Origin of the sequence: Pantoea sp. YU22 (genome assembly GCF_003970755.1) — a bacterium.
GTDB classification, from domain to species: domain Bacteria; phylum Pseudomonadota; class Gammaproteobacteria; order Enterobacterales; family Enterobacteriaceae; genus Pantoea; species Pantoea piersonii.
The window spans coordinates 56691-170783 of the sequence record NZ_RYDU01000001.1; the positions used below are offsets into that span (position 1 = coordinate 56691).

At 59.7% G+C, this 114093-nt stretch carries 103 protein-coding genes, 1 pseudogene and 1 riboswitch (2 of these 105 running past the window's edge); of the genes and pseudogenes, 58 read left to right on the forward strand and 46 right to left on the reverse strand.

Annotated elements, in window-relative coordinates; all coding sequences use genetic code 11:
- From EKL29_RS00310 to EKL29_RS00320, 3 genes are all read right to left on the reverse strand, one after another.
- On the reverse strand, positions 1 to 571 hold the start of the coding sequence (locus EKL29_RS00310) for an ATP-binding protein (RefSeq protein ID WP_120451508.1). Its footprint begins 2483 nt before the window's first position; 571 of the gene's 3054 nt are visible here — the first part of the coding sequence; it begins with the start codon at positions 569 to 571; the stop codon falls past the left edge of the window.
- Positions 553 to 1134, reverse strand: a complete 582-nt coding sequence (locus EKL29_RS00315) for a response regulator transcription factor (RefSeq protein WP_120451510.1) — start codon at positions 1132 to 1134, stop codon at positions 553 to 555. Before EKL29_RS00315 ends, EKL29_RS00310 begins: the two co-directional genes overlap by 19 nt.
- Before the next feature lie 88 nt (positions 1135 to 1222).
- Entirely contained in the window at positions 1223 to 1579 is a 357-nt protein-coding gene (locus EKL29_RS00320; RefSeq protein WP_120451512.1) for a YbgS-like family protein, read from the reverse strand.
- Positions 1580 to 1867: 288 nt separating this feature from the next.
- On the opposite strand from EKL29_RS00320, the gene aroG reads away from it, so the two are divergent.
- Positions 1868 to 2920, forward strand: a complete 1053-nt coding sequence (gene aroG, locus EKL29_RS00325) for a 3-deoxy-7-phosphoheptulonate synthase AroG (protein ID WP_120451514.1) — start codon at positions 1868 to 1870, stop codon at positions 2918 to 2920.
- 96 nt (positions 2921 to 3016) lie between these two features.
- Here the strand turns inward: aroG and gpmA are convergent, their stop codons facing one another.
- The 6 genes from gpmA to modE form a co-directional block, all read right to left on the reverse strand.
- Positions 3017 to 3769, reverse strand: a complete 753-nt coding sequence (gene gpmA / locus EKL29_RS00330) for a 2,3-diphosphoglycerate-dependent phosphoglycerate mutase (RefSeq protein WP_103794935.1) — start codon at positions 3767 to 3769, stop codon at positions 3017 to 3019.
- Positions 3770 to 3932: 163 nt separating this feature from the next.
- Positions 3933 to 4967, reverse strand: coding sequence for a galactose-1-epimerase (gene galM / locus EKL29_RS00335; RefSeq protein ID WP_120451516.1), 1035 nt, complete (start codon positions 4965 to 4967; stop codon positions 3933 to 3935).
- Positions 4961 to 6109, reverse strand: a complete 1149-nt coding sequence (galK, locus tag EKL29_RS00340) for a galactokinase (protein ID WP_120451518.1) — start codon at positions 6107 to 6109, stop codon at positions 4961 to 4963. Before galK ends, galM begins: the two co-directional genes overlap by 7 nt.
- Positions 6106 to 7155 (reverse strand): galactose-1-phosphate uridylyltransferase, encoded by a 1050-nt coding sequence (galT, locus tag EKL29_RS00345; RefSeq protein WP_126688560.1) that lies wholly within the window; start codon positions 7153 to 7155, stop codon positions 6106 to 6108. The genes galK and galT overlap by 4 nt, the downstream gene beginning before the upstream one ends.
- Before the next feature lie 234 nt (positions 7156 to 7389).
- Positions 7390 to 8862, reverse strand: a complete 1473-nt coding sequence (modF, locus tag EKL29_RS00350; RefSeq protein WP_126688561.1) for a molybdate ABC transporter ATP-binding protein ModF — start codon at positions 8860 to 8862, stop codon at positions 7390 to 7392.
- 76 nt (positions 8863 to 8938) lie between these two features.
- The gene (gene modE / locus EKL29_RS00355; protein ID WP_126688562.1) at positions 8939 to 9721 is read right to left on the reverse strand and encodes a molybdenum-dependent transcriptional regulator; all 783 of its coding nucleotides are present in this window, start codon (positions 9719 to 9721) and stop codon (positions 8939 to 8941) included.
- 134 nt (positions 9722 to 9855) lie between these two features.
- Between modE and EKL29_RS00360 the strand changes: the two genes are divergently transcribed.
- The 4 genes from EKL29_RS00360 (at position 9856) to modC (ending at position 12660) form a co-directional block, all read left to right on the forward strand.
- On the forward strand, positions 9856 to 10008 hold the full coding sequence (locus EKL29_RS00360) for an AcrZ family multidrug efflux pump-associated protein (RefSeq protein WP_120451527.1): 153 nt from the start codon (positions 9856 to 9858) through the stop codon (positions 10006 to 10008).
- A gap of 134 nt (positions 10009 to 10142) precedes the next feature.
- Positions 10143 to 10916, forward strand: coding sequence for a molybdate ABC transporter substrate-binding protein (modA, locus tag EKL29_RS00365; RefSeq protein WP_126688563.1), 774 nt, complete (start codon positions 10143 to 10145; stop codon positions 10914 to 10916).
- Entirely contained in the window at positions 10913 to 11602 is a 690-nt protein-coding gene (modB, locus tag EKL29_RS00370; protein WP_120451531.1) for a molybdate ABC transporter permease subunit, read from the forward strand. Before modA ends, modB begins: the two co-directional genes overlap by 4 nt.
- Positions 11602 to 12660, forward strand: a complete 1059-nt coding sequence (gene modC, locus EKL29_RS00375) for a molybdenum ABC transporter ATP-binding protein ModC (protein WP_120452835.1) — start codon at positions 11602 to 11604, stop codon at positions 12658 to 12660. Before modB ends, modC begins: the two co-directional genes overlap by 1 nt.
- Here modC and EKL29_RS00380 read toward each other — a convergent pair whose 3' ends face one another.
- Positions 12661 to 13479: a pyridoxal phosphatase gene (locus EKL29_RS00380; RefSeq protein ID WP_120451533.1), complete on the reverse strand. Its 819-nt coding sequence runs from the start codon at positions 13477 to 13479 to the stop codon at positions 12661 to 12663.
- Positions 13480 to 13638: 159 nt separating this feature from the next.
- On the opposite strand from EKL29_RS00380, the gene pgl reads away from it, so the two are divergent.
- Positions 13639 to 14637: a 6-phosphogluconolactonase gene (pgl, locus tag EKL29_RS00385; RefSeq protein ID WP_120451536.1), complete on the forward strand. Its 999-nt coding sequence runs from the start codon at positions 13639 to 13641 to the stop codon at positions 14635 to 14637.
- Positions 14638 to 14771: 134 nt separating this feature from the next.
- Positions 14772 to 15716, forward strand: a complete 945-nt coding sequence (locus EKL29_RS00390; protein WP_126688564.1) for an Rpn family recombination-promoting nuclease/putative transposase — start codon at positions 14772 to 14774, stop codon at positions 15714 to 15716.
- A 47-nt stretch (positions 15717 to 15763) separates the two neighbouring features.
- Here the strand turns inward: EKL29_RS00390 and EKL29_RS00395 are convergent, their stop codons facing one another.
- Both EKL29_RS00395 and bioA read right to left on the reverse strand, forming a co-directional pair.
- On the reverse strand, positions 15764 to 16240 hold the full coding sequence (locus tag EKL29_RS00395) for a kinase inhibitor (RefSeq protein ID WP_120451541.1): 477 nt from the start codon (positions 16238 to 16240) through the stop codon (positions 15764 to 15766).
- 77 nt (positions 16241 to 16317) lie between these two features.
- The gene (gene bioA, locus EKL29_RS00400) at positions 16318 to 17610 is read right to left on the reverse strand and encodes an adenosylmethionine--8-amino-7-oxononanoate transaminase (RefSeq protein ID WP_126688565.1); all 1293 of its coding nucleotides are present in this window, start codon (positions 17608 to 17610) and stop codon (positions 16318 to 16320) included.
- Between the two features lie 86 nt (positions 17611 to 17696).
- On the opposite strand from bioA, the gene bioB reads away from it, so the two are divergent.
- Genes bioB through bioD form a run of 4 tightly spaced genes read left to right on the forward strand, consistent with a single transcriptional unit; the run spans position 17697 to position 21271 of the window.
- Entirely contained in the window at positions 17697 to 18728 is a 1032-nt protein-coding gene (gene bioB, locus EKL29_RS00405) for a biotin synthase BioB (RefSeq protein WP_120451545.1), read from the forward strand.
- Entirely contained in the window at positions 18728 to 19867 is a 1140-nt protein-coding gene (locus tag EKL29_RS00410; RefSeq protein WP_126688566.1) for an 8-amino-7-oxononanoate synthase, read from the forward strand. The genes bioB and EKL29_RS00410 overlap by 1 nt, the downstream gene beginning before the upstream one ends.
- Complete coding sequence (bioC, locus tag EKL29_RS00415) at positions 19851 to 20606, forward strand: malonyl-ACP O-methyltransferase BioC (RefSeq protein WP_126688567.1); 756 nt, start codon at positions 19851 to 19853, stop codon at positions 20604 to 20606. The genes EKL29_RS00410 and bioC overlap by 17 nt, the downstream gene beginning before the upstream one ends.
- Positions 20603 to 21271 (forward strand): dethiobiotin synthase, encoded by a 669-nt coding sequence (gene bioD, locus EKL29_RS00420; protein ID WP_126688568.1) that lies wholly within the window; start codon positions 20603 to 20605, stop codon positions 21269 to 21271. Before bioC ends, bioD begins: the two co-directional genes overlap by 4 nt.
- Before the next feature lie 3 nt (positions 21272 to 21274).
- On the opposite strand, the gene EKL29_RS00425 is transcribed toward bioD, so the two are convergent.
- Positions 21275 to 21997, reverse strand: a complete 723-nt coding sequence (locus EKL29_RS00425) for an ABC transporter ATP-binding protein (RefSeq protein WP_120451553.1) — start codon at positions 21995 to 21997, stop codon at positions 21275 to 21277.
- Between the two features lie 877 nt (positions 21998 to 22874).
- On the opposite strand from EKL29_RS00425, the gene uvrB reads away from it, so the two are divergent.
- Positions 22875 to 24896 (forward strand): excinuclease ABC subunit UvrB, encoded by a 2022-nt coding sequence (gene uvrB / locus EKL29_RS00430; RefSeq protein ID WP_126688569.1) that lies wholly within the window; start codon positions 22875 to 22877, stop codon positions 24894 to 24896.
- A gap of 5 nt (positions 24897 to 24901) precedes the next feature.
- On the opposite strand, the gene yvcK is transcribed toward uvrB, so the two are convergent.
- Positions 24902 to 25807: a uridine diphosphate-N-acetylglucosamine-binding protein YvcK gene (gene yvcK, locus EKL29_RS00435; RefSeq protein ID WP_126688570.1), complete on the reverse strand. Its 906-nt coding sequence runs from the start codon at positions 25805 to 25807 to the stop codon at positions 24902 to 24904.
- A gap of 180 nt (positions 25808 to 25987) precedes the next feature.
- Positions 25988 to 26122, forward strand: a riboswitch (molybdenum cofactor riboswitch).
- Between yvcK and moaA the strand changes: the two genes are divergently transcribed.
- The 5 genes from moaA (at position 26112) to moaE (ending at position 28810) form a co-directional block, all read left to right on the forward strand.
- Entirely contained in the window at positions 26112 to 27098 is a 987-nt protein-coding gene (moaA, locus tag EKL29_RS00440; protein ID WP_126688571.1) for a GTP 3',8-cyclase MoaA, read from the forward strand. It overlaps the preceding riboswitch by 11 nt.
- Before the next feature lie 15 nt (positions 27099 to 27113).
- Positions 27114 to 27629, forward strand: a complete 516-nt coding sequence (moaB, locus tag EKL29_RS00445; RefSeq protein ID WP_120451561.1) for a molybdenum cofactor biosynthesis protein B — start codon at positions 27114 to 27116, stop codon at positions 27627 to 27629.
- 3 nt (positions 27630 to 27632) lie between these two features.
- Positions 27633 to 28118: a cyclic pyranopterin monophosphate synthase MoaC gene (gene moaC, locus EKL29_RS00450; protein WP_120451563.1), complete on the forward strand. Its 486-nt coding sequence runs from the start codon at positions 27633 to 27635 to the stop codon at positions 28116 to 28118.
- Positions 28111 to 28356, forward strand: a complete 246-nt coding sequence (moaD, locus tag EKL29_RS00455) for a molybdopterin synthase sulfur carrier subunit (protein WP_120451566.1) — start codon at positions 28111 to 28113, stop codon at positions 28354 to 28356. The genes moaC and moaD overlap by 8 nt, the downstream gene beginning before the upstream one ends.
- Position 28357: 1 nt before the next feature.
- Complete coding sequence (gene moaE, locus EKL29_RS00460; protein WP_120451569.1) at positions 28358 to 28810, forward strand: molybdopterin synthase catalytic subunit MoaE; 453 nt, start codon at positions 28358 to 28360, stop codon at positions 28808 to 28810.
- Here moaE and EKL29_RS00465 read toward each other — a convergent pair.
- A complete protein-coding gene (locus EKL29_RS00465) occupies positions 28807 to 29592 on the reverse strand; it encodes an OBAP family protein (RefSeq protein ID WP_126688572.1) in 786 nt (261 codons plus the stop codon). The two genes, moaE and EKL29_RS00465, sit on opposite strands and share 4 nt — an antisense overlap.
- A 149-nt stretch (positions 29593 to 29741) precedes the next feature.
- On the opposite strand from EKL29_RS00465, the gene EKL29_RS00470 reads away from it, so the two are divergent.
- Together EKL29_RS00470 and EKL29_RS00475 are read left to right on the forward strand one after the other, a co-directional pair.
- A complete protein-coding gene (locus EKL29_RS00470) occupies positions 29742 to 30836 on the forward strand; it encodes a DUF1615 domain-containing protein (RefSeq protein ID WP_120451572.1) in 1095 nt (364 codons plus the stop codon).
- 92 nt (positions 30837 to 30928) lie between these two features.
- Positions 30929 to 31636: a Bax inhibitor-1/YccA family protein gene (locus tag EKL29_RS00475; RefSeq protein ID WP_120451573.1), complete on the forward strand. Its 708-nt coding sequence runs from the start codon at positions 30929 to 30931 to the stop codon at positions 31634 to 31636.
- Between the two features lie 47 nt (positions 31637 to 31683).
- Here EKL29_RS00475 and EKL29_RS00480 read toward each other — a convergent pair whose 3' ends face one another.
- Genes EKL29_RS00480 through EKL29_RS00490 form a run of 3 tightly spaced genes read right to left on the reverse strand, consistent with a single transcriptional unit; the run spans position 31684 to position 34654 of the window.
- Positions 31684 to 32652, reverse strand: a complete 969-nt coding sequence (locus EKL29_RS00480; RefSeq protein WP_120451575.1) for a lysylphosphatidylglycerol synthase domain-containing protein — start codon at positions 32650 to 32652, stop codon at positions 31684 to 31686.
- Positions 32652 to 33896, reverse strand: coding sequence for a cardiolipin synthase ClsB (gene clsB / locus EKL29_RS00485; protein WP_126688573.1), 1245 nt, complete (start codon positions 33894 to 33896; stop codon positions 32652 to 32654). The genes EKL29_RS00480 and clsB overlap by 1 nt, the downstream gene beginning before the upstream one ends.
- Positions 33893 to 34654: an endonuclease/exonuclease/phosphatase family protein gene (locus tag EKL29_RS00490; RefSeq protein WP_126688574.1), complete on the reverse strand. Its 762-nt coding sequence runs from the start codon at positions 34652 to 34654 to the stop codon at positions 33893 to 33895. Before EKL29_RS00490 ends, clsB begins: the two co-directional genes overlap by 4 nt.
- A 179-nt stretch (positions 34655 to 34833) precedes the next feature.
- Here EKL29_RS00490 and EKL29_RS00495 point away from each other — a divergent pair, with 179 nt between their 5' ends.
- The 4 genes from EKL29_RS00495 to EKL29_RS00510 all read left to right on the forward strand — a co-directional run bounded on the left by EKL29_RS00495 (position 34834) and on the right by EKL29_RS00510 (position 38995).
- Entirely contained in the window at positions 34834 to 35226 is a 393-nt protein-coding gene (locus tag EKL29_RS00495) for a YbhQ family protein (RefSeq protein ID WP_120451581.1), read from the forward strand.
- A 207-nt stretch (positions 35227 to 35433) separates the two neighbouring features.
- Positions 35434 to 36780, forward strand: coding sequence for an ATP-dependent RNA helicase RhlE (gene rhlE / locus EKL29_RS00500; protein ID WP_120451583.1), 1347 nt, complete (start codon positions 35434 to 35436; stop codon positions 36778 to 36780).
- Between the two features lie 4 nt (positions 36781 to 36784).
- Positions 36785 to 37735, forward strand: coding sequence for a tRNA dihydrouridine(16) synthase DusC (dusC, locus tag EKL29_RS00505; RefSeq protein ID WP_120451584.1), 951 nt, complete (start codon positions 36785 to 36787; stop codon positions 37733 to 37735).
- 72 nt (positions 37736 to 37807) lie between these two features.
- The gene (locus EKL29_RS00510; RefSeq protein ID WP_120451586.1) at positions 37808 to 38995 is read left to right on the forward strand and encodes an MFS transporter; all 1188 of its coding nucleotides are present in this window, start codon (positions 37808 to 37810) and stop codon (positions 38993 to 38995) included.
- Positions 38996 to 39012: 17 nt separating this feature from the next.
- Here the strand turns inward: EKL29_RS00510 and EKL29_RS00515 are convergent, their stop codons facing one another.
- Positions 39013 to 40617 (reverse strand): inorganic phosphate transporter, encoded by a 1605-nt coding sequence (locus EKL29_RS00515; RefSeq protein WP_126688575.1) that lies wholly within the window; start codon positions 40615 to 40617, stop codon positions 39013 to 39015.
- A gap of 165 nt (positions 40618 to 40782) precedes the next feature.
- On the opposite strand from EKL29_RS00515, the gene EKL29_RS00520 reads away from it, so the two are divergent.
- On the forward strand, positions 40783 to 41808 hold the full coding sequence (locus tag EKL29_RS00520) for a transporter (RefSeq protein ID WP_126688576.1): 1026 nt from the start codon (positions 40783 to 40785) through the stop codon (positions 41806 to 41808).
- A 77-nt stretch (positions 41809 to 41885) separates the two neighbouring features.
- Here EKL29_RS00520 and EKL29_RS00525 read toward each other — a convergent pair whose 3' ends face one another.
- The 3 genes from EKL29_RS00525 to EKL29_RS00535 form a co-directional block, all read right to left on the reverse strand.
- Complete coding sequence (locus EKL29_RS00525; protein WP_120452837.1) at positions 41886 to 42521, reverse strand: DUF2268 domain-containing protein; 636 nt, start codon at positions 42519 to 42521, stop codon at positions 41886 to 41888.
- Positions 42522 to 42764: 243 nt separating this feature from the next.
- Entirely contained in the window at positions 42765 to 43862 is a 1098-nt protein-coding gene (locus EKL29_RS00530) for a L,D-transpeptidase family protein (protein WP_120451593.1), read from the reverse strand.
- A 185-nt stretch (positions 43863 to 44047) separates the two neighbouring features.
- Positions 44048 to 45862, reverse strand: coding sequence for a glycoside hydrolase family 15 protein (locus EKL29_RS00535; RefSeq protein ID WP_126688577.1), 1815 nt, complete (start codon positions 45860 to 45862; stop codon positions 44048 to 44050).
- 117 nt (positions 45863 to 45979) lie between these two features.
- Between EKL29_RS00535 and EKL29_RS00540 the strand changes: the two genes are divergently transcribed.
- Positions 45980 to 46762, forward strand: a complete 783-nt coding sequence (locus EKL29_RS00540) for an SDR family oxidoreductase (RefSeq protein ID WP_120451597.1) — start codon at positions 45980 to 45982, stop codon at positions 46760 to 46762.
- Here EKL29_RS00540 and EKL29_RS00545 read toward each other — a convergent pair.
- A complete protein-coding gene (locus tag EKL29_RS00545) occupies positions 46759 to 47334 on the reverse strand; it encodes a DedA family protein (protein ID WP_120451598.1) in 576 nt (191 codons plus the stop codon). The two genes, EKL29_RS00540 and EKL29_RS00545, sit on opposite strands and share 4 nt — an antisense overlap.
- 209 nt (positions 47335 to 47543) lie before the next feature.
- On the opposite strand from EKL29_RS00545, the gene EKL29_RS00550 reads away from it, so the two are divergent.
- From EKL29_RS00550 to EKL29_RS00560, 3 genes are all read left to right on the forward strand, one after another.
- Positions 47544 to 48131: a Yip1 family protein gene (locus tag EKL29_RS00550; protein ID WP_120452839.1), complete on the forward strand. Its 588-nt coding sequence runs from the start codon at positions 47544 to 47546 to the stop codon at positions 48129 to 48131.
- Positions 48132 to 48357: 226 nt separating this feature from the next.
- Positions 48358 to 49305: a D-alanyl-D-alanine endopeptidase gene (gene pbpG, locus EKL29_RS00555; protein WP_120451600.1), complete on the forward strand. Its 948-nt coding sequence runs from the start codon at positions 48358 to 48360 to the stop codon at positions 49303 to 49305.
- Positions 49306 to 49452: 147 nt separating this feature from the next.
- Complete coding sequence (locus EKL29_RS00560) at positions 49453 to 51891, forward strand: DUF3772 domain-containing protein (RefSeq protein WP_120451602.1); 2439 nt, start codon at positions 49453 to 49455, stop codon at positions 51889 to 51891.
- A 162-nt stretch (positions 51892 to 52053) separates the two neighbouring features.
- Here the strand turns inward: EKL29_RS00560 and dld are convergent, their stop codons facing one another.
- Complete coding sequence (gene dld / locus EKL29_RS00565; protein WP_126688578.1) at positions 52054 to 53766, reverse strand: D-lactate dehydrogenase; 1713 nt, start codon at positions 53764 to 53766, stop codon at positions 52054 to 52056.
- A 156-nt stretch (positions 53767 to 53922) separates the two neighbouring features.
- On the opposite strand from dld, the gene bglX reads away from it, so the two are divergent.
- Together bglX and EKL29_RS00575 are read left to right on the forward strand one after the other, a co-directional pair.
- Positions 53923 to 56220, forward strand: coding sequence for a beta-glucosidase BglX (bglX, locus tag EKL29_RS00570; protein ID WP_126688579.1), 2298 nt, complete (start codon positions 53923 to 53925; stop codon positions 56218 to 56220).
- 72 nt (positions 56221 to 56292) lie between these two features.
- Positions 56293 to 57165: an oxygenase MpaB family protein gene (locus EKL29_RS00575; RefSeq protein WP_126688580.1), complete on the forward strand. Its 873-nt coding sequence runs from the start codon at positions 56293 to 56295 to the stop codon at positions 57163 to 57165.
- 85 nt (positions 57166 to 57250) lie between these two features.
- Here EKL29_RS00575 and EKL29_RS00580 read toward each other — a convergent pair whose 3' ends face one another.
- On the reverse strand, positions 57251 to 57544 hold the full coding sequence (locus EKL29_RS00580; protein ID WP_179256402.1) for a hypothetical protein: 294 nt from the start codon (positions 57542 to 57544) through the stop codon (positions 57251 to 57253).
- Between the two features lie 262 nt (positions 57545 to 57806).
- Between EKL29_RS00580 and EKL29_RS00585 the strand changes: the two genes are divergently transcribed.
- The 3 genes from EKL29_RS00585 to idi all read left to right on the forward strand — a co-directional run bounded on the left by EKL29_RS00585 (position 57807) and on the right by idi (position 61631).
- Positions 57807 to 58916, forward strand: a complete 1110-nt coding sequence (locus EKL29_RS00585; RefSeq protein WP_126688581.1) for a suppressor of fused domain protein — start codon at positions 57807 to 57809, stop codon at positions 58914 to 58916.
- Between the two features lie 164 nt (positions 58917 to 59080).
- The gene (locus EKL29_RS00590) at positions 59081 to 60976 is read left to right on the forward strand and encodes a methyl-accepting chemotaxis protein (RefSeq protein ID WP_126688582.1); all 1896 of its coding nucleotides are present in this window, start codon (positions 59081 to 59083) and stop codon (positions 60974 to 60976) included.
- Positions 60977 to 61097: 121 nt separating this feature from the next.
- Positions 61098 to 61631, forward strand: coding sequence for an isopentenyl-diphosphate Delta-isomerase (gene idi / locus EKL29_RS00595; RefSeq protein WP_120451616.1), 534 nt, complete (start codon positions 61098 to 61100; stop codon positions 61629 to 61631).
- 90 nt (positions 61632 to 61721) lie between these two features.
- On the opposite strand, the gene EKL29_RS00600 is transcribed toward idi, so the two are convergent.
- Complete coding sequence (locus EKL29_RS00600; RefSeq protein ID WP_126688583.1) at positions 61722 to 63197, reverse strand: MFS transporter; 1476 nt, start codon at positions 63195 to 63197, stop codon at positions 61722 to 61724.
- 208 nt (positions 63198 to 63405) lie between these two features.
- Here EKL29_RS00600 and EKL29_RS00605 point away from each other — a divergent pair, with 208 nt between their 5' ends.
- Genes EKL29_RS00605 through EKL29_RS00620 form a run of 4 tightly spaced genes read left to right on the forward strand, consistent with a single transcriptional unit; the run spans position 63406 to position 67158 of the window.
- Complete coding sequence (locus EKL29_RS00605; protein ID WP_120451620.1) at positions 63406 to 64320, forward strand: ABC transporter substrate-binding protein; 915 nt, start codon at positions 63406 to 63408, stop codon at positions 64318 to 64320.
- Between the two features lie 3 nt (positions 64321 to 64323).
- Positions 64324 to 65505 carry an ABC transporter permease gene (locus EKL29_RS00610; RefSeq protein ID WP_126688584.1) on the forward strand — a complete coding sequence of 394 codons (1182 nt, stop codon included), beginning with the start codon at positions 64324 to 64326 and terminating at the stop codon, positions 65503 to 65505.
- The gene (locus EKL29_RS00615; protein WP_120451624.1) at positions 65492 to 66427 is read left to right on the forward strand and encodes an ABC transporter ATP-binding protein; all 936 of its coding nucleotides are present in this window, start codon (positions 65492 to 65494) and stop codon (positions 66425 to 66427) included. The genes EKL29_RS00610 and EKL29_RS00615 overlap by 14 nt, the downstream gene beginning before the upstream one ends.
- Positions 66427 to 67158 (forward strand): ABC transporter permease, encoded by a 732-nt coding sequence (locus tag EKL29_RS00620; protein ID WP_120451625.1) that lies wholly within the window; start codon positions 66427 to 66429, stop codon positions 67156 to 67158. The genes EKL29_RS00615 and EKL29_RS00620 overlap by 1 nt, the downstream gene beginning before the upstream one ends.
- A gap of 165 nt (positions 67159 to 67323) precedes the next feature.
- On the opposite strand, the gene EKL29_RS00625 is transcribed toward EKL29_RS00620, so the two are convergent.
- On the reverse strand, positions 67324 to 68064 hold the full coding sequence (locus EKL29_RS00625) for a MerR family transcriptional regulator (RefSeq protein WP_120451627.1): 741 nt from the start codon (positions 68062 to 68064) through the stop codon (positions 67324 to 67326).
- 152 nt (positions 68065 to 68216) lie between these two features.
- Here EKL29_RS00625 and EKL29_RS00630 point away from each other — a divergent pair, with 152 nt between their 5' ends.
- On the forward strand, positions 68217 to 68780 hold the full coding sequence (locus EKL29_RS00630; protein ID WP_120451629.1) for a helix-turn-helix domain-containing protein: 564 nt from the start codon (positions 68217 to 68219) through the stop codon (positions 68778 to 68780).
- Positions 68777 to 69295: a GNAT family N-acetyltransferase gene (locus EKL29_RS00635; RefSeq protein WP_126688585.1), complete on the forward strand. Its 519-nt coding sequence runs from the start codon at positions 68777 to 68779 to the stop codon at positions 69293 to 69295. Before EKL29_RS00630 ends, EKL29_RS00635 begins: the two co-directional genes overlap by 4 nt.
- Before the next feature lie 8 nt (positions 69296 to 69303).
- On the opposite strand, the gene EKL29_RS00640 is transcribed toward EKL29_RS00635, so the two are convergent.
- From EKL29_RS00640 to EKL29_RS00655, 4 genes are all read right to left on the reverse strand, one after another.
- Positions 69304 to 70575 carry a histidine-type phosphatase gene (locus tag EKL29_RS00640; protein WP_126688586.1) on the reverse strand — a complete coding sequence of 424 codons (1272 nt, stop codon included), beginning with the start codon at positions 70573 to 70575 and terminating at the stop codon, positions 69304 to 69306.
- 24 nt (positions 70576 to 70599) lie between these two features.
- Entirely contained in the window at positions 70600 to 71958 is a 1359-nt protein-coding gene (locus EKL29_RS00645) for an MFS transporter (RefSeq protein ID WP_126688587.1), read from the reverse strand.
- Between the two features lie 105 nt (positions 71959 to 72063).
- Positions 72064 to 72873, reverse strand: coding sequence for an inositol monophosphatase (locus tag EKL29_RS00650; RefSeq protein WP_126688588.1), 810 nt, complete (start codon positions 72871 to 72873; stop codon positions 72064 to 72066).
- Positions 72874 to 72996: 123 nt separating this feature from the next.
- Positions 72997 to 73980: a LacI family DNA-binding transcriptional regulator gene (locus tag EKL29_RS00655; RefSeq protein ID WP_126688589.1), complete on the reverse strand. Its 984-nt coding sequence runs from the start codon at positions 73978 to 73980 to the stop codon at positions 72997 to 72999.
- A gap of 182 nt (positions 73981 to 74162) precedes the next feature.
- On the opposite strand from EKL29_RS00655, the gene dinG reads away from it, so the two are divergent.
- Positions 74163 to 76340 carry an ATP-dependent DNA helicase DinG gene (gene dinG, locus EKL29_RS00660; RefSeq protein ID WP_126688590.1) on the forward strand — a complete coding sequence of 726 codons (2178 nt, stop codon included), beginning with the start codon at positions 74163 to 74165 and terminating at the stop codon, positions 76338 to 76340.
- A 55-nt stretch (positions 76341 to 76395) separates the two neighbouring features.
- Complete coding sequence (ybiB, locus tag EKL29_RS00665) at positions 76396 to 77364, forward strand: DNA-binding protein YbiB (protein ID WP_126688591.1); 969 nt, start codon at positions 76396 to 76398, stop codon at positions 77362 to 77364.
- Between the two features lies 1 nt (position 77365).
- Here the strand turns inward: ybiB and EKL29_RS00670 are convergent, their stop codons facing one another.
- From EKL29_RS00670 to hutH, 3 genes are all read right to left on the reverse strand, one after another.
- On the reverse strand, positions 77366 to 78517 hold the full coding sequence (locus EKL29_RS00670; protein ID WP_126688592.1) for a M20 aminoacylase family protein: 1152 nt from the start codon (positions 78515 to 78517) through the stop codon (positions 77366 to 77368).
- 177 nt (positions 78518 to 78694) lie between these two features.
- Positions 78695 to 80380 (reverse strand): urocanate hydratase, encoded by a 1686-nt coding sequence (hutU, locus tag EKL29_RS00675; protein WP_126688593.1) that lies wholly within the window; start codon positions 80378 to 80380, stop codon positions 78695 to 78697.
- 10 nt (positions 80381 to 80390) lie between these two features.
- On the reverse strand, positions 80391 to 81950 hold the full coding sequence (gene hutH, locus EKL29_RS00680; RefSeq protein WP_120451647.1) for a histidine ammonia-lyase: 1560 nt from the start codon (positions 81948 to 81950) through the stop codon (positions 80391 to 80393).
- Positions 81951 to 82214: 264 nt separating this feature from the next.
- Here hutH and hutC point away from each other — a divergent pair, with 264 nt between their 5' ends.
- Complete coding sequence (gene hutC, locus EKL29_RS00685; RefSeq protein WP_120451649.1) at positions 82215 to 82970, forward strand: histidine utilization repressor; 756 nt, start codon at positions 82215 to 82217, stop codon at positions 82968 to 82970.
- On the opposite strand, the gene EKL29_RS00690 is transcribed toward hutC, so the two are convergent.
- Together EKL29_RS00690 and EKL29_RS00695 are read right to left on the reverse strand one after the other, a co-directional pair.
- Entirely contained in the window at positions 82954 to 83493 is a 540-nt protein-coding gene (locus tag EKL29_RS00690) for a HutD family protein (protein WP_126688594.1), read from the reverse strand. The two genes, hutC and EKL29_RS00690, sit on opposite strands and share 17 nt — an antisense overlap.
- A complete protein-coding gene (locus EKL29_RS00695) occupies positions 83490 to 84845 on the reverse strand; it encodes a formimidoylglutamate deiminase (RefSeq protein ID WP_126688595.1) in 1356 nt (451 codons plus the stop codon). The genes EKL29_RS00690 and EKL29_RS00695 overlap by 4 nt, the downstream gene beginning before the upstream one ends.
- 84 nt (positions 84846 to 84929) lie before the next feature.
- On the opposite strand from EKL29_RS00695, the gene hutI reads away from it, so the two are divergent.
- Together hutI and hutG are read left to right on the forward strand one after the other, a co-directional pair.
- Positions 84930 to 86147: an imidazolonepropionase gene (gene hutI / locus EKL29_RS00700; RefSeq protein ID WP_126688596.1), complete on the forward strand. Its 1218-nt coding sequence runs from the start codon at positions 84930 to 84932 to the stop codon at positions 86145 to 86147.
- The gene (hutG, locus tag EKL29_RS00705) at positions 86144 to 86935 is read left to right on the forward strand and encodes an N-formylglutamate deformylase (RefSeq protein WP_126688597.1); all 792 of its coding nucleotides are present in this window, start codon (positions 86144 to 86146) and stop codon (positions 86933 to 86935) included. Before hutI ends, hutG begins: the two co-directional genes overlap by 4 nt.
- A gap of 19 nt (positions 86936 to 86954) precedes the next feature.
- Here hutG and EKL29_RS00710 read toward each other — a convergent pair whose 3' ends face one another.
- Positions 86955 to 87587 (reverse strand): flavin reductase family protein, encoded by a 633-nt coding sequence (locus tag EKL29_RS00710; protein ID WP_126688598.1) that lies wholly within the window; start codon positions 87585 to 87587, stop codon positions 86955 to 86957.
- A gap of 141 nt (positions 87588 to 87728) precedes the next feature.
- Here EKL29_RS00710 and rlmF point away from each other — a divergent pair, with 141 nt between their 5' ends.
- Complete coding sequence (gene rlmF, locus EKL29_RS00715) at positions 87729 to 88649, forward strand: 23S rRNA (adenine(1618)-N(6))-methyltransferase RlmF (protein ID WP_126688599.1); 921 nt, start codon at positions 87729 to 87731, stop codon at positions 88647 to 88649.
- A 2-nt stretch (positions 88650 to 88651) separates the two neighbouring features.
- On the opposite strand, the gene ybiO is transcribed toward rlmF, so the two are convergent.
- The 6 genes from ybiO to rhtA all read right to left on the reverse strand — a co-directional run bounded on the left by ybiO (position 88652) and on the right by rhtA (position 95457).
- Entirely contained in the window at positions 88652 to 90925 is a 2274-nt protein-coding gene (ybiO, locus tag EKL29_RS00720; protein WP_126688600.1) for a mechanosensitive channel protein, read from the reverse strand.
- A gap of 266 nt (positions 90926 to 91191) precedes the next feature.
- Positions 91192 to 91914, reverse strand: a complete 723-nt coding sequence (glnQ, locus tag EKL29_RS00725) for a glutamine ABC transporter ATP-binding protein GlnQ (protein ID WP_120451666.1) — start codon at positions 91912 to 91914, stop codon at positions 91192 to 91194.
- A complete protein-coding gene (gene glnP, locus EKL29_RS00730) occupies positions 91911 to 92570 on the reverse strand; it encodes a glutamine ABC transporter permease GlnP (RefSeq protein ID WP_120451667.1) in 660 nt (219 codons plus the stop codon). Before glnP ends, glnQ begins: the two co-directional genes overlap by 4 nt.
- A gap of 74 nt (positions 92571 to 92644) precedes the next feature.
- Entirely contained in the window at positions 92645 to 93391 is a 747-nt protein-coding gene (glnH, locus tag EKL29_RS00735; protein WP_126688958.1) for a glutamine ABC transporter substrate-binding protein GlnH, read from the reverse strand.
- 323 nt (positions 93392 to 93714) lie between these two features.
- A complete protein-coding gene (gene dps, locus EKL29_RS00740; RefSeq protein WP_033751449.1) occupies positions 93715 to 94218 on the reverse strand; it encodes a DNA starvation/stationary phase protection protein Dps in 504 nt (167 codons plus the stop codon).
- Between the two features lie 327 nt (positions 94219 to 94545).
- Positions 94546 to 95457, reverse strand: a complete 912-nt coding sequence (rhtA, locus tag EKL29_RS00745; RefSeq protein ID WP_126688601.1) for a threonine/homoserine exporter RhtA — start codon at positions 95455 to 95457, stop codon at positions 94546 to 94548.
- A gap of 376 nt (positions 95458 to 95833) precedes the next feature.
- Here rhtA and ompX point away from each other — a divergent pair, with 376 nt between their 5' ends.
- Positions 95834 to 96346 (forward strand): outer membrane protein OmpX, encoded by a 513-nt coding sequence (ompX, locus tag EKL29_RS00750; protein WP_120451674.1) that lies wholly within the window; start codon positions 95834 to 95836, stop codon positions 96344 to 96346.
- Positions 96347 to 96505: 159 nt separating this feature from the next.
- Here ompX and EKL29_RS00755 read toward each other — a convergent pair whose 3' ends face one another.
- Positions 96506 to 96700 (reverse strand): hypothetical protein, encoded by a 195-nt coding sequence (locus EKL29_RS00755; protein ID WP_120452843.1) that lies wholly within the window; start codon positions 96698 to 96700, stop codon positions 96506 to 96508.
- Between the two features lie 266 nt (positions 96701 to 96966).
- Here EKL29_RS00755 and mntR point away from each other — a divergent pair, with 266 nt between their 5' ends.
- From mntR to EKL29_RS00795, 8 genes are all read left to right on the forward strand, one after another.
- Positions 96967 to 97428, forward strand: coding sequence for a manganese-binding transcriptional regulator MntR (gene mntR / locus EKL29_RS00760; RefSeq protein WP_120451675.1), 462 nt, complete (start codon positions 96967 to 96969; stop codon positions 97426 to 97428).
- A 17-nt stretch (positions 97429 to 97445) separates the two neighbouring features.
- Positions 97446 to 98555 (forward strand): SLC13 family permease, encoded by a 1110-nt coding sequence (locus EKL29_RS00765; RefSeq protein ID WP_126688602.1) that lies wholly within the window; start codon positions 97446 to 97448, stop codon positions 98553 to 98555.
- 146 nt (positions 98556 to 98701) lie between these two features.
- Positions 98702 to 99841, forward strand: a complete 1140-nt coding sequence (locus tag EKL29_RS00770; protein ID WP_126688603.1) for an HlyD family secretion protein — start codon at positions 98702 to 98704, stop codon at positions 99839 to 99841.
- On the forward strand, positions 99838 to 101406 hold the full coding sequence (locus EKL29_RS00775; RefSeq protein WP_120451681.1) for a DHA2 family efflux MFS transporter permease subunit: 1569 nt from the start codon (positions 99838 to 99840) through the stop codon (positions 101404 to 101406). The genes EKL29_RS00770 and EKL29_RS00775 overlap by 4 nt, the downstream gene beginning before the upstream one ends.
- Before the next feature lies 1 nt (position 101407).
- Entirely contained in the window at positions 101408 to 102943 is a 1536-nt protein-coding gene (locus EKL29_RS00780) for an efflux transporter outer membrane subunit (RefSeq protein WP_126688604.1), read from the forward strand.
- A gap of 283 nt (positions 102944 to 103226) precedes the next feature.
- On the forward strand, positions 103227 to 104711 hold the full coding sequence (locus EKL29_RS00785) for a sugar porter family MFS transporter (protein WP_126688605.1): 1485 nt from the start codon (positions 103227 to 103229) through the stop codon (positions 104709 to 104711).
- Between the two features lie 428 nt (positions 104712 to 105139).
- A complete protein-coding gene (locus EKL29_RS00790) occupies positions 105140 to 105541 on the forward strand; it encodes an H-NS family nucleoid-associated regulatory protein (RefSeq protein WP_120451687.1) in 402 nt (133 codons plus the stop codon).
- Between the two features lie 175 nt (positions 105542 to 105716).
- On the forward strand, positions 105717 to 107309 hold the full coding sequence (locus EKL29_RS00795; protein ID WP_120451689.1) for an ABC-F family ATPase: 1593 nt from the start codon (positions 105717 to 105719) through the stop codon (positions 107307 to 107309).
- 56 nt (positions 107310 to 107365) lie between these two features.
- On the opposite strand, the gene moeB is transcribed toward EKL29_RS00795, so the two are convergent.
- On the reverse strand, positions 107366 to 108121 hold the full coding sequence (gene moeB / locus EKL29_RS00800; protein WP_126688606.1) for a molybdopterin-synthase adenylyltransferase MoeB: 756 nt from the start codon (positions 108119 to 108121) through the stop codon (positions 107366 to 107368).
- Complete coding sequence (moeA, locus tag EKL29_RS00805; RefSeq protein WP_126688607.1) at positions 108121 to 109356, reverse strand: molybdopterin molybdotransferase MoeA; 1236 nt, start codon at positions 109354 to 109356, stop codon at positions 108121 to 108123. Before moeA ends, moeB begins: the two co-directional genes overlap by 1 nt.
- A gap of 225 nt (positions 109357 to 109581) precedes the next feature.
- On the opposite strand from moeA, the gene EKL29_RS00810 reads away from it, so the two are divergent.
- From EKL29_RS00810 to gsiC, 4 genes and pseudogenes are all read left to right on the forward strand, one after another.
- Entirely contained in the window at positions 109582 to 110541 is a 960-nt protein-coding gene (locus EKL29_RS00810; protein ID WP_120451695.1) for an isoaspartyl peptidase/L-asparaginase family protein, read from the forward strand.
- 9 nt (positions 110542 to 110550) lie between these two features.
- Positions 110551 to 112396 (forward strand): annotated as a pseudogene (gene gsiA, locus EKL29_RS00815) (glutathione ABC transporter ATP-binding protein GsiA).
- Between the two features lie 39 nt (positions 112397 to 112435).
- Positions 112436 to 113971, forward strand: a complete 1536-nt coding sequence (gene gsiB / locus EKL29_RS00820) for a glutathione ABC transporter substrate-binding protein GsiB (RefSeq protein ID WP_126688608.1) — start codon at positions 112436 to 112438, stop codon at positions 113969 to 113971.
- A 49-nt stretch (positions 113972 to 114020) separates the two neighbouring features.
- On the forward strand, positions 114021 to 114093 hold the 5' end (the start) of the coding sequence (gene gsiC, locus EKL29_RS00825) for a glutathione ABC transporter permease GsiC (RefSeq protein WP_120451701.1). Its footprint extends 848 nt past the window's final position; 73 of the gene's 921 nt are visible here — the first part of the coding sequence; its start codon is at positions 114021 to 114023; the stop codon falls past the right edge of the window.

Below are 114093 nucleotides of genomic sequence, written 5' to 3' on the forward strand. Positions count from 1 at the left end.
GATTCAGCAGCGTGGAGAGCGCCTGGAGATCGTTGCTGTAGGTGCGCCAGCGATGTTTTTCCGCAACCGCTGCGGGCAGCTGCGCCAGCGTCACGCCGCTAATAGCGAGCTGCGCGTTCTGACTATTGAACATCACGGCGCGCGCGTTGCGCTGGCTGCGATAGATGCGCAGCGGACTGCTGAACCAGCTTTCGCTGTGCAGCACGCCCGCCGGCAGCGGGTTCGGCAGCGCGCCCAGCGCAAAATCGATCTGGCCGCTCTGCAGCGCTGCCATCAGCTGCGCGCGATCGGCGAACAGCTTTAGTGTGAAGCGGGCGCCGGTGAGCTGATGCAGCGCGGCCAGCGCATCGGCGTCAAGACCGTACAGCTCGTCGCCGACGCGCATCGTCCAGGGCGCGTTACTCTCCTCCAGCAGCCCGACGCGCAGCGTTTTTCCCTGCATCGTATCGGCGCCGTTGACAGGCATCATCATCGGCAGATCCAGGCTGCTGACCGGCCGCACTTCCGCCCAGGTTAGGGTAACGACCAGAGAGAGCAGCAGTAGCAGCCATTTCACTGCTGCGCTTTCCACAGGTCAGCCAGCTCCACCACCGAGCGCGCGCCGGTTTTTTCCAGAATATTCTTTTTATGGGTACTGACGGTTTTGTTGCTGATATGCAGCTGTTCGGCGATTTGCAGATTAGAGAGGCCGGTCGCCAGCAGTGCCAGCACCTGTTGTTCTTTACTGGTGAGCGGCAGGGCAGGCGCGTCAGCGGCGGGCGGAAAAGCGAGCTGGCCGCCCAGCACGGCGAGAATAGCGCTCAGCAGCTGCTCCATACGCTGGCTTTTGACGACATAGCCTGCCGCGCCCAGCGCCTGCGCGCTGCGCAAATAGTGACTGCTCTGTTGAGCCGAATAGATCAGAACCGGGATCAAGGGGAAGTGGATCTTCAGGCGACGCAGGATTTCCAGCCCGTCGCCGTCCGGCAGCCCGATATCCAGCACGATAATATCAGTGGGCTGCGTCAGCAGCTGGCGCGCCTGCTGTTCGCTGGCGGCGGACCGTAAAAGGATGGGGAAGGGCGCTCGTTCAAGCGCGGCTTCCAGCGCCACTTCAACCAGCGGATGGTCATCTATCAACAACAGCGAGGCCATGAAAATTTCCTGACAGGATTCATTGCCCCAGCATAGCGGAAGTTAGCGTAGAGAAAAATAATGGAGAGCCGAAGCTCTCCAGAATATATTACTGTGTGGTGCCGTCGGTTTTACGGTCGACTTTACCGCCGCCCTCTTTGGTTTGCACCTTGCTGTTAATATCCGGGCACTTGCCATCTTTACACTGGCTATTTTGATCCATTTCGTTAGCGGACATATTGCTGCCGCTCGTGCTGCCGCCATTAGCCGCAGGATTAGTATTGGTGTCAGTGTTATTAATCTTGTCATTATTGACTTTATTCGGCGGCAGATTCTGTTTTGCGCCGCCCGCTGCCGCGCCTGCTTCAGCCGCCTGGTTAGCGGTACCGTTATTGTCGGCCATTGCCGCGCCGCTGCCTAATGTCATTGCCGCCGTCAGAAAAATCATTGCAAATTTATTCATCATTATGCTCCTGTAATCAATGAAAGCTGCTGTTTGAAACCCGATGCTGCAGTTTGACGCAAAGATGTTCCGGCGAAATTTAATTTCACCCAAAGGTCGTCCGGAAGAGATAAATAATGTAAGCGAACCATTCCTCAGTGCTTACAAGTAAAAGCCTAGTTGAGAACCCTATAAATGCAAATTTCACGCGTGCATTTAAGATGCGTCCTGAATTTACACTCCGGGCGCAACGGGATAAATTGGGCGGGTTGTGCCCGACGCGCGTTGGGCCAGAAATAAATGGAATGATTAATGAATTACCAGAACGATGATTTACGCATTCGGGATATCAAAGAGCTGCTGCCTCCCGTTGCGCTGCTGGAAAAATTTCCCGCAACCGATAATGCCGCTCGCACCGTTGCCCGCGCCCGCGACGCTATCCATCAGATTTTGCAGGGCCAGGACGATCGCCTGCTGGTGGTAATTGGCCCCTGTTCGATTCACGATCCGCAGGCGGCAAAAGAGTACGCTTCGCGCCTGCTGAAGCTGCGTGACGAACTGAAAGGCGAGCTGGAAGTGGTGATGCGCGTCTATTTTGAAAAGCCGCGCACCACCGTGGGCTGGAAAGGGCTGATTAACGATCCCTATATGGATGGCAGCTTCCAGCTGAACGACGGCCTGCGTCTGGCGCGCCAGCTGCTGCTGGAGATCAATGACAGCGGACTGCCAGCGGCAGGCGAGTTTCTCGATATGATTACGCCGCAGTACGTGGCGGACTTAATGAGCTGGGGCGCCATCGGCGCGCGCACCACCGAGTCGCAGGTGCATCGCGAACTGGCGTCAGGACTCTCCTGTCCGGTCGGCTTCAAAAACGGCACCGACGGCACCATCAAAGTGGCTATCGATGCGATTAACGCCGCCGGTTCGCCGCACTGTTTCCTTTCTGTGACCAAGTACGGCCACTCGGCGATTGTGGAAACCAGCGGCAATGCGGACTGCCATATCATTCTGCGCGGCGGCAAAGAGCCAAACTACAGCGCGCAGCACGTCAGCGCGGTAAAAGCCGGGCTGGAGAAGGCCGGTCTGCCTCAGCAGGTGATGATCGACTTCAGCCACGCCAACAGCAGCAAGCAGTATCAGAAGCAGATGGAAGTAGCAGATGACGTGGCGGCGCAAATTTCAGGCGGCGAGCACGGCATTATGGGCGTGATGATTGAAAGTCATCTGGTCGAGGGCAATCAGAGCCTGGAGAGCGGCGAGCCGCTGGTCTACGGCAAGAGCGTTACCGACGCCTGCATCGGCTGGAGTGACACAGATAAAGTGCTGCGCCAGCTGGCGGCCGCCGTTAAGCAGCGCCGCGGCTGATTAGCAGCGACTCAGATGCCGTTCACGTCACCACCCGAGCGGCAGCAATAAAAAAGGCCAGACATCTGTCTGGCCTTTCTGCATTTCAGCTAACGCTTACTTCGCTTTACCCTGGTTAGCGACGGCTGCAGCTTTCGCCGCGATCTCGTCCGCATCGCCCAGATAGTAGTGTTTGATCGGTTTGAAATTCTCGTCGAACTCATAAACCAGCGGAACGCCGGTCGGGATGTTCAGCTCAAGGATCTCATCTTCGCTCATATTGTCGAGGTATTTCACCAGCGCGCGCAGCGAGTTGCCGTGCGCAGCGATGATCACTTTCTCGCCGCTTTTGATGCGCGGCAGAATGCTCTCGTTCCAGTAAGGGATAACGCGATCGATGGTCAGCGCCAGGCTCTCAGTGGTCGGCAGCTGCTCAGCGCTCAGCTTCGCATAGCGCGGGTCATGGCCGGGGAAACGCTCGTCGCTGCGATCCAGCTCCGGCGGTGTAACCGCGAAGCCGCGACGCCACTGTTTCACCTGGTCGTCGCCATATTTGGCAGCGGTTTCCGCTTTGTCCAGACCCTGCAGCGCGCCATAGTGGCGCTCGTTCAGACGCCAGGATTTCTCAACCGGCAGCCAGGCCTGATCCAGCTCATCAAGAACATTCCACAGAGTGTGAATGGCGCGTTTCAGCACGGAGGTGTAAGCAAAATCGAAGACGAAACCTTCTTTTTTCAGCAGCTGACCGGCTGCTTTGGCTTCGGTGCGACCTTTATCAGAAAGGTCCACGTCATACCATCCGGTAAAGCGGTTTTCCTGGTTCCACTGACTTTCGCCGTGGCGGACCAGAACCAGCTTAGTTACGGCCATAGTTAACTCCTTAACTCTTTGATGTTTCTACGATAATGGAAACCTTGCTGCAACCAACCCGACGCGCGCGCCCGGCGGCACATGGATAGCGCCATACCATAGCGGAAAACGGCGCAGGGCGTAAGCCTGTCGGCGACGCACTGCGCGTTTTTCATCCGGCGGCTCAGCGCGGCGTAAAGCGGTAGCGCGTCACGGACTCCCAGCGCTCGCCCGGCTGCAGCCAGCATGAGGGCTGGGGCCACTCAGGATGATTCGGCGAATCCGGTAAAAATTCGCTCTCAAGCGCAATACCCTGGAAAGCAGTATAGCTTTCCTGCTCACGCGCGCGCGTTCCCGCCAGATAGTTGCCGGTATAGAACTGCAGCGCGGGCGCGGCGGTCATCACGGTCAGCTGCAATTCGCCGTCGGCGGACCAGAGCTGCGCGGCAGGCTGGCTGGCGTCGCCAGCGCTGTCGAGCAGAAAGGCGTGATCGTAGCCCTTAACCGCCTGCTGATCCGCGTCGGCGAGGAAATCCTGCGCCACGATTTTCGCCTCGCGAAAATCGAAGCTGGTGCCTGTCACCGCTTTCAGCGGCGCGTTGGGAATACCGGCGCTGTCGACAGGCAGATAATGTTCGGCCAGCAGTTGTAAGCGATGCTGGCGCGCGTCGCCATGATGCGCGTCAAGATTAAAGTAGGCGTGGTTCGTCAGGTTGACCGGGCAGGGCTTATCGACCTCGGCCTGATAGCTGATCGACAGGCAATTGTCGTCGTCCAGCTCATAGCGCACCTGCGCCAGCAGATTGCCTGGATAGCCCTGATCGCCGTCTGGCGAGTCAAGCCGGTAAACCACGCTGGTTTCGCTCTGGCTGACGATCTGCCAGCGGCGCTTGTCGAAACCCTGCGGCCCGCCGTGTAGCTGATGCTCGCCCTGATTCGCCGCCAGCTGAATATGCTGCTGCGTCAGCGTCGCATTGGCGATGCGGTTGGCATAGCGTCCGATAGTCGCGCCGAGATAGGCATCCTGATGCAGGTAGTCGGAAGGCGTGGCGCAGCCGAGCAGGGCTTCACGCACGCTGCCGTCACGCATTGGCACGCGCGCCGACAGCCAGGTCGCGCCCCAGTCCATAAACGTCGCCACCATGCCGTTGGCGTTGCGTAAAACGGTAATGCGCCACGGCTGGCCGTCTGGCGCGTGTGAATTGACGTCGCTTAACATTGGCCGGCTCCTTCTGAGGCGGTGCAGACGTAGAACGTCTCTTTAATGCCGGTTTTCGCTTCGTACTGCTCCGCGACCGCCGCTTTCACCTGATCGACCAGATCGAACGGCATCAGGGCCACGACGCAGCCGCCGAAGCCGCCACCGGTCATACGTACGCCGCCGCGCTCGCCGATCTCCGCTTTGACGATCTCGACCAGCGTATCGATCGGCGGAACGGTGATCTCAAAGTCATCGCGCATTGAGGCGTGTGATTCCGCCATCAGTTCGCCCATACGTTTCAGGTCGCCTCTGCTCAGCGCGTCGGCGGCTTCCAGCGTACGGGCGTTTTCGGTCAGAACGTGACGCACGCGTTTTGCTACCTGCGGATCCAGCTCGTGCTCTACCGCTTTGAACTGTTCGATATCTACGTCGCGCAGCGCAGGCTGGGCGAAGAAGCGCGCGCCGGTTTCGCACTGTTCGCGGCGCGTATTGTATTCGCTGCCAACCAGATTGCGGCGGAAGTTAGAGTTGATGATCACCACCGCGATATCTTTCGGCATAGAGACCGGACGGGTGCCGAGCGTGCGGCAGTCGAGCAGCATGGCGTGATCTTTCTTGCCCAGCGCGGAGATCAGCTGATCCATAATGCCGCAGTTGCAGCCGACGAACTGGTTCTCTGCCTCCTGACCGTTGACGGCGATGGCCGCGCCGTCGAGCTTCAGGTGATAAAGCTGCTGAAATACGGTGCCGACCGCCACTTCCAGCGACGCTGACGAACTCAGGCCAGCGCCCTGCGGTACGTCGCCGCTGATCACCATATCTACGCCGCCGAAGCTGGCGTCACGCTGCTGCAGATGTTTCACCACGCCGCGCACGTAATTGGCCCACATCGGCTCTTTCACGCTCATAATCGGCGCGTCGAGCGAGAAGCTGTCCTGCTGATTATCGTAATCCACCGCGACGACGTGCACCTGACGATCGTCGCGTTTCGCGCAGGCAATCACTGTCTGATAGTCGATGGCGCACGGCAGCACGAAGCCGTCGTTGTAGTCGGTGTGTTCGCCAATCAGGTTGACGCGGCCTGGCGCCTGGATCGTGTGGGTCGGCGCATAGCCAAAGGTGTCGGTGAAAATCTGCTGCGTGGTGCTTTTTAAGCTCATTGTTTTGCCTCGCGGAAATGAATATCGCTAACGGCGCGCAGGCGTTCCGCCGCCTGTTCCGCCGTTAAATCGCGTTGGGTTTCGGCCAGCATTTCGTAGCCGACCATAAATTTGCGAACCGTAGCCGAGCGCAGCAGCGGCGGGTAAAAGTGCGCGTGCAGCTGCCAGTGATCGTTCTCTTCATCGTTGAACGGCGCGCCGTGCCAGCCCATGGAGTAGGGGAAAGAGCACTGGAACAGGTTGTCGTAGCGGCTGGTCAGTTGCTTGAGCGCCTTCGCCAGATCTGCGCTCTGCTCAGGCGAGAGATCGTTCAGGCGTTTAACCTGCGCTTTCTTCGGCAGCAGCAGCGTCTCGAACGGCCAGGCCGCCCACCAGGGCACCACCGCCAGCCAGTGTTCGGTCTCGACTACGGTGCGGCTTCCGTCGCTGAGCTCGCGCGCGGCGTAATCCACCAGCATCGGCGAGCGGTGCGCGGCGTAATAGGCGCGCTGATTAGTATCTTCGCGCTGCGCTTCGTTGGGTAAAAAGCTGTTGGCCCACACCTGACCATGTGGATGAGGATTGGAGCAGCCCATCGCCGCGCCTTTGTTTTCAAAAACCTGCACCCAGGGATAGCGCTGGCCGAGATCGGCGGTCTGCTCCTGCCAGGTTTTTACCACCTCTTCCAGCGCAGGCAGCGACATCTCCGGCAGCGTTTTGCTGTGGTCCGGCGAGAAGCAGATCACTCGGCTGGTGCCGCGTGCGCTTTCGCAGCGCATCAGCACGTCGCTGCTTTCCGGCGCCTCTGGCGTCTCGGTCATCAGCGCGGCGAAATCGTTAGTGAAGACGTAAGTGCCTTTATAGTCAGGGTTCTTGTCGCCGGTGACGCGCGTGTTGCCCGCGCAGAGGAAGCAGTCCGGATCGTGCGCCGGCAGCGTCTCTTGCGATGGGGTTTCCTGCGCGCCTTGCCAGGGACGTTTGGCACGGTGTGGCGAAACGAGGATCCACTGATCGATCAGCGGATTGTAACGGCGATGCGGATGATCGACCGGGTTAAATTTTTCCATGTTGAGTCCTGGTTAACGTCAAAAAGCCAGACAGGCATTGTTAAAAAGTAGCACATCAGCGCCCGATAAAGCGTGATCAAGTCTGGATAAATGGAATCGTTTACACAAGCTGAAAATTCTTATTCAAAGCCTTTCTCTGTGGGATAAGTAAGTTAAAAAGGCTAAGCAATGGTAGCGGTTACATGAGGCGGGGCAGGCGGGATAAGCGGACGCCGCCGGGCGGCGTCGCGCTGATTAACGCAGGCTCTCCTGCTGGTAGGCGTAGCCCTCTGCGGCAGGGACAAAGCTCAGGCGATGGGTAATGCAGCGCGGGGCGTCTTCGGCATGGTGCGAAACGAACAGCAGCTGCGTGCGGCCTTCGCCAATCAGAATATCGACGAAACGGCGCACCAGCTGGCGGTTGATGGGATCCAGTCCCTGAAGTGGCTCATCAAGGATCAGCAGCGCCGGATGCTTCACCAGCGCGCGCGCGATCAGCACCAGCCGCTGCTGACCCCAGGAGAGACTGTGGAACGGCGCGTCGGCCAGCGCGTTGTCCATGCCGAGCAGCGCCAGCCACTGCCGCGCCAGCGCCTTTTGCCGTTCCGATACCGCCTGATAGAGGCCGATTGAATCGAAAAAGCCGGAGAGGATCACGGTGCGCACGTTCACGCTGACGCGATAGTCGAGATGCAGGCTGCTACTGACGTAGCCGATATGCTGTTTGATATCCCAGATGGTTTCGCCGCTGCCGCGCCTGATGCCGAACAGCGTGAGATCGTTGCTGTAGCCCTGGGGATGATCGCCAGTGACCAGACTCAGCAGCGTCGATTTACCCGCGCCGTTAGGGCCGACAATTTGCCAGTGTTCGCCGGCGTTAACCTGCCAGCTCAGCCCGTTAATTACCGCTTTATCATTGTAAGAGACCACGCCGTTGCGCAGTATGACGCGCGGTGCATCCGCTGCCAGCTGTGGAAGCTGATCGGGGGCGTCCGGCTCCGGCAGGGCCATCCCCTCCAGCTGTTCGCTGTGCGCCAGCTGCGCCACCAGCGCCTCCGCCAGGATCGCATCGCGCGCGCCGACGTGGGTCAGGGTGCACTCCGCAAGCACGCCTACCTGCTGAATAAAATCGGGAATATCGTCAAAACGGTTGAGCACCAGCACCAGAGCGACATCGGGCTGCTGCAGGCTCGCCAGCATCTCCGTCAGGCTGGCGCGCGAGGCGACATCAAGGCCGTCAAAGGGCTCGTCGAGGATCAGCAGATCGGGCTGTTTCATCAGCGCCTGACAGAGCAGGACTTTGCGCGTCTCGCCGGTGGAAAGATATTTAAAGCGCCGGTCGAGCAGATAACCAATCCTGAACCGCTCCGCCAGCGCCTGCGCGCGCGCGTCATCTTTTATCTCGTCCTGGATAATCTCCAGCGCGGTGCGGCCGGTATCATCTTCGCCTTCGCTCAGCAGATCGGTGTTGTTGCGCTGCCATTCATCGGTGACCAGCTTTTGCAGCTGCTCCAGCGACAGACGCGTCGGACGCGCGAACTGGCTGATAAAATCGCCTTTTACCGGCGTCAGCTCGCCCGCCAGCGCGCGCGCCAGCGACGATTTGCCGCTGCCGTTGGCGCCGACAAAGGCCCAGCTCTGGCCGCCTGCCAGCCGCAAATCGTTAAGGTTGAGTAATCGGGTGTCGCTAAGACGAAACGTGCCTTGCGAAATTTGCAATGAAGCCATGATTTATCCCATTTTATGCACTGTATTACCGAGTTGTAACCACAGCTGTCAGGAAAGTCAAATCATGGCGCATCGATCAGAGCAGCGTAGCAATAATCGCGTGTTCGGCATTAAAACTCGCCGTCACGCTCTCTCCTGGCTGCAGATTCTGCTGCTGCACCTGCTGATTAGGCAGCGTCGCGCAGAGGATTTCGCCGCTCGGCAGCGTCATCAGCACTTCGCTCATCTGCTCGCCTGGCTCAATCTGACTCACCTGCGCGCTGAGCTGATTATCCGCCTGCGACGCCTCGCGGCTGACCTGAATCCATGGCGCTTTAATCAGCACAAGAACCTCTTTGCCCGCTTCGAGCTGCAAGCGCTCGACGCTGCGCTGGGTCAGCGCGACGTTAAGCTGGGTTGCGCCGTCCGCCAGCCGCACCTGAAGGCGCTGCACCACATGCTGTTCGTCATGCGCCACCACGGTGCCGAACAGCTGGTTGCGCGCGCTGGTCTGCAACGAAAAGCGCGCGATGGTCGCCAGCAGGCTGTCGAGGGGTACTGAGTCGTTTTGCAGGGCGTCGAACGCCTTTTGCTGTATTTGTTCCAGCAGCTGAAACAGCTGAATAAGACGCTCGCCGTAGCGCGTCAGCTGCGCGCCGCCGCCGCCTTTGCCGCCGGTGGCGCGATCCACCAGGGTTTCGTCAGCCAGCTGGTTCATCTCGTTGATCGCGTCCCAGGCGCTTTTATAGCTGATGCCCGCCAGTTTCGCGCCCTGGCTGATAGAGCCGGTTTCGCGGATGCGTTTCAGTAACGTCATACGGCGCGGATCGGCAAACAGCTTCTGCTGCAGCCGGATGGTAAGGGAAAGTTCAGCCTGCATAGTCGCTTCTCCAGAAGATGTGAATGCAACGATCATAGCGGTGTCGGACGTAAAAAGTAAAAGCACGAAAAGGGCAGTGCGTTTTTTTCCTCAGACGTTACAATCACTTTTTTGCTTTGCTGAGTGAGACTTCCATGCTGGAACTGATTAAAAGCCTTGCTGTGGCGGTGATTATGGTGCCGGTGGTAATGGCGATTATGCTGGGCCTGATTTATGGTCTGGGCGAGGTGTTCAACGTCATCTCGAAATTTGGCCGCCGCGAGCACTCTTCACGCTCCACCCATTGATTTCCCGACGCCCGCTTAAGCGGGCGTTTTTATTGCGCCCGCTCAACCTTCTCCTTTTCCTGCCGATAATTTTGTAACGCTCCCCACATCTGCGTTGTATCATCGCCTACACAACGCATAACAGGAGAAAACGCATGACATTTCGTTCGTACCGCTGGGGGCTTGCCGCTGCGCTGAGCATCACGCTGGCCGGGCAGGCTGTGGCCGCTGAAAAAGTGACTGTCTTCGCCGCCGCGTCGCTGACCAACGCGCTGCAGGAAATTGCGACGCAGTATAAAAAGAAAACCGACGTGGAAGTGGTGTCCTCTTTTGCCTCCTCCTCCACGCTGGCGCGCCAGATTGAACAGGGCGCGCCCGCCGATCTCTTTATTTCAGCCGATCAGCAGTGGATGGATGACGCCGTCGCGAAAAAGAGCATGGATGACGCCACGCGCGTGACCTTGCTCGGTAACGAGCTGGTGCTGGTCGCGCCGCGCAGCGATAGCGCGAAGCCCGTTACGCTGAATGAACAAACCGACTGGAAAAGCCTGCTGAAAGGCGAACGTCTGGCGGTAGGCGATCCTGACCATGTTCCGGCCGGCATCTATGCGCAGGAAGCGCTGCAAAAGCTGGGTGCCTGGCAGACGGTATCGCCGTCGCTGGCGCGCGCCAATAACGTCCGCGCCGCGCTGGCGCTGGTGGAGCGTAATGAGACGCCTTACGGCATCGTCTATGGTTCGGACGCGGTCGCCAGCGATAAAGTGCAGGTGGTCGGGACTTTCCCGGCCTCCAGCCATAAGCCGGTTGAATATCCCATGGCGATAGTAAAAGCGCATAATAACGCCGCCGTTAAGGCGTTTTATGATTATCTGAAAGGCCCGGAAGCGGCCGCAGTGTTTAAACAGTACGGATTCTCCCCGAAAGCATGATACTCAGCGATCCCGAATGGCAGGCGGTAATGCTCAGCCTGAAAGTCTCCAGCATTGCAGTGCTGTTTAGCCTGCCGTTTGGCATCCTTGTGGCCTGGATTCTGGTGCGCTGCCGGTTTCCGGGCAAATCTGTGCTCGACAGCATTATTCATCTGCCGCTGGTGTTGCCGCCGGTGGTGGTCGGCTATCTGCTGCTGATCGGCCTGGGACGACGCGGCGTGATCGGCCAGTACCTGTATGACTGGTTCGGCTTCAGCTTCGCCTTTAGCTGGCGCGGCGCGGCGCTCGCCTCTGCGGTAATCGCCTTTCCGCTGATGGTACGCGCTATCCGGCTGGCGCTGGAAGCGGTAGATATGCGGCTGGAGCAGGCGGCGCGCACGCTCGGCGCCGGACGCTGGCGCGTCTTTTTCACTATCACGCTGCCGCTGACGTTGCCCGGCATAATCGTCGGCACCGTGCTGGCTTTTGCCCGTTCGCTGGGCGAGTTCGGCGCGACCATTACCTTTGTCTCCAATATCCCGCAGGAGACGCGTACGCTGCCGCTGGCGATGTTTACCCTGATCGAAACCCCTGGCGCTGAGGGCGCGGCGGCGCGTCTCTGCGTTATCGCGATCGCGCTGGCGCTGCTCTCCCTGATGATTTCCGAGTGGCTGGCGCGCTGGGGCCGCAAAAGGATGGGCGCCTGATGCTGACGCTGAATTTTTCACAGCGGCTGGGGGATCACCAGCTCGATATCGACGCGCAGATCCCGGCGAAGGGCATTACAGCGGTATTCGGCGTCTCCGGCGCGGGCAAGACGTCACTGATCAACGCCATCAGCGGTCTGACGCAGCCGCAGCGCGGCACGATCGCGCTAAATGACCGTGTGCTGCTCGACGTAGAGAAAGGCGTGATGCTGCCGCCGGAAAAACGCCGCGTCGGCTATGTCTTTCAGGATGCACGACTGTTTCCGCACTACCGCGTGCGCGGTAATTTACACTACGGCATGTCGTCCGCGATGAAAGGGCAGTTCGACGCGCTGGTCACGCTGCTGGGGCTGGAAACGTTGCTGGATCGCTTTCCGCTGTCGCTTTCGGGCGGTGAAAAACAGCGTGTCGCCATTGGCCGTGCGCTGCTGAGCGCGCCCGATATTTTGCTGATGGACGAACCACTCGCCTCGCTCGATCTGCCGCGCAAGCGCGAGCTGATGCCCTATCTGCAGAAGCTGGCGAAGCAGGTCGAAATCCCGGTGCTCTACGTGACCCACAGCCTTGATGAAATTTTACAGCTGGCGGAGAACGTGCTGGTGCTCGATCGCGGCGGCGTGAAGGCTTTCGGCCCGCTGGAAAAGGTCTGGAGCAGCAGTGCGATGCGTCCCTGGCTGCCGCTGAGCGAGCTGACCAGCGTGCTGCGCGTGCAGGTGCTGGAACACCATCCCGACTATCCGATGAGCGCACTGTCGCTCGGCGACCAGCATATCTGGGTGAGCCGGGTTAACCATCCGGTAAAAACGCCGCTGCGTATTCGTATCGCCTCGGCGGACGTCTCGCTGGCGCTGCAGCCGCCGCAGCACAGCTCGATTCGCAATATATTGCCGGCGCAGGTGGTAGAGCTGCTTGAGGTGGGCGATCAGGTTGAGGTTCGCTTGCGTATCGGCGTCAGCGAACTCTGGGCGCGCATTTCGCCCTGGGCGCGGGATGAGCTGGGCATTCGGCCGGATCAGTGGCTCTATGCCCAGATTAAAAGCGTGTCAGTCACCGCCTGATTACAGCAGCTGCTGCTGAATAACCGCAGCGATGCCTGGTTCAAGGTTGGTGCCGATCACCTGTTTCGCACGCGCTTTAATCGCCTCATCAGCGTTGCCCATCGCCACGCCCAGCCCGACGGCTTCCAGCATGCTGAGATCGTTATAGTTGTCGCCGAAGGCGATGACGTCCTGCATGCTGAGGCCCAGCGAGGCGACCCACTCCGCCAGCCGCCGACCTTTGCTGTTGCCGCGCTGCGCGATATCGACCTGATCGTGCCACGACCATTCGCACGCCAGCCCCAGCTCCGCTTCCACCTGGTTCGCGAACCGCTGCAGTTCGTCGGTGTTTTCATGCGAGAGCGCGAACTTCCAGATTGATTGCGCCTCGCGTGCCGCCGTCGCCAGGTCAGGCACCTGAACAAACAGCGGTCGCTGATGCGGCGGCAGCGATTCCGCCCACTTCAGCGTGCGCGTCACATGCCCCGTAGGCGTCTGGTAGAGCATCGCATCGTCAACGTAGAGCAAGCCATGGATACCCTTCTCATCTAACATCTCAATCACGCGCAGCGCCTGATCCTTATCCAGCGGATCGGCAGCCAGTACCTTTTTTGCCTGATAATCATACAAATAAGTGCCGTTACAGCAGATTGCGGGTGTATCGAGTTCCAGCGCCTGATAAAAAGGGTGGATAGCGCAGTGGTGACGACCGGTGACGATAGCCACCTTGACGCCAGCCTGACGCGCGCGTTTCAGCGCCTCGATCGACTGGGGCAGGATAGTTTTAGCGGGCGTCAGCAGGGTGCCGTCGAGGTCGAGGGCAATTACGCGATAGCTCATGGCTTATTCCGTCAGAAGGGATTAAAGAGGCATCGAGTCTACACCGGGGCGCGGTCCTGAGACAAAAAGCAGGGCACAAATGATCCCGGCGCACCGTAGAAAAAGAGACTACAGTGAGCCACAGACACAATACTGACAGGCTGCGAACAAGGAGAATGCATGAAACAAGTCGTTTATACCGCCAGTCCCGAGAGCCAGCAGATCCACGCGTGGCGGTTAGATGAAGAGGGCGCACTTTCGCTGTTGCAGGTGACGGATGTCTCCGGCCAGGTTCAGCCGATGGTGGTCAGCCCGAAGAAAGATTTCCTGTACGTCGGCGTGCGTCCGAACTTCCGCGTAGTGGCGTTTCGTATTGCTGCCGACGGCACCCTGAGCGAGGCGGGCGAAGCGCCGCTGCCGGGCAGCCCGACCCATATTTCCACCGATCGGACAGGCAACTATCTGTTTTGCGGCTCCTATAACGACGCCTGCGTCAGCATCAGTCCGATTGGCGAAGATGGCTTGCCGCAGGCGCCCTCTCAGGTGATCCGCGAGCTGGATGGTTGTCACTCCGCCAATATCGATAACGCCAACCAGACGCTGTTCGTCCCGGCGCTGAAGCAGGATCGTATTTGCCTCTATTCCCTGAGCGCCGACGGCAAGCTGGCGCCGCGCGCGCAGGCGCAGGTGACCACGGTAGAGGGCGCGGGTCCGCGCCATATGGCGTTTCATCCCAACGGCAGCTACGCCTACTGCGTGAACGAGCTGGACAGTACCGTTGACGTCTGGTCGCTGAATAATGCGCACGGCGAAGTCGAGCGCGTGCAGTCGCTGGATATGATGCCGCCGGGCTTTAACGAGACCCGCTGGGCAGCGGATATTCATCTGACGCCTGACGGCCGCTTCCTGTACGCCTGCGATCGTACCAGCAGCACCATTACGATATTCAGCGTCAGCGAAGATGGCGGCCTGCTCTCAATCGAAGGCTATCAGCCAACGGAAACGCAGCCGCGCGGCTTTAATATCGATAACAGCGGCCGTTATCTGGTGGCGTCAGGACAGAAGTCGCACCATATCGAAGTTTACCGTATCAGCGAGCCGCAAGGATTGCTGACGCCGCTGGCGCGCTATGCGGTGGGTCAGGGCCCAATGTGGGTGGTGATCCATCAGCTGGATTAAAATTGCCTGTTCAGGCGTGCGGGGTAGCGGCTCCGCACGCTTTTTCTAAAGTGCTCAACGCCGCTGCAAGATCAATATTGCGCTTTTTTGCCTGTGACAGGATACGCGGATTGTTTTTTTCGGAATCAGGAAAGATGAAGAAGAGCAACCGTACGCCTACCCCGCATGACGCCGCGTTCCGGCAGTTTCTCGGCCAGCCGGAAATCGCCCGCGATTTTATGCTTATCCACCTTCCACCCGAACTGCGCGCCGTCTGCGATCTCTCCACCCTGAAGCTGGAGTCCGGCTCTTTTGTCGAAGACGATCTGCGTCAGTACTTCAGCGATGTGCTCTATAGCCTGAAAACTACTACTGGCGATGACAGCTATGTTCATGTCCTGATTGAACATCAGTCTACGCCGGACAAGCATATGGCGTTCAGACTGTTGCGTTATGCGGTCGCTGCCATGCAGCGCCATCTGGATGCAGGCCATAAAAAACTGCCGCTGGTGATACCGGTACTCTTCTATGCCGGTAAACGCAGCCCCTATCCATGGTCCACCTGCTGGCTGGATGAGTTCAGCGATCCGGCGCTGGCATCGCGGCTTTATGGCACGCCTTTTCCGCTGGTAGACGTAACCGTTATTCCTGACGAAGAGATCGCTGGCCATCGCACCATGGCCGCGCTGACGCTGCTGCAAAAACATATTCATCAGCGCGATCTGAGCGAGATGCTGGACAAGCTGGCCTCTATTCTGCTGGCCGGTTATCTCTCTTCATCGCAGGTAATATCGCTGGTACACTATATTATTCAGGCTGGCGAAAGCTCAGACGCCGAAGCCTTTGTTCGCAAACTGGCACAACGGATGCCGCAGCAGGGGGACCTCTTGATGACCATTGCAGAACAGCTTGAACAGAAGGGTATTGAAAAAGGCATCGAAAAGGGAATTGAAAAAGGCATTCAGCTAGGCCGTCAGGAAGGCCGTAACGAAGGCAAACTTGAAGTTGCCCGCCGTCTGCTGGAGATGGGCATGCCCAGTGACGCCGTACAGCAGGCGACGGGCCTGAGCGAGGCGGAGCTGGCGCAGATCCGCCACTAACCCTTGCTATAGCGGCGCCGCTTTTCGCGGGCCGCATCCACTTCCCGTTACGAGTACTTCACCGTTATTGAAGCGCTCGCCAGCGCATGAAAATGTACGTTGAAGCCGACCATCGCGCCGCTCGCCTCAGCATCCACCTCGATTTTTTCTACATCCAGCGCATGCACGGTAAAAATATAGCGATGGCTTTCGCCCTGCGGCGGTGCCGCGCCGCCGTATCCCGCTTTGCCGAAATCGGTACGCGTCTGCAATGCGCCTGGCGGCAGCATCGACTGGCCTGAACCGGCGCCTTGCTCCAGCAGGCGGGTGCTGGCGGGAATATTCACCACCACCCAGTGCCACCAGCCGGAACCGGTCGGCGCATCGGGATCGTAACAGGTGACGACGAAGCTTTTCGTACCCTCCGGCACCTCGTCCCACGCCAGATGCGGGGAGATATTATCGCCCTGGTAGCCCATACCGTTAAACACCTGGCGCTCCGGCATCTTGTCGCCGTCTTTAAAATCATTGCTGAAAACGCGCATCTTCTCTCCTCGATTGTCAGGACCTGTTCACTGCGAACGTTCTCCATCTTATCCAAAAAAGCAGGCGGTTCCAGTGGTTAGCCGCTAAAGTGCGCCTCCTGCGTCAGCGCCTCGGCAACCGCCTGTGTCAGGGCACCTAGCGCCTCTGGCGTAATGATATAGGGCGGCATCAGGTAGATCAGGCGGCCAAACGGACGGATCCAGACGCCGCGCTCGACGAAAAAGCGCTGCAGTCGGGCCATATTGACAGGACGATGCGTCTCGACAACGCCGATCGCCCCCAGCACGCGCACGTCCGCCACCTGCGGCGCCGCGCGCAGCGGCAGCAGCTCATCGCGCAGCTGCTGTTCAATACGCGCCACCTGTTGCGGCCAGTGGCCTTCGTTAAGCAGCGACAGGCTTTCTACCGCCACGGCGCACGCCAGCGGATTGCCCATAAAGGTCGGCCCGTGCATAAAGCAGCCCGCCGGGCTGTTGCTGATGGTATCAGCGACATGGCGCGTAGCGAGCGTCGCCGCCAGCGTCATCATCCCGCCGGTCAGCGCCTTGCCGACGCAGAGGATATCGGGCGTCACCTCTGCATGTTCGCAGGCGAAAAGTTTGCCGGTACGGCCGAAACCGGTCGCGATTTCATCGGCAATCAGCAGCACGTTATAGCGATCGCAGCATTTGCGCACCCGTTGCAGATAGCGTGGGTGGTAGAAACGCATGCCGCCTGCGCCCTGCACAATCGGTTCAAGGATCACCGCCGCCAGTCGGGGATGGTGCTGCTCAATCAGGCGCACAAAATCATCCGCGTCGCGCTCGTCCCAGGGATCGTCAAAGCCGCACTGCGGCGCGGCGGCGAAATGGTGCTCCGGCAGGTAGCCGCGCCACAGGCTGTGCATCGAGTTATCCGGATCGCAAACCGACATCGCCGCAAAGGTATCGCCGTGGTAACCGCGTTGTAGCGTCAGAAACTGCTGCCGCGTTTCGCCGCGCCCCAGCCAGTACTGCATTGCCATTTTCATCGCTACTTCAACCGCGACTGAACCGGAATCGGCAAGAAACACGCACTCCAGCGCGGCGGGCGTCAGCGCAACCAGCTGACGGCAGAGCGCGACTGCCGCTGGATGCGTAATGCCGCCGAACATGACATGCGACATCTGCGCCATTTGCTCCTGCATCGCCTGGTTCAGACGGGGATGGTTATAGCCATGGATCGCCGCCCACCAGGAGGACATGCCGTCCACCAGCTGGCGGCCGTCGGCCAGTTGCAGATGCATACCCTGCGCCGCAACCACCGGGTAGCAGGGCAGCGGATCGCGCATCGATGTATAGGGATGCCAGATATGCTGGCGGTCGAATTCGGCGTCCTGAGAGGTGAACATGGTAGTTGTAAACCAAAATAAAAAGATTTAGTTTACAAGTATAACCACGTTAACTGTCGGGATGACACCCTTTTTTGGAGTAAGTAATGGCACAACACTGGACTCTGGCGCAGGCGCAGGCGCTGTTTGACAAACCTTTTCTTGAGCTGATGTTCGAGGCGCAGCAGGTTCACCGCCAGCATTTCGACCCGCGTCAGGTTCAGGTCAGCACCCTGCTGTCGATCAAAACCGGCGCCTGTCCGGAAGACTGCAAATACTGCCCGCAAAGCGCCCGCTATAAAACCGGTCTGGAATCAGAGCGGCTGATGGAAGTGGAGGAGGTGCTGGCCTCGGCACGCAAAGCAAAAGCGGCGGGATCGAGTCGCTTCTGCATGGGCGCGGCGTGGAAAAACCCCAGCGATCGCGACATGCCTTACCTGGAGCAGATGGTGCAGGGCGTGAAGGCGCTGGGGATGGAAACCTGCATGACGCTCGGCACGCTAAGCGACAATCAGGCGCAGCGTCTGGCGGGGGCGGGGCTGGATTTTTATAACCACAACCTCGACACCTCGCCGGAATTTTACGGCAGCATCATCACCACGCGCAGCTATCAGGAGCGTCTGGATACGCTTGGTAAAGTGCGTGACGCGGGGATCAAAGTCTGCTCTGGCGGCATTGTCGGGCTGGGCGAAACCGTGAGCGATCGCGCCGGTTTGCTGGTGCAACTGGCGAATCTACCGACGCCGCCGGAGAGCGTGCCCATCAACATGCTGGTAAAGGTCAAAGGCACGCCGCTGGCGGACAATGACGATGTTGAGCCGTTCGATTTTATTCGCACCATCGCCGTGGCGCGCATCATGATGCCGACCTCCCATGTGCGTCTCTCGGCGGGCCGCGAGCAGATGAACGAGCAGACCCAGGCGATGTGCTTTATGGCGGGCGCCAACTCGATTTTCTACGGCTGCAAGCTGCTCACCACGCCGAACCCGGAAGAGGATAAGGACCTGCTGCTGTTCCGCAAGCTGGGTCTTAACCCTGAACATACCCATACTGCGCACGGCGATAATGAACAGCAGCAGCAGCTGAGCGATCAGCTGTTCCACGCCGACACCGAACAGTTCTACAACGCGGCGGTGTAATGAGTTTCTCCACCCGTATGGCGCAGGCGCTGGAGACGCGCCGCGCCGCTGACGGCTGGCGGCAGCGCCGCCTCGTCACGCGCAACGACACCCGCACGCTGCAGGTCGAGGGTAAAACGTACCGTCACTTCTCCAGCAACGACTATCTCGGCCTGAGTCAGCATCCGGCCGTGATGGACGGCTGGCGTCAGGGCGCGCCGGGCGCAGGCGCGTCAGGCCACGTTACGGGCTACAGCCGCTGGCACGCCGAGCTGGAGACGCAGCTTGCCGACTGGCTCGGCTATTCGCGCGCGCTGCTGTTTATCTCCGGCTTCGCCGCCAATCAGGCGATCGTGCATCTGCTGGCGCAGAAACAGGATCGCCTGATCGCCGACAAACTGGCGCATGCGTCGCTGCTGGATGCAGCAGGCCACACGCCCGCGGCGCTGCGTCGCTTTCACCATAACGATGTAGCGAGCCTGGCGCAGCGGCTGGCGTCGCCGTGCGACGGCGAAACCCTGGTGATCACCGAGGGAATTTTCAGCATGGACGGCGACAGCGCGCCGCTGGCAGACATTGCCGCCGCCGTCCGGCGCGCCAGCGGCTGGCTACTGGTGGATGACGCCCACGGCATCGGCGTAACAGGCGAGCTGGGGCGCGGCAGCTGCTGGCAGCAGGGCATAAAGCCGGAGCTGCTGGTGGTGACCTTTGGTAAAGCTTTTGGCGTCAGCGGCGCCGCCCTGCTGTGCGACGACGCCACCGCCGACTATTTCCTGCAGTTTTCTCGTCATCTTATCTATTCAACGGCGATGCCGCCCGCCCAGGCGAGCGCGCTGCTGGCGGCGCTGCATCAGATTCAACGTGGCGACGCGCTGCGTCAGCGTCTGAATGACAATATTCAGCGCTTCCGCGCTGGCGCGGCTGGTTTGCCCTGGTCGCTGATGCCCTCTGAAAGCGCGATACAGCCGCTGATCGTTGGCGAAAATGGCGCCGCGCTGGCGTTGTCGCAGCGGCTGGCGCAGGCGGGCTGCTGGGTCAGCGCCATCCGCCCGCCAACCGTGCCGCCCGGCACCGCGCGGCTGCGCATTACGTTGACTGCCGCGCATCGGGCGGACGATATCGACGCACTGCTGGAGGCGCTGCATGACGCTGCGGGTTAACAAAGGCGCCGTGGCGCGCGCGTTCGGCCGCGCGGCGGGCCATTATGAACAGCACGCCGAGCTGCAGCGCCGCTGCGGTGACGCGCTGATGGCGCTGGCGCCGCCCGTTTCCGACGGCGTTCTGCTGGACGCAGGCTGCGGCACCGGCTGGTACAGCCGCCTCTGGCAGCAACGCGGGCAGCGCGTCGTGGCGCTCGATCTCTCGCCGCAGATGCTGCAGCAGGCGCGCAGCCTCGACGCGGTGAGCAGCTACCTGGCGGGCGATATTGACGCCTTGCCGCTGGCGAGCCAGAGCATTGACCGGGTATGGAGCAACCTGGCGGTGCAGTGGAGCAGCGATTTGCGCACGGCCTTGCAGCAGTTCGCCCGCGTGCTGCGTCCCGATGGCGTTATGCTCTTTTCGACGCTGCTGGCTGGCTCGCTGCAGGAGGTGCACGACGCCTGGCGGCCGCTGGGCGCTGGCGAGCACGCCAACCGCTTTTTAACCGAGGCGCAGGTGCGCGCGGCGGGTGCCGGACTGAATCTGCGCTTTATACGGCAGACGCAGCTCATGCATTTTCCCAGCGCGCTGAGCGCGATGCGATCGCTGAAAGGTATTGGCGCTACCCATCTGCACCAGGGCCGGGACGGCGCGCCGATGACGCGGCAGCGGCTGGCGCAGCTTGAAGCGCTATGGCCGCGCGATGCGCAGGGCTACCGTCTGACCTATCAACTGCTTTTTGGAGTCACACAACGATGAAATGGTTTATTACCGGCACCGATACTGAGGTCGGCAAAACCGTCGCCAGCGGCGCGCTGCTGCAGGCGGCAGGCGCGGCGGGCTATCGCACCGCGGGGTACAAGCCGGTCGCTTCCGGCTGCGACGTTACGCCGGAGGGCGTGCGTAACAGCGACGCGCTGGCGCTGCAGCGCTACAGCACCCTGGCGCTGAGTTATGAGCAGGTTAACCCGCTGGCGTTTGTTGAGCCGACCTCGCCGCATATCGTCAGCGCGGAAGAGGGCAGGCCGATCGCTTTCGATACGCTCTCTGAAGGGCTGCGCGCGCTGGAAGCGCAGGCGGAATGGGTGCTGGTCGAGGGCGCAGGCGGCTGGTACACGCCGCTGTCGGAGACGCAGACCTACGCCGACTGGGTCGAGCAGGAACAGCTGCCGGTAATACTGGTCGTTGGGGTCAAACTGGGCTGCATCAATCACGCGATGCTCACCGCCGATGCGGTGCAGGCGCGCGGCCTGCGGCTGGCGGGCTGGATCGCCAACGATATCGAGCCGCCGGGCAAGCGCCATCAGGCCTATATGACAACGCTAAAACAGCGCATTCCCGCGCCGTTTCTCGGCGAAATCCCCTGGCTGCCGGATGCGGCGGCGCAGGCGGAGTGCGGCCGCTTCCTGACGCTGCCGCAGTAGCGATCAGCTTACCGTCAGCCACTTGTTGACGGTAAGATCGTCCAGCTGCGCCACGCGCCCCTGCGCGACATTGCGGCCGCGGTGGAGCAGCAGAAAGTAGTCGGCGACGCGGCGAATCAGCGAAATTCGCTGCTCCAGCAGTAAAATGGTCAGGCCGTAATCGAGATTCAGACGCCGGATCAGGTTGCCCATCTCCTCTTCCAGCCAGGGCGACATGCCGTCCGTCGGCTCGTCGAGGATCAGCAGCCTGGGACGCAGCACCAGCGCGCGCGCCAGCGCCAGCTGCTGCTGCTGGTCGACAGGCAGCTCGCCGCTGCGCTGTTGCCGCAGCGAATAGAGCGCCGGAAAAAGGTCGAACACCATTTCAGGGATAACGTGCGGTTTATCGCCCGGCGCGCTGCCCGCCAGCAGCGCGATGAGCAGGTTATCCTCAACGCTCATCTGCGAGAAGATATGACGACCCTGCGGCACATAGCCGATCCCCATGCATGCACGCTGTTCAGCAGGCTGCCGCAGCAGATCGCGCGGCGGCGAGCCATCCTCCTGCCAGGTCATTGAGCCGCTGTTAATCGGCAGACGACCCATAATGCAGTTTACCAGCGTGGTTTTGCCCATACCCGGACGGCCTAACACGCCGGTGCAGGTGCCTGGCGGCAGGTCGAGATCCACATCCCACAAAATATGGTTCTGCCCGTAAAACTGATTCACCGAGCGTAAACTCAGCATCTGACTCTCCTCTTACAGATTTCGCCTGAATGCTTCCGCTCTTTGACGTCTGGCAAACAAGTCTTTAACGGTGGCGGTGTCGTAAATATCGCTTTGCCTCTTTGTTACTGCATCCTGCAATTACCGGGCCAGAACGTTTCGTTGCCCTGGAGAGGCCAGCCAGGCGCTATTTCGCCGTTAAAGATGAAAAGTGCTTAACAATTTCCGGGGGTAATCAGAGCGCTGCACTTTCACGGTGCTAATGACTTAACGTTTATGGTGCAAAAGGGCCGCGATTAGACAGCTTGTTGAATTTTTGCTGGTCTTAATGTCAAACGCGGCTGGGTAAAAAAGCAGCGGCGGGCTGAAAAAGCAGAGTTAACGCCAGCGTTTGTGACAGGAATTGAGGTGCAAAAAAAAATTTTTCACGCGGGCGGCTTAACAACAAAAAATTATGCACAGCCGATGGCAAAAGGGCTGCCTTTAGTTATCCACCATTCCTGTGGATAACCTTGTGCATTAGACAGTGAAAACAGAGCGCAAGCGAGGAAATACGCGGCCTGGTTACATTATGATGAGAAACTGGGCTTTTCACATATTTATTTTAAAAACAGATAGTTATTAAAAAACAAGCCTGAGATTATTCCGCTGCGTAACACAGCTGAAATTTAACGAGGCTCTCTTGACAAATGTTATAAATCCGCTCCGGCTGGGGATAACCTTGCGCAACAGAAAAATTGTTGTCGCGTTGTTACAGCCTTTCAGCCGCGGCGAGACGTCAGCGTCTCACTGTGCCGCGTTACTGGAGATTTATCCAGTATTAATTTCTGGCAAAATCGCCACGGCAGAGTAAAATGACTCCGCTACCCGCCGCATTCTTCAGCAGGAACCGCAAGTCATGAGTAAAGTCTTTAAACTAAATTCCGCTTTCCAGCCCTCCGGCGATCAGCCCGAGGCGATTCGTCGTCTCAAAGAGGGGCTGGAGGATGGTCTTGCCCATCAGACGCTGCTCGGCGTAACCGGCTCCGGCAAGACGTTTACCGTCGCCAACGTCATTGCCGATCTCAACCGGCCTGCGATGGTGCTGGCACCCAACAAAACCCTGGCGGCGCAGCTTTATGGCGAGATGAAGGAGTTCTTCCCCGATAACGCGGTGGAGTTCTTCGTCTCCTATTACGATTACTATCAGCCTGAAGCCTATGTGCCCAGCTCCGATACCTTTATCGAAAAAGACGCCTCGGTAAACGAACATATCGAGCAGATGCGTCTCTCGGCGACCAAGGCGCTGCTGGAGCGGCGCGACGTTATCGTCGTGGCGTCGGTCTCCGCCATTTACGGTCTGGGCGATCCCGATCTCTATCTGAAAATGATGCTGCACCTGACGCGCGGCATGATCATCGACCAGCGCAGTATTTTGCGTCGTCTGGCGGAGCTGCAGTATGCGCGCAACGATCAGGCGTTCCAGCGCGGCACCTTCCGCGTCCGCGGTGAAGTGATCGATATTTTTCCGGCGGAGTCGGAAGATATTGCGCTGCGCGTCGAGCTGTTCGACGAAGAGGTGGAGCGGCTGTCGCTGTTCGATCCGCTCACCGGGCAGATTGTCTCTACCGTGCCGCGCTACACCATCTATCCAAAAACGCACTACGTGACGCCGCGCGAACGTATCCTGCAGGCGATGGAAGAGATCAAAGACGAGCTGGTGGATCGTCGCCGGGTGCTGCTGGAGAACAATAAGCTGCTGGAAGAGCAGCGCCTGACGCAGCGTACCCAGTTCGATCTGGAGATGATGAACGAGCTGGGCTACTGCTCGGGCATCGAAAACTACTCGCGCTACCTCTCCGGGCGCGGGCCAGGCCAGCCGCCGCCGACGCTGTTCGACTATTTGCCTGCCGACGGTCTGCTGATCGTCGACGAATCGCACGTCACCATTCCGCAAATCGGCGGGATGTATAAAGGCGACCGCGCGCGTAAAGAGACGCTGGTGGAGTATGGCTTCCGCCTGCCTTCCGCGCTGGATAACCGACCGCTCAGGTTTGAAGAGTTCGAGGCGCTGGCGCCGCAGACTATTTACGTCTCTGCGACGCCGGGCAACTACGAGCTGGAGAAATCAGGCGGCGAGGTGATCGATCAGGTGGTGCGTCCTACCGGGCTGCTCGATCCGCTGCTGGAGGTACGACCGGTGGCGACCCAGGTGGACGATCTGCTGTCGGAGATCCGCAAGCGCGTCACCATCAACGAGCGCGTGCTGGTCACGACGCTGACCAAGCGCATGGCGGAAGATCTGACCGAGTATCTTGAAGAGCACGGCGAGAAGGTGCGCTATCTCCACTCAGATATCGATACCGTTGAGCGTATGGAGATCATCCGCGATCTGCGCCTCGGCGAGTTTGACGTGCTGGTCGGGATCAACCTGCTGCGCGAAGGTCTGGATATGCCCGAGGTGTCGCTGGTGGCGATCCTCGATGCGGATAAAGAGGGCTTCCTGCGCTCCGAACGCTCGCTGATCCAGACCATCGGTCGCGCCGCACGTAACGTTAACGGCAAGGCGATCCTTTACGCCGACAGGATCACCAACTCTATGGCGCGCGCCATTGAAGAGACCGAGCGCCGCCGCGAGAAGCAGCAGAAGTACAACGAGGAAAAAGGGATTGTGCCGCAGGGCCTCAACAAGAAGATCACCGATATCCTCGAACTGGGCCAGAACGTCATCAAGACGCGCGGCAAGGCCAAAGCCAGCAGCCGCAGCGCCGCCGAGGCCGAGGCCAGCTATCTGGCGCTGACGCCGCAGGCGCTGCAGAAAAAAATCCACGAGCTGGAGTCGCAGATGCAGCAGCACGCGCAAAACCTGGAGTTCGAAGAGGCGGCGAACGTGCGCGACAAGCTGCATGAGCTGCGCGAACTCTTTATCGCCGCCTCGTAGCGGCTTTAGCTAAAACGCTGAATGGCGTGTTCCAGCGCCACGCGCAGCAGCTGGCGGTCGTGACGATAGGGAATATCGGCGGCCTCCAGCGGCTCGCGCACGATAAGGCGGTTCTCGACGCCGGAGGTATCGGCGGCCGGGCTCACCACGACGGCATCAATCACCCGCTTGCCGATATATTTCTCCATCATCGCCAGTTTGTCCGCTACCGTCAGGCTCGCGGCGGCCGGGCTGAGCTCGCGCCCAAGGTTACCGATAAATACCATGGTGGCGGGCGTCCGGCGCAGCGCGCGCGCCATCTCCTCCATCAGCAGACTCGGCATCAGGCTGGTGTAAAAGCTGCCGGGGCCGATCAAAATCAGATCCGCTTCGGCGATCGCCTCCAGCGCTTCCCGCGTCGGCGCGACGTTAGGATGCAGCATCAGCTCCTGCGGCGGCTGTTTCATGGCGTCGATATCGGTTTCGCCGTAAACCATGTTGCCCTCGCTGTCTAATGCCACCAGATCCACCGGCTGCTCCGACATCGGGATAAGAAAGGCGTCAACCTTGAGCAAATTGCGAATGATATTGATCGCCTCCAGCGGCCTGACGCTGAGGTGATCCAGCGCCTTGAGCATCAGGTTGCCCAGGTTATGACCAGCCAGCTCGCCGTTGCCGGCAAAGCGATACTCAAACATCGCCGAGGCGACGCTGGGTTCGGTAATCAGCTGATTAATGCAGTTACGCATGTCGCCCCAGGCGATGCCGCCTTCTGAACGACGGATGCGTCCGGTGGAGCCGCCGTTATCGGTGGTAGTGACAATGCCCGTCAGGCGCGAACCCAGCGGCGACAGGGCGGACATCACGCGTCCCAGGCCGTGTCCGCCGCCCAGCGCTACCACGCGATCGAGGTCTGACAAAGTTCGGTTCATATTTCCTCTTTACACCCGCTGCCGACTTACCGTACCGGCGCTGCTTTCAGCGGGCCATGTTAACCTTACTGCCGCGAAAATGCGGCGAAAAATCGTTATATATCAATATATATAGCGAAATTAGGTGATGGCAGAGCGGCAAAATTCGCGCTACCATTTGCCAACCATGTCGTCCATGTCGGGCGACATACACTCAAAGCCTGAATGCCTAAGTCAAACGATAGGGGATTCAGGCCGCAGCCGACGCGCTGCCAGGGTGCAGAAAGAAATGCCTGCATCTCCCGTATTTGGAAAAGGTGTTCTGGTGTCACAATTTACTGATGCATTTGCACGTCGGTTTTATTACCTGCGTCTCTCGGTGACGGATGTCTGTAACTTCCGCTGCACCTACTGCCTGCCCGATGGCTACAAACCCCAGGGTGTGCGCAACAAAAGTTTTCTTTCGCTCGATGAGATTCGACGCGTCACGCGCGCTTTCGCCGCAGCCGGCACCGAAAAGGTGCGTCTGACCGGCGGCGAGCCGTCGCTGCGTCGCGATTTTACCGACATCATCGCCGCCGTGCGTGAAAACGCCGCTATTCGCCAGATCGCTGTGACCACTAACGGCTATCGGCTGGCGCGCGACGTCGCCGCCTGGCGCGATGCCGGGCTTACCGCGCTAAACGTCAGCGTAGACAGTCTCGACGCGCGCCAGTTCCACGCCATTACCGGTCAGGACAAGTTCCATGAGGTGATGGCGGGCATCGATGCCGCCTTCGACGCTGGCTTTCAGCAGGTCAAAGTCAACAGCGTACTGATGCGCGACCTCAACAGCCGCAGCCTGGCAACCTTCCTGGACTGGATCCGCACCCGCCCGATTCAGCTACGATTTATCGAGCTGATGGAGACGGGCGAGGGCGGCGCGCTGTTCCGCCAGCAGCACGTCTCTGGCGCGGTGATCCGCGACCAGCTGATAGCGCAAGGCTGGCAGCGCCGCGAGCGCGGCCGCAGCGACGGACCGGCGCAGGTCTTTTATCATCCTGATTACGTCGGCGAGATCGGCCTGATTATGCCCTATTCGCGCGACTTCTGCGCCAGCTGCAACCGCCTGCGCGTGTCGGCGCACGGCAACCTGCATCTTTGCCTGTTTGGCGACAGCGGCGTGCCGCTGCGCGATCTGCTGGTTTCCGATGACCAGCAGGCGGAGCTGCAGGCGCGCATCGCCCACAGCCTGGGCGAGAAGAAGCAGACGCACTTCCTGCATCAGGGCAATACCGGCATCACGCAGAACCTTTCTTTCATCGGCGGTTAATCTCAGGAGCGAGTAATGGGCAAATCTACGGGTGAATTTATTCCGGTCAACCTGGCGGTGCTGACCGTTTCCGATCGACGCGACGCCAGCAACGACACCTCAGGCGACTACCTGCGTGCCGCGGCGAGCGAAGCCGGGCACGTGGTGGTCGATCACGCTATCGTCGGCGAAGACCGCTACCGCATCCGCGCTATCGTGTCGCGCTGGATCGCCAGCCAGGATGTGCAGGTGGTGGTCATTAACGGCGGTACGGGATTCAATGCGAAGAACAACACGCCAGAAGCGATTGAGCCGCTGTTCGACCGAAAAATTGAGGGCTTCGGCGAGCTGTTCCGCATGTTCTCCTGGGAAGATATCGGCGGCTCGACGCTGCAGTCGCGCGCCGTTGCCGGAATGGCCAACGGCACCCTTATCTTCGCCGTGCCGGGATCGACCAGCGCCTGCGAAAGCGCCTGGGAGCGCATTATCGCCGATCAGATCGACGCCCGCACCGGCCCCTGTAATTTCGTTTCACACTTAAAGAAGCTGTAAGCCATGTCTCAACTGACCCATATTAACGCCGCGGGCGAAGCCCATATGGTTGACGTCTCGGCCAAAGCGGAAACGGTGCGCGAGGCGCGCGCGGAAGCGCTGGTGCTGATGGCCGCCGAGACGCTGCAAATGATCGTCGACGGCAGCCACCACAAAGGCGACGTTTTCGCGACCGCGCGCATTGCCGGCATTCAGGCCGCCAAACGCACCTGGGAGCTGATCCCGCTCTGTCATCCGCTGATGCTGAGCAAAGTCGAAGTCAACCTGGTCGCTGAGCCGGAACATCAGCGTGTGCGCATCACCTCGCTCTGCCGCCTGAGCGGCAAAACCGGCGTCGAGATGGAAGCGCTGACCGCCGCGTCGGTGGCGGCGCTGACCATCTATGACATGTGTAAAGCGGTGCAGAAAGATATCGTTATCGACCAGCTGCGCTTGCTGAGCAAAAGCGGCGGCAAGTCCGGCGATTTCCAGGCGGTGACTCATGATTAACGTGCTCTTTTTCGCCCAGGTGCGCGAACTGGTCGGCACCAGCGCGCTGGAGATGCCTGATGCGTTTCCCGACGTGGCGACGCTGCGCGGCGCGCTGGCGCAAAAAGGCGATCGCTGGGCGCTGGCGCTCGATTCCGGCAAGCTGCTGGCCGCGGTAAACCAGACCCTGGTGCCGATGTCGCATCCGCTGAAAGCGGGCGACGAAGTGGCGTTTTTCCCGCCGGTGACGGGAGGCTGATATGGCAACGCAGATCCGCGTCGGCGCGGCGCCGTTCAGCATGGCTGACGAATACGCCTGGCTCTCTACCTCCAACGCCGATGGCGCGGTAGTGACGTTTACCGGGAAAGTGCGCAACCACAACCTGGGCGACAGCGTCGCCGCGCTGACGCTTGAGCACTATCCGGGCATGACGGAGAAAGCGTTGCAGGAGATTGTCGACGAGGCGCGCAGCCGCTGGCCTTTACAGCGCGTCAGCGTGATCCACCGCATCGGCGAGCTGTTTCCCGGCGATGAGATCGTGTTTGTCGGCGTGACCAGCGCGCACCGCAGCAGCGCCTTCGCCGCTGCGGAATTTATTATGGATTACCTGAAGACTCGCGCGCCCTTCTGGAAGCGTGAGGCGACCGAACAGGGCGATCGTTGGGTAGACGCCCGCGACAGCGACCATCAGGCCGCGCAGCGCTGGGATTAAGGCTTGCTGAGCTGCTCCGCCGGGCCGAAGTGCGTCTGACCGTGGGCATGCTCGCCGCCGCCGGAAACGCGTTTAAGCTGAATGACTTCGCCGCGCTGCCAGGCGTCAGCGCCCGGTAAAACTGGCTGCGTGACAATATCGGCGCGTGATGCGCGTACCTTGCGGCTGTCGATATCAAAGCGCTTATCGCGATCGGCGAGCAGGCGATTATCGAGCTGACCGTCGGCGGTAAAGCCCATCATCAGCGCCGGAATGCCGAGCGGCAGGGTCTGGTCGCGATCGGTATGCCAGGTGTGCCAGGTTTTGCCGTAGGTATTGGCGATGCGCGTCATCAGTGCATGATCCGCCGCCTGCGGCAGACCTGGCGCAATCAGGGTGCCTGATTTCACCTCATACCGGTGGCTGTGCCACAGCTTCTTCTCTTCCGGCGGCAGCGACTGATAAAGCCGCGCGCTGATAATATACTCCACGCCCATCAGCCGCGCGTCTTTGGTATTGCCGTCATAAATCACGGCCTGCATCACGTCGTCATTCAGCACTGTGACGTAGTGGTGCGCCTCCATCTGGCCGTTCTGGTCGCCGTTATAGAAGTGAAAGCCGTCGAGATAGGTACTGATCGCCTCAATAGGCGGACGCGACTGCAGCAGGTCAGCGCCTGTAGAGAGGGTTTTCATTTTTGCCGAGGCAGGCGCGCCGGGCGTGGCGACCTGCGCAGGGGTATTATTCGCGCCGCACCCGCTGAGCAGCAGGGCGACAGTCGCGCCGATCCAGAGTTTTTGCATCACAATTTCCTTTTAGACGATAAAAGCTAAACCTGGTTGAGAATGGCCGATAAGCAAGCGCGACGGTGAAGCGGGAATTTACGCCTCGTCTGATGGTTTGTCCCGGCTTCGATGCTAAGGTAAGGGTTTGTTTTCTCGCAAGGACAGGTATGTCAGTTTCAGCATCGCTCAAACGTTTCTCGCTGCTCGCCGCGCTGGTGCTGGCGGGCTGTAGTACGAAAAAAACGCCCGAAGCGCCGGTGCGCCAGCCTGCCGACGTTAAGGCGCAGATTCAGCGTCTGCTGCCCGCGCACGTCAGCGACAAGCCCGGCTGGGCCACCGATATTTACACCTCATTCCGCACTCAGCAGATCGATCCCAGCGTCAGCAACCTGTGCGCCGCTATCGCCGTGGCGGATCAGGAATCGAACTTTAGCGCCGAAGCGGCCGTGCCCGGCCTGCCGAAAATCGCCTGGGGCGAGATCGATCGCCGCGCGGCAAAGGTGCATGTACCGGCGTTTCTGGTGCGCACCGCGCTGCTGATTAAATCGCCCAACGGCGAAAGTTATGCGGCGCGGCTCGATAAAGTACGCAGCGAAAAAGAGCTGAGCGCCATTTTCGATGATTTTATTGATATGGTGCCGATGGGGCAGACCCTGTTCGGCAACCTTAACCCGATTCATACCGGCGGCCCGATGCAGGTCAGCGTCAGCTTCGCCGAAGCGCACGCCAAAGGTTATCCCTGGCCGATCGACGGCTCAATTCGCCGCGAGGTCTTTACCCGCCACGGCGGTATGTATTTCGGCATTATGCATCTGCTCGGCTACCCGGCGGACTACAGCAAGCCGCTCTACCGCTTTGCCGACTTCAATGCAGGCTGGTACGCCAGCCGCAACGCGGCCTTTCAGGCGGCGGTGGCGCGCGCCACCGGCATGAAGCTGGCGCTGGATGGCGATCTTATCCTTTATGGATCGGATAAAGCAGGTTCGACGGAGCTGGCGGTGCGTACCCTAGCGAAGCAGATCGATATGAGCGAGAGCGCCATTCGCCGCGATTTAGAGAAAGGAGAGCAGGAGAGCTTCAGCGACAGCACGCTCTGGAAGCAGGTCTTTGCGCTGGCGGACAAGATGGCCGGTCGGCCGCTGCCGCGCGAAATGCTGCCGGGTATTAAGCTGGAGAGCCCGAAAATCACCCGCAATCTCACTACGGCCTGGTTCGCTCAGCGCGTCGACAGCCGCTATCAGCAATGTTTATCGCGCCGCTGAGGCGCGCATTGTGGAGCAGTTAAGCTATGCTGTGCCACAATTAGGCATGACCGTCGGTCTTCCGACGCCTTTTCACTTTTATGAGGTGCATCATGGACAGATATCCACGCAATGATTCCCTGGTGCAGCCCGCCACAAGCGGGTTGCAGACGTATATGGCGCAGGTCTACGGCTGGATGACCTGCGGGCTGCTGCTGACCGCTTTTGTCTCCTGGTATGCGGCAGGCAACGAGCGCATCATGTTCTTTATCTTCTCCAGCCGCATGACCTTCTTCGGTCTGATTATCGCGCAGCTGGCAGTGGTGTTCGTGCTTTCTGGCATGGTGAATCGCCTGAGCGGCGCGCTGGCGACCGGTCTGTTTATGCTCTATTCGGTGCTGACCGGCCTGACGATGGCCAGTATTTTCCTCGCCTATACCTACAGCTCGATCGCCAGCACCTTCTTTGTGACGGCGGGGATGTTCGGTGCGATGAGTTTTTACGGCTACACCACGAAACGCGACCTGAGCCGCTTCGGCAGCCTGCTGTTTATGGCGCTGATTGGTATTTTGCTGGCGTCGCTGGTGAACTTCTGGCTGAAAAGCCCGGCGCTGATGTGGGCAATTACCTATATCGGCGTGGTGGTGTTTGTGGGGCTGACCGCTTATGACACGCAACAGCTGCGCCAGATTGGCGAACAGATCGACGTGCGCGACCGCGAATCGCTGCGCCGCTATTCGATTATGGGCGCGCTGAAGCTCTATCTCGACTTTATTAACCTGTTCCTGATGCTGCTGCGCATCTTCGGCAACCGCCGCTAACAGGCGCTTTACCCCATCCCGCGCTGTCGGGATGGGGCGATTCCGCTTTACGAACTTTTCTGCAGTTTCTGTTCATTCTTCGCGCGCAGATGCTTCGCGCGACTCTCCAGCACCAGATAGAGCACCAGCGCCAGCAGCAGCGGCAGAATAAAATAGAGCACGCGATAGGCGAGCAGTGCCGCAATGATGGTGCCGTGTGAAGCGTGCTGTCCGCTCAGCAGCGCCAGAAACACCGCCTCCAGCACGCCGATACCGGCCGGAATATGAATGATTACCCCTGCGATACTGCTGATCAGCAGTACGCCGAGCACAATGGGGTAATCCACCTGACGCGCCAGCAGCAGCCAGATAATCGCTCCCATCACCAGCCAGTTAGCGGACGATACCGCAAACTGAAACAGCGCCATGCGCAGCGATGGCAATTGCAGCGTCTGGCGTCTGATGGTCCACTTGCGGCGCTTTGAAAAGGCGCAGGCCCAGAGAAAGACCGCCACGACAACCAGCAGCGCCACGCCAATGATGCGCAGCGTGGTCTCGCCGATAAACCAGCCGCCGGGGATCGGCACCATGCCCGCGCTGAATACCACGCCCGCCAGCAAAATATAGCCGAGCCAGTTAGTGGCGATACTCAGGGAAAAGATGCGCGTGATGGTGGCGCTGTCCAGCCCCAGCCGCGAGTAGAGCCGATAGCGCATTGCGACGCCGCCAACCCAGGTGCTCAGCGTCAGGTTAAAGGCGTAACAGATAAAAGAGACCAGCATCACCTGCCGCTTCGCCAGCTTATGGCCGCAGTAGGCGCGGCCGATCAGGTCATAGCAGCCGTAGGTCAGATAGCTCACTATCACCAGCGCGACGGCGCTCAGCACCGCGAAGCGGTTGTAGTTGACGATAACGTTATAGACATCTTCCCAGTTAACTTTGCGGGCGTAGATCACCAGCAGCACAATCACCGCGATAAAAAAGATCCAGGTAAGCACCTTTTTCGCCAGCTTCCATTTTGGATGTTTTTCCGCCATCAGGATTTAGCCCCTTCATTGTCGGTTTCGACACGGTCTTGCGTCTCCATTTCCGGCTGTACCGGCGGGTCGACCTGCGCAATCAGCGGCGTGTGCGCGGGAAGCCAGCCTGCGATAGCCGGGAAATGGCGTAAGAAGTGAAAGACAATCACGCTTTTGGTCAGCTGCCACCAGGTGCGCGGCGGCAGGCGATCCTCTTGCACGCGCTGGCAATCTTTTGCCAGCAGCTGCTCCAGGTTGTTGCGCAGCGTCTGGTTAAAGTCGCGATCGTAGACGATCAGGTTAGCTTCAAGGTTGAGCGATAAGCTCAGCGGATCAAGATTGCTGGAGCCGACGGTGGCCCACTGGCGATCCTGAACCGCCACCTTGCCGTGCAGCGGGCGACGAATATATTCATAGACTTCCACACCCGCATCCACCAGATAGTTATAGAGCAGCTCCGCGCCGACTTTAACGATCGGCATATCCGGCTCGCCCTGAACGATCAGCCTGACTCTGACGCCGCGCTGAGCCGCGCTGCGCATTTCGCGCAGCAGACGGTAGCCAGGGAAAAAGTAGGCGTTGGCGATAATCACATCCTCTTTCGCCGTGCGCAGCATATCGAGATAGTGTTTTTCGATATCGTCGCGATGCTCGTCGTTATCGCGATAAACGAACAGCACCTGCGCATTGCCGGGCGTGGCGTTGACCGCGGGACGATGCGAGCGGCCGCCCCACCAGCGGCGCGTCACCGCTTCGCTGCCCATCGCCTCGCGCACATAGCAGGTGATATCCGCCACGATGGGGCCTTTGACCTCCACCGCATAATCCTGCTTCGCCTCGGGGCCGTAGCTGGTGTTGTGTTCGGCGGAGAAATTGATGCCGCCGACAAAGGCGACGGTTTCATCCACCACCACAATTTTGCGGTGCAGGCGGCGAAACACGTTGGTGCGCATGCCCATTACCAGCGGGCGCGGATCGTAATAGATGAAACGCACCCCTTCCGCCGTCAGGCTGTTGACGAACTTATCGGAGAGATCCGGCGACCCATACCCATCCACCATAACTTCGATTTTTACGCCGCGCTGCGCGGCGGCCAGCAGCTCGCGGTGCAGCGCGTTGCCGACCTCATCCTCAAACAGAATAAAGGTTTCCAGCAGCACGGTGCGCTCGGCGCGGCGGATAGCGCCGAATACGCGCGGGAAAAACTCTTCGCCGTTTTCCAGCAGGCGCAAACTGTTGCCTTCTCGCCATTCAAAATTCATAGGTGGATCTCCACGGCGAGCGGGGCGTGATCCGACAGGTGCGACCAGGGTTTGCGCGGCAGCGCCCAGGGATGGCTGACGGTGGCGTTGCGAACATAAATACGATCGAGCCGCAGCAGCGGAAAGCGGGCGGGAAAGGTACGCGCCGGGCGGCCATGTTTCATGCTGAATACCTCTTTTAATCCAGCGCCGTGTTTCAGAATATGATTGGCGCGCAGCTGCCAGTCGTTGAAATCGCCCGCGACGACCAGCGGCGCGTCGGGCGGCAGCGAGGCGACCATTTCACACATCATTTTCATCTGCGCGTGGCGGTGCGCCTCTTTCAGGCCGAGGTGCACGCAGATAACATGCAGCGTGCCGTGCGGCGCCGGCAGGGTGATTTTGCAGTGCAACATGCCGCGGTTTTCACTTCCTGCAACAGAAATATCACGATTTTCATACTCCTGAATGGGAAACCGTGACAAAATCGCGTTCCCGTGGTGCCCCTCCGGGTAGACGGCGTTGCGGCCATAGGCAAAATCGTTCCACATGGTATCGGCAAGAAACTCGTAATGCGGCGTGTTTGGCCAGTTCTCATGGTGCAGAGGGTGAATGGCATGTGTGCCCATTACCTCCTGCAGAAAGACGATATCTGCCGAGGTGGCGCGTACCGCTTCACGCAGTTCCGGCAGGATGAAGCGACGGTTAAAAGTAGTAAATCCCTTGTGGGTATTGATCGTCAGGACTTTAAGGGAAAATCCTTGCTTGGTTTGTGGCATACTCTCGACGCACTCCTTTTCATCAGCAACAAAAGTAAAGTGTAGTCTTTGTCACAAACGGGTGCGGATAAGGATGGAAATTTAGGGCGTTATCCGAAAATTGCTTTACATTGAGGAAACCGTTACCGGCCTGTGCCGGTTGCACTTGGGCGACCTGTTGGGTCTGCCAGGAGAAGAGAATGAAATGGTCTAATCGTGTTCAAATTGTCACCGGACAAACCTGCGTGCATATTGCCATGCATGCGCTGGTGATCGCCGCGCTGATCTGGGGCTGGAAGCATAAGGCTCTGATCGAAGTGTGCAGCACGCTGGTAGCCGCCTATGCCGTGGTGTTTATCGCCATGCTGGTCCTGCAGCGTAGTGTTCGTTTGCGTAGCATCGGTGATTACCTTGAAGAAGCGACCACCACTTACTATTTTGGCGCGGCGATGATGACGCTGTTTATTGTCTCGCGCTATGTGCACAACGCTTTGCTGATTGGCATGCTGGGCGTGGTGATGCTGGTGGGCCCGGCGCTGGTCTCGCTGCTGGCGAAGGAGCCGGCAGGGCGTATCCAGAAAAAGCGTAGCTGAACCGCCGTGTTCGCTGACAGGGGCTGCCGGAAGGCGGCCCCTGTTGTTTCCGGCTTTCTCGCACCCTGCGGCGAAAGCTGTTACACTGCCCGCCTTACGCATCGTAGTTTGTGCCCTTTTCACACGTTAGCCCTCGGCTGGCGTCACTTTCCCCCCTGAAAACTACACCGTGAATCGCGGTCAGGGCGGACCGGAGTAACACACTTAATGTCTTTTGACTCTCTCGGCCTGAGTGCCGATATTTTGCGTGCGGTCGCTGAACAGGGCTACCGTGAACCTACGCCTATTCAGCGCCAGGCGATCCCCGTGGTGCTCTCCGGCCGCGATCTGCTGGCCAGCGCGCAGACCGGTACCGGCAAAACGGCCGGCTTTACGTTGCCGCTGCTGCAAAAACTTTCTACTCAGGCTGCATCGGCCCGCGGTCGCCGTCCGGTACGCGCTCTGATCCTGACGCCGACGCGCGAACTGGCTGCGCAGATCGGCGAAAACGTCCGTGACTACAGCAAATATCTGCAGCTGCGTTCGCTGGTGGTGTTCGGCGGCGTCAGCATTAACCCGCAGATGATGAAACTGCGCGGCGGCGTCGACATTCTGGTCGCCACGCCGGGCCGTCTGCTCGATCTGGAACACCAGAACGCGGTCGATCTGTCTCAAATCGAAGTGCTGGTGCTGGACGAAGCGGATCGCATGCTCGATATGGGCTTTATCCACGATATCCGTCGCGTACTGGCGAAGCTGCCGGCCAAACGTCAGAACCTGCTCTTCTCTGCCACCTTCTCCGACGAAATCAAAACGCTGGCGGAAAAACTGCTGCACAACCCGGAGCAGGTAGAAGTGGCGCGTCGCAACACCGCCTCTGAACAGGTATCGCAGCAGGTGCATTTCGTTGATAAGAAGCGCAAGCGGGAACTGCTCTCGCAGCTGATTGGCGAAGGCAACTGGCAGCAGGTGCTGGTATTTACCCGCACTAAACATGGCGCCAACCACCTGGCGGAACAGCTGAATAAAGACGGCATCACCGCTGCGGCGATCCACGGTAACAAAAGTCAGGGCGCACGTACCCGCGCGCTGGCCGACTTTAAAACCGGCGCGATTCGCGTGCTGGTCGCTACCGATATCGCCGCGCGCGGTCTCGATATCGAGGAGCTGCCGCATGTCGTGAACTATGAGCTGCCGAACGTGGCGGAAGATTATGTGCACCGCATCGGCCGTACCGGCCGCGCCGCCGCTACCGGCGCCGCGCTGTCGCTGGTCTGCGTAGATGAACACAAGCTGCTGCGCGATATTGAGCGTCTGCTGAAGCGTGAAATCCCGCGCCTGGCGGTCCCGGGCTACGAGCCGGATCCGAGCATCAAGGCGGAGCCGATTCAGAACGGTCGTCAGCAGCAGCAGCCGCGCGGTCGCGGTCGTGGACAGGGCGGCGCACCGTCGTCATCGCGTCCGCAGGGCGACAAGCGCGCGCCGCAGCCGCGCCGTCAAAGCCAGACTGCGCAGGGCGATAAGCCTGCGCGTCCGGCGCGTCGTCCGGCAGCGAAGAAAACCGGAACCGCGTAACGCCATGCGGGTGTTGCTGGCCCCGATGGAGGGCGTACTGGATTCGCTGGTGCGCGAGCTGTTGAGCGAGGTCAACGATTACGACCTCTGCGTCACCGAGTTTTTGCGCGTAGTGGATCAACTGCTGCCGGTAAAATCGTTTTACCGACTCTGTCCCGAGCTGCGCAACAGCAGCCGCACGCCTTCCGGCACGCGGGTGCGCCTGCAGCTGCTCGGTCAGTATCCTGAGTGGCTGGCGGAGAACGCGGCGCGTGCGGCAGAGCTGGGCTCATGGGGCGTCGATCTTAACTGCGGCTGTCCGTCAAAGCTGGTAAACGGCAGCGGCGGCGGCGCCACGCTGCTTAAAGATCCGGAGCTGATCTATCGCGGTGCAAAAGCGATGCGCGAGGCAGTGCCTGCGCATCTGCCGGTAACGGTGAAAGTGCGGCTCGGCTGGGATTCCGGCGAGCGTCGCTTTGAAATCGCCGACGCGGTGCAGCAGGCGGGGGCCAGCGAACTGGTGGTACATGGACGTACCAAAGAGGATGGCTACCGCGCTGAGGCGATCAACTGGCAGGCGATTGGCGAGATCCGTCAGCGGCTGCGTATTCCGGTGGTGGCGAACGGCGAAATCTGGGACTGGCAGAGCGCGCAGGATTGCCTGCGCGTGACCGGCTGCGATGCGGTTATGATCGGCCGCGGCGCGCTCAACGTGCCGAATCTCAGCCGGGTAGTGAAATACAACGATGCGCCGATGGCCTGGCCGGATGTGGTGGCGCTGCTGCAGAAATATACGCGGCTGGAGAAGCAGGGCGATACCGGCCTCTATCACGTTGCGCGCATCAAGCAGTGGCTCGGCTACCTGCGTAAAGCCTATCCGCAGGCCGACGGTCTCTTCACCGAAATCCGCGCGCTGAAAAGCTCCTCCGCTATCGCCGAGGTGATTGATCGGCAGACGGTTAGCTTTGCCCTGTGATAAAAATTCAGGCGACCCGTTAGCAGGCTAAGCGTATAGTGAAAGCCATTTTTCACTACAAGCCAGCCTGCTATGTCTGATGTCGCGGTACTGACTAACGGTCAACTCAACAAACGCATTCTCTCCGTTCTTATCTTTACTTTCTTCTGTTATCTCTCCGTTGGCCTGCCGCTGGCGGTGCTGCCGGGTTTCGTGCATAACCAGCTGGGCTTCAGCTCTTTTGTGGCGGGCCTCATCATTAGCCTGCAATATTTCGCCACGCTGCTGAGCCGTCCCCAGTCGGGCCGACTGGCGGATCGCCTGGGTCCAAAGCGGGTCGTGATGCTCGGTACGCTCTGCTGCGGCATGAGCGGCGTGCTGACCATCGTTGCCGCGCTCTGCCGCGACTGGCCGCTGCTCAGCCTGCTGCTGCTGGCGGTCGGACGCCTGTTTCTCGGCGTCGGTGAGAGCTTCAGCAGCACCGGTTCGACGCTGTGGGGCATGAATATCGTCGGGCCGCTGCAGACGGCGCGCGTCATCTCCTGGAACGGCGTCGCCACCTATCTGGCGATGGCGATCGGCGCGCCGCTCGGCGTGATGCTGAACCAGGGATTCGGTATCAGCGGCTTTGCCGGCCTGGTCGTGCTGATGGGCGTGGTGGGCTACCTGCTGGCGAGCCGTAAACCCGCGGTCGAGGCGACGCAGGGGCAGCGCATTCCTTTTCACCGCGTCTTTTCACGCGTCTGGCTGTTCGGCCTGGCGCTCGGCTTCGGCACCATCGGCTTCGGCGTTATCTCTACCTTTATTACGCTCTATTTTGCCAGCCGCGACTGGAGCGGTGCCGCCTTTGCGCTGTCGCTGTTTAGCCTCGGCTTTGTGCTGTTCCGCCTGCTGTTCAGCCGGACCATTACGCGCTTCGGCGGGCTGCGGGTCGCTATCCTCTCTTTTCTGCTGGAGTGCGCGGGGCTGCTGATTATCTGGCAGGCGGAGAGCAGCCTGCTGGTGGATCTTGGCGCGCTGCTGACCGGCTGCGGCTTTTCGCTGATCTTCCCTGCGCTGGGCGTAGAGGCGGTCAGGCAGGTAGAGCGACAGGATCAGGGATCGGCGCTGGGGGTCTACTCGGCGTTTCTCGATCTGGGGCTGGGCCTGACCGGTCCGGTGGCGGGTTTATTGATCGGCTACTGGGGGATGCAGTCGGTCTACCTGGCGGCGGCGATGATGGTGCTGGGCGCCTTCGCCATTACGCTGCGTCTGACGCAGCGCTACAGCGGCGCGGCGTAACGCCGCGCCGTTAGCGATCAGAAGCGTGAAAAGAGCGCGTAAAGCCCGGCTGCCAGCAGGATGGAGACCGGCAGGGTCAGTATCCATGCCATCGCCAGATTGCGCAGCGTAGCGAGCTGCAGGCCGGAGCGGTTGGCCGCCATACTGCCCGCCACGCCGGACGAGAGCACATGGGTGGTAGAGACCGGCAGGCCGAAGCTGTCCGCCGCGCCGATGGTCGCCATCGCCACCAGTTCCGCGCTGGCGCCCTGGGCGTAGTTAAGGTGGGTTTTGCCGATGCGTTCGCCGACGGTGACCACGATACGACGCCAGCCAACCATGGTGCCAAGGCCGAGCGCAATTGCCACCACCACCTTGACCCACATCGGAATAAAGCGCGTGGCGCTGTCCAGCTCATGCTTAATCGCCGTCAGGTTGCGCTGCGTCTCTTCCGGCATCACCACCTTGTTGGTCTGAATATGCTTGATCGATTCCGAGGTCAGGTACATCTGATTACGGGTGTTGGAAACCGCCTGCGCCGGAATATTCTCCATTGAGCCGTAGCGGCGGATCTGCTCGCTAATATCTCCCAGCGTCAGCGCCAGCGCGGGCAGCACGTTGGGGTTCAACTGATTGGTGCGCACATAGTCGGTCAGCACGTCACGCGCCACCGGCGGACGAGCACTGGCGGGCTGCAGCTGCAGCAGCTGGTTTTCCGTGACCTGCGCCAGCGCCGCCACGCGCGGAATTTGCTCCGGCGGCAGCGAGCGGTTCAGCGCATAGGCGATCGGCATGGTGCCCACCAGAATCAGCATGATCAGACCCATGCCTTTCTGTCCATCGTTGGAGCCATGCGCGAACGAGACGCCGGTACAGGTGAGGATCAGCAGGCCGCGGATCCAGATCGGCGGCGGCTCGCTGCTTTTCGGCGCTTCATAAAGATCGCGGTTGCGGATAAACGCCTTCATCGCCAGCAGCAGCAGCGCCGCGCAGAAAAAACCCACCAGCGGCGACAGGAGCAACGAGTAGCCGATCTTAATCGCCTGGTCCCAGTCCACGCCGCTCATGCCGCTGCGGCCGTGCAGCAGCGCATTAGCAACGCCGACGCCGATAATCGAGCCAATCAGCGTATGGGAAGAGGAGGAGGGCAGGCCAAGATACCAGGTGCCCAGGTTCCAGATAATGGCGGAGAAGAGCAGCGCGTAAATCATGGCGAAGCCGCCGCCGCTGCCCGCCTGTAAAATCAGCTCTACCGGCAGCAGCGAGATGATGCCGAACGCCACCACGCCGCTGGAGAGCAGCACGCCGAGAAAGTTGCACAGACCTGACCAGACCACCGCCACGCCAGGCGTCAGCGAATGGGTATAGATCACCGTTGCCACGGCGTTGGCGGTATCGTGAAAGCCGTTGACGAACTCAAACCCCAGCGCGATCACCAGCGCCAGCCCCAGCAGAAAGAAGGGGACGTAGCTGGTAACTGGCGTATCGGTCTCCTGCACGTCGCTGAACAGGTTGAATCCGGCAAAGGAGAGCCCGGCGATCAGCAGAATAAGAAACAGCGGCTTTGAAAAACGGTTGCGTTTGCCAGTGAGATTTGGACGCCCGCCAACCGATGGGGATGACGATAAGCTATTTTCGCTCATAAACACCTCGGTAAAAGATTGCGGGCGCGCCCTGTCCGCACCCATTACTGGCAGGGATACGCGCTTTATATGACAGAACAATGATGTTGCGCGGCCGCTGTCATTGTTCTGTCATCACTCTGCATCAGTCTGTGGATCTGGTCCGCTCTTACATTTATCCCGTCCATGGTTTCAGACCTCTTGCTTGCGCCTAATAAATCCGATTTTGACGACGAGGTGGCCGGTTTAATTCACGGTTACCTGATCTCTCCAGACGCGCCACCCCGCCGCCTGAACGCGCGCGAAGCGGTGCTGGCCGGAGAGAATCCGCGCCGCGACGGCGAGTTTCTCTGGCTGCATATCAATCTCAATCACGCCCGTGCCCAGCACTGGGTTCAGAGCCACTTTCAGGTTGATGAAGATTTCTTTGAAGAGATTCATTCGGCCTCGTCGCGCACCCGGCTGGCGGAGCAGGGCGAAGCGCTGCTGGCGATCCTGAATGACGTTACCTTTAGCCAGGAGGAGCACAGCGCGCAGAACGCCACGCTCTGGATCTGGTGCCGTCGCCAGCTGCTGGTTAGCGCGCGTTATCGCCAGGTCGCCATGATCGAACGTATGCATCAGCAACTGCAGTCGTGCGCCTTCCGCAATGCGGAAGAGATGCTGCTCAGCCTGCTGGGCGAGCAGGAGCGCCAACTGGAGCAGGTGGTGCGACGCACCAGCCTCGCCGTGGATGCGATTGAAGAGCGGCTGCTCAGTCCGGCGATCAAAGCGAACCGCAGCGAGCTTGGGCATCTGCGTCGTATGCTGTTGCGCATCCAGCGCCTGCTGGCGCCGGAGCCCGCCGCGCTGTTTCGCCTGCTTAACCGTCCGCCCGTCTGGCTCAACCTGGATACCCTGCGCGAGCTGCGCGCCTTTACCGAAGAGTTCAGCGTGGTGCTTAACGATCTCGCCAGCCTGATGGAGCGCATCAGGCTGTTGCAGGAGGAGATCGCCGCGCGTCTGATGGAGCACAGCAACCGCACGCTGTTTCTGTTAACCATGATGACCGTGCTGGCGCTGCCGATTAACATTGTTGCCGGCTTCTTCGGCATGAACGTCGGCGGCATTCCGCTCTCGGGCAATCCGCACGGCTTTCTGATTCTGGTGCTGGTGGTGCTGGCCTTTACCATCGTGGCGGGCTGGCTGGCGTTGCGGCGGCCGGGGAAGTAGGGTGGAAGAGGCGGCGGCCTGGTTATTGCCTGGGAAATGCAATCATGATTCAGGCGATGCCTTCACCTGTTTCTGCCTTAACTAAATGCCCTGAACTCCTCTGCGCTTATATGCGCAAGCATTGAGGCCCGTAGATGCGGGGTCGCGTCAAGGTATCTGGAAACGAGGTTGAACCCGGCGGTATAGCCAAGCCATCGTGGCCAATAACGGGTTCCGAAAAACCACGCATTATGGTCGTAATCCGTGCGATGCCAGTTTTCGCAAAGGTATAGAAGATGGGGCTGTATTTCGTCTGAACGGAGGCTTTCCCAGGGTTCAGGTTCTCCGCCAAAAAGCTCGAGGGAAAAATGGCCGGCGAGCCCTTCAGATACCGTTACTTCACCAAGAGTAGAACCGTATCCTGGCCCGCCCCATCTTGCTGCGTGATGCAGTTCATGAGCAAACATGCGTTCCAGAGAATGAGCGTTGTTTTTACAGAAGGCGGGATTTTCAGGATCAACCGTCACGTACACCACACTCTGCTCAGGGCAATATCCCAGATGCCCTTTTTCCGGGATGACATGGACTCCCGCTTTTACCACAACATCCAGAGAGGGGAGCGGCATCACTCGTTTGGCCTGGTCGTAAGTCTCATTCAGGCAGAAATTGAGCCATTCACAGTGAGCGGTGAGTTTCTTCTGCGCATTTAGAATATGAAGGGTCATTTGAGACATTACAGGGATACCTAAAGCTGTTAGTGAATAAGCGCCTACTAACAGAGAGATCACTCGACACCGCCACACTGCAATACGGCATCGTCAAGTCCGCCTCACGCAGGTCAAAAGTCACTTTTAAAAAGCAGTACCCGAATGTGGTAAACCAACAGAACCAGGAAGGCAACAGCTTCTTACTCCCGCCAGCCCACCAATAAAAAAGCCCGCACAGGCGGGCTTTTTCAATTTCACAGTTAACAGCCTTTACGAAGGGTTATTTACTGGGGCCGGAGCGGGGGCAGCGGCTGGCTGCGCCTGCTGCGCGGCATCAGGATTGGCAACGCTGGCGCCCTGCGGCGTAACCGGCGTCATCGGCTCCTCTTTAGGCTGTGCGTTCGGCGCTTCCGGCACTTCGGTCGGCGCAGTCTGCACGCTGTCAGCAACGCCGTTCACTTTAGTCGGCATACCGGTACGATTCTGAATCGCCGCGTTGACCTGATCCTGGCTGACGCTGGCGTCAGTGATCACTTTGGTCACCGCAGAGGTCAGGGTAATCGGCACCACTTCGCGGGAGTTAAACTGCTCTTCGGTAGTGGAGAGCGGGTTATGCACCTCTACATAGCGCGAACCGTCCGGCTCCACCGTTGCTTTGACCGGCTGATCGATAAACTGCACGCGCGTGCCGACCGGCACGTTGTCGAACAGCCATTTGATATCGTCGGCGCGCAGACGTACGCAGCCGTGGCTGACGCGCAGGCCAATACCGAAGTTGGCGTTGGTGCCGTGAATGGCGTAGAGACGACCGATATAGAGCGCGTAGAGGCCCATCGGGTTGTCCGGACCGGCCGGGAACACTTCCGGCAGATTCTCGCCGCGCGAGGCGTACTCAGCATGCATCGCTTTGGTCGGCGTCCAGGTCGGACCCGCTTTCTTGCGCTGCACCGTGGTGGTCCAGTTAACCGGCGTATCTTTGCCTAATTCGCCGATGCCGATCGGCAGAACCACAACGGTTTTAGTGCCTTTCGGATAGTAGTAGAGACGCATTTCCGCGCTGTTGATCACGATGCCTTCGCGCGGGGCGTCAGGCAGGATCAGCTGCTGCGGAACGATCATCTTTTTGCCTGCCTGCGGCAGGTAGACATCCATGCCCGGATTGGCTTCCAGCATATTGCTGAGGCCCATCTGGTACTGCGCCGCAAAAGCTTCCAGCGGCAGCTTGTTGTCCTGAGGGACGGTAATCTCAATATTTTGCCCAATCAGACGGCTGTTGGCGGCTGGTAAGGGGTAAACTACAGCGAAGGCGGACTGGCTGAATGCTGCCAGCGCCAGAGCCATTGAAGCGAACGCGCGAATCATTTTCATATTTTACAAATCGTTATGGCCTGTTAGCAGGCTTGTCAGTTTATCGAACCCGTACCGGTCAGCGTGGCCGGCTGCACATTATATGGGCATTGTTTCGATGTTGTGAATCAGGATTTTAGCAGCCATCGCAGACTTTAGGTAACCGACTGTGTTATCGGGCCTCCTTGCCCTGATAAGGGAACCGGTCAGGGTTGCCATAAGGTCACTTCGCCGCTCAGTTTACGATTGAGAAAAAAGGCGGCGCTGATCAGGGCCAGATGGGTCAGCGCCTGCGGCATATTGCCCAGCGCGCGGCCGTGATTGTCGAACTCCTCGGCATATAATCCCAGCGGATTGGCGTAGCTCAGCAGTTTCTCGAACTCGAAATGCGCCTCGTGGATGCGTCCGGCGCGCGCCAGACATTCTACATACCAGAACGAACAGGCGGCAAAAGAGCCTTCCGAGCCAGTCAGGCCGTCGGCGGGCGTCTCATCAATGTTGTAGCGGCGCACCATACCGTCGCTTACCAGCTCGCGCTTGATGGCGTCGAGCGTCGCCAGCCATTCCGGATCGGTGGCGCCGACGAAGCGCACCAGCGGCATCAGCAGCATTGAGGCGTCAAGATGGTTGCCGTGACGCGTCGAAACGAAGTGGCCGCGTTCGGCGTTCCAGAAGTTTTGCCAGATATCGGCGCGGATCTCGCTGCGCGCCTTATCCCATCGCGCATAGGGCATCGGCAGCGAACGTTTCATGCCAAGGCGCAGCGCACGATCCAGCGCCACCCAGCACATCAGCCGCGAGTGAAGAAAGTGCTCCGGCTCGCCGCGCATTTCCCAGATACCGGCATCGGGCTGGTTCCAGCTTTCGCTCACCATATCGATCATCTGCGCAACGTGTTGCCAGCCGCGTTCTGAGATCGCTTCGCCATACTTATTCGCCAGATAGACCGCATCCATTAGCTCGCCGTAAATATCGAGCTGCGTCTGCTGCCAGGCGTCGTTGCCGATGCGTACCGGCCGCGACTCGGCGTAGCCGGAGAGGTTAAGCAGTTCGATCTCATGCAGTTCGATGCCGCTGTCGAGACGATACATCACCTGCAGACGCATCTCGTCGTGGTGGCTGTTCTCGACGCAGCGGCCAACCCAGCGGGTAAAGTTTTTCGCTTCGTCCACATAGCCGAGGCGCATCAGCGCATACATGCTGAACGAGGCGTCACGTATCCAGGAGGCGCGATAGTCCCAGTTGCGCACGCCGCCCAGCTCTTCCGGCAGGCCGAAGGTGGCGGCGGCGGCGATAGAGCCGTGCTGGCTGGAGGTGAGCAGCTTCAGCGCCAGCGCCGAGCGCTGCACCATCTCCTGCCAGCGTCCGTTGTAGTTGCTTTTTTTACTCCAGCTTCGCCAGTAGTTGATGGTTCCTTCGAAGCAGGTTTCAGTGTCGACGGCGTTAACGCGCTCATCTTCCTGATTGCCGAATTCAAACTCGACGTGCTCGCCCGACTTGAGTTCAAAATGCGCCGTGGCGGCGTGCGCTTCGCAGGTCAGCGGCACCGTGGCGGCGAGGCGCAGCGTGGGCTGGTTCTCCGCATAAAAGTCGATGCAGTCGCCTTCTGCCTGCGCGCGGGTTTTGGCACGCGCATAGTCATGACGCGGCGCGCAGCGCATCCTGAACCAGGCGGTGCCGCGCACCATTTTGACCCGTCGAATCAGGCGCGGCAGCTTTTTCGCGTCGTCGCAGATCGGCATATAGTCGGTGATTTCCGCGACGCCCTCCGCGCCCAGCCAGCGCGTCTGAAGAATATTGGTGTCTGGCAGATAGAGCTGCTGCCGACGCACATTTTTCCACTCCGGCGCGAGTGAAAAGAGTCCCGCGTCGTCGCTGTCGAGCAGCGCGGCGAATACCGACGGGCTGTCGAGCGCAGGCCAGCAGAGATAGTCGATGGTGCCGTCGTTCGCCACCAGCGCACAGGTGCGCAGATCGCCAATGATGCCGTGATCTTCAATCGGGCGTTTTATTTTGCTCATCCTCATCTCCGTAGCGGGCACTCATTTAACTATAGACAAAGCGGCATCAGGGCCGCGGCTGGACATAACGGGATTGCTTCTATACTTCACCTTACCCGACATCCTGAGGAAGCAACCATGACCACATCAGAGAATAAAGTCGCCGTCGTCACCGCATCTGACTCCGGCATCGGCCGCGCCAGCGCGCTGATGCTGGCGGAGCAGGGCTACGATCTCGGCATCACCTGGCGTTCCGATGAGGAGGGCGCGAAAGAGACCGCGCGTCTGGTGCGTGAAAGAGGCCGTCGCGCCGAAATCATTCACCTCGATCTGGCCGATCCACAGGAGGGCGGCCGTTCGCTTTCAGAGCTGATCTCCCGACTTGGCCGTATTGACGCGCTGGTGAATAACGCAGGCGCGAACGCCAAATCTGAATTCCTTGATACCCCGTTTGAGGAGTGGCGCAAGGTGTTCAATGTCGACGTCGACGGCGCCTTTGTCTGCGGTCAAATCGCCGCGCGCAAAATGGTGGAGCAGGGCGCTGGCGGACGCATCATCAATATCACCTCGGTGCATGAGCACACGCCGCTACCCAACGCCGTCGCCTACACGGCGGCGAAGCACGCCATGGGCGGCCTGACCAAATCGATGGCTATTAGCCTGATTAAACACAATATTCTGGTGAATTCCGTGGCGCCCGGCGCTATTGCCACCCCGATGAACAATATGGGCGACGGCGATGCGCAGAGGGTTAAAACGCCGGAGATCCCTATTGGACGCCCTGGCGACGTGCGCGAGATCGCCAGCCTTGTGGCCTGGCTCTGCTCGGAGTGGGCCAGTTATACCACCGGACAATCCTTTATCGTCGATGGCGGTTTTATGCTGGCCAATCCGCAGTTTTACGGCGGGAAAGATATCTAACCGGCGCGGCGGTTGTTCCAGCGGCGGATCACCCAGCGCAGCGCGAAAGCGAAGACGACCGCCGCAACCAGCCACAGAACATGTTTCAGGTGCTGATCGAGCTTGTGCAGCCAGGGGGCGATGACGCCGCCGGCAAAGTAGCCCAGGGCGACGAAGATCGTCGCCCAGATCGCGGCGCCGATAATATTCAGCACCAGAAATTTCAGCGGCTTCAGGTGGCTGGCACCGATAATAATCGGGCCGATGATACGAAAGCCGTACATAAAGCGTACGCCGATAACAAACAGGCTGGGATGACGCTGGATCAGCCGGTTAGCCTTGACGACCTTGTCCTGATGCTTCTTCAGCTTACGCAAAATTTTCGTGCCATAGCGACGGCCAATCCAGTAGAGCAGCTCATCACCAATCACGCCGCCCGCCATGGCCGCCAGCACCACGCCGACAAAGTTCAGTAATCCCTCATGCGCCGCCACGCCGCCCAGCAGAGTAAAGGTTTCGCCTTCGGCGATACAGCCGATAAGCAGCGCCAGATAGCCATACTGCGTAATTAATCCGTTGATATCGAAATGCAAAAGTAAACTCCCTGTTCTGTCCGCGGTTAATACATTCTATACCGCTTCGGCCGATCATTCCGGCTGGCTTAGGCCACAGCGACTATTTTTTGTCGATTAACCGCCTGCTGGCTACAAAAGCAGCAACGCCGTTTATACTTGAGGTGATGCTGCCTGAGGGGTCAGCGACGTGGATTCTGGGCAGCCTGTCGCATCTGCGAGGTGATTATATGAACCATGTCTGGGGTCTTATGGCGCATCCCGATCGGGAAATGCGCGATATCAAGCAAGAAAATGAGAGCGTTTCGCACCATTACACCCACCACGTTCTGCTGATGGCGGCGATCCCGGTGATCTGCGCCTTTATCGGCACAACGCAGCTGGGCTGGAACCTGGGCGAAGGGCGCTTTGTTCAGCTAAACCTGTTGACCGGGATTGCGCTCGGCATCCTGTTTTATCTGCTTATTCTGGGCGGCGTAGCGGTAATGGGCCGCGTCATTCACTGGATGGCGCGCGACTATCCGCAGCGGCCCAGCATGCAGCGCTGTACGGTATTCGCCGGTTATGTCGCCACGCCGCTCTTTTTAAGCGGCATCGTGGCGCTCTATCCGCTGGTCTGGCTCTGCGTGCTGATTGGCGCGCTGGCGCTGGTGTACACCGGCTATCTGCTTTATATCGGCATTCCGCTGTTCCTCAATATCGACCGTGACGAAAGTCTGCGCTTCTCCGGATCGACGCTGGCGATCGGCGTGCTGGTATTTGAGGTGCTGCTGGCGCTGACCGTGGTGCTGTGGGGTTACGGGCCGCGACTGTTCTAAATCAGCGTCAAATCAAGCCGGTAAGGGAACGATTTGGCTTAAACCGCAAAACGTCCTGCGACAGCGCTGTCGCAGGACGTTTTTTTTAACGCTCAGAAACATTCTCACCAGGAAATTTCTTACGCTTCCGCGTATTATGCTGCTGCCAGCCCCCGCGTGGTCGGCTCTGCGGCGGGCGGCCTGTGTACAACACGGCGTAATATTTTAATCGGTACTTTTTTATAAGATGCCTGTAACCATTCGCTATTCACTGCTTTCGCTGGCGCTGCTGTTCGGTGGCCAGGCGGCTATTGCGCCCGCGCAGGCGGCTACGTCTCTTTCTCAGCTCGCGCCGGTCGCCGAGCCGCAAATCGCCTCGGGCAGCGCGATGATCGTCGACCTTAATACCGGTAAGGTGCTTTTCTCCAGCCATCCCGATCGCGTTCGGCCTATCGCCTCTATCACCAAGCTGATGACGGTGATGGTGGCGCTCGATGCGAAGCAGTCGCTGGATGAGCGAATTTCGGTGGATATCAGCCATACGCCAGAGATGCGCGGCGTCTTTTCCCGCGTCAAACTCAACAGCGAAATCAGCCGCCGCAATATGATGCTGCTGGCGCTGATGTCCTCAGAGAACCGCGCGGCGGCCAGTCTGGCGCATCACTATCCCGGCGGCTACGACGCCTTTATCCGCGCCATGAACGCCAAAGCGCGCGCGCTGGGCATGACGCATACGCGCTACGTCGAGCCGACCGGCCTGTCGATTCATAACGTCTCCAGCGCGGAAGACCTGGTTAAGCTGCTGCGCGCGACGCGCGACTATCCGCTGCTGGGCCAGCTGAGCACAACCAAAGAAGAGACCGCGGTCTTCACCCACCCGAGCTATGCGCTGCCGTTCCGCAACACCAACCATCTGATCTATAAAAATGACTGGCGCATTCAGCTGACCAAAACCGGCTATACCGATGAGGCGGGTCACTGCCTGGCGATGCGCACCCTGATCAATAACCGGCCGGTGGCGCTGGTGGTGCTGGATGCGTTCGGCAAATATACCCATTTCGCCGACGCTAACCGCCTGCGCGACTGGCTGCTGACCGGCAAGGCTGCGCCAGTGCCAGCGGCGGCGCTGGCCTATAAGAAACAGAAAGCCGGGCAGGTGGCGAGCAACGCCCGCAGCGGCAGCGCGGTGGAATAATCCTTTACCGGCGTCCGCCAGCGCGGACGCCGAAACCCGGCTCGACGAGAACGGCCAGCATTCCTATAGTTTCCCGGTGCGCCTGGCCCTACACTACGCGCGAACGCGATGGTCGATCGCCTGAATTTGTGCTGGAACCCCACTCTTATGTTTAAGTTACGCTCCTTTTTCGCGCTGTTGATGCTGCTGGCGGTGGCCCTGTTCCCCGCCCGGAGCCAGGCAGACGATGATGCGGCTGATGCCGCGCAACAAACCGACGTCGCGGCTAAAGTGAACGCGGCGGTTGAACTGCCGAAAATGCAGAAAGTTCTCGACAAGATCAAAGGTCAGGTGTCGGGACAGACCAATGAAAACCAGCTGACACAGCTCAACGAGATGGCGCTGGAGCTGTCGGGCAGCGCTGATACGCTCGCTCAGGCGCTCCAGCCGCAGCGTCAGCAGCTCGACGCGCAGCTGGCGGTGCTGGGCCCTGCGCCCAAAGCGGACAGCGGCGTAAAAGAGACGCCGGAAGTCACCCGCAAACGCAGCTCGCTGGAGAGCCAGAAGGGCAAGCTGGACGATCAGATCAAGCAGGCGGATGGCATTAAAAACAGCGCGCTGATGCTCTCGTCGCAGATCACCAACCTGCGCCGCGATCTGATGAAAACCCAGCTGGCGCTCAACTCCGGCAGTATTTTCGGGCCGCGCTTCTGGGCGCCGCTGTTTGTGAAACAGGATCTTGATAACGAGAAGATCAACGACTTCCTGCAGGATTTAAAAGATACCGCCGCGCTGTCGTGGGAGCCGGGCTACCGTTTCGGCACCGTCGCCTGGCTGCTGGCGGCGATGCTGGTGATGACGCTGGGGCGTCGCTACGGCGAAGAGTTTCTTGCCTGGATCAGCATTCACAAGATGCCGGAAGGGCGGCTGCGCCGCAGCTTCCTCGCGGCGACCATCGCGCTGACCACGCTGGCGGCGGTGGTGTTGACCTTTAACTTCACCGCGCTGGCGTTCGCGCGCCGCGATGAAGTCTCCGGCGACGTGCAGGATTTTGTGGTCAGCCTGGTGAAGCTCAGCGTCTTCTGCGGCCTTATCGCCGGTCTGGGACGCGCCTTTCTCTCTACGCGTCGGCCAAGCTGGCGTCTGCCTGCCATCTCCAGTGAAGTGGCGATGGCGCTGAAGCCGTTCCCGCCGATTACCGCCGCGCTGGTCTTTATTTTCCAGACGGTAGAGAACTTTAACTACACCGTCGGCACCAGCCTGAACACCACTATTTTCGCCAATGGCCTGACGGCGCTGCTGATCGGCAGCACCGCTCTGGCGATCAGCATGCGCACCAACCGCGTGCGCCGCCGCATGGTGCACGAGGGCAACCCGCCGGAAGTGCGCTCCACGCTGGTGGGGCTGATTCAGATGGCGCTGACGCTGACGGCGGTTGCCATTCTGCTGTCGCTGATTATCGGCTACGTGACGCTGGCGCGCTTCCTGAGCTATGAGGTGGTGTGGTGCGGCATTCTGTTCGGCTCCTTCTACTTCCTTAGCCATCTGATTAACGACGGCTGCGAAAACCTCTTTTCCGTTAACAGCCTGACGGGAAGGCGGCTGCAAACGTCGCTGAATATCGACGAGCGCCATCTGCAGCAGGCGGCGACGCTGCTGGCCGCGCTGGGTAAAACCCTGCTGATCGGCTTTGTCGCGCTGGCGCTGCTTAACGGCACCTTCGCCTCGTCGACACCGATCGAGCTGCTGCAAAAAGCGATTGAGTTCTGGGGCGGTAAGGGGCTGGAGTCGCTGAACATCGTGCCGGCGCACATGGTCAACGCCATTATCTGTCTGGTGGTGGGCATCTATGTGCTGCGCCGGGTGCGCCGCTGGCTCGACAGCGACTTCCTGCCGAAAACCACCATGGACGCCGGCATGCGCGTGTCGCTGGTGACGCTGTTCAGCAATATTGGCTTTGTGCTGGTGATCCTGCTGACGCTCTCGGTTATGGGCCTGCAGTGGAACAAGCTGGCATGGATCGTCAGCGCGCTGTCGGTCGGTATCGGTTTTGGTTTGCAGGAGATTGTGAAGAACTTTATTTCCGGCCTGATCCTGTTGACCGAACGCCCGGTGAAGGTGGGCGATCTGGTGACCATTAGCGGTATCGAAGGCGATATCCGCCGCATCAACGTGCGCGCCACCGAAATCCAGCTTGGCGACAAGTCGACGGTCATCGTGCCGAACTCGCAGTTTATCTCGCAGAACGTGCGTAACGCCACCATGGGCAACGCGCAGGGCGTAGTGACCATCATGCTCACTTTCCCGCTCAATATCGATCCGGTGCGAGTGCGCGAGCTGCTGCTGGAGGTCTATAACGAGAACGAACGCATTCTCGAGACGCCGGAACCCTCGGTCTCCTTTAAGGATCTCACGCCGCAGGGCATCGTGCTGAGCGTTACCGGCAACGTCGCCAGCCAGCGTCAGATTGCGGGCGCGAAAAGCGATCTGCTGTTCGATATCCTGACGCGACTGCGTAAAGAGGGCATCGTACTGTCGACGCCGCAGACCATGATTATTGAGCGTCGCCAGCAAATCGCGGAGCAGGAAGCGGATCCGCTGTCCTGATGGTTTAAGGTTATTGAGCCTGCGAAAGCGCCGGTAGCATGGGCAGAAGAGCAAAGCGACTCGCGCCAGGGACGGCGCGAGATGAACGAGCAAGAATCTCTTAAACGACTTTGCGTTCTGACCATGCTACCGACGCGAGTAGGCCTGCCATAGCCGCCTGTTTTAAAACTGCTTCACCGCCCAGCCTTTCTGCTTGCTGGTTTTGCCAATGCCCGGATTAAAGGTATTGGTAGGATCGAGCTGACGATAAAAGTCCGCCAGCTGCGGCTTCGCCTGATAGAGATGCCCGACATTATGTTCCGCCGGATACTCCGCGCCGCGCGCCTCTAAAATCGCCAGCATCTGCTCTTTCAGCGCATGCGCGTCCACCCCTTTTTTCACAATGTAATCCTGATGGAAAACGTGGCAGAAGAAGTGGCCGTAATAGAGACGATGGATCAGCGACTGGGTAATCTCCGGCGGCAGGGTTTCAAACCAGTCGCGATCGTTGCGGCGCAGCGCAATATCGAGCGCCAGGATATCCTCTACCTCGTCGGCGTGCACCGCGTGGTAGCGCACCGCCGCGCCTGCTGCGGCAAAACGATGTAAAAAGGCGTGCGCGCCCTCTTTGCCTTCACACTCGAAAAACTCGCCGCCGCCTTCGTGGAAATAATCTTTCAGATACTCGCGCGCTTCCTCGACGCCCGCACCGGACATCTTCAGCAGCAGATGATGCGCATATTTATCGCGGTACTGCTTCATGCGCTTCGGCAGGTGCGCCGGGAACAGGGTGCTAATGCGCTGCAGCAGACGGTCGGTAAAGTGCGGCTTAACGAAGCTCAGCTTCGCCAGCCAGGCGTCGACGCGCCCCTTCAGCGTAAAGAACAGTGGCATCTTGTCGGTGCCGAGCTTGTCGATCATCAGAAACGTATCTTTGCCGTAGACTTCGGCGATGTCATACATATCGCGATGCATATATTCGGCCGCCACCGGCAGCTGGGTAAAGTGGGCCAGGATATGGCGGCGGATATCGCTCAGCACCGCCGGATCGTTGGTGCCGATATAGAACACCTGCTGCTGCGGTTCGCAGGGGAAAGTGTCCAGCCGCACCGCGAATACCGCCAGCTTGCCCGCACAGCCGGATGCCTCAAACAACCGGCGCGCATCGGCATTGAAGCGCGCTGGCGTATCGGCGTCCACGTGACGTACGCGATCGGCATAGTCAGGGTCGGAGGCGTGACGCCCGTCGTGCTGCACATCCTCCGGACGCCAGCGCTCATCATCGAGCCTGCCCAGAATCTCTTCCGGCGACGTGCCGAGAGCGATGCCGAGATGGTTTACCAGCTTCAGCTTGCCTTGCTCATCGACCTGAGCAAACAGCGCCATCTCGCTATAGGCCGGGCCGCGCTTGATCAGCGAGCCGCCGGAGTTATTGCAGACGCCGCCCAGCACCGAGGCGCCGATACAGGAGGAGCCGATAACCGAATGCGGCTCGCGATTAAGCGGCTTCAGCGTTTTTTCCAGCTGATAAAGGGTGCTGCCTGGGAAAGCCAGCACCTGCCTGCCATCATCGATAAGCTGCAGCTTATCGAGACGTCGCGTGCTGATAATCACCACCGGCCGATCGTAGTCGTTGCCGTTGGGCGTCGATCCTTCCGTCAGGCCCGTATTGGCCGCCTGCATCAGAATAATGGCGTCGGCGCTGACCAGGGTTTGCAGCACGCGCCACATCTCCAGTAGCGTACCGGGAAACACCACGGCCAGCGCGTCGCCCTCGCCGGAACGAAAGCCTTTGCGGTAGCGTGCGGTTTGCTCTTTGTCGGTCAGCAGATGAGAGGCGCCAACGTGGCGGCGCAGGTCGGTGAGTAAAGCGGAATGAGACGCTGAGTGGATCATGTGCAACTCCTTGTCATGACATGGCGCCCTTACTGTAGCACGTCAGTGAAAAGCAGGCGGCAGTGTGACGCTAACGGCTACCTGCTATCCTGAACTTGTGGCACACTGCCGCCTGTTTATTCGATATTGCGCAGTCACTTAAGAGAACCCAACCTGATGAAATGGATTTACTCTGTTAGTCTCGCTGTCTCACTCGCTCTGCAACCCGCGCTAGCCGAAGAGCTGACTGGACCCCATCCCATGAACGCCCAGGCGCGCGACGCTTTTGTTAACCAGCTTCTGACCAAAATGACGCTGGACGAAAAAATCGGCCAGCTCAGGCTAATCAGCGTGGGGCCGGACAACCCGAAAGAGGCGATTCGCGACATGATCCAGAAAGGTCAGGTCGGCGCGATTTTCAATACCGTGACGCGCCAGGATATCCGCGCCATGCAGGATCAGGTGATGAAGCTCAGCCGCCTGAAAATTCCGCTCTTTTTTGCCTATGACGTGGTACACGGTCAGCGCACTATCTTTCCCATCCCGCTTGGGCTCGCCGCCAGCTGGGATCTGGACGCAGTAAGCGAAGTCGGGCGCGTCTCTGCTTATGAAGCCGCCGACGATGGCCTGAACATGACCTGGGCGCCGATGGTAGACGTCAGCCGCGAACCGCGCTGGGGCCGTATCTCCGAAGGATTCGGCGAAGACACCTGGCTCTCCTCGCAGATGGGCAGCACCATGGTGAAGGCGATGCAGGGCAAAAGCCCCGCCGATCGCTATGCGGTGATGACCAGCGTCAAACACTTCGCCGCCTATGGCGGTATCGAAGGCGGCCGCGACTACAATACCGTCGACATGAGCTCGCAGCGCCTGTTCCAGGACTATCTGCCGCCTTATAAAGCCTCGCTGGATGCCGGCAGCGGCGGCGTAATGGTGGCGCTCAACTCCCTTAACGGCGTGCCCGCCACGGCGGACAGCTGGCTGCTGAAAACGGTGCTGCGCGACGAATGGAAATTCAAAGGCATCACCATCAGTGACCACGGCGCGATTAAAGAGTTGCTCAAGCACGGCGTGGCGAGCGATCCCGAAGATGCGGTGCGCGTCGCCCTGAAGTCGGGCATCGACATGAGCATGAGCGACGAGTACTACAGCAAATATCTGCCGGGCCTGGTGAAGAGCGGGGCGGTCAGCATGGCGGAGATCGACGATGCGGCGCGCCATGTGCTCAATGTGAAATATGATATGGGACTGTTCAACGATCCCTACAGCCATCTTGGTCCCAAAGAGAGCGATCCGCAGGATACCAATGCGGAAAGCCGCCTGCACCGCGCGGAAGCGCGCGACGTGGCGCGCAAAAGCATTGTTCTGCTGAAAAACCGTCTGGAGACGCTGCCGCTGAAGCGCGCCGGCACTATCGCGCTGATTGGCCCGCTGGCGGACAGCCAGCGCGACATTATGGGCAGCTGGTCGGCGGCGGGCGTGGCGAAACAGTCGATTAGCCTGCTGCAGGGCATGCGCAATGCGACCGCGGGCAAAGCGACGCTGCTCTATGCCAAAGGTGCCAACATCAGCGACAACAAAGGTGTCCAGAACTTCCTCAACCTCTATGAGCAGGCGGTCTCGGTTGACGCGCGCACGCCGCAGGCGATGATTGATGAGGCGGTAGAGAAAGCGAAGCAGGCGGACGTGGTGGTCGCGGCGGTCGGCGAGGCGCAGGGCATGGCGCACGAGGCCTCCAGCCGCAGCGAGATCTCTATTCCGGCCAGCCAGCAGAAGCTGCTGGCGGCGCTGAAGGCCACCGGCAAGCCGCTGGTGATCGTGCTGATGAACGGCCGACCGCTGACGCTGGTTAACGAAGATCGTATGGCGGATGCGCTGGTGGAAACCTGGTTCAGCGGTACGGAAGGGGGCAACGCTATCGCTGACGTCCTGTTCGGCGACTACAACCCGTCCGGCAAGCTGCCGATCACCTTCCCGCGCTCGGTAGGGCAGATCCCGCTGTACTACAACCATCTGCCGACCGGACGGCCTTACAACTTCGCCAAACCGAACAAATACACCTCGCACTACTATGATACGGTAAACGGCCCGCTCTATCCTTTTGGCTATGGACTGAGCTACACCCGCTTCAGCGTCTCGCCGGTGAAAATGTCAGCGCCAACGATGCCGCGCAATGGCACGGTAGAGGCGAGCGTCACGGTGACCAACACCGGCGACCGCGACGGGGCGACGGTGGTGCAGATGTACCTGAACGATCCGGTCGCCTCCATCAGTCGTCCGGTACGCGAACTGCGCGGCTTTAAGCGGATTATGCTGAAAGCGGGCGAATCGCAGACGGTGAGCTTCAAGATCGACGTGGATGCGCTGAAGTTCTGGAACCAGCAGATGCAGCAGGTGGCAGAACCCGGTAAGTTCCGGGTGATGATCGGGCTTGACTCTGTACGTACCCAGAACGCGCAGTTCGACTATCTGTAATCATGCGCGATACCCTTCTTCCGGCTTTGCCGTCGGAAGAAGGGGAAGCGCGCCTGAACTGGCCGCACCCTTATGAACAGCATCCGCAACCGTATCCAGAACCAGGTTTTCCGCGTTAACGGCCTGGCGCTTAATGAGTTCGATATTTCACAGCCGCCCGGCGATCCCGGCCTGTTTGGCCCGGACAGCGTCATCTGGCGCGTACACGGCGACTTTCCCTCTATGTTGTGCGGCGGCATCAGCGCTTTGCTGCTGCAGATGCTGCATCCTTCCGCGCTGGCGGGCGTCTGGGATCACTCTAACTTTCGCCAGGATATGCTGGGCCGTCTGCGCCGCACCAGCCAGTTTATCGCCGTCACCACCTTCGGCAATCGCCATGATGCGAACCTGCTGATTGAGCGGGTCAAAAATATTCATCTACGCGTCAGCGGCGTCGACAATTACGGACAGCCCTATGCCGCCAGCGATCCGCATCTGCTTACCTGGGTGCACGTTGCCGAAACCAGCGCCTTTCTCGCCGCCCATCTGCGCTTTAAAAATCCGCAGCTCAGCCTGGCGGAGCAGGATCGCTATTACCGGGAAGCGGCGCAGATCGCCGAAGCGCTGGGGGCAACAGCAGTGCCGAAAAGCGTCGAGGCGGTGGCGCGCTATCTGCAAGGCATGCGTGGCGAGCTGCGCTACGACGAGCGCACCGCAGAGGTGACCCGACTGCTGCGCGAGGCGCCCGCGCCGGGCTGGCAGGCGAAACCGGCAATGAAAGTCATGTTGAAATCGGGCATGGCGCTGCTGCCAGACTGGGCGCAGCAGATGTCGGGCTATCGTTTCAGCCCGCTGTCACGCGCGCTGCTCGATGCCGAAATGCGGCTGCTGGCGAAAACGCTGCGCTGGTCGATTACGCGCGGCGCATACCATCGCGCCATGCTGCGTATGGGACGCCAGCCTTAACGGCTTCTTAACGTTTCACCCGCGTTAGCCTGCCCGTCGCAGCGGAGCCGCTTAACTGCCCCGCGCCAGCAAAGGTAATAAAAGGTTAAGTATTAAATTCATCATGCGGCTGGGTGTAGCCGCGCGGCGTGCTCATCTGACGCTGTCGCGCTGCCCGACGCTGCTGGAAGTAGTGCGCCAGCAGGCCGATCCCGGCGCCGATTGCGCCCAGCGACGGCAGACTGAAGTAAAGATCGACAGGCAACAACACCAGCGCCGCCAGGCCCACCACAATCAGCGTCGCCGCCAGCGTAAGCCAGGTATAGCGATAAAGAAGCCAGAGAAAAAGCGCGAGAACCGCTAACTCGCGCCAGGCGAAATCGGGAACGGGCAGCATCATGCGCCTCCGAAAAAAAGGGTAGCCTGACCATAACATGCGGCTGCGTCTCAGAAACGCGAATAGATTTTCACCTGGCAGGCGGGCAATGCTTAAGCATCGTTGAGCATTTCCGCATCGGCCTGCGTGGCTCGCTTTACTTTTGCTTACCCTTGCGCAGTCGCGTTGCGCTGACTTTGAGAGTTTTACCCTTGTCTCACATGGCGGCAGTCCGGATCCTGCTCTAATCTCGGGGAAATGGATCCCTAAGCTTTGTCGAGGCGCTATGACTTACCAACCTCTGATTGCTGAGGTCCACAATCAGCAACATACTCTGACGGCGATTGTCGAGCAGGATGCGCGCACCGCTTACTTCTATATCTGGCCGACGGATCTGTTTCGCAGCCAGTACGCGGTGCGCGGCTGCTGGCTGCGCAATCTGCTGCCTGCGCCGGCGCAGGAGGATCGCGCTGCGATGGAGCAGGGCATCGCGCCGCTGCTCAGCGCCGAGTTCTGCCGCACCCTGGAGGCGGAGCCGCCGCTCGATCCCGCAGGCCTGCAGGTGTTATGGGAGCCGAGCGACGACGGCGCGGCGCTGTGGTATTGCGGTCAGCTGCTGGCGGTTATTCCTGGCTGGAGCCTCTACCAGGAGAAGCAGGTCAGCTTCTCCTCTGGCTGTATCAAAAAGAACCGGCTTACCGCCCCGCTCGGTTCCGCCTCCACCAACGACTACTACGCGCGCGCGGAACACCAGCGCCAGTTCTGGCGCGACTGGCACGACGGCAACGAGTGGGAGCGGGTGCAGCAGGCGCTGCTGCAGAGCTACCAGACGCAGTTCGGCGAGTCGGTAAAATATTACGCGATCGATCAGGGCAGCTGGCCGCCGATGGCGATCTCCCAGCACTGGCACCGCGGCACCTGGTATTTCCTCACGCTCGGCATGAGCATCCGTCCGATGCCGCAGGTCGATTACCTTTTCGACGAGCTGGCGCCGCAATATCGCCGTATCGAGCTGGCGATGGCGGTGGATGGCGAGGTGATGACCGAGGGCAACGCGGTGCAGATGGCGAGCGCGCTGGCGGAGTTCGCTCATCTTCCCTGGGCGCGCCTGACCTGGCTGGGCGAGGGCCATACGCTGGCGTCGGAAGTGGCGCCGGTCGGCTTTGACAGCTTCCTGTTGACCAACGCGCTGGCGGATGAGGCCGCGCAGTTTACGCTCTCCAGGCGCGACGGCGATCGGCCTAACCTGCTGTGGGCGACGCCGATCACCGAAGCGGAGCGCCAGTTCGCGCAGGCGAATGAACTGGGCGGCCAGCAGCTAACGGAGCTGCTGATGGCGGCGGGCAATAATCATATTTTCCGCCCGCGCCAGCAGGTGGTAGACAGCGAAATCTGACCTCGACGCGCTGTTAGCGCAGCGCGCCGCATCCCCGTTACTCACTAAATTATCGGCTCTGTCAACGAGTTGTTAAATTTGTGATCTCGCGCGCCTCAAGTTACTCCTGCCCGCGCCGTTAACCCTGATCAGGCAATCGCGCCGTTTCTGCCAGGGGAAAGCAGATGCTAAAAACAACACAATCCCGCTTCACTGCGGTTCTTGTCCTTTTTTTTCTCGTTCTGATGCTTATCACAGTCGTGGTGATTAAACAGTTTATCGCGCCGCAGTTAACCGCTAACCAGAGCCAGCTGGTGCGCGATCAGGTCGACGCGCTGGCGACTGGCATCGTAGAACAGATGAACCGCGTGCAGGCGCAGCAGCGCGCGATTACCGAGGGCGCAGGCGTGATGGAGAGCGCCGCCATTGATCAGCTGCTGCCTGCGCTGGTGAACCAGTATCAGGACAGCAACGTCTTCGGTGGCGGTATCTGGCCACTGCCTAATCGTCGCGATCCGGCAAAAGAGAAAGACAGCAGCTTCTTTGCGCGCAACGCCAGCAATCAGCTTCAGGTTAATACCTACTGGAACTCCGACGCCGCCGACAAATACTGGGAACAGCCCTGGTACAAAGATGGCATGGCCGCGCCTAAAGGGCAGTGCGCCTGGGCGAAAGCCTACCAGGACGCCGCCAGCCCGCAGCCGCGCACCAACTGCGCCATGGCGATCTACCGTGACGGCACCGTCTGGGGCGTCGCCACCATCGACGTCACCCTCGGCTTTTTCAACCACCTGGCGAAAGAGATGGGTGACGCCATTCAGGGGCGCGTGCTGATTGTCGAAGCTGACGGCAAAGTCGTGGGCAACGCCGCGCTGGTGGACGGTACGCCGAAGCTGGAGAATCTGAGCGATCTGCAGCTGCCGATGGCGGCGCCGCTGAAAGGCCTGCTGAGCAGCGCCGGCACGCAGCCGACTGAAACCACCTTTGACGGCGAGGATGGCGAACATACGCTGTTCCTGCAGTCTATTGCGGGCAGCCCGTGGTATCTGGCCAGCGATGTGCCGACCAGCCTGCTTACCGCGCAGGCGCACAGTATGCTGACGCGTCTCGGCCTGGTGCAGATCCCGCTGGCGGTCATACTGCTGCTGGTGCTGCTGGGCTTTATCCGTTCGATGATGCAGCGCCTCAACGTACTGCATCGCAATATCGACGCGCTGGCGCAGGGCGGGGCCGATCTGACCCAGCGCTTGCCGACCAGCAACAGCCCGGAATTCAACGCCGTGGCGCAGAGCTTTAACAACTTTATCAGCTATCTGCAGGGGCTGATGCGTCAGGTCGGCGACAGCGCGCTGGCGATTACCGCCGCTTCGCGCGAGATCGCCAGCGGCAACGCCAACCTCTCGTCACGCACGGAAGACCAGGCCAGCTCTATCGTCGAAACGGCCGCCTCTATGGAGCAGCTGACCGGTACGGTGCGCCAGAACGCCGACAACGCGACCCATGCCAACCAGCTGGCGGGCAATGCATCGCAGGTGGCGGCGCGCGGGACGGAAGTGGTGCGTCAGGTGGTGAGTACAATGGGCGAGATCCATCACTCCTCGCGCAAAGTTGTGGATATCATCAGCGTCATCGACAGCATCGCTTTCCAGACCAATATCCTGGCGCTGAACGCCGCGGTGGAAGCGGCGCGAGCAGGGGAGCAGGGGCGTGGCTTCGCGGTGGTCGCCTCGGAGGTACGCAATCTGGCGCAGCGTTCAGCCAACTCGGCGCGCGAAATTAAAAAGCTGATTGAGGAATCAGTGGCTAATATCGACGCGGGCAGCCAGCTGGTCGAACAGGCGGGTGAAACCATGGACGAGCTGATGCAGGGCGTCAGCAGCGTAACGACGCTGATGAGCGAAATCATGTCCGCCAGCCGCGAGCAGAGCATGGGCATTGAACAGGTCAACGTGGCGATCACCCAGCTCGACGGCACCACGCAGCAGAACGCCGCGCTGGTGGAACAGGTTTCCGCCGCCGCCCAGGCGATGGAGGAGCAGAGCGTCCAGCTGGAACAGGTAGTGCAAAGCTTCCGTCTGTAATCTTCACTCAGGGGCTCGCGCAGGCGGGCCCTCTCTTTTTTGCGGGAAACCGCACGAATTCACGCGGCATGAAACAGCAGGGATGTGCCAGAATAGCCAGGAGTTATCTTAAGGAACCCTCATGTCTGCTATCGAAGTTATTCTCGTCGATCATCTCGATCGTCCCACCGGTAAAATGGAAAAGCTGGAAGTGCATGAGAAGGGGTTACTGCATCGCGCGGTGACGGTCTACGTATTTAATTCGTCCGGCGAGCTGCTGCTGCAGCGCCGCGCCAGCGGCAAATATCACTGCGGCGGGCTGTGGAGCAATACCACCTGCGGCCACCCCTGTCCGGCGGAGCCGACTCAGCAGGCGGCGGAACGCCGTTTATTCGAAGAGATGGGGCTGGAACTGTCGCTGACCCCGGTGTTTGAGCTGAGCTACAATCTGCCGCTCAGCAACGGCCTGATCGAGCATGAGTATGGGCATGTTTACTTCGCCGTCAGCGATGACAAACCCACGCCCAATCCGCAGGAGGCGGACGACTGGTGCTATCGCTCCGTCAGTGAGATCCAGCGTGCAATGCTGGAGGAGCCGCAGCAGTTCACGCCCTGGTTTCTCTACACCTTTCCCCGTATTCCCGCCTATCTGAATGCGATGAGTATGCCAGCCTGAATAGCGGCTCGGACCTCTCCCAGACGGTCCTGAGCCGGTAAGCAGAAGAAGAACCGAATCCCGCCGCGGAAAAGAGGCGGGACGCGCGTTTTAACGCTCAGCAAAATCCTCTGCGTCCACATCATAGCCCGACGGCTCCCAGCGTATCGCCAGCAGCGCGAGCAGACCGACCAGCGGCGCAAGGAAAATCACCCAGAAGACGCCAGTACCAAGCGCGGCGACCAGCACCGGAAACAGAAACAGCGAGAGGGTGGAGCTGCCGCGCATCAGCGTCTGATTAAAACCGACGCCGACGCCGCGCAGCGAAGTGGGATAGCTGAGCGAGGCGAAGGTCATGGTATGCGAGCCGGGGCCGAAACCCTGGCCAAACAGGAACAGCGCCAGCATCGCAATAGCGATGCCCGCTTCCAGACCGCCTTCGGGACGACCAGTCAGCGCCAGCCCCAGCAGCGCCACACACTGGCAGGCGTAACCCGCCACCGACATCTTCCATGCGCCAAGACGCGGCACCAGCCGCACCGCCAGCACGCCGCCGACAAAGGCGAACAGCAGATTGAGCGCCAGCGACACCAGAATGGTGGTGAGCATCGACTGGGCGAAAAAGCTGGTGATAATCACCGGCAGGCCAAACGCCACTGCGTTATAGGCGAAGGAAGAGGCGACCGAGGTAATGGTCGCCAGCAGCGTGCGGCGCAGATAAACGCCCCGCAGCAGCGCGCCGTAGTTGCGCCAGCTGGCGCGGCGCGCAGGCTGGGTCGGCGTTGCCGCCGCATCCTCGGCCATCTGCGCATTGATGTTCCAGCCGCTGCGCAGAATCGCAGCCGCGCCTTTCAGGTCGCCCTGATTCGCCGCCCAGACCGGCGACTCGCTCATATAGCGGCTGCGGATAGCGATAATGATCAGCGCAGGCACCGCGCCGAACCCGAGGATTAAGCGCCACAGCCAGCCGGTGTGGCTCTCCGGCAGCACCCCATAGAGCAGCAGCACCAGCAGGTAAGAGATACTGATCGCCGCATACCAGGTGGGACACCACATCGCCACGCTGGCGGCCTTATTGCCCTGGCCGCGCAGGCGGGAAAACTCGGCGAGGAATGCCATCGCCACCGGCAGATCGATACCGACGCCCAGCCCCATTACGAAGCGTGCGCCGCCCAGCACATACTCATTGGGCGCGAAGGCGCAGGCGAGCGCCGCCACCACGAAAAAGAACATATCCGCCATAAATACGCGATAGCGGCCGATTTTATCGGTGAGATAGCCGCCAATTAACGCGCCGACAATGGCGCCAAAGGTAATGGCGGAGGCGACCATGCCGGTGCCGGTCGGCGTCAGGCTGAACTCGCGCGCTACATCCTTAATGCCAAACGCCAGCGCGCCGAGATCGTAAGCGTCGAGAAATACGCCGCCCAGCGCGATCGCCACCACGATGCGCGCATTATTGCGCGCGCCGTCGCCGCTATTGATCAGGCGAGAAACGTCCGCCGCGCTGCGGATCCACTGCGTTTCACCGTCGGGCTGGTTCCCTGTTAACGCCACATGGGCGGAAGATGAAGTGAGATCGGTCATAATGTTGTCTGTGATTATTGTGAGTGAATGGACAGCTTACCGTCCAGACGTCTGGACGTAAATTACTTTGCGTTATAACCGGACCGATAACGATATGAAAAAGTTGAGGCGTAACCGTTCACGCTTCAGGCAATGTGTTACGCGATGCATGACGAAACGACTATTCTCTATAAGCACCTCACAAATAACCGAATTAAAGGAACACCTTATGGCAAGGTCTGGTTTTCTGGCATTGACGGCAGCCGCGCTGCTGCTGGCAACAGGCGCGGCGCAGGCCGCCGACCCCGTGCGCGTGGGGTCGAAAATCGATACCGAAGGTTCGCTGCTGGGCAATGTGATTTTGCAGGTGCTGGAGAAGCACGGCGTCAAGACGGTAAACAAAATCCAGCTCGGCACCACGCAGGTGGTACGCGGCGCGATTACTGCGGGCGAACTGGATATCTATCCTGAATATACCGGCAACGGCGCCTTCTTTTTCAATGACGAAAAAGACCCGGTCTGGAAAAACGCGCGTCAGGGCTACGAGAAGGTGAAAAAGCTCGACGCCGAAAAAAATCAGCTGGTATGGCTGACGCCTGCGCCCGCAAATAACACCTGGACCATCGCGGTGCGCCAGGATGTCGCGCAGCAGAACAAGCTCACTTCTCTTGAGGATCTCAGCCGCTACCTGAAAAAAGGTGGCACGTTCAAACTGGCAGCCTCGGCGGAATTTATCGAGCGCGGCGACGCCCTGCCAGCCTTTGAAAAAGCCTATGACTTTAAGCTGACGCAGAGCCAGCTACTCTCGCTGGCGGGCGGCGATACGGCTGTCACCATCAAGGCGGCGGCGCAGCAGACCTCCGGCGTCAACGCGGCGATGGCTTACGGCACCGATGGCCCGGTTGCGGCGCTGGGCCTGCAAACCCTGAGCGATCCCAAAGGCGTACAGCCTATCTATGCGCCAACGCCGGTGATCCGCGCTGCCGTGCTGAAAGCTTATCCCGATATCGACAGCTGGCTGAAACCGGTCTTCAGTAAGCTGGATGAGAAAACGCTGCAGCAGCTTAACGCGAAGATCGCGGTAGAGGGCCAGGACGCCAGCAGCGTGGCGAAAGCGTGGCTGCAGCAGCAGAAGCTGCTGTAAGCCATGGCGCTATCGCGGGAAGCGATGCTGCCAGCGCGCCGCCAGCCGGTGGCGCTGCTGCTGCTGCTGTTGTTAAGCCTGGCGCTCTACTGGCTGCCGTTTCTCAGCTACGCCCCGAATCGACTGGTCTCCGGCCAGCCGTTGATGCTGGGCCAGGTGAGCGACGCCGGATGGCTGGCGCTGCCGCTGGCGGCGCTCTGGCTGCTGCTGTGGGCGCGTCCGACGCGGGCGCCGCTTGCGCTGATGCTGCTCGCCTGCGACGCGCTGCTGACCGGCATGGTCTGGCTGAGCGGACATGAGGCGGCGCGACTGGCGGCGCAGGGCAGTGCCCTGGCGCGAACCAGCTTCGGCAGCGGCTTGTGGCTGGCGTGCGGCGTCACGCTGCTGCTGGGCGCGGAGCTGGCGCGCAACCTGACGCGCAATAACCTCTGGCGGCTATTGTTCAATCTGCAGATCTGGCTGCTGCCGCTGCTGATGCTGTTCAGCGGGGAGCTCAACGCGCTGTCGCTGCTGAAGGAGTACGCCAACCGACAGACGGTGTTCGACGCGGCGCTGACGCGGCACCTGACGCTGCTCTGCGGCACGCTGCTGCCCGCGCTGCTGATCGGCCTGCCGCTCGGCGTCTTGCTCTACCGGCGTCCGGCGTGGCAGAGCGGCGTCTTCAGCGTGCTGAACGTTATCCAGACCGTGCCGTCGGTGGCGCTCTTCGGCCTGCTGATCGCGCCGCTGGCCGGGCTGGCGAAATCCTTTCCCTGGCTTAAGGGGTGGGGCGTCAGCGGCATCGGCATGGCTCCGGCGCTGATCGCGCTCACGCTCTATGCGCTGCTGCCGCTGGTGCGCAGCGTGGTGGCCGGACTGCAGCAGGTGCCGCGCGACGTGCGCGAAAGCGCGCGCGGCATGGGCATGGGCCAGCTGCAGCGCTTTTTTGCCGTCGACGTGCCGCTGGCGTTGCCGGTGTGGCTCGCCGGACTGCGCGTGGTGGTGGTGCAGACGCTGGGCATGGCGGTTATCGCCGCGCTGATCGGCGCAGGCGGTTTCGGCGCCATTATTTTTCAGGGATTGCTCAGCAGCGCGCTCGATCTGGTGCTGCTCGGCGTGATCCCGGTGATTGCGCTGGCGGTGGCGATCGATGCGCTGTTCCGCCTGCTGATTTCCCTGCTGGAGAGAACCCATGATTCACTTTAACGGCGTCAGTAAATACTTTGGCGGCAAAGCGGCGGTCAAAGATCTGACGCTACAGATTGGTGAGGGTGAGTTCAGCGTGCTGCTCGGCACCTCTGGTTCCGGCAAATCAACCACGCTGAAGATGATCAACCGGCTGGTGGAGTATGACGAGGGCGAAATACGTTTCGCTGGCGAGTCGATCCGCCAGCTCGACGCGCGCGATTTACGTCGGCGCATGGGCTACGCCATTCAGTCGATCGGCCTGTTTCCCCACTGGACGGTAGAGAAGAATATCGCCACCGTACCTGCGCTGCTCGGCTGGCCGAAGGCCCGCATTCGCGCGCGGGTTGAGGAGCTGCTGACGCTGCTCAGCCTGGATGCGCATCTGGCGCGCCGTCTGCCGCATCAGCTTTCCGGCGGACAGCAGCAGCGCGTCGGCGTCGCACGCGCGCTGGCGGCCGATCCCGAAGTCTTGCTGATGGATGAGCCCTTCGGCGCACTCGATCCGGTTACGCGCGGCGCGCTGCAGCAGGAGATGCTGCGCATTCACCGCCTGTCGGGCCGCACTATCGTGCTGGTGACGCACGATATCGACGAGGCGCTGACGCTGGCGGATAACATTGTGCTGATGGATAACGGCGAGATCGTTCAGCAGGGCAAACCCGCCGCGCTGCTGACGCAGCCGAAAAACGCGTTTGTGCAGGACTTCTTTGGCAGAAGCGAACTGGGCGTGCGGCTGCTGTCGCTGGGCCAGGTCGGCAACGCGGCACGGCGCGGCGAGTGGCTGGAGGGCGAGCCGCTGAATGCCGCCCAGTCGCTGCGCGAAGCGCTGTCGCAGTTTATCGCCCGGCGCGCCGATAAGCTGCCGGTGGTGGATGAGCGCCAGCAGCCGCTGGGCGTGCTCTACTTCAGCGATTTGCTGACCCTGCGCGAGGGACCATGATGCGCTGGCTGAAAGATCCGCTGCTGTGGCTGATTATGCTGTTTATCGCTCTGCTGGTCGGCTTGCCCTACAGCGGGCCGCTTTTTGCCTGGTGGTTTCCCGAGCAGGCGCGCCCGCTCTACCAGCAGGAGAGCTTTTTACAGCTGGCGCTGGCGCATCTCTTTCTGGTGATTACCGCCAGCGTGCTGGCGTTGTTGATCGGCGCAGGCGGCGGCGTGCTGGTCACGCGCCGCGCGGGGCGCCGCTTTCGTCCGCTGGTGGAAACAATCGTGGCGGCCGGGCAAACCGTTCCGCCGGTGGCGGTGCTGGCGATTGCGGTGCCGGTCATGGGGTTCGGCGCCTGGCCAGCGGTCGTGGCGCTGCTGCTCTATGGTCTGTTGCCGATTTTACAGGGCACGCTGGCCGGACTGGACAGCGTGCCCGCCAGCAGCAGGGAGATCGCCGACGGGGTCGGCATGAGCGCATGGCAGCGTTTGTGGCAGGTGGAGCTGGCGCTGGCTGCGCCGGTGATTCTGGCTGGCGTACGCACTTCAGTGATCGTCAATATCGGCACGGCAGCTATCGCCTCGACGGTGGGCGCGGAAAGTCTCGGCTCGCCGGTCATTATCGGCCTGAGCGGCTTCAATACCGCCTACGTCATTCAGGGGGCGCTGCTGGTGGCGCTGCTGGCGATTGTCAGCGATCGCCTGTTTGAGCGCCTGCAGCGCTGGCTTAGCGTGAGTGGAGAATAAGGGTGTAGCCGACCAGCATCAGCCCGCCGGTGCCGCCGACGGCCATAATGAAAAACAGCGTTGCGAAGAAGATTTTTTGCCAGTTCATGCGAAAACCTGATTGAAGCCCGAAAGCCGGGGATAATAACGCGGGCAGGGCGAGGCGAAAAGCGCCCTGCGTGCGTTTTACTGAAAGCGCGTTTCGTGCGCGCGGATGGAAAAGCCCTGTTCCTGCCAGTGCGTCAGCTGCTCCTGCTGGCGACGAGTCAGTTTTTTGCCGGTCCAGACAAAAATGGTCTGACCGGGAAAAAGCTCAGGACGCGGCAGATCCAGCGGCTCCGCCAGCACGTCCAGCCGCCAGCCTTCCTGGGCGAGGCGCCAGGCTTCCAGCCAGATACGGGTGCGATCTTCCACCGCCCAGCCGAGGATCAGCGCGTCTTTACCCGCTTTCTTGCGGCTGGCAGCAAGACAGAAGGCGACGTAGTCAATCAGCGCGCCATCCAGCAGGCTGCTCATCACGCGCGCGGTGTTCTGATCCAGCCCAAGTTTCTGCCGCACCGGCATAATCACGTGATCGATAAGCGCGTCTACCGGGTTTTCCCGTCCAAGCGCCGCAATTTTGGCGCGCAGCTTTGAAGGCTTGACGTGACGCAACACGCTCATCAGCTCTTCCTGCAGATTGACCCAGCCGTCATGCACGTTCAGGCTTTCGCCTTCAAGCAGCGCTTTAACTTTGCCCACCGGCACGCCGCTTTCGATCCAGCGTTTAATTTCTTCGATGCGCTGAACATCCTCGTCATCAAACTGACGATGTCCACCCTCCGAGCGCTGTGGCTTTAGTAAGCCATAACGCCGTTGCCACGCGCGCAGCGTGACTGGATTTATTCCACAGCGTTCGGCAACGTCACCGATACTGTAAAAGGCCATAACTTCCCCAAACTTCCTGACCGCAATCAGATAACCTTAACCAACAGGATCAACTTGTACAAATGTTTTTTAAATGTACAAGTTGACGGTAAAGCCAGTTTCACGCTAAATCTCATATATGAGAAAGAATTCCCTAATGTGAGAGGTTAATCGTGCCAACTGAAGATACCGAACAGCGCCTCGCGGCCCGCCTTGCAGAACTTCGCGTTCAACGCGGCTGGTCGCTTGATGAACTCGCCACGGCGACCGGCATCAGCCGCGCATCATTGTCGCGTATTGAGCGCAGCGAAACCAGCCCTACGGCTGCGTTATTAAACCGTTTATGCGTCGCCTATGGTCTTACCATGTCGCGCCTGCTAAGTGAAGTGGAAGAGGGCGTTGATCTGTTGCTGACGCCGGAGCAGCAGCCGCTATGGCGCGACGATGCCAGCGGCTTTGTGCGCCGCAACGTCTCGCCGCCAGCGCCCCATTTCCGTGCGGAGCTGGTTGAAGGCCAGCTGCGTCCCGGCGCGCGCATCGACTATGACGCGCCGCCCGTTCAGGGGCTGGAGCAGCACATCTGGCTGCAGCAAGGCGGGCTGACCATCACCATGGACGGGCAGAGCTGGACGCTGCAGACGGGCGATTGCCTGCGCTTTCATCTGACTGGCCGCTCCGCGTTTGAAGCGCACCTCATCGACGGCGCACGCTATGTGCTGGTGGTATGCAAACCATGACGACATATGAATGGATTGATGCCGCTCAGGCGCGGCAGCGGTTACTCTCTCTCAGCGATGTGCTGCTGGCGTGCGTGGCGGACGGCGCCAGTATTGGCTTCACCGATCCGCAGGACAGCGCGGTGGTCGAGCGTTTCTGGCAAAGCCGTGCAGCCAGCCTCGCTCCCGGCGAGAATGAACTCCTTGTTGCCTGCCAGCACGGCAGGGTTGTCGGTACCGTGATGATTAACGCGGCGGGAATGCCTAACGGCCGTCACCGCGCGGAGATCAGCAAGCTGCTGGTGCATCCGCTTGCCCGACGTCAGGGCATTGCGCGCCAGCTGATGCAGCAGGCCGAACAGCGGGCGCAGACGCTGGGTAAAACCTTGCTGGTGCTTGATACCCGCAGCGGTGACGTCGCCAGCCACCTCTATCTTTCGCTGGGCTGGCAGATAGCCGGATCGATTCCCTGCTACGCCGAGTCAGTCACCGGCGAGCGGGAGGCGACGACGGTGATGTTTAAGCAGCTGGCTTAACTGGACGCTCAGGGAAGATCGTAGCTGACCGGCGTAACAGCTTTCCGATCAATCTCCCTGCCCAGGGCGCGTACCGCGCTACGCAGCGGGCAGAGTGTGCCGACCGGCGTCACGCGACAGTCCGCCTGTCGCCACTCTTCGCGCAGCAGCGGATGCGTCGCATCGATCGGCTGCAGGCGACGCAGATCGTCCAGACTTTGCGCCTGAAAGTAGACGCGTAAAAAACGCTCACCGCTGACCTTATCGCGCCAGCGCTCAACAACCAGACTGCTGCCGGGCGGGATATTGCCGCGTGTGTAGCCGGGTAGCGTCCAGCTAAAGTTCATCAGGGTGCGCACCATGGCGATATTGGTATCGTGAGCGACCAGCAGCAGCCAGCGCGCGTCCGGCGTGGCGTCGCGCCCTTCAGCCGCCACCAGCATCGCGTTGAGCAGGATAGAGGCGCGCTTCTGCGCGGTGTAGAGCACGTCGTTGCTGAGGTCGTAGTTCGTCGTCAGCAGCGGCAGGATGGCGCTGATTTGCTCTGCGCGGGTGATATTGCCCCAGGCGATCTGGCTGAACGGCAGGTTTTCGCTCCAGCCCAGGCGAAGCGTCTCCGCCATATTCGCCAGCACACTCAGGCCAGCAATATAGGTTTTGCCGCTCTTGCTCTGGCGGATCTGCCAGGGCTGATCGAATAGCGCGCACTGCGCGTCAGAGAGGCATACCGCCTGTTTTAACGCCTGGATGGCAGGCTTCAGCTTCTGCCGTAGCAGCGGCAGATCGCCCGCTTTCGCCGCTACTGCCGCCTGCTGCCGCGCAGGATCGGGAGTGGTCGCGGCAAAGGCGTCGGTCTGGAACAGCGGGTCGTTTTCGCTCGCGACATGATGCACGGCGACGCCACAGCCGGGAAAGGCACCGTCGATCAGCGCTTCCGCAGTGGCGCGGGTGCGCTGCAGCGGGCTGGCCCGGACATAGATATCCTGCGGCTGCGGGCAGCCATCCGTCAGCAGGCCGAGCTGGCGATAGTGTTCGCCTTCCCAGCGCCCTTTATTGAGCACCGCCGCGTAACCGTGGCCGGTCAGCTCGCCGTCGCGCGTGGTCCAGACCGCCCATGGCCGCTGCGTGGCGGCTTCGATCTCATGGCGATTGCCCGGCGTCGGCGGGCGAACGCCGTGGCGGCTCAGCTCCACAACCTTTTCCAGCTGATAGTCCGGTTGCGCAGCGGCCTGCGCCGCGTTGAAACAGAGGGCGCAGGCGAGAAGCAGGCGCGCCGCCACCTGATGTCTGGCTGTCATCATATGTTTTTCCTTAAAAGGGAGAGGCTAAGATGAAAAGGAGGTGCGCTGTTCGATAGCGTGACGTCGCGCAACAATAGCGGCCGTGACGAAACATAACAGTGCTGAAACCAGGCCCGTGGCGACCCAGAACAGGGATAACGTATGAAAATCATAGAGGATTTTATTATTCTCCCGCAGCGAGGTCTGGTCGATAATCATGCCGGTGAGAAACTCGCCCAGCCCGGCACCCGCATAGCTGGCGATGCCGATAGTGCCCAGTGCGGCGCCGGCAGCTTTTTTCGATGAAATATCGACAGCAATCAATCCACCAAGAAAACAGGTCAGCGCGCCGATAGTCGCGCCGAAGATAACCATCGACAGAATATCGGTGTAATAGTTATGCGGTGACCAGAGCATGAGCGCGAAGCCGAGCGTGTTGAGCAAACTGATAAAACCGGCCATCACGCTGCGATTGCGCGGAAAAAAACGATCCGACAGCATACCAGCCATAATCGTGCCGATAATACCCGCGATGGCATTGACGCCGATAATGCCAGAGGCTTCAACAGTGGTATAGGCCTTGCCCTGCTGGAGAAAGAAAATTCCCCATGAATTAACGGCATAGCGATCGATATACATAAAGGCGGAGGCGAGCGCCAGCGTCCAGAGCGCAGGGTTACGCAGGGCGAAAAGCTGGTTTTTAAATACCGAACCCTTGTTATCATCGCCTTCGTGCGGCTCGTCGCTCAGCGTCTGAATCGACGGAAAACCGCAGCTTTGCGGCGAATCACGCATAAACAATAGCATGATGACGATACCTGCCGCGCCAAGCGCTGCGGTGGAGAGATAGCCCATATGCCAGCCGTAACCGGCAATTACCGCAGCGATGACCATATAGGTCAGGGCTTCGCCAATGTTGTGCGCGGTAGACCAGATGGCGTAAAAAGTGCCGCGCTCTTTATTACCGTACCAGCGCGCCAGCGAGACAGCGCAAGGCCCGACGCCCATAGACTGCGCCCAGCCGTTTATGCCCCAGAAGATCGCCAGCAGCATGGCGTTAGTGGTCATGCCCATCATCAAATTCATCGCTGCGCTAATCAGCAGGCCCAGACTCATAAAGCGAACAACGTTGGCATGGTCGGCAAGGAAACCATTAACCAGCTTACCGATGGCGTAGCTAAAAAAGAGGGCGGAACCGATCATGCCCAGTTCAGAAGGGGAGAGGCCCAGTTCCACCAGGGCGCTTTTCGCCACGGTAAAGGAGAGCCGACACACGTAGAACGTGACATAGGCAGCCGTCATCGCCAGAAAAGTTTGCCAGCGAACGAAGCGAAAACGTTCTGCGTTCAGGGGCGCGGCGTGCTTCGCCGGGGCCGCCCGGAAAAAACCGATCAATCCGTACATTATCCTGTCTCCGTAGGGTAGAGGCGTGTCTGATAAATCTGTCATCCCTGAAAGCGAATCCCGGTATAGCGTGCGTATATCATTTACGGAAAGATGTGCCGCAGGTTAGTCGAGGTTTTGCTTAACCCATTGTTTTAACTGCGGGTAAAGCGTTTTGCTCGCCAGCAGAACAGGGTTCCCGCGCTTAATGCCGTCCTCTGCGAGATAGGGATTAGTCAGGCCGCCCGCCTCGCGCATTAACACGATGCCGGGCAAGCCATCCCAGGGATTCATATGAGGCTCGTAGTAGCCAATGAGACGGCCCGCTGCCGCCCATGCGCTCATCAGCGCGCCTGAGCCGTTGCGGACAAACATGCCGCCCTGTTGCAGCAGAGCGTCGAGAAAGGGCAGAAACTCGGCGGCCGTGACCCGGTGCGATGTACCCACCCCCATCACGCCATCCGCGACTGTTTCGGCCGGATGAGGCGTTATGGGACGATCGTTTAGCCAGGCGCCACTTCCTTTGCAGGCGTGAAACAGCTCGCCGTGATTAGGATCGTAAACGACGCCTATCACCGGCTCGCCGTCGATTATGACCGCCAGCGAGAGGCACCAGGTGTGCAGGCCGTTGAGAAAGCTGCTGGTGCCATCGATGGGATCCACCACCCAGAGCACCCGCGCCCCATCTTGAGCGAATCCGCTTTCCTCACCTAAAAAACCATCTTCAGGAAAGCTCTGCGCTATACGTGATTTCACCAGCGCTTCTACTTCGCGATCGGCCAGGCTGACGACATCCTGCGCATCCTCGCCCTTATGATCGACAGGCAGTTCTTCGCGTTTCTGGTAGTACTGGAAAGCGAGTCTGCCGCCTGTTTCCGCCAGCTCGCAGGCAAAGCGGTAACGGTTTAACCGTTCACTGTTGTCAGAATGATGCATCAACACTCCTTTTTGCACACGTGTGCATTTGAAGGGAAAAAATTAACCCCGCAGGGCTGGCATGAGTGTGAAGGGGCGTAATCGATTAGTCTGTGACCGACGCCGCATAAAATGAATCTTCCATTATGCACTGCGTCGAACGATTAATTTCACGGGTACGGCGCGCTGGCGCGGCGGCAGATCGAACTGAGCGATGCGCGTGAGCAGCAGATCCACAGCATGCCGGGCAAGGAGCGCAGTATCCTGCTGAACGGTTGTTAGCTGATACGGATCCCATGCCGCCTGAGGAATATCATCGAAGCCGGTAACGGCGGGACGCGAAGCATGAGCCTTTAGTCCGTCGATAGCCCCCAGCGCCAGCATATCGGTAGCGCAGACCAGAGCCTCCAGATCGGGCTGCTCTTCACACAGTTCACTAGCAGCAGCGCGTCCGGCCTCATAGCCGCCGCCAGGGAAAAATCGCGTAGCGACAAGGCGATCGCCCAGTAATTTTTTCAGCGCCTGATAGCGTTGACTGGTACTAAAATGGTGAGCATCTTCGCCAATAAAACCTATCTTTCGCCAGCCGCGATTTGTGCAGTGCTGCGCAATCAGGTGCGCGCCCTGGCTGTTATCGCTGGCGACGCGGTCGCAGCCCGCTAAATCGGCATGTCGATTTATCAGCGTAACAGGGATTTTGCGCGCCAGATACTCTTCCGCCAGCGAGAGCGGCGGCGCGCCTGAGGTGATAATGACGCCAGCGACGTGATAGCTCAGCAACTGTTTCAGCGAGGGCGCCAGCTGTTGCGGATCGTCCGCATTCATCAGCAGCGGGATAAGGCCATGCAGCGCCAGCTGATGCACGAGCGGCGCGAGGAGTTTACTGCGAAAAGGGTTATCGAAGCCTGCAGTTACGATGCCGATAAAATTGCTGCTGCCGGTATTCATGGCGCGGGCGATGATATTGACCTGATAGCCCAGCTCTTCTGCGGCGGCAAGCACCTTCTGACGCGTTTTTTCCGCCACCGATGCGCCGGGCGTGAAGGTGCGCGACACCGCAGAACGTGAGACCCCTGCCAGGCGGGCGACATCTTCCGCTTTTACCCAGTTTTTACTCTTTTCGCTCATGCCGCACCTGCGTCCGAAAGAATGGGCCTTAGCTTATGCATCTGCCGCCGCAGAATCCAGCGCTTCAGCAGAAAGGCGTTATACGGAGACGTCGAGGCGGCGCGAAAAAATGCGGCCTGTAGCTGACGCTGGCGGATTACTGTGTAAAAATACAGGCCGTTTTCACCCCGCGGTAAATGATTATGGCCCTGACAGCAGCAATAAAAAGCCAGATAGCGCAGTGGTATAAGGCGCTACAGCAGCAGGTGCCGGACTTTATTCCTCGCGCGCCGCAGCGCCAGATGATCGCCGAAGTCGCGAAATGTCTGGCGGGCGACGATGCGCGCCACCTGGCGATTGAAGCGCCGACCGGCGTCGGCAAAACGCTCTCCTACCTGATCCCCGGCATTGCGGCGAGTCGCGCCGAAGAGAAAAGGCTGATCGTCAGCACCGCCAACGTGGCGCTGCAGGATCAGTTATTTACCAAAGATCTGCCGCTGCTGAAAAAGATCATACCCGATCTCACCTTTACCGCTGCGTTCGGACGCGGACGCTACGTCTGTCCACGCAACCTGGCGGCGCTGGCGGCCAGTGACGATCACCAGGGCGATCTGCTGCTCTATCTCGACGACGAGGCGGTCAGCAGCACGCAGGAGGAGCAGACGCAATGCGCCCGCCTGGAGAAATCGCTCGGCAGCTACGCCTGGGATGGGCTGCGCGATCACAGCGAAGAGAACATCAGCGACAGCCTGTGGCAGCGCCTCTCTACCGACAAAGCGAGCTGCCTCGGCGCGCACTGTCGCTGGTACCGTGAATGTCCGTTCTTCCTTGCCCGCCGCGAAATCGAACAGGTGGATGTGGTGGTGGCTAATCATGCGCTGGTCATGGCGGCCATGGAAAACGAGTCGGTGCTGCCGCCGCCGAAGCATCTGATGCTGGTGCTGGACGAAGGACACCATCTGCCCGAAGTGGCGCGCGACGCGCTGGAAATGAGCGCGGATATCACGCCGGGCTGGAGCAGCCTGCAGCTTGACCTCTTTGTGCGGCTGGTGGAGGGCATTATGACGCAGATGCGCCCGAAATCGCCGCCGCCGCTCAGCAACCCGGAGCGCCTTAAAGCGCACTGCGACGAACTGCGCGAGCTGCTGACCACCCTGAGCCAGGCGCTCAATCCGCTGCTGCCCGCCGATAATCAGCCGGGCGAGTTTCGCTTTGTGCTGGGCGAGCTGCCCGAAGAGCTGCTGGCGCTCTGCGCGCGCCTCTTTAAGCTGAGCGACGCGCTGCGCGGGCTGGCGGAAGGGCTGATCAACGCCCTCAGCGAGCAGACCGGCAGCGTCGATCTGATGCGTCTGCACCGTAATTTGCTGCAGCTTAACCGCCAGTTCGGCTGGTTTGAGTCGGTCAGCAAACTGTGGCGGCTGGCGGCGATGCCGAAAGCGTCGGGCGCGCCAGTTTCCAAGTGGATTACGCGCGAGCTGCGCGAGGGGCAGGCGCATCTGCTGTTTCACTGCGCCGGCATCCGCGTCAGCGATCAGCTGGAGAAACTGTTATGGCGCAAAATCCCCCATGTTGTGGTGACCTCCGCCACGTTGCGCTCGCTTAACAGCTTTAGTCGCCTGCAGGAGATGTCGGGCCTGAACGAAAAAGCAGGCGATCGTTTCGTGGCGCTCGACTCGCCGTTCAACCACGTCGAACAGGGCAAGCTGGTGATCCCGCAGATGCGCTATGAGCCGCTGCTGGCTAACGAAGCGGAGCATATCGCCGAGATGGCAGCCTTTTTCCGTCAGCAGATGGAAAAGGCGCAGCATAAAGGCGTGCTGGTGCTGTTCGCCAGCGGCCGCGCGATGCAGCAGTTCGTCGCTCAGCTGCCGGAACTGCGTCTGACCATGCTGGTGCAGGGCGACCAGCCGCGCTCGCGCATGGTCGAGCTGCACCGTAAACGGGTGGCGAAGGGCGAAACCAGCATTTTAGTCGGCCTGCAGTCGTTCGCCGAAGGGCTGGATCTGAAGGGCGAACTGCTGAGTCAGGTGCATATTCATAAAATCGCTTTTCCGCCGGTGGACAGTCCGGTAATTTTGACCGAGGGCGAATGGCTCAAGAGCCTGAACCGTTACCCTTTTGAAGTGCAGAGCCTGCCGAGCGCCTCCTTTACGCTGATACAGCAGGTAGGGCGTCTGATCCGCAGCCATCAGTGCTACGGCGAAATCGTGATATACGATCGCCGCCTGTTGAGTAAAGCCTACGGCAGTCGCCTGCTGGCCGCGCTGCCGGTGTTTCCAATCGAACAGCCGGAAGCGCCCGCCCCGCTGAAGGTGAAAAGCGCGCCGACCCAGGCCGGTCGCAAGCGGCATCCCACCCGGCGACCGGCGGCGAAGCGTTAACGAATTACTCTGTTTCGGCCGCCGACAGGTAGCGGCCCCTGACCGGAAGCGATGAATGGAACTGAACAACGTGATTAAAGAGATCGGGCGCGGCAAAAACCACGCGCGCGATCTTGATCTTGCCACCGCGCAGGCGCTTTATACGGCGATTCTGGCGGGCGAAGTGCCGGATCTGGAGCTGGGCGGCATTCTGATCGCGCTGCGCATCAAAGGCGAAGGCGAAGAGGAGATGCGCGGTTTCTATCAGGCGATGCAGGCGCGCATGATGTCGCTGCAGGCGCCCGCGCATCGTCCGCAGCCTATTGTTATCCCGAGCTACAACGGCGCGCGCCGTCAGGGCAACCTGACGCCGCTGCTGGCGCTGTTGCTTAACCGCCTGGGCTTTCCGGTGCTGGTGCACGGGGTCAGCGACGATCCAACGCGCGTCACCAGCGAGGCGGTGTTCGCCGCGCTCGGTATCGCGGCGCTGACGACGCAAGCGCATACGCAGGCGGCGCTGGATAAGGGCGAACTCGCCTTTATCACCATTGACCATCTCTGCCCGCCGATGGCGAAGCAGCTTTCGCTGCGCTGGCGCATGGGAGTCCGCAGCAGCGCGCATACGCTGGTGAAGCTGGCGACGCCGTTCGGCGAACGCGAAGCGCTGCGCCTCTCCAGCGTATCGCATCCGGAATATGTGCCGCGCGTCGGTAAGTTCTTTAGCGAGATCGATGCGCCCGCGATTCTCCTGAACGGCACCGAAGGGGAAGTTTATGCAAATCCGCAGCGCTGTCCGGCGATCAGCTTTATTCCCGGCGCGGGACGCGAAGCGGAAGTGTGGGTAGAACGTCAGCCGGAGGCGTCGCTTGAGCTGCCGACTGAAAAATCGGCTGAGGTGACCGCGCGCTGGACAGAAACGGTGCTTAACGGCGAGCGCCCGGTGCCGCAGGCGCTGCGTTTGCAAATCGCCTGCTGCCTGCGCGCCAGTGGAGAGTGCGAGTCGCTGGAAGCGGGCCTGGCGCGCCTGAGCGACGCGGGGTGGTAATTTACGGCAGCGCCTCCTCGACCAGACGTTGCCAGAACGCCACGCCCAGCGGGATCAGCGCGTCATTAAAATCATATTCGGCATTGTGCAGCGGCGCGGAAGGGATAGCGCCATCCGCGCCCAGCCAGAAGTAAGCGCCGGGACAGACATCGAGCATGCAGGCGAAATCTTCCGACGCCATTGAGGGGTTCACCTGCCAGCGGACCTGCTCCTCGCCCAGCATCCGCTGCGCCGTCGCGCGCACCTGTTCAGCCGGTCCGACGTGGTTAGCGGTGACCGGATAGCCAGGGAACCAGTGGATCTCGCCGCTGACGCCGAACGGGCGCGGCAGCGTCGCGACAAACTCTTCAATCAGACCGCGTACTTTATTGCGTACGTCGGTCTGCAAACATCGCACCGTACCGCGCAGCACCAGCGTTTCCGGAATAACATTAATCGCTTCGCCGCCATGGATCTGCGTGACGCTGACCACCGCCGAGGCGAGCGGCGAAAGGCGACGCGACGGTATGGTCTGCAGCGCCAGGATCAGTTCAGCGGCCACGACCATAGGATCGGCGCCGCTCTCCGGCATCGCCGCATGGCAGCTTCTGCCGTTAAGGGTAATTTCAAAGGAGTCGAGCGAGGCCATCATGGCGCCGGGATTGACCGCCAGCGACCCGACCGGCATTCCCGGCCAGTTATGCAGCGCATAGATGGCATCCATAGGGAAACGTTGAAACAGGCCATCTTCGACCATTTTGCGCGCGCCGCCCAGATTCTCTTCGGCGGGCTGAAAGATAAAGTGCACCGTGCCGCGGAAGCGACGCGTGGCCGCCAGTTGCACTGCCGCCGCCAGCAGGATCGCGGTATGCCCGTCATGACCGCAGGCGTGCATCACGCCCTGACGCTTTGAGCGCCATTGCGGCGCGCCTTTCTCGGTGATGGGCAGGGCGTCCATATCGGCGCGTAGCCCGATAACCGGGCCTTCGCCATTGCGCAGCGTACCGACAACGCCCGTGCCTGCCAGACCGCGATGCACCTGTAGCCCCGCCAGCTCCAGCTCCTGAGCGACCAGATCGCTGGTTTTATGCTCCTGATAACCGAGTTCCGGTTCAAGGTGAATCTGATGACGCCAGTGTTGGGCTTTGTCGAGCAGGGCAGGGGATAAGGTCATGCGGAATCGCGCTCCTGGTAATGATGAATCTCCACTGTAGTGGCAAGCCGCAGGCGCGTCTATCTTGCGGGCCAGGAATTTGGCTATAGGTCAGAACCAAAGAGCATAAGGGGCGGAGGCCCCTTGCTATACAGGCAGGCAGAGCAGGCGGGTCAGCGCCCGCCGCCCTGACGCCTTTTACTTCATCATCGGCAACTTCAGCCCGTGTTCAGCCGCACAGGCCTGTGCACGCTCATACCCAGCGTCCGCGTGACGCATTACGCCCGTCGCGGGATCGTTCCACAGCACGCGGCCCAGACGCTGATCGGCCTGCTCGCTGCCGTCACAGACAATCACCACGCCTGCATGTTGCGAAAAGCCCATGCCGACGCCGCCGCCGTGGTGCAGGCTTACCCAGGTCGCGCCGCCAGCAGTATTCAGCAGGGCGTTAAGCAGCGGCCAGTCAGATACCGCATCGGAGCCATCTTTCATCGACTCGGTTTCGCGGTTTGGCGAGGCGACAGAACCGCAGTCGAGATGATCGCGGCCAATCACCACAGGCGCCTTCAGCTCGCCGTTGCGCACCATCTCGTTGAACGCCAGCCCGGCGAGATGGCGCTCGCCCAGCCCCAGCCAGCAGATACGCGCCGGCAGGCCCTGAAAGGCGATGCGCTCCTGCGCCATATCGAGCCAGCGATGCAGACTTTTATGATGCGGAAACAGCGCCTTGAGTTTGGCGTCGGTTTTATAAATATCTTCCGGATCGCCCGACAGCGCCACCCAGCGGAACGGCCCTTTGCCTTCGCAGAACAGCGGACGAATATAGGCCGGCACGAAACCCGGGAAATCAAAGGCGTTCTCTACGCCCTCATCAAGCGCCACCTGACGGATATTGTTGCCGTAGTCCACCGTCGGGATGCCCATATGGCAGAAGTCGAGCATCGCCTGCACGTGCACCGCCATGGAGGCGCGCGCCGCTTTTTCCACCGCCCTCGGCGAACTGGCGCGTTCGGACTGCCAGCGCGCCACGTCCCAGCCGATGGGCAAATAGCCGTTCACCGGATCGTGCGCTGAGGTCTGATCGGTCACGATATCCGGTCTGAGTCCGCCTGCGCGGGCGCGTTTTACCATCTCTGGCAGAATTTCAGCGGCGTTGCCCAGCAGGCCGACGGAGATCGCTCGCTTCGCCTGCGTCGCCTCTTCAATCAGCTTCAGCGCCTCATCCAGCGTGTAGGCTTTATGATCAACGTAGCGGGTGCGCAGACGAAAATCGATGCGCGACTCCTGACACTCGATAGCCAGCACGCAGGCGCCCGCCAGCACGCCCGCCAGCGGCTGCGCGCCGCCCATGCCGCCCAGACCGGCGGTCAGGATCCAGCGTCCAGCGAGGTCACCGTTATAGTGCTGACGGCCCGCTTCGACGAAGGTTTCGTAGGTGCCCTGTACGATGCCCTGCGCGCCGATATAGATCCAGGAGCCCGCGGTCATCTGGCCATACATCATCAGCCCGGCTTTATCCAGCTCGTGAAAATGATCCCAGTTGGCCCAGTGCGGCACCAGGTTGGAGTTCGCCAGCAGCACGCGCGGCGCGTCGGCGTGGGTACGGAATACGCCGACGGGCTTGCCCGACTGGATCAGCAGCGTTTCGTCGGGTTTCAGCAGTTCGAGGGAGCGCAGGATCTGTTCAAAGCATTCCCAGTTGCGCGCCGCCTTGCCGATGCCGCCATAGACCACCAGATCTTCAGGCCGCTCGGCCACATCGGGATCGAGGTTATTCTGGATCATGCGCCAGGCGGCTTCGATCAGCCAGTTGGCGCAGTGCAGCGTGGTGCCGTGCGGCGCACGCACTTCGCGCGCCACGGCCCGGGAGAGAGTTTCGCTCATAGCAGATTCCTTATTCACCAGAAGAGACGGTCTGCTGGCTGGGCAGCAGCGCCGTGAGAAAATCGGGCCAGTCGGAACGGCTGGCCCAGAGACGCATGGCGTCGATATCGGGCGCCAGCAGACGATCTTCCTCAAGGAAGGCGACCTGCTGACGAATGCGACCAATCTCCTGCTCAAGCAGCGCGGAGCTTTGCAGCGGGCGATGGAATTCGATGCCCTGAGCCGCCGCCATCGCTTCGATGCCGACGACCGCGGCGGTGTTAAAGCACATGCTGCCGAGACGGCGCGCCGCATAGGTCGCCATCGAGACGTGATCTTCCTGGTTGGCTGAGGTCGGCAGGCTGTCGACGCTGCCGGGATGAGCCAGCGATTTATTCTCTGAGGCGAGCGCGGCGGCGGTGACCTGCGCAATCATAAAGCCGGAGTTAACGCCGCCGTCGCGCACCAGAAAGGGCGGCAGACCCGAAAGACCGGTATCAAGCAGCAGCGCCATGCGGCGCTCGGAGATCGCGCCAATCTCAGCGACGGCCAGCGCGATAATGTCGGCGGCGAAGGCTACCGGCTCGGCGTGGAAATTGCCGCCGGAGATGACGTCGCCGCTGTCGCTGAACACCAGCGGGTTATCAGAGGCGGCATTGGATTCAATCTGCAGCACGCGCGCGGCGTGGGTGAGGTTATCAAGGCAGGCGCCCATCACCTGCGGCACGCAGCGCACCGAGTAGGGGTCCTGCACCCGGCCGCAGTTAACGTGCGAGCCGAGAATTTCGCTGCCTTTGACCAGTCTCTCCACCGCAGCGGCAACGGCGATTTGGCCGCGCTGGCCGCGCGCCTGGTGGATACGCGCGTCGAAGGGTTTCAGCGAACCTTTAATCGCCTCCAGCGACAGCGCCCCGGCTACCAGTCCGGCGGCCAGCAGGTTTTCCGTCTCAAACAGGCCGCGCAGCGCCAGCGCGGTCGAGACCTGGGTGCCGTTAAGCAGCGCCAGACCCTCTTTCGGACCGAGCACAAACGGCGTCAGCCCGACGGAGGCCAGACCTTCACGTGCCGGGATCAGTGCGCCGTCGACGCGCACGTCGCCCTCTCCCAGCAGCATCAGCGAGAGATGGGCAAGCGGCGCGAGATCGCCGGACGCGCCTACCGAGCCTTTTTCAGGAATGCAGGGCATTACGCCTGCGTTAAACAGCTTCAGCAACGCCTCGATCAGCGCGATACGCACGCCGGAATGGCCGCGCGCCAGGCTGATGATTTTGGTCGCCATCACCAGGCGCGTCACGTTGTCGGGCAGCAGATCGCCCAGGCCGACGCTGTGCGACAGCACCAGGTTACGCTGCAGATCGGCAAGGCGACTGGCGGGAATTTGCGTTTGCGCCAGCTTGCCGAAACCGGTGTTGATGCCGTACACCACCTTGCCGGAAGCGACGATATCGTCCACGGTTTGCTGGGCGCGTAAAATGGCTTCCTGCGCTCGCTCATCAAGCGTCAGTGTGACGCCGCCCTGATATATCCTGCGCAGCGTGGCAAGCTCTACTTCACCGGGAACCAGGCGGATAGCCTGAGCCGAACCTGACATAGTCTACTCCTGTCTATACAAGTAAGCGCGGAAAGCAAAAACCTGAACCGGTTTCACTCTGCGCAGCGAATAAAATCGAGTGAAACACAAGTGTCTATTCTTGTCTATACAAGTGGCAAGCTATAAGCATTTGCTATGCCAGCGCGATCACAAATTAGATCGCGCGGCGGCGGTCAGAGGGCGGGGCAGAGGCGGCTGCAGATGTATATACATTTACGTGATGAGACAGTAAACTTCAGGTATTAGCGTAATAAGGAAATCAATATGGTCGAGCATTCGGCAATAGCACAGCTGGCGGCCGCGATGAGCGATGAGCCAGCCCCAATTTACCAGCGCGTGAAGCAGGCGATTATCAGCCAGATCCGCGCGGGCAGCTGGAAGGCGAACCAGCGCGTGCCGTCCGAAAGCGAACTGGTCAACGAGCTGGGCGTGAGCCGTATGACAATTAACCGCGCGCTACGCGAGCTGACCAGCGAGGGGTTTCTGGTGCGCATGCAGGGCGTCGGCACCTTCGTCGCGGAGATGAAAGGCTACACGGCGATGCTTGAAGTGCATAATATCGCGGATGAAATCACCCAGCGCGGACACCAGCATCGCTGCCAGATCCTGGCGATCGGCCAGAATAAAGCCGATCCCGAGCAGGCGGCGGTGCTTGGCTTAAGCACTGGCCAGACCATTTTTCATTCGCTGATCGTGCATTACGAAGACGACCTGCCGGTGCAGCTGGAGGATCGCCTGGTTAACCCGCTGGTGGCACCCGATTACCTGAGCCAGGATTACCACCAGCTCACGCCCTATACCTATCTGATGCAGGTTGCGCCCCTGACGGCGGGTGAGCATATCGTTGAAGCGGTGCTGCCCGATGCGCGCCAGCGTAAATATCTGTCGCTGGATGACCATGAGCCCTGTCTGCTGATCCGTCGCCAGACCTGGAGCGACACCAAAATCGTGACCTACGCCCGACTGCTCTATCCCGGCTCGCGTTATAAGCTGCTTGGCCGCTTTAAGGGACACGGCTAAGGCGCGTCAGCAGCAGCTGCGCGTCCGGCGTCGCGGGCGTCAGCTGCGTCTCCTCATCCAGCCACCATACGCCTTCAGCGGCGCATAGTGGTTCGCCGTTCTCCAGCTGCCACTCGCCCGCGGTAACCCAGGCGACGCCGTGCAGGCTGGCGGCCGTCTGAGCAATGACATCCACCTGCGCTTCCCAGCTGTCGCGCCGCGTCATAATGTTAAAGTCTTCGCTTTCACCGCGCAGCGCGGCGTGGATCGCCCATTCGCCAGGAAAGCGCCAGGGCTGAAGCGGTTTCAGCGTATGCGTGAGGGCGGGTGTGCTAAGCGCGACCGCGTCGCCGCGCAGCAGGGTAATCACCCGATCGATACCGGGAAAGCGCGAGAATGCGCCATCCTGGGAGAGGGTGGCGATGCTGGCGCGCCAGGCGAAATCTGCTTCGCCCGGCGGATAGCTGATGATTTCTCGCGTCTCGCCGCCGCCGTTGCGCCAGCGACTGACCTGAAGGTCGGCATAACAGAAGCGCGTCCTCATCGCAGCGCCGCCATTGCCTGGCGAAACGCGGCCGCACAGGACTCCTCCTCCGCGTGGCGTCCCGCTTCAACCACCGCGCGACCCGCAACCCACACGTCGCGGATCTGTTCGCGGCGTCCGGCAAAGAGCCAGCGGTTAAGCAGCGCGTCATCCCCGACGCTCTCGAGCCAGGCATCCTCCGCCAGCACCAGCCAGTCCGCGCGCTTGCCCGGCGACAGCTCGCCGAGAGCGACGCCGCACGCCTGCGCGCCGCCTTGCGCCGCGCCGCGCCACAGCAGATCGCCCACAGACGGCTGCTCCGCCGTGATAATCCGGTTGCGACGACGATCGCGCAGCCGCTGGCCATATTCGAGCCAGCGCAACTCTTCCAGCGCGCTGAGCGAGACGTGGCTGTCGGAGCCGATGCCCCAGCGTCCGCCCTGGGCGATAAAATGGGTCGCCGGGAAAATACCGTCGCCGAGGTTGGCCTCGGTGGTGGGGCAGAGCCCGGCCACCGCGCGGCTGGCAGCGAGCCGCTCGATTTCACGCGGGTCCAGATGTGTGGCGTGGATAAGACACCAGCGCGCATCCACCTCAAAGCGGTTGAACAGCCACTCTACCGGCCGCTCGCCGCTCCAGGCCAGGGAGTCGTTGACCTCTTTTTCCTGCTCAGCGATATGAATATGCACCGGCAGACTCTTATCGCTCGCCTCTAGCGCCTCGCGCATCTGCGCTTCGCTGACCGCGCGCAGCGAGTGGAAGCAGAGGCCGCGATTGAGCAGCGGCTTATCCCGCACTGCCTCCGCCAGCCGCTCCTGCTGCCGCAACCAGGCGTCGGTTTGCTGAATAAAGCGTTTCTGGCCCGGCAGCGGCGGCTGCGCGCCGAAGCCGCTGTGGCTGTAGAGCACCGGCAGCAGCGTCTGGCCGATACCGGCCCTGTCGGCGGCGAGCATCAGCTGCTGCAGCATATCGTCCTGCGCGTAGGGCGCGCCGCTGGCGTCATGATGCAGATAGTGAAACTCCGCCACCTGGGTATAGCCGCCTTTCAGCATGTCGATATAGAGATACGCGGCGATAGCGCCGACCTGCTCCGGCGTCAGACGCTGCACCATGCGATACATCAGGTCGCGCCAGGTCCAGAAGCTGTCCTGCGGGTCGCCCGCCACTTCTGCCAGCCCGGCCATTGCGCGCTGGAACGCGTGCGAATGCAGATTGGCGACAGAGGGGATCACCGCGCCAGGCAGCGGGATAGCGCCTTGCGGGTCGCTGTCGGGCGTGATGCTTTCAATGATGCCTGCGTCATTAACGCTAATGCGCACCTGATGTCGCCAGCCATCGGCCAGCAGCGCGCGTGGAGCAAAACAGGTTGCCATAGTTGATCCTCAACGGCTGTAGTTGTATATACATATACATACTTTAAAGGACGGAGTAAATCGTCCGTAGCGGAGAGAGGCGTGATGGCGGAAAGCAAAGCGATCGACAGCCTGTGGCTGGGGGCCGATCTGGTCACCATGCGCGAAGGCAGATATCACATCATTGAGGATGGCGCGCTGGCAGTGGATGGTGGCGAGCTGGTATGGGTAGGGCCGCGCACGGAGATGCCCGCCTTTACGCCGCGCCAGCAGCACCGGTTTGACGGCGGTATCCTGACGCCAGGGCTGATCGACTGCCATACCCATCTGGTGTTCGGCGGCGACCGCAGCGCAGAGTTCGAGCAGCGTCTCAACGGCGTTAGCTATGCCGAGATCGCGGCGCAGGGCGGCGGCATTCTCTCGACGGTTCGCGCCACGCGCGAAGCCAGCGAGGAGTCACTGGTGACCTCGGCGCGCTGGCGGCTCAATCGTCTGCTGGCGGAAGGAGTGACCACGGTAGAGATCAAATCGGGTTACGGGCTGGATGAGGTGAGCGAGCTGCGTATGCTGAGCGCGATACGGCGACTTGGCGAGAGCGCGCCCGTCGACGTGCTGGCGACCTGTCTGGCGGCGCACGCCTTTCCGCCGGAATTTAAGCAGGATCCCGACGGCTGGGTCGATCTGATTTGTGAGCGCATCCTGCCGCAGGTGAAAGCCAACGGGCTGGCGGACGCGGTAGACGCCTTTTGCGAACATCTGGCCTTTTCCCCGGCGCAGGTGGCGCGCGTGTTTGACAAGGCCGCCGAGCTGGGTCTGCCGGTCAAGCTGCACGCCGAGCAGCTCTCTTCGCTGGGCGGGGCGCGACTGGCGGCGAGCTACGGCGCGCTCTCCGCCGATCATCTGGAATATGCGACCGAAGAGGATGCGCGGGCGATGGGTGAACGGGGCACGGTGGCTGTGCTGCTGCCCGGCGCCTTCTATCTGCTGCGGGAAACCCAGCGGCCGCCGGTGGCGCTGTTTCGTCAGCATAAGGTGCCAATGGCGCTGGCCAGCGACGCGAATCCCGGCACCTCGCCCGCGCTGTCGCTGCGCCTGATGCTCAATATGGGCTGCACGTTGTTCGGCATGACGCCGGAAGAGGCGCTGGCAGGCGTCACGCTGTGGGGCGCGAAAGCGCTGGGGCTGCAGCAAACCCACGGCTCGCTGGAGGCGGGCAAAGTGGCAAACTTCGTCCACTGGCCGCTGGCGCGCCCGGCGGAACTGGTTTACTGGCTGGGCGGCGAGCTGCCCTGTACCGTTATCTATCGCGGAGAAGCGCAATGACACCTTTTCTCTTTACGCCGGGCAGCCTGCCGCTGCTGGTCAGTATTCCTCACGCCGGTACGCAGCTTACACCGGAGGTAGAAGCCGGGCTGAGCGAGGCGGCGCGCGGCCTGCCGGATACCGACTGGCATATTCCGCAGCTGTTCGATTTTGTACGCGACCTCGGCGCCAGCGTGCTGATCGGCCACTATTCGCGTTTTGTGATCGACCTGAATCGTCCGCCAGATAATCAGCCGCTCTACGCTACGGCCACTACCGGACTCTATCCGGACACCCTGTTTGACGGCTCGCCGACCTTTGCGCCAGGCAAAACGCCCTCAGCGGCGCAGCGCGAAGGTTATCTCAGAGATATCTGGCAGCCTTATCATCAGCAGATCCAGCAGGAGCTGGCGCGCCTGAAAGCGCTACATGGCTATGCGCTGCTGTTTGACGCCCACTCTATCGCCAGCGTGATCCCGCGCCTGTTCGAAGGACGTCTGCCCGATCTGAATATCGGCACCAACGACGGCAAAAGCTGTCGCGCCGAGGTTACGCAAGGGCTGGAGGCGGTCTGCGCGGCGCAGAGCGACTATAGCTGGGTGGTGAACGGACGCTTTAAGGGCGGCTACATTACGCGCGCCTACGGTCAGCCGGAAGAGCAGGTTCAGGCGGTGCAGCTGGAGCTGGCGCAGCTGAATTATATGGATGAGACGCCGCCGTTCGCCTGGCGGCAGGAGCGGGCTTCAGCGCTGCAGAAAGTGCTGAAGCCGCTTGTGCAAAGCTTTATCGAACGCGGCAGGCCGTCATAGCGGCTGGCGCGCCGTCTCTTTAGCGGCGGCGCGCGTCCGGACGCATCAGATCGAAACGTTCGTTTTCACTGATGCCGTAATAGGCGCTCGGCCCGCCGGCGCGCAGAATAGGTTGGGCGCGCGCCGTCTGATAAATACCTTCATCCAGCAGCGATTCGTCGATATGAATCGCAATCGCCTCGCCCAGCACCAGCCAGCTGTCGATCGGGTTGCCCTGCGCATCCTGCAGCTGAATCAGCTGGGTCAGGCGGCACTCGAAGTTTACCGGGCTCTCTGCCACCAGGCTCGCCTTCACCTGCGAGGCGACCAGCGGCGTTACGCCCGCCAGCGCAAACTCATCCTGATCCGGCGGCACCGACGCCGAACTCTCATTCATCGCCTCCGCCAGCGAGCGCGTCGCCAGGTTCCAGACGAACTCTTTGCTTTCGCTGATATTGCGCACGCTGTCTTTCCAGCCGGTGCTGGAGAAGCCAATGATCGGCGGATGGTAGTTAAAGCAGTTGAAGAAGCTGTAGGGCGCCAGGTTGCGCTGACCCGCGGCGGAAATCGAACTGATCCAGCCAATCGGACGCGGCCCGATAATGGCATTGAGCGGGTCATGCGGCAGACCGTGACCGGCGCGCGGCTGGTAGGAGTAGCGTTTATGCGTCATCTTTTATCCCGTAGCGAAGTGTTAACAATATCTTAGCGCTACAGCATCAGCTGCATCGGGAAGAAATATGTAAGCGGATTGTGCGGCTTTATTTTCCCGACGCTGCGGCGTATTGTACGCGCCTGCAAAACGGGAGACGCCATGAACAAGCCAGCCAGTAAATTATTCCACGCCCGCAACCGCCATCAGGGCGAGTACGACTTCGCCGCGCTGACCGCCACGCACCCGCCGCTGGCGGCAAAAGTGCGGCCCAACGGCTACGGCGCGCAGTCGATCGATTTTGCCGATGCGGAAGCGGTCATGCTGCTGAACCAGGCGCTGCTGAAACTTTTTTACGGCATCGAATGGCAGCTGGCCCCTGGTGCGCTCTGTCCGCCAGTACCGGGCCGCGCCGATTACCTGCACTACCTGGCCGATCTGCTGGCGCATGATAATCGCGGCGCGATCCCACAAGCGGATATTCTGGATATCGGTTGCGGCGCAAACTGCATCTATCCGCTGATTGGTCATGCGGAGTATGGCTGGCGTTTTACTGGCACCGATATCGACGAGGCGGCCCTGAAGGCGGCTAACCGCATCGTGGCGGCCAACGCCGGGCTATCGCGCGCCATTCGTCTGCGCCGTCAGAAGGATCCCCAGGCGGTACTGGCGGGCGTGGTGAATAAAAACGAGTTCTTTCACGCCGTAATATGTAATCCGCCGTTCCACGCCTCGGCGGCAGAGGCGGCGGCCGGTTCGCAGCGGAAAGTGCGCAATCTGAAGCTGGAGAGCGCGACGCCGCTCAACTTCGGCGGCCAGCACAACGAGCTATGGTGCGAAGGGGGCGAAAAAGCCTTTGTTGGCAAGATGATCGCCGAAAGCGCGGCGCTGGCGCGCCAGTGCATCTGGTTTACCTCGCTGGTGTCGCGCCGCGAGAATCTGCCCGCGCTGGAAAAACAGCTGCAGGCGCTTGATGCGACAGAGGTGCGGGTCGTGAATATGGCGCAGGGTCAGAAGCAGAGCCGCTTTCTCGCCTGGAGCTTTATGCCAGCCGCGACGCGCGCGCAGCGGCTGGCGAAATAGCCTTACTCCGGCGCCGGCAGCGCGGGCAGGGCAGTCGCGCTCGCCACGCTGTTGCCGGTCTGCATCACCTCTACCGTCTGGTGCGGCGCCTTAATCCCGGCCGCATCGAAATGTTTCTTCACCATGGTGTCCAGCGCAAAGCGCACCGTCCACTGTTTCAGCGGCTGGGTGGTAAAGGAGACGCGTACGGTAAAGGCCTGATTGGTTAACCCCACCAGTCCGGCGAAGTTCGGTTCACCAATCACCATGCCGCGGATATCCGCATTCTCCAGCAGCTCATTAACCGCCTCCTGCAGGACGCGGTTAACACGTTCGTTGTCTTCGCCGCGCTCGACGTCATAGTTGGCGACAAACGAGCCGATGCCGCGCACAAAGTTGGCGAAGGTGGTAATCGAAGACCAGGGAATGATGTGGTAGGCGCCGGTATCCTGACGAACGCCCACCGAGCGAATCGACATCCGTTCTACCGTGCCGGTAATGGCGCCGATAGTCACCAGATCGCCGGTATTCATACCGTTCTCAAACTGAATAAAGATGCCGGTAATAATATCCTTGACCAGCGTTTGCGAGCCGAAGGAGACCGCCAGGCCGAGCGCGCCCGCGCCTGCCAGCAGCGGCGCGATATTAACGCCGATTTCAGACAGCAAAATCATAATGGTAATAGTGCTGATCACCACCGCCAGCGCGTTGCGGAACAGCGTCAGCAGGGTGCGGGTGCGGGCGCTCGGCATCGGACGGCCGTGAGAATCAGAAGCCAGTCGGCTCTCAATCAGGCTTGCCAGCACCGTCCAGCCGACAGCGGAGAGCAGCAGGATCATTACGATGCGGATCAGCACGTCCACCATTTTTTCACCCGCCCCGACCGTGAGCCAGTGCCAGAGATCGAACAGGTTCCAGGCGTTGAGCAGCAGCAGCAGCGTGGCGAACACGGTAATAATGCGCGCCAGCTTCAGCAGCGCCTTCACCCAGTCGTTGACGCGCTTTTGCAGCGCCGGATAGTTACGGCGCAGATCGGGCGAAAGCGTAATGGTTTTGCCTATCCAGCGCGTCAGAATGCCGGAAACAAAGGCGGCGATGCCGATAATTGCCAGCGTGCGCACCGACGCCGACATCATAAATTTCAGGCTGTCGCCAGGATTGAAAATAGAGAGCAGAAACAGCGCGATAAAGTAGGCGCTCGCCAGCCAGTGCCACACCAGCGCGAAGGCGCGAATAAAAAAGGCGAAAAACGCCATGCTGCGATCCGACAGCGCCTGAAGGGCAAAATGAATGGAGCGGCGGTTGGAAAAGATGAGGAAGAGCGCCCAGCCGGTCATGATGCCCATAATGAGCACGTTAACCACGGCCGCGACCTGCATGTTAACCTGATTAGAGACAATCGGCACGATCACCAGCAGTCCGTAGCCAATCAGGCCGGAGAGCCAGCTCAGACGCGTGTTCCAGTAGCGGGCGCGCCCGTCGCTGAGGTGAAAGAAGCGCAGGTCGCTGAAGGCGGGGCAAAATATCAGACGCAGCACCGCCTTGAAAAATTCAATCAGCGCGAAGGCGTTCAGGAACAGCCCTTGCTGATAGGCGATAGTACGGCTGTCGCCGTGGTAATTGTCGCTGATGATTTGACCGATAAACAGCGTCAGCGCCAGCATCAGCAAATCAATGATAAATGCGCCGATAATCGCCACCGGCAGCTGTATCCAGTTACGCTGCTCGCGGTTCTTCGCCCGTCCCCAGTGCCCCATACGGCGATAAAGCGGCGCAATAAGACGGCGCAGCAGCCAGTAAAGCGCAAACAGCACCGCAGCCAGCACCACGAAATGTCGCAGCGCATTGAAGAAGGTGTCTGGGTTGAACGCCTTGTGCGGCGCATAGGCGATATTGTCATGCAGGCGGGCGAACTTTTGCGCCACGTCGCCGCCAAATTCGCGGGTGACATCCGTTACGCCCTGCAGGACGGTTTTCTCCTCCTCCTTTTCGGTCGGCGGCGTCAGCGCAGGCGTATTATCCTTTGCCGTCGCGGTGGAGGCGCCGCGCAGCTGATCAATCAGTTCCTTACGTGCCTGGTCATCTTCCAGAATATTCGCCAGCGCGGCGTAAGCGGCTTTTTTCTCGTCAAGCGTCGGCTCTTTTTGCGCGCCGCTGGCGGAGCCAGTCGACTGCTGCGCCGCGACGGCCGCCTGAGGCAGCGTCACCGCCTGCGCGGCGGGCAGCACAAAACAGCAGAGCAGTAACAGCGCGATCCCTTGTCGCAACAGGCGACAACATATGTGGGCTGACGACATGGCTTTCTCCTTAGCAACCTCTGGCTCACAGGTGGAAAAGTATAGTCAGGCGCAGGGAGTGAAAGTTCTGAAAGGCACTTATCGTCCGGTTAGTGAAACGCGGGTGGTAAAAAGGGGGCTGGCAGAGGAAAAGAGCGAAGCGTCTTGCGAAATGCTGGAAGCGTTTTTGTACCGCCCGGCGCGTTGGCCTCGAGGCGGGCGCACCTCAGGGAAGAGGTGCGTATCCGCGCTGCACGCGGTGGGCCGACGCGTGTCGGCCCGGCAAATCAGGAAACGTGCTGCAGGAACTCGCGCAGGCGATCGCTTGGTGGCTGGGTGATCAGCGTATCGGGATCGCCATCTTCCGCTATGGTGCCTTTGTCGATAAAGATCAGGCGCGACGCGACTTTTTGCGCGAAACCGACTTCATGCGTCACGATTACCATCGTCATGCCTTCTTCCGCCAGATCCTGCATCACCTTCAACACCTCGTGGCGCAGCTCGGGGTCCAGCGCAGAGGTTGGCTCATCGAACAGCATCAGCTTGGGCTTCACCGCCAGCGCGCGGGCGATGGCGACGCGCTGCTGCTGGCCGCCGGAGAGTTCGGAAGGAAAGTGGTGCGCGCGCTCGGCCAGGCCAACCTTCGCCAGCAGCTCGCGCGCCAGCTTATGCGCATCCTGTTTCTTTGCGCCGCGTACGCGGATCGGACCGAACGCGACGTTATCCAGCGCGCTCATCTGTGGGAAGAGATGGAACTGCTGGAATACCATGCCCGCTTCCTGGCGGATCAGACGCTCATCCACTTTGGGATCGTTCACCTTCAGGCCGTCGACGATCAGATCGCCGCTGGTGATCTCTTCCAGCTTGTTAATGCAGCGCAGCAGCGTCGATTTGCCTGAGCCGGAGGGGCCGATAATCACCACAACTTCGCCCTGGTTAATCTTCAGGTTGATATCGTGCAGCACCTGGGTTTGGCCGAAATGCTTCGAGACGTTTTTAAATTCAATCACAGGATTTTCACCCTTTTCTCAATACGGCGCAGCACAAAGCTCAACACCAGGGTAATCACGAGGTAGATAATCGCTACGGCGCTCCAGATCTCCAGCGCGCGGAAGTTGCCGGCAATGATTTCCTGGCCCTGACGCGTCAGTTCCGCCACACCGATAACGATAAACAGCGAGGTATCTTTAATGCTGACGATCCACTGGTTGCCGAGCGGCGGCAGCATACGACGCAGCGCCAGCGGCATAATGACATAGCGCAGGGTTTCACGACGTGACAGACCCAGCGCCAGGCCCGCTTCGCGGAAGCCTTTGTTAATTGACAGCACCGCGCCGCGCGTGATCTCAGCGATATAGGCGCCGGAGTTGATCATGATGGTCACCACCGCAGCGGTGAACGGATCGATGCGCAGATCGGGGAAGGCCATCGGCAGGGCGAAGTAGATAAACATCACCTGCACCACGATAGGGGTGCCGCGAATGATCTCAATAAAGACCAGCGCGAGATTATTGGCGATCCAGCCGCCGTAGGCGCGGGCGAAGCCGGCGACCAGACCGATAATCAGTCCGCCGACCAGGCCGAGAACCGAGATCAGCAGGGTCATTTTCGCGCCTTCAATCAGCACCGGCATAGCGGGCCAGATGACGCTCCAGTCAAACTCCATGGTGTGACTCCAGTTTTGTTGCGATGGAAAAAAGCAGGGAACGCGTCCCTGCTCAAAATAAAATCAAAAAATTATTATTTAGGTTCGCTGCCGAACCATTTTTTGTAGATCTGGTTATAGGTGCCGTTCTCTTTCAGGGTCTTCAACGCGCCGTTTACTTTCTCACGCAGTTCGTCGCTGCCTTTCGGGAACGCGACGCCATACTGCTGCGCTTCGATAGATTCGCCTACCGCTTTGAAGCGGCCTTTGCCAGCGGTGTGGATAAAGTAAAGGATGTTCGGCGTGTCGTGCAGCACTGCATCGGCACGGTTGGTGCCCAGTTCCATATAAGCGTTGTCGATATTCGGGAACTGACGCAGGTCTTTAGATTTGATATGTGCCTTAGCGTAATCCACAGAACCGGTGCCGCTCTTCACCGCGACCACTTTGCCGTTCAGATCGTCGATACCTTTAATATCGTTCTCATTGTTGCGCACCATCACCAGCAGGCCGCTTTTGTAGTAGCCGTCAGAAAACTCGATGGCTTTTTTACGCTCGTCGGTGATGGTAATGCCCGCCAGCGCCAGGTCGATATTGCGCGTCTGCAGCGCCGGGATAATGCCGCTGAAGTCCATCGGCTTCAGGGTATAGTCCAGCTTCAGCTCTTTAGCGATGGCGTCCCACAGATCGACGTCGAAGCCGACATACTTATCGCCCTGCTTGAACTCAAAGGGAACGAAAGCGGTATCGGTGGCGACGATCAGTTTTTTTTCTGCTGCGGTGGAAGAGAGTGAGAAGGCCAGCGCCAGCGCGGCCACAGAGACTTTAAACAGTGACTTCATCATTTTTCCTTATTACTTCCCGGCCCGAAAGCGGCGTTTACGGCTTACCATATGAAAAAAGTATGCCAACTTTTCATTTTTACCACAATCAATAGGTTAAACCTGAAAGCTGACACGATTTTGCAACGGTAAAAACTTTTGCACCAAAATGAAGCACCAAAAAGGTGCACAGGGAGATTTTGGTGCAATCGCACCTTTGCATGCGGTATTAAGCGTGGGAAGAAGAGGCGTTCAGAAATGTTATGAAGGTCAAAAAATAGTAATTTTCCTGTTAAGCAGGCACAAAAAAGGCGGGTCTCCCCGCCTGATAATGCTTTACGTTGTTATTCGATGTTGGATTCGATAAACCACAGGAATTTATCCAGATCGCGGGATGCCGCGGTAAAGATATCTGCGGTGTCTTCATCTTTAACTTCTGAAATCGCTTTACGCGTATCGTTCGCGACGATGGCGTAACGGTCAGCCAGCGCTTTCAGGTGATCCTGTACGCTGTGAATATTGAGCGGATAGCTCTGCAGCGGCGTTCTGTCGTTAACGACCTGCGTGGTGCCCAGCGCCACGCCGCCTAACTGCACGACACGTTCAGCAATGGTGTCCTGGTGATCGGTAATAGTGGTACGGAAACCGTCCAGCATCTCATGCACGCCGATAAAGTTTGAGCCGCGCATATTCCAGTGCGCCTGCTTGGTAATCAGCGACAGATCGATAAATTCCACCACCAGACGGTTGAGCACCTCAATGGTGGCTTTTTTCTCGTCGTCAGCCACATCATTACGGGTGTAAAGCAGATCGGAAGCGTTCGTTTTAACCAGTTTTGCGGTACTCATCGTATGAATCCTCTCTTTGATGGGTTGTCCTAATCAAGCACGGGAATAAGTATAGCAGCGCTTTGCGTGTTTGCAGGATTGAGTTTAGCGATGGCTGAAATAGATGGCATTTACGGATAAAGTTTACGCGGTAATTATCTGCAAAAAGAGTAACAGCGACAGATGCTTTATTTTTACTGCTGTAATATCAGACAATTGGGGCGATGAGGCGCATGGCTTTATACAGTATGTTTCAGAATGATAATAAGAGTGTGTATCGTTGGTTAAAATAAAGCCATCTTCAACTTCCGAATATTATTCGCCTGCGTTATGCGCAGGCGTAATAAGTTATGGCTGTGGCGGTGTGGTTATTTTAACCTTTTTTAGCTGGGAATTTCTGGGCTTAAGCGTCAGCGTCGCGCCAGCTGACGCCAGAATTATCGCCAGCAGACCAAGGCTCTGCTTCAGGGAGAGCGTTTCGCCCAGGAATAAAATTCCCGACAGGGCCGCGACGGCAGGTTCAAGGCTCATCAGCGTACCGAAAATACGTGCCGGCAGACGCGTCAGGGCGACCATTTCCAGCGAGTAAGGAATGGCGCTGGAGAGCAGGGCGACTAAAAGCGCGACAGGGATAACGCTCCAGTGCCAGATGCCGGGTTCAGCGAACGTTAATCCCAGCGGCACAAAGATAACTGAAGCGATTAAGGAGCCCATCGCAACGGTAGCCGGGCCATGTTCCGCCCCGGCGCGCGGTCCCGCCAGAATATATAATGCCCAGCAGGCGCCTGCGCCTACCGCCAGCGCGGCACCCAGCGGATCGATGGTTTTCATACTGTCGCCGAACGGCAGCAGAAACCAGAGACCGGCGACCGCCAGCACGACCCAGACAAAATCGAGCAGACGGCGCGTGCCGAGCAGCGCCAGCGTGAGCGGACCGGTAAATTCCAGCGCCACCGCGACGCCGAGCGGCACGGTACGCAGCGACAGATAAAACAGGAAGTTCATACAGCCCAGCGCCAGCCCGTAGAGCAGCAACGGCAGGCGCTGTTCACGCGTGAAGCGCAGCCGCCAGGGTTTGAAGATAACGCAGAGCATCAGGGTGCCAAGCCCAAGACGCAGCGCGGTGATGCCAGTGGCGCCAACCGCGGGGAAAAGAGATTTCGCTAACGACGCGCCGCCCTGCAGCGACAGCATCGCAATCAGCAGCACAGCAACCGAAACGGCTGGCGCAGAGCTTTTACCTGACAAAGAGAGAGACATCCTGTAAACGCGTCCTTGATGATTAACACAGAGGTAACAAGACGTTCAGTTTAATCGAAACAGGGGTAAATGCAGAGGAGACAATCAGGAAAATGCTGAGGCTACTGCGCGAAATTTAACCCATTCCAGGGCCAGTTCCGTAAAGAAATGTCAGGTTTTTTTAGGAATTAACTTAAAGGACAATTTTTCTTCCAGGAAATTCATTGCAGTTTAATGACGATTTTTTCAAGCAAAATGAATAGCATAGGAAGCTTCATTAACTTTCTGTTACACCAAACATTCTGTTAGACAATAATTTGCGGGCAGAGTTTCTTGCTGAGTTTTGTTATATTTTCAGCGTTGTCAGGAGAGAAGTATTATCACATTTGAGGTGGTTATGAAAAAAATTGCATGTCTTTCAGCACTGGCTTGTGTTCTGGCAGTTTCTGCGGGTTCCGCAATGGCGCAGAGCACAGTCACCGGCGGTTACGCTCAGTCCGACTATCAGGGCGTGGCTAACAAAGCGAACGGTTTCAACCTGAAATACCGTTATGAAGACGGCTCTAACCCGCTGGGTTGGATCGGTTCTTTCACTTACACCGAAAAAGATCGTACTGATGCTGGCGTGTACAGCAAAGGCCAGTACTACGGTTTCACCGCTGGTCCTGCTTACCGTCTGAACGACTGGGCGAGCATCTATGGCGTGGTTGGTATCGGCTACGGCAAATTCCAGCAGAACGACACTGTTGTCCGTGATAAAGGCGACTCCAGCGACGTGGGCTTCTCTTACGGTGCCGGCCTGCAGTTCAACCCGTACCAGGACTTCGCTATTGACGTAGGTTACGAGCAGAGCCGTATCCGTAGCGTCGATGTTGGCACCTGGATTGCTGGCGTAGGTTACAGCTTCTAAGTTTTGCTTAGACCAGTTGCAGAAAAAACGGCCCTTCGCGGCCGTTTTTTTTATCTCTTTTTTAGCTGAACGACTACGGGGTGGCGGAGCGTTAAAGCGGAGAAAAAGATGAGCGAGCAGCCTTGGCAAAAGCAGAGGCTGCCTGAGAGAAGATGCGCGTTAGCCGCGCCAGATTAAATTCGGGCAGTCGCGATCGTTGCGTTTCGTGCCCAGCAGCTTTTCAACCAGCATCAGGCGAAGTGAAAACGGGGAGCGGCTCAGCAGGCAAAGCCAGGCCTTCAGCGATGAAGATGAAGCCGGTTGCGCTGTCTGGAAGCATTTGCCGCAGTCAAGGCAGCATTTCATGGTGCTCATATCGACCTCCCAATCAGTAACGTCGTAACAGCAGGCAAAGTCCGGCGACAAACAAGAGAAACAGCAGTAATAACAGATAAGGATCCTGCACGATCGTCTCTCCATTGTCAGCGCGTTTGCCTACAATATCGACAAATATAGCACTGGCTATACCCTGTAGCCAATGCTATTTACGAAAAATTTGAGCTTCTTTGTGCCTGGTTTACAATGAGCGCAGCAAATCCGTCTCGCTACGCGAGCGCGGAGCATAATAAAGAGGAAGCTGAATGAGTCGTCGTGCCAAAACTGGGGTGTCCGCTCCGCAAGGACCCCTGAAAGATATCGAAGAGCATGTCGAAGGATTTCGACAGGTACGCGAAGCCCATCGTCGCGAACTGATCGATGACTACGTTGAGTTGATCTCAGATTTGATTGGTGAATTCGGCGAGGCGCGCCAGGTTGATATGGCGGCGCGACTGGGCGTCTCGCAGCCCACCGTGGCCAAAATGTTGAAACGACTCAGCAGCGCCGGGCTGGTCGAACAGGTTCCTTACCGCGGCGTCTTCCTGACCGGGGAAGGGGAAAAGCTGGCGGCAGAGAGCCGCGCACGCCATCATATCGTCGAAACTTTCCTGCTCGCGCTGGGTATCAGCCCGGAAACCGCGCGTCGTGACTCCGAAGGCATCGAACATCACGTTAGCGATGAAACACTGGCCGTCTTCCAGAAATTTTACGAAAGCCGTCATTAATCACCGGGCCCGCTAACATGTTAACCGTGCTGCGCACTTTTTTGCATGATCGTATTCTGCATCTGTTGTTAGCGCTTGGCGCGGTACTGCTTCTGCTGGCGAATTTCCGCTGGGCGGATCTGCCTGGTGCGGTTGACTGGCATACTATCGTTACGCTGAGCGGCCTGCTGTTGTTAACCAAAGGACTGGAAGTAAGCGGCTATTTTGACGTCCTGGGCGCGCGGCTGATCGGCCGCTTCCGACATGAACGCGCGCTGGCGCTGTTTATGGTGCTGGCCGCTGCGCTGCTCTCAACCTTCCTGACTAACGATGTGGCGCTGTTTATTCTGGTGCCGCTCACCCTGACGCTGCGCAAATATTCACGTCTGCCTTTGTCCAGGCTGATCATCTTTGAAGCGCTGGCCGTTAATGCGGGCTCGTTGTTGACGCCGGTAGGTAATCCGCAAAATATCCTGCTGTGGAGTCACGGCCAGCTCAGCGTGGCGGGATTTATCGCGCAAATGACGCCGCTGGCGGTCTGGCTGCTGGTGACGCTGCTGGCGCTGACGTGGTTCAGCTTTAAGCCGCGCGCCATTGAGAAGCATGGCGATGACGAGAGCCGCGAGTGGCAGAAGCCGCTGTTTGCCGTCAGCGTCCTGCTCTATCTTCTGTTTGTCGCCGCGCTTGAGTGGCAGATGACCGGCTGGGCGCTACTGCTCATCATTGGCTGTTATTTGCTGATGGCGCGCAGAGTGCTGATCGCCATCGACTGGAGCCTGCTGGCGGTCTTTATCGCGATGTTTATCGACGTCTACCTGCTGACGCACCTGCCGATTGTGCAGCAGCATTTCGATGCCGTATCACGCTTCAGCGATTGCGCCATATATCTGCTGGCCATCGGTCTGTCGCAGATAATCAGCAACGTGCCCGCTACTATTTTGCTGCTGCAGAAAATCCCGCCTTCCGACGTTTTCGCCTGGGCAGTGAATATCGGCGGATTTGGTTTGCTGCCAGGGTCGCTGGCTAATCTGATTGCGCTGCGCATGGCGAAAGATCGTCGCGTCTGGTGGCAGTTTCACCTCTTCTCTCTGCCGATGCTGGCCTGGTCGATGCTCAGCGGCTGGCTGCTGCTGCGCCTGTTGCATTAGCTTCCGCTGCGCTTAAAAAAATGTTGCAGGTTGTGCCTCTTTTGTCTGGAAAAGTCAAGAAACGCTGGAAAATGTCAGTTTACCATCTACTGTTTATCTGACCTTTTATGCCCTGGAATTAGGGCGTTAGCTATGCGGAACTGACTATGAGCAACAATGATAAAGGCGAATCCCATCAGGACGATGTAAAGAAAGAGCAGGATCCTTCCAGCGAGCAGTCTGAACAGGATAACGAGCAGCCTGAGCGCAAAAGACCCGGCAAAAAACCGCTGATCATCCTCGCTATCGTGGTTGTGATCATGCTGATAGTCGGTTTCTGGTTCTGGTTCACGACGCGTAATGAAGAGAGCACCGACGACGCCTTTACCGAAGGTGACGCGGTCACTATCGCGCCTAAAACCTCTGGCTACGTGGTGAAGCTGCTGGTCAAAGATAACCAGCGGGTGAAAAAGGGCGATCTGCTGGTTGAGATCGATCCGCGTGACACTCTCGCTCAGCGCGATCAGGCCAAAGCGCAGCTTGGACTGGCGCAGGCGCAGCTGCATCAGGCGCAGGCGCAGCTGGCGCTCTCTAAAGTGCAGTATCCGGCGCAGCGCGATCAGGCGCTGGCCGATCAGGCGAAAGCGCAGGCGAACCTGTTAAACGCTGAAGCGGACTACCGTCGTCAGCGCGGCGTCGATCCACGCGCCACCAGCCAGCGCAATATCGACACCGCCGCCGCGCAGCTGCGTTCGGCCCAGGCGCAGCTGCAGAGCGCCAAAGCGCAGGTGGAAGTCGCCTCGCAGGTCGCGCTGCAGATCCGTCAGCAGGAAACCAATGTGGAAGCGCGCCAGCAACAGGTCGCGCAGGCGCAGGCGCAGCTGAATACCGCTGAGCTGAACCTTTCCTATACGCAGGTGCGCGCGCCGTACGACGGCTTCGTCACCAAACGTAACGTGCAGCTCGGCACGCTGGTGCAGGCGGGCAGTTCGCTGTTTTCGCTGGTGTCGCCCGATATCTGGATCACCGCTAACTTTAAAGAGTCGCAGCTGGAGCGAATGAACCCAGGCGACAAAGTGGCGATTAGCATCGATGCCTGGCCCGATATGCAGCTGGAAGGGCACGTAGACAGTATTCAGATGGGATCCGGTTCGCGCTTCTCTACCTTCCCGGCGGAGAACGCCACCGGCAACTACGTGAAGATCGTGCAGCGCGTACCGGTGAAAATCGTTATCGACAAAGGGCTGGATCCGAACCATCCGCTGCCGCTCGGCCTGTCGGTTGAACCTAAGGTTACCGTGGAATGAGCCAGGCACAGAGCTGGCAGCCCTCCAGCAATCCGTGGCTGGTGGCGGTGACCGTCACGCTGGCGGTGTTCATGGAGATCCTGGACACCACCATCGTTAACGTGGCGCTGCCCCATATTGCCGGTTCGCTCTCTTCCAGCTACGACGAATCGACCTGGGTGCTGACCTCTTACCTGGTGGCGAACGGCATCGTACTGCCGATCTCCGCCTTTTTCAGTCGACTGTTCGGCCGCAAACAGTTCTTCCTGATCTGCATCGTTATGTTCACTATCTGCTCGTTCCTGTGCGGCATCGCTACCGAGCTGTGGCAGATCATCCTGTTCCGCGTGCTGCAGGGCTTCTTCGGCGGTGGTTTGCAGCCGGTACAGCAGTCGGTGCTGCTTGACTACTTTAAGGCGGAAGATCGCGGCAAGGCGTTCGGTCTCTCCTCGATCGCCATTATCGTCGCGCCCGTTATCGGGCCGACGCTCGGCGGCTGGATCACCGATAACTACAGCTGGCGCTGGGTCTTCTTTATTAACATCCCGGTCGGTGTTTTGACGGTGCTGGCGATCTATCAGCTGCTGGAAGATCCGCCGTGGGAGCGCAAGTGGGCGAAAGGGCGGCTGAAGATCGACTATATCGGCATTGGGTTGATTACGCTGGGTCTCGGCTGCCTGCAGGTATTTCTCGATCGCGGAGAAGATGAAGACTGGTTCGCCTCGCACTTTATCGTGCTGTTCGCCACGCTGGCGCTGGTGGGCATCGTCGGCGCGGTTTACTGGCTGATGTATGCCCGGAAGCCGGTGGTGGATATTCTGGTGATGAAAGACCGCAACTTCTGGGTATCAGGACTGCTGATGGCGGGCATGGCGATGATCCTCTACGGCAGCTCGGTCGTTCTGCCGCAGCTGGCGCAGCAGGATCTCGGCTATACCGCCACCTGGTCGGGACTGGTGCTGTCGCCGGGCGCTATCCTGATTGTGCTGACCATCCCGCTGGTCATCAGCCTGATGCCGCGCGTGCAGACGCGCTATATCATCGCCTTCGGTTTTACCTGTCTGACGCTGGCGTTTTTGTACTCGTCGACCCTGACGCCGGATGTTGATTTTAAAACGCTGGTACTGATGCGAAGCGCGCAGTCGATTGGGCTGGGTTTTCTGTTCGTGCCGCTGACCACCATCGCCTTTATTACCATTCCTCAGCAGCTCAACGCCGATGCGTCGGCACTGTTTACCATGTTCCGCAACGTGGCGGGCTCGATCGGTATTTCGCTCTCAACGGCGGCGATCACCGAGCGCGAACAGGTACGCTCGGCGCATATGGTGCACAACATGACGCCGCTTAACGAGCAGTTCAACATTACCGTGCAGCACTGGGGGCAGGCGATCCGCGACTTCACGTCGGCGGTTGGCGATCCTACCACGCTGGCGGCTGGTCAGCTCTATCAGGAGATGGTGGCGCAGGCGCGCATTCTGGCGTACATCGACGTCTTTACGGGCTTAAGCATCATCGCCCTGATCTTGATTCCATTTTGTTGGCTGCTGTCGCCGATTAAGAGCGAAGGCAGTGCAGGAGCACACTGACATGAAGGTTACCTTTACACGCCAGGTGGCGAGACCGCTCAGCCTGCTGACGCTGGCACTCTGGCTGGCGGGCTGCGCCGTCGGACCCGATTACGAAGCGCCGAAGCCGCAGCTGCCAGGGGGCTATCATCTGCTGGACGCGCAGCAGGCGTCGAAAACCGAGCCCGGCGCCGTCAGCACGCGCTGGTGGCAAACCTTTAACGATCCGCAGCTCAACAGCCTGATCGATCGCGCTATTGAAGGCAACCTGACGCTGCAGCAGGCGGTGCTGCGCATCGCAGGCGCGCGTCAGGAGCTGGCGCAGGCGCGCGGCGGCCTCTTTCCCAGCCTGAACGGCAGCGCGAAAGTCACGCGTCAGCAGCTGGGGCTGGAGGGGCTGTTGAAAGCAAACGGCGTCACCGACCAGCTCGACAGCGATACCGCCAGTCAGCTAAGCAGCCTGGAGCAGCCGGTAACGCTTTATCAGGGCAGCTTCGACGCCAGCTGGGAGCTGGATTTGTGGGGCAAAGTCCGTCGCCAGGTCGAACTGGCCGACGCGCAAACCCAGGCGGCAATAGAGCAGCGCAACGACGCACTGGTCTCGCTGGAAGCTGAGGTGGCGCGCGCCTACCTGCAACTGCGCGGCGCGCAGGCGACAATCGCCACGCTGGAGCAGCAAATCGCCGTGGCGCAGCAGAGCTGGGAGCTGACGCAGAGCCAGCAGCGCAACGGACTCGCGCCGCTCACCGATGTAGAAAACGCGCGCGCGCAGCTCAGTTCGCTGCAGGCGCAGCTGCCGCAGTATCAGTCGCAGGCGCGCCAGGCGATGAACGGGCTGGCGGTGCTGCTGGGCAAAACGCCGGGGGCGCTGGATAACGAGCTTTTCGCGCCGAAAGCGATGCCCGCGCTGCCGCAAATGGTGCCGGTCGGCATTCCCGCCACGCTGGCGCGTCGACGCCCCGATATTCGGCAGGCCGAGGCGACGTTGCATGCGCAGACGGCGAATATCGGCGTGTCGGTGGCGCAGCTTTTCCCCAGCCTGTCGCTCACCGGCCAGCTTGGGGTGCGCAATACCGATGTCAGCTACCTCGACAACTGGAGTAGTCACTTCTATTCCGTCGGCCCCTCGCTGTCGATTCCCATTTTCCAGGGTGGTCGGCTGGTTTCCAGCGTCAGGCTGGCGCGCGCCCAGCAGGCCAGCGCAGCCCTTGACTACCGGCAGACGGTGCTGACCGCGTTGCAGGATGTGGAAAACGCGCTGGTGAGCTATCGCGCCGATCAGGCGAGGGTAACGGCGCTGGACGAAACCACCGGTTCGCTGCAGCGCGCCTTCGATCTGGCCAGCGACAGCTATCGGCAGGGCATCTCAACCTTTATCGACGTGCTGGACGCTCAGCGTCAGCTGGCGCAGGCGCAGGAGCAGGCGACGCAGGCGCGCATGCAGAGCGCGCTCGATTTAGTTGCGCTCTATAAGGCGCTGGGTGGCGGCTGGGAGACTTACCAAAACGTCACGCTGCCGCAGTTCGACGTTTTCGGCCCGGCGACCCCCGCCAGCTAATATTTCTCCTTTTCGGCTGCGGCGCCTGTCGCAGCCGACGCGCCACAGCGCTATATCCGCCGCAATATTATTGAAATAAATATTTCCTTTTTATCCCTGCGTGGATTTTTTGCACGGTACGAAGTATCGCGGCGGGTAAAGCGTTACTCCCCATAAGTGTGATCTGTGGTGCAAAAATAAGCGGAGCCTATGACTCAGCGCGCAAAACTAATATTTCATATTTCATATTTGCGATAAAAATAATCTAGTTTCACTGGATACCTGCACAACACCAGGAGATAACATGTCCAGAGAATCCTACCTTACGCTAAATAAAGCCTCAGGGCCGAACAGCAACACCCGCACCGAACCTTTCGTTAAAGTTATCGCCGTGGTCGCCACGCTTGGCGGCCTGTTATTTGGTTACGATACCGGCGTGATCTCGGGTGCATTGCTGTTTATGGGCCCCGAACTCAATCTCACGCCCTTTACCACCGGTCTGGTCACCAGCAGCCTGCTGTTTGGCGCTGCCTTCGGCGCGCTTCTGTCAGGTCATTTCGCGGCAGCGGCCGGGCGGAAAAAAATTATCCTCGTTTTGGCCATTATCTTTGCTATCGGCGCGCTCGGTACCTCGATGGCGCCGGATGTGGAATGGATGATTTTCTTCCGTCTGGTGCTGGGCGTCGCGGTCGGCGGCGCAGCAGCCACCGTGCCGGTCTATATTGCGGAAATCGCGCCAGCTAACCGACGCGGTCAGCTGGTCACGCTACAGGAACTGATGATTGTCTCCGGCCAGATGCTCGCCTATATCTCTAACGCGGGTTTCAATGCCGCCTGGGGCGGCGAAACGACCTGGCGCTGGATGCTGGCGGTCGCGACGCTGCCAGCGGTACTGCTCTTCTTCGGCATGATGTTTATGCCCGATACGCCCCGCTGGTACGCCATGAAAGGGCGTCTGGCCGAGGCGCGCAAAGTGCTGGAACGGACCCGCGCGCCCCAGGATGTCGACTGGGAGCTGACCGAGATTGAAGAGACGCTGACGGAAGAGGCGCAGCAGCGGCCACGCTTGCGTGAACTGCGCAAGCCCTGGCTGTTTAAGCTGTTTCTTATCGGTATGGGGATTGCGGTGATTCAGCAGCTGACCGGCGTAAATACCATTATGTATTACGCGCCGACCATGCTGAAGGCGGTCGGCATGGATGACAGCGCGGCGCTGTTCGCCACTATCGCCAACGGTGCGATCTCGGTGGTAATGACTTTAGTCGGTATCTGGCTGCTGGGGAAAATGGGCCGGCGCGCCATGACCATGCTCGGCCAGTTCGGCTGTACCGCCTGTCTGGTATTTATCGGTGCGGTCACGTTCTTTATGCCTGAAACGGTTAATGGCCAGCCCGATATGTGGCGCAGTTATATGGTGCTGCTTGGCATGTTAATGTTTTTAAGCTTTCAGCAGGGCGCATTATCGCCGGTCACCTGGCTGCTGCTGTCAGAAATATTCCCGACGCGCCTGCGCGGTATTTTTATGGGCGGCGCGGTATTCGCTATGTGGATCGCCAATTTCCTTATTTCGCTGATGTTCCCGGTTCTGCTGGCAAGCATGGGTCTGGCGGGCGCATTCTTTATCTTTGCGCTGGTGGGCATCGCAGGCGCGATATTTGTCATTAAGTGCGTACCGGAAACGCGTAACCGCAGTCTGGAGCAGATCGAACACTATCTGCATGAAACGCTCTCGCATGATGAAGAGCCTGCTCCTAAGCCGCTGGGTCGCCCGGTAAATAAAACATCATAATTAAAGGTTATCAATTGTGATCTGAGCCGGCGCCTGCGCCGGCTTTTTTTTATCCATTCGTGCCGAGGGTTAGCTTTTTTCGTCCTCTCTTCTGGTTAACCTCGACGCAACAAACGCAGGCGGCACCGCGGGATACTATTCGTAAAATACGCCTGCAGGGCGCTTTATATCGATGCTCTGGACTTAGGCGATTCGCTATTAAAGCCGTTACCAGGCAATGAAAACGATTTCAGCCTTCTGCTTTTATCTGCAAGGTCATTGCTAATTCATCGTTAATAACACATTGAGAATACACTTAAGTTTTCGCGTGGAAATTTTACGATCCGACTTCGGAATTTTCTGTAGTAGAAAATTAATTTATTTTTTTATTTGAATTGGGTAATCTTGTCGCTACAGTTTTATTAACCCCCTTAGTCAAGGACATTGTAATGAGTGACGCATTTAAAGTTCTGAACAACATTCGCACATTACGTGCACAGGCACGCGAGCTGCCATTAAGCGATCTGGAAGAAATTCTGGAAAAATTAACCGTCGTCGTTACCGAACGTCGTGAAGAAGTAGAAGCTGAAGAAGCGCAGAACCGCGAAAAAGAAGAAAAGCTGTCTAAATATCGTGAAATGCTGCTGGCTGACGGCATCGATCCAAATGAATTACTGGGCGCGCTGGAAACCGGTAAAAAACGCGCCAAGCGCGCGCCGCGTCCGGCCAAGTATTCTTATACCGATGAAAACGGCGAAGTAAAATCCTGGACCGGCCAGGGCCGTACCCCAGCGGCAATTAAAAAGGCGCTGGACGCTGGCAAAAGCCTTGACGATTTCCTGATCGGCTAAATTTACCCAATCCTTGCAAGTGGGAGCCGGTGGCTTAAACAGCCATCGGCTTTTTATTTTTCCCCCGCTGCCAGCGGCTTGCCTCAGGCCGCACGCCTGGCGCTGGCATGCGCAAGGCGATGTCTGGCATAATGGCCGCCGTTTTTTCCTTCACTCAGCCATAAAGGTTAATGCCGTGTTAGTAAGCAGCAATATCACCATGCAGTTTGGCAGCAAGCCACTGTTCGAAAATATCTCCGTAAAATTTGGCGGAGGTAATCGTTACGGTTTAATCGGTGCAAACGGCAGCGGTAAATCCACCTTTATGAAAATCCTCGGCGGCGACCTGGCGCCAACCGGCGGTAATGTCTCTTACGATCCCAACGAGCGTATCGGCAAGTTAAGGCAGGACCAGTTTGCGTTTGAACAATATAGCGTGCTCGATACCGTCATCATGGGCCACCATGAATTGTGGGAAGTGAAGCAGGAGCGCGACCGCATATATGCCTTGCCGGAAATGAGCGAAGAGGAGGGCTATAAAGTTGCGGACCTCGAAGCGCTTTATGGCGAAATGGATGGCTACAGCGCCGAGTCGCGCGCGGGCGAGTTATTACTCGGCGTCGGTATTCCGGTAGAGCAGCATTATGGCCCGATGAGCGAAATTGCGCCGGGCTGGAAATTACGCGTGCTGCTGGCGCAGGCGTTATTTTCAAATCCTGATATTTTGTTACTGGATGAACCAACCAACAACCTGGATATTGATACTATCCGCTGGCTTGAGCAGGTGCTGAACGAGCGCGAAAGCACCATGATCATCATTTCGCACGACCGTCATTTTTTGAATATGGTCTGTACGCATATGGCGGATCTCGATTACGGCGAATTACGTGTTTATCCAGGTAATTATGACGAGTATATGACGGCGGCCACCCAGTCGCGCGAACGTTTATTAGCGGACAACGCCAAGAAAAAAGCGCAGATTGCCGAGCTGCAGTCTTTTGTCAGCCGCTTTAGCGCCAACGCTTCTAAATCGCGTCAGGCGACTTCGCGCGCGAAACAAATTGATAAGATCAAACTGGATGAAGTTAAAGCGTCCAGCCGTCAAAACCCTTTTATTCGTTTTGAACAAGATAAAAAATTGTTCCGTAATGCGCTGGAAGTGGAAGCGCTGAGTAAAGGTTTTGATAACGGCCCGCTGTTTAAAAATCTTAACCTGCTGCTTGAGGTCGGTGAAAAGCTGGCGGTCATCGGCGCCAACGGTATTGGTAAATCCACCCTGCTGAAAACGCTGGTGGGCGAACTTGCGCCGGACAGCGGCAGCGTTAAATGGTCAGAGAACGCGCGCATTGGTTATTATGCGCAGGATCACGCCGCCGACTTCGCTGACGATCTTAGCGTCTTTGACTGGATGAGCCAGTGGAAGCAAGAGGGCGATGACGAGCAGGCGGTACGTAGCATTCTCGGCCGTCTGCTGTTCAGCCATGACGATATCAAAAAGCCAGCGAAGGTGCTCTCCGGTGGTGAAAAAGGGCGCATGCTGTTCGGCAAGCTGATGATGCAGAAACCCAACATTCTCATTATGGACGAACCGACAAACCACCTGGATATGGAGTCGATCGAGTCGCTGAATATGGCGCTGGAGATGTATGAAGGCACGCTGATTTTCGTTTCGCACGACCGTGAGTTCGTCAGCTCGCTGGCGACGCGCGTGCTGGAGATCAAAGAGGACCGCGTGATCGACTTTACCGGCAACTACGAAGACTATCTGCGCAGCCAGGGTATTTACTAAAGATCACCCTCTCTTTCTGACAGACAGTATTAAGGGGTAGCGTACGCTACCCCTTATCATTTATGGCCGCACACTTCGCAGTGCGCATCCTGCGCGACCTTCACGCTGCGAAATTCCGCGCTCATCGCGTCATACATCAGCAGCCGCGACGCGGCGGGCGCGCCAAAGGCGGTCAGAACTTTAATCGCCTCCATCGCCTGCATGGCGCCTATGACGCCGACCAGCGGCGCCATTACCCCCGCCTCGACGCAGCTTAACGTCTGCTCGCCAAACAGACGGCTGATACAGCGATAGCAGGGCGTGCCGGGCTGCCAGTTGAACACGCTAATCTGGCCTTCCATACGAATCGCCGCGCCGGAAACCAGCGGCACGCGCTGCGCCCGACAGAGCCGATTAAGCTGTTCGCGTATCTGCACGTTGTCGGTACAGTCGAGCACAACCTGATGTCCGGCGATTAACGCCTCAAGCGCATCCTCTTCCAGCAGGCCGTTAATGGTATCGATATGCACATGCGGATTGATAGCGGCCAGGCTCTCAGCCGCCGAGGCGACCTTGGCGCGGCCGATATCTGCGTCGTGATGCAGGATCTGACGCTGCAGATTGGACAGCGCGACAGTATCAAAATCGAGCAGCGTCAGTGCGCCTACGCCCGCCGCAGCCAGGTAGGGCGATGCCGCGCAGCCGAGGCCGCCGAGGCCGACAACCAACGCGCGGCTCGCCTTGAGTTTTTCCTGACCGTCGAAGTCGAAGCCGCGCAGCACAATCTGGCGGTTATAGCGCAGCATCTCTTCATCGCTGAGTTCGGGCAGCATTACCCCTCCAGCAGCGCGTTAAAGGGCTCAACCTCAACCCATTCGCCCGGCTCAACCGCGCCGCGCTCGCGCTCCAGCACGATAAAGCAGTTGGCGGCGGCGAAAGAGCTAAAGACGTGCGAGCCCTGATGACCGGTGCTGCGCACCTCCAGTTCGCCGTCCGCGCCGCGGCTCATGACGCCGCGCTGAAAGTCGAGGCGGCCCGGAGATTTCTTCAGGCGCGAGGCGGCGCGCGCGCGCAGGCGCGGCGGCAGCGGGGACTCGCTCTGGCCGGTCAGGGCGGCGAGCAGCGGCTGCACCAGCTGATAGAAGGTGACGGCGGCCGAGACCGGATTGCCTGGCAGCCCGCAGAACCAGCTGCTGGCGAGGCGGCCAAAAGCGAAAGGTTTACCTGGCTTGATGGCCAGCTTCCAGAAGGTGATGACACCCAGCTCGTCGAGCATGGTTTTGGTGAAGTCCGCTTCGCCCACCGAGACGCCGCCGGTGCTGATAACCACGTCGGCCTGACGATCCGCCTCTTCAAAGGCGCGGCGCAGCGCCTGCGGGTCATCCTTAATAATGCCCATATCAATCACTTCGCAGCCAAGCTTGCGCAGCATCAGCGAGACGGTAAAACGGTTAGTGTCGTAGATCTGGCCTGGCGCCAGCGGCTGGCCCACTGGCTGCAGCTCATCGCCGGTGGAGAAGACCGCGACGCGCAGCTTGCGCAGCACGCTTACCTCAGCGAGGCCGAGCGAAGCGAGCAGCGGTAATTCCGCCGCGCCAAGGCGCACGCCCGCCGCCAGCACCGGCTGGTCGCGCCGAATATCTTCGCCGATCAGGCGGATATTTTGTCCGGCTTTCACCGGCGCGTTAATCACAATGCCGCCGTCGACTTCGCGCGTCTCTTCCTGCATCACCACCGCGTCGCAGCCGGGTGGTACCGGCGCGCCGGTCATGATGCGCACCACGCTGCCCGTCGGCCAGTCGCCGTTAAAAGGCGCGCCGGCAAAGGCTTTGCCCGCCACCTGAAGCGGCCGATCGGCCTGAATATCGGCCAGCCGCACGGCATAACCATCCATCGCCGAATTATCAAAGGGCGGCACGTCGATGGGCGAGGTGACCGGCAATGCGGTAATGCGGCCAACTGCATCGGCCAGCGGCACGCTGACGCGATCGCGGAGAGGCTGAAGCTGCGCCAGCATTTTCGCCTGCGCCTCTTCAAGAGAAATTAACCCTGAGGTAAAGCTTTCCATTGTGTTTGCAACCTGTGTTAAGACAGTTGCTGCCTATTATGGTGCTAATTGTCAGCAGAGTCACATTTCCGCTGCGGCATAAGCCACAACAAAAGGTTATGGCCGCCGCGCCAGTTTCCTCTTTACAAGTTTTAACAGGCTTTCTATAGTCAAAAATCATTTAATTTGGCTGAAAACCATTTTAAATCAGTGTTTTCACTCCGGTAAAAGGACAGGGCAAGCGTTATGGTTAAAGCAGTCATCGCCATTCACGGTGGGGCAGGCGCCATTACGCGCTCGGCAATGAGCGCAGAAAAAGAGCAGGCGTATCGTCAGGCGCTTACCGATATCATCACCGCAGGACAACGCATGCTGGCGCAGGGCGCCAGCGCGCTGGACGCCGTGACCGAGGCGGTACGGCTGCTTGAAGAGTGCCCGCTGTTCAACGCTGGCAAGGGCGCGGTCTTTACCCATCAGGGCACCCACGAGCTGGATGCCTGCGTAATGGATGGCCGCACGCTGGAAGTCGGAGCGGTAGCGGGCGTGTCGCGCCTGCGCAATCCGGTGCTGGCGGCGCGCAAGGTGCTGGAGGTCAGCCCGCACGTGCTTTTTATCGGCGCGGGCGCAGAGCAGTTCGCGCGGGATAACGGCCTGGAACAGGTCGAGCCCGATTATTTTTCGACGCCGGAACGCTGGGAGCAGCTGCAGCGCGCGCTGGCCAGCGACGAAATGGTGCTGGATCACGACGGCGCGGCGAAAGCGGGCGACCCGCTGGATCCCGACCGTAAATTCGGCACCGTCGGCGCGGTGGCGATCGATGCGGAAGGCAACCTGGCCGCTGCGACCTCGACCGGTGGCATGACCAATAAACAGGCGGGCCGCGTTGGCGACTCGCCGCTGCCGGGCGCGGGCTGCTACGCCAGCAACGACACGGTAGCGGTCTCCTGTACCGGCACGGGCGAGGTCTTTATCCGCACGCTGGCGGCCTATGATATCGCCGCGCAGATGCGCTACGGCGGCCACTCGCTGCAGCAGGCCTGCGTAAACGTTATCCACGACGCCATCCCTGAACTGGGCGGCAGCGGCGGCCTGATCGCTGTCGACCGCTTCGGCAACGTAGCGCTGCCGTTTAACAGCGAAGGCATGTATCGCGCTTTTGCGCGCGTGGGCGAAGAGGCTGAGGTCGGCATCTACCGCGAAGGCTAAGGAGCAGGCATGACGCAGCAAATGGCGCCGGAGCAGGTTCTGGCGGTACGCAATCTTAACGTGCGCTTCAGCCATGAAGGGCGCGTGACGCAGGCAGTGCGCGACCTCTCGCTGGAGGTGCAGCGCGGCGAGACCCTGGCGATCGTCGGCGAGTCCGGCTCCGGCAAATCCGTCACCTCGCTGGCGCTGATGCGGCTGATCGAACAGGCGGGCGGCGAAGTCAGCGGCGATATTCTGCTGCGCCGACGCAACGGCGATCTGCTGGACGTGGCGCGCGCCACCCCGGGCGTGATGCGACGCGTGCGCGGCGCCGACATGGCGATGATCTTTCAGGAGCCGATGACCTCGCTCAATCCGGTATTCACCGTCGGCGAGCAGATCGCAGAATCTATCCGTTTGCATCAGGGGAAAAGCCATCAGCAGGCGCTGGCGGAAGCGCGCCGTATGCTCGATCTGGTGCGCATTCCCGAAGCGCAGGGCGTGCTGTCGCGCTATCCGCATCAGCTCTCCGGCGGCATGCGTCAGCGCGTTATGATTGCGATGGCGCTGTCGTGCCGTCCTGCGCTGCTGATCGCCGATGAGCCGACAACGGCGCTCGACGTGACGATTCAGGCGCAAATTCTGCAGCTGATCCGCGTGCTGCAAAAAGAGATGCATATGGGCGTGATTTTTATCACGCACGATATGGGCGTAGTGGCCGAAATGGCGGACCGCGTACAGGTGATGTACCGCGGCGACGTGGTGGAGAGCGCGCCGGTGCAGCAGCTGTTCGACGCGCCGCAGCAGCCTTATACCCAGGCGCTGCTGGCCGCGGTGCCCAAACTCGGCGCGATGAGCGGCCAGCCGTTGCCCGCCCGCTTTCCGCTGCTGCATGCCGGAGCGGAGAGCGAGCCGGAAACGCCGCAGGACACGGCGCGCCGCGATATTCCCCCCATTTTGCAGGTGCGCGATCTGGTGACGCGCTTTGATATTCGCGGCGGACTGCTTAACCGCGTCAAACGTCGCGTGCACGCGGTAGAGAAGGTGAGCTTCGATCTCTACGCCGGCGAGACGCTGGCGCTGGTCGGTGAATCAGGCTGCGGCAAATCCACTACCGGACGCTCGCTGCTGCGGCTGGTGGCGAGCCAGGGCGGCACTATTACCTTTAACGGCCAGCGTATCGACACGCTCTCCGGTTCGGCGCTGGCGCATCTGCGACGCGATATTCAGTTTATTTTTCAGGACCCTTACGCCTCGCTCGATCCGCGGCTGACGGTGGGCTTCTCCATCATGGAGCCGCTGCTGGTGCATAAAGTCATGTCACGCCGCGAGGCGGAACAGCGCGTCGCCTGGCTGCTGGAAAAGGTCGGGCTGCTGCCGGAGCATGCACAGCGTTATCCCCATGAGTTCTCTGGCGGCCAGCGCCAGCGTATCTGTATCGCGCGCGCTGGCACTCAATCCCAAAGTGGTGATCGCCGATGAGTCGGTGTCGGCGCTCGACGTGTCGATACAGGCGCAGATCGTCAACCTGATGCTCGATCTACAGCGTGAATTCGGCATCGCTTTCTTGTTTATTTCCCACGATATGGCGGTTGTGGAACGCATTAGCCATCGCGTGGCGGTTATGTATCTGGGACAGATCGTTGAAATGGGGCCGCGGCAGGCGGTATTTGAGGAGCCGCGTCACCCTTACACGCGCAAGCTGATGGCCGCCGTTCCGGTGGCGGATCCGGCGCATCGTCGGCGCGAACGCGCGCTGATGGTCGACGAGATCCCCAGCGCCGTGCGCGCGCTGGGCGACGAACCTGAGGTCGCGCCGCTGATTGAGGTTGCGCCAGGGCACTTCGTCGCGCGCCATGCTATCAGCAGCACCTGACATCACAATCACACTAGGCAGGGATTACAGGAGAACACGATGCACAACACAATGCGTAAAGGGTTACTGGCTGCGGGCGTGATCGGCGCCATGGCGGCGCTGCCCGCCTGGGCGGCAAAAGATGCGGTTATCGCCGTCGGCTCGAACTTCACCACGCTCGATCCCTATGACGCCAACGATACGCTGTCGCAGGCGGTGGCGAAATCGTTCTACCAGGGGCTGTTCGGCTTCGACAAAGATATGAAGCTGACCAACGTGCTGGCAGAAAGCTATCAGGCAAGCCCGGACGGCCTGACCTATACCATCAAGCTGCGTCCGGGGATTAAGTTCCAGGACGGCAGCGATTTCAACGCTGAAGCGGTCAAGGTCAACCTTGAGCGCGCCAGCAACCCCGATAACCATCTCAAGCGCTACAACCTGTTTAAATATATCGCCACCACCGAGGCGGTGGATCCCACCACGGTGAAAATTACCCTGAAGCAGCCTTTTTCCGCCTTTATTAATAACCTGGCGCACCCGGCGGCCGCGATGATTTCGCCGACCGCGCTGAAAAAATATGGCAAAGAGATCGGCTTTCACCCGGTTGGCACCGGTCCCTATGAGTTTGTGACCTGGAACCAGACCGACTACGTGAAGGTGAAAAAATGGGACGGCTACTGGAAAAAAGGCTATCCGAAACTCGACAGCATCACCTGGCGTCCGGTGGTAGACAACAATACCCGCGCAGCGATGCTGCAGACCGGTGAAGCAAACTTCGCTTTCCCAATCCCTTTCGAACAGGCCAAACTGCTGGAGAAGAATCCCAGGCTGAAGGTAGTGACGTCGCCATCGATCATGCAGCGCTATATCAGCCTGAACGTCACTCAGAAGCCGTTCGACAACCCGAAAGTGCGTGAGGCGCTGGAGTATGCAATCAATCGCGAAGCGCTGACCAAAGTCGCTTTTGCCGGTTATGCGACGCCTGCGACCGGCATCGTGCCGCCGACTATCGACTTTGCGCAAAAATACCCGGCGATTCAGTACAACCCGGCCAAAGCGCGCGAGCTGCTGAAGGAAGCGGGCTACCCCAACGGCTTTGAAACCACGCTCTGGTCGTCGCATAACCACAGCACCGCGCAAAAAGTGCTGCAGTTTACCCAGCAGCAGCTGGCGCAGGTGGGCGTGAAGGTGAAAGTCACGGCGATGGACGCCGGTCAGCGCGCCGCCGAGGTTGAGAGCAAAGGACAGAAAGAGAGCGGCGTACGCATGTTCTATACCGGCTGGTCTGCCTCTACCGGTGAAGCTGACTGGGCGCTGACGCCGCTGTTCGCCACCACTTCCTGGCCGCCAGCCATCTTTAACACCGCGTTTTACAGCAATCCGCAGGTGGATAAAGATCTGGCCGATGCGCTGAAAACCACGGACCGCGAGCGCAAAGCCAGCCTCTATAAAGACGCGCAGGATAAGATCTGGAACGACCATCCGTGGATCCCGCTGGTGGTGGAGCAGCTGGTTTCCGCCAACAGCGCGTCGCTGACCGGGTTCTATGTGATGCCCGACACCTCATTCAGCTTTGACGAGGCCGATCTGAAGTAATCCGACCGGCCAGCCCGCATGGGCTGGCCGCCGCTGCTCAGGATTTCGCATGCTTAACTATTTTATTAAACGTCTGTTCGGGCTCATCCCGACGCTGCTGATTGTGGCGGTGCTGGTGTTCC

Coding starts and splice junctions, on each gene's coding strand:
- rlmF (WP_126688599.1), top strand. CDS start 87,729: ATGAACAAGCCAGCCAGTAAATTATTCCACGCCCGCAACCGCCATCAG.
- ybiO (WP_126688600.1), bottom strand. CDS start 90,925: ATGTCGTCAGCCCACATATGTTGTCGCCTGTTGCGACAAGGGATCGCG.
- pbpG (WP_120451600.1), top strand. CDS start 48,358: ATGCCTGTAACCATTCGCTATTCACTGCTTTCGCTGGCGCTGCTGTTC.
- EKL29_RS00610 (WP_126688584.1), top strand. CDS start 64,324: ATGGCGCTATCGCGGGAAGCGATGCTGCCAGCGCGCCGCCAGCCGGTG.
- EKL29_RS00590 (WP_126688582.1), top strand. CDS start 59,081: ATGCTAAAAACAACACAATCCCGCTTCACTGCGGTTCTTGTCCTTTTT.
- gsiB (WP_126688608.1), top strand. CDS start 112,436: ATGCACAACACAATGCGTAAAGGGTTACTGGCTGCGGGCGTGATCGGC.
- EKL29_RS00515 (WP_126688575.1), bottom strand. CDS start 40,617: ATGAGCGAAAATAGCTTATCGTCATCCCCATCGGTTGGCGGGCGTCCA.
- modA (WP_126688563.1), top strand. CDS start 10,143: ATGACATTTCGTTCGTACCGCTGGGGGCTTGCCGCTGCGCTGAGCATC.
- idi (WP_120451616.1), top strand. CDS start 61,098: ATGTCTGCTATCGAAGTTATTCTCGTCGATCATCTCGATCGTCCCACC.
- hutG (WP_126688597.1), top strand. CDS start 86,144: ATGACACCTTTTCTCTTTACGCCGGGCAGCCTGCCGCTGCTGGTCAGT.
- EKL29_RS00465 (WP_126688572.1), bottom strand. CDS start 29,592: ATGCAAAAACTCTGGATCGGCGCGACTGTCGCCCTGCTGCTCAGCGGG.
- galK (WP_120451518.1), bottom strand. CDS start 6,109: ATGAGCTTAAAAAGCACCACGCAGCAGATTTTCACCGACACCTTTGGC.
- modF (WP_126688561.1), bottom strand. CDS start 8,862: ATGGCTTCATTGCAAATTTCGCAAGGCACGTTTCGTCTTAGCGACACC.
- aroG (WP_120451514.1), top strand. CDS start 1,868: ATGAATTACCAGAACGATGATTTACGCATTCGGGATATCAAAGAGCTG.
- mntR (WP_120451675.1), top strand. CDS start 96,967: ATGAGTCGTCGTGCCAAAACTGGGGTGTCCGCTCCGCAAGGACCCCTG.
- EKL29_RS00530 (WP_120451593.1), bottom strand. CDS start 43,862: ATGAAAATGATTCGCGCGTTCGCTTCAATGGCTCTGGCGCTGGCAGCA.
- EKL29_RS00380 (WP_120451533.1), bottom strand. CDS start 13,479: ATGAGCTATCGCGTAATTGCCCTCGACCTCGACGGCACCCTGCTGACG.
- hutU (WP_126688593.1), bottom strand. CDS start 80,380: ATGAGCGAAACTCTCTCCCGGGCCGTGGCGCGCGAAGTGCGTGCGCCG.
- glnH (WP_126688958.1), bottom strand. CDS start 93,391: ATGAAGTCACTGTTTAAAGTCTCTGTGGCCGCGCTGGCGCTGGCCTTC.
- bglX (WP_126688579.1), top strand. CDS start 53,923: ATGAAATGGATTTACTCTGTTAGTCTCGCTGTCTCACTCGCTCTGCAA.
- rhtA (WP_126688601.1), bottom strand. CDS start 95,457: ATGTCTCTCTCTTTGTCAGGTAAAAGCTCTGCGCCAGCCGTTTCGGTT.
- EKL29_RS00585 (WP_126688581.1), top strand. CDS start 57,807: ATGACTTACCAACCTCTGATTGCTGAGGTCCACAATCAGCAACATACT.
- EKL29_RS00695 (WP_126688595.1), bottom strand. CDS start 84,845: ATGGCAACCTGTTTTGCTCCACGCGCGCTGCTGGCCGATGGCTGGCGA.
- EKL29_RS00410 (WP_126688566.1), top strand. CDS start 18,728: ATGAGTTTCTCCACCCGTATGGCGCAGGCGCTGGAGACGCGCCGCGCC.
- hutH (WP_120451647.1), bottom strand. CDS start 81,950: ATGTCAGGTTCGGCTCAGGCTATCCGCCTGGTTCCCGGTGAAGTAGAG.
- bioA (WP_126688565.1), bottom strand. CDS start 17,610: ATGTTCACCTCTCAGGACGCCGAATTCGACCGCCAGCATATCTGGCAT.
- moeB (WP_126688606.1), bottom strand. CDS start 108,121: ATGCTGCCCGAACTCAGCGATGAAGAGATGCTGCGCTATAACCGCCAG.
- EKL29_RS00790 (WP_120451687.1), top strand. CDS start 105,140: ATGAGTGACGCATTTAAAGTTCTGAACAACATTCGCACATTACGTGCA.
- EKL29_RS00690 (WP_126688594.1), bottom strand. CDS start 83,493: ATGAGGACGCGCTTCTGTTATGCCGACCTTCAGGTCAGTCGCTGGCGC.
- bioB (WP_120451545.1), top strand. CDS start 17,697: ATGGCACAACACTGGACTCTGGCGCAGGCGCAGGCGCTGTTTGACAAA.
- EKL29_RS00765 (WP_126688602.1), top strand. CDS start 97,446: ATGTTAACCGTGCTGCGCACTTTTTTGCATGATCGTATTCTGCATCTG.
- bioD (WP_126688568.1), top strand. CDS start 20,603: ATGAAATGGTTTATTACCGGCACCGATACTGAGGTCGGCAAAACCGTC.
- glnP (WP_120451667.1), bottom strand. CDS start 92,570: ATGGAGTTTGACTGGAGCGTCATCTGGCCCGCTATGCCGGTGCTGATT.
- EKL29_RS00620 (WP_120451625.1), top strand. CDS start 66,427: ATGCGCTGGCTGAAAGATCCGCTGCTGTGGCTGATTATGCTGTTTATC.
- EKL29_RS00655 (WP_126688589.1), bottom strand. CDS start 73,980: ATGAGCGAAAAGAGTAAAAACTGGGTAAAAGCGGAAGATGTCGCCCGC.
- EKL29_RS00360 (WP_120451527.1), top strand. CDS start 9,856: ATGCTGGAACTGATTAAAAGCCTTGCTGTGGCGGTGATTATGGTGCCG.
- EKL29_RS00650 (WP_126688588.1), bottom strand. CDS start 72,873: ATGCATCATTCTGACAACAGTGAACGGTTAAACCGTTACCGCTTTGCC.
- EKL29_RS00640 (WP_126688586.1), bottom strand. CDS start 70,575: ATGATGACAGCCAGACATCAGGTGGCGGCGCGCCTGCTTCTCGCCTGC.
- clsB (WP_126688573.1), bottom strand. CDS start 33,896: ATGAATTTTGAATGGCGAGAAGGCAACAGTTTGCGCCTGCTGGAAAAC.
- EKL29_RS00560 (WP_120451602.1), top strand. CDS start 49,453: ATGTTTAAGTTACGCTCCTTTTTCGCGCTGTTGATGCTGCTGGCGGTG.
- pgl (WP_120451536.1), top strand. CDS start 13,639: ATGAAACAAGTCGTTTATACCGCCAGTCCCGAGAGCCAGCAGATCCAC.
- moaC (WP_120451563.1), top strand. CDS start 27,633: ATGTCTCAACTGACCCATATTAACGCCGCGGGCGAAGCCCATATGGTT.
- EKL29_RS00605 (WP_120451620.1), top strand. CDS start 63,406: ATGGCAAGGTCTGGTTTTCTGGCATTGACGGCAGCCGCGCTGCTGCTG.
- bioC (WP_126688567.1), top strand. CDS start 19,851: ATGACGCTGCGGGTTAACAAAGGCGCCGTGGCGCGCGCGTTCGGCCGC.
- dld (WP_126688578.1), bottom strand. CDS start 53,766: ATGATCCACTCAGCGTCTCATTCCGCTTTACTCACCGACCTGCGCCGC.
- EKL29_RS00525 (WP_120452837.1), bottom strand. CDS start 42,521: ATGTCTCAAATGACCCTTCATATTCTAAATGCGCAGAAGAAACTCACC.
- EKL29_RS00635 (WP_126688585.1), top strand. CDS start 68,777: ATGACGACATATGAATGGATTGATGCCGCTCAGGCGCGGCAGCGGTTA.
- moaD (WP_120451566.1), top strand. CDS start 28,111: ATGATTAACGTGCTCTTTTTCGCCCAGGTGCGCGAACTGGTCGGCACC.
- yvcK (WP_126688570.1), bottom strand. CDS start 25,807: ATGAACCGAACTTTGTCAGACCTCGATCGCGTGGTAGCGCTGGGCGGC.
- modC (WP_120452835.1), top strand. CDS start 11,602: ATGCTGACGCTGAATTTTTCACAGCGGCTGGGGGATCACCAGCTCGAT.
- moaB (WP_120451561.1), top strand. CDS start 27,114: ATGGGCAAATCTACGGGTGAATTTATTCCGGTCAACCTGGCGGTGCTG.
- uvrB (WP_126688569.1), top strand. CDS start 22,875: ATGAGTAAAGTCTTTAAACTAAATTCCGCTTTCCAGCCCTCCGGCGAT.
- EKL29_RS00315 (WP_120451510.1), bottom strand. CDS start 1,134: ATGGCCTCGCTGTTGTTGATAGATGACCATCCGCTGGTTGAAGTGGCG.
- EKL29_RS00625 (WP_120451627.1), bottom strand. CDS start 68,064: ATGGCCTTTTACAGTATCGGTGACGTTGCCGAACGCTGTGGAATAAAT.
- EKL29_RS00320 (WP_120451512.1), bottom strand. CDS start 1,579: ATGATGAATAAATTTGCAATGATTTTTCTGACGGCGGCAATGACATTA.
- ybiB (WP_126688591.1), top strand. CDS start 76,396: ATGGAACTGAACAACGTGATTAAAGAGATCGGGCGCGGCAAAAACCAC.
- EKL29_RS00520 (WP_126688576.1), top strand. CDS start 40,783: ATGGTTTCAGACCTCTTGCTTGCGCCTAATAAATCCGATTTTGACGAC.
- rhlE (WP_120451583.1), top strand. CDS start 35,434: ATGTCTTTTGACTCTCTCGGCCTGAGTGCCGATATTTTGCGTGCGGTC.
- galM (WP_120451516.1), bottom strand. CDS start 4,967: ATGTTAAGCGACGTCAATTCACACGCGCCAGACGGCCAGCCGTGGCGC.
- hutI (WP_126688596.1), top strand. CDS start 84,930: ATGGCGGAAAGCAAAGCGATCGACAGCCTGTGGCTGGGGGCCGATCTG.
- moaE (WP_120451569.1), top strand. CDS start 28,358: ATGGCAACGCAGATCCGCGTCGGCGCGGCGCCGTTCAGCATGGCTGAC.
- moeA (WP_126688607.1), bottom strand. CDS start 109,356: ATGGAAAGCTTTACCTCAGGGTTAATTTCTCTTGAAGAGGCGCAGGCG.
- galT (WP_126688560.1), bottom strand. CDS start 7,155: ATGGAAAAATTTAACCCGGTCGATCATCCGCATCGCCGTTACAATCCG.
- EKL29_RS00670 (WP_126688592.1), bottom strand. CDS start 78,517: ATGACCTTATCCCCTGCCCTGCTCGACAAAGCCCAACACTGGCGTCAT.
- EKL29_RS00645 (WP_126688587.1), bottom strand. CDS start 71,958: ATGTACGGATTGATCGGTTTTTTCCGGGCGGCCCCGGCGAAGCACGCC.
- modE (WP_126688562.1), bottom strand. CDS start 9,721: ATGCAGGCTGAACTTTCCCTTACCATCCGGCTGCAGCAGAAGCTGTTT.
- EKL29_RS00510 (WP_120451586.1), top strand. CDS start 37,808: ATGTCTGATGTCGCGGTACTGACTAACGGTCAACTCAACAAACGCATT.
- modB (WP_120451531.1), top strand. CDS start 10,913: ATGATACTCAGCGATCCCGAATGGCAGGCGGTAATGCTCAGCCTGAAA.
- EKL29_RS00775 (WP_120451681.1), top strand. CDS start 99,838: ATGAGCCAGGCACAGAGCTGGCAGCCCTCCAGCAATCCGTGGCTGGTG.
- EKL29_RS00785 (WP_126688605.1), top strand. CDS start 103,227: ATGTCCAGAGAATCCTACCTTACGCTAAATAAAGCCTCAGGGCCGAAC.
- EKL29_RS00770 (WP_126688603.1), top strand. CDS start 98,702: ATGAGCAACAATGATAAAGGCGAATCCCATCAGGACGATGTAAAGAAA.
- hutC (WP_120451649.1), top strand. CDS start 82,215: ATGGTCGAGCATTCGGCAATAGCACAGCTGGCGGCCGCGATGAGCGAT.
- EKL29_RS00535 (WP_126688577.1), bottom strand. CDS start 45,862: ATGAGCAAAATAAAACGCCCGATTGAAGATCACGGCATCATTGGCGAT.
- EKL29_RS00470 (WP_120451572.1), top strand. CDS start 29,742: ATGTCAGTTTCAGCATCGCTCAAACGTTTCTCGCTGCTCGCCGCGCTG.
- gpmA (WP_103794935.1), bottom strand. CDS start 3,769: ATGGCCGTAACTAAGCTGGTTCTGGTCCGCCACGGCGAAAGTCAGTGG.
- EKL29_RS00600 (WP_126688583.1), bottom strand. CDS start 63,197: ATGACCGATCTCACTTCATCTTCCGCCCATGTGGCGTTAACAGGGAAC.
- dps (WP_033751449.1), bottom strand. CDS start 94,218: ATGAGTACCGCAAAACTGGTTAAAACGAACGCTTCCGATCTGCTTTAC.
- dusC (WP_120451584.1), top strand. CDS start 36,785: ATGCGGGTGTTGCTGGCCCCGATGGAGGGCGTACTGGATTCGCTGGTG.
- EKL29_RS00490 (WP_126688574.1), bottom strand. CDS start 34,654: ATGCCACAAACCAAGCAAGGATTTTCCCTTAAAGTCCTGACGATCAAT.
- EKL29_RS00425 (WP_120451553.1), bottom strand. CDS start 21,997: ATGCTGAGTTTACGCTCGGTGAATCAGTTTTACGGGCAGAACCATATT.
- EKL29_RS00395 (WP_120451541.1), bottom strand. CDS start 16,240: ATGCGCGTTTTCAGCAATGATTTTAAAGACGGCGACAAGATGCCGGAG.
- EKL29_RS00710 (WP_126688598.1), bottom strand. CDS start 87,587: ATGACGCATAAACGCTACTCCTACCAGCCGCGCGCCGGTCACGGTCTG.
- EKL29_RS00495 (WP_120451581.1), top strand. CDS start 34,834: ATGAAATGGTCTAATCGTGTTCAAATTGTCACCGGACAAACCTGCGTG.
- ompX (WP_120451674.1), top strand. CDS start 95,834: ATGAAAAAAATTGCATGTCTTTCAGCACTGGCTTGTGTTCTGGCAGTT.
- EKL29_RS00615 (WP_120451624.1), top strand. CDS start 65,492: ATGATTCACTTTAACGGCGTCAGTAAATACTTTGGCGGCAAAGCGGCG.
- EKL29_RS00550 (WP_120452839.1), top strand. CDS start 47,544: ATGAACCATGTCTGGGGTCTTATGGCGCATCCCGATCGGGAAATGCGC.
- EKL29_RS00390 (WP_126688564.1), top strand. CDS start 14,772: ATGAAGAAGAGCAACCGTACGCCTACCCCGCATGACGCCGCGTTCCGG.
- EKL29_RS00575 (WP_126688580.1), top strand. CDS start 56,293: ATGAACAGCATCCGCAACCGTATCCAGAACCAGGTTTTCCGCGTTAAC.
- EKL29_RS00780 (WP_126688604.1), top strand. CDS start 101,408: ATGAAGGTTACCTTTACACGCCAGGTGGCGAGACCGCTCAGCCTGCTG.
- EKL29_RS00540 (WP_120451597.1), top strand. CDS start 45,980: ATGACCACATCAGAGAATAAAGTCGCCGTCGTCACCGCATCTGACTCC.
- EKL29_RS00480 (WP_120451575.1), bottom strand. CDS start 32,652: ATGGCGGAAAAACATCCAAAATGGAAGCTGGCGAAAAAGGTGCTTACC.
- EKL29_RS00580 (WP_179256402.1), bottom strand. CDS start 57,544: ATGATGCTGCCCGTTCCCGATTTCGCCTGGCGCGAGTTAGCGGTTCTC.
- dinG (WP_126688590.1), top strand. CDS start 74,163: ATGGCCCTGACAGCAGCAATAAAAAGCCAGATAGCGCAGTGGTATAAG.
- EKL29_RS00475 (WP_120451573.1), top strand. CDS start 30,929: ATGGACAGATATCCACGCAATGATTCCCTGGTGCAGCCCGCCACAAGC.
- EKL29_RS00755 (WP_120452843.1), bottom strand. CDS start 96,700: ATGAGCACCATGAAATGCTGCCTTGACTGCGGCAAATGCTTCCAGACA.
- EKL29_RS00810 (WP_120451695.1), top strand. CDS start 109,582: ATGGTTAAAGCAGTCATCGCCATTCACGGTGGGGCAGGCGCCATTACG.